Source organism: Bacteroides sp. D2 (assembly GCF_025147085.1).
Classification (GTDB): domain Bacteria; phylum Bacteroidota; class Bacteroidia; order Bacteroidales; family Bacteroidaceae; genus Bacteroides.
The window spans coordinates 6,862,638-6,955,292 of record NZ_CP102261.1; the positions used below are offsets into that span (position 1 = coordinate 6,862,638).

Consider the following 92,655-nt stretch of genomic DNA (forward strand, 5'->3'; position numbering starts at 1 on the left):
CCAGTTTCTTCAGTTCCTCAATAATTTGCGGAACCAATGTTTTATGTCCGGCAGCCAGTGAAGAAACACCTACTACATGAACGTCGTTTTCAACAGCCTCGCGAGCAGCTTCCGCCGGAGTCTGGAACAACGGTCCCATATCCACGTCGAAACCACAGTCAGCATAACCGGTTGCTACGACTTTAGCACCACGGTCGTGACCGTCCTGTCCCATCTTTGCAACCATGATACGAGGTTGACGTCCCTCTTTCTTCGCGAACTTCTCGGCCAGTTCACAAGCACGTTTGAAGTCGCTATCGTTTTTACTTTCTGATGAATACACGCCTGATATCGTTCTAATTATTGCTTTATAACGTCCTACTATCTGTTCGCAAGCATAAGAAATCTCACCCAATGTTGCGCGAACACGAGCTGCTTCAACTGCCAGTTCAAGCAAGTTACCCTTGCCGGTCTTCACACATTCAGTGATAGCTGCCAATGCTTTGTCCACTTCAGCCTGATTACGTCCTTCTTTCAAACGTTTCAGGTTTTCGATCTGTTCAAGACGGACTGCAGTATTATCAATTTCAAGAATATCAATCGGAGCTTCTTTTTCCAAACGATACTTGTTCACACCCACAATTGTTTGCTGACCACTGTCGATACGAGCCTGTGTACGGGCAGCAGCTTCTTCGATACGCATCTTTGGAATACCTGTTTCGATAGCTTTCGCCATACCACCCAGTTTTTCAATTTCCTGAATATGCTCCCAAGCCTTGTGTGCCAGTGCGTTCGTCAGAGATTCTACATAGTAAGAACCACCCCATGGGTCAACGTTCTTGCAGATGTAAGTTTCTTCCTGAATGTAAATCTGTGTATTACGTGCAATACGTGCAGAAAAATCTGTTGGAAGAGCAATAGCCTCATCCAATGCATTGGTATGCAAAGATTGAGTATGCCCCAAAGCTGCAGCCATAGCCTCAATACAGGTACGTCCTACGTTATTGAACGGATCCTGTTCGGTCAGTGACCAGCCGGAAGTCTGCGAGTGAGTACGCAACGCCAGTGATTTCGGGTTCTTCGGATTGAATTGTTTCACAATCTTTGCCCACAACATACGTGCAGCACGCATCTTGGCTATTTCCATAAAGTGATTGGTTCCAATCGCCCAGAAGAAAGACAGACGCGGTGCAAATGCATCAATATCAATGCCTGCTGCCGTTCCTGCACGAAGATATTCCAAACCATCGGCCAATGTATAAGCTAACTCGATATCCGCGGTTGCGCCTGCTTCCTGCATGTGATAACCGGAGATAGAGATAGAGTTGAACTTAGGCATCTTCTGCGAAGTGTATTCGAAAATATCAGAAATAATCTTCATAGAGAATGCAGGCGGATAAATATAAGTATTACGCACCATGAATTCTTTCAGAATATCATTCTGGATAGTACCGGCCATTTCTTCGAGTTTAGCACCTTGCTCTAGACCGGCATTGATATAGAATGCCATAATCGGAAGTACAGCTCCATTCATTGTCATAGACACAGACATCTTGTTCAATGGGATACCATCGAACAGCACTTTCATATTTTCCAATGAACAGATAGATACACCGGCTTTACCTACGTCACCCACTACACGTTCGTGATCGGGGTCATAACCGCGGTGAGTAGCTAAGTCGAATGCCACTGACAAACCTTTCTGACCGGCAGCCAAATTACGGCGATAAAATGCATTTGATTCTTCGGCGGTAGAGAATCCGGCATACTGGCGGATAGTCCAGGGACGAAGAGTGTACATTACTGAATACGGACCGCGCAGATAAGGAGGAAGTCCGGCAGCATAGCCAAGGTGTTCCATTCCTTCGAGGTCTTCTTTTGTATAAACAGGCTTCACTTCAATGTGTTCCGGTGTTTTCCAGTCAGCGGAGATACCGTTAGCCTTTTGCCATTCAGCACCATTAGTCGGCTGAAATGCGGCATATATATCGATGTTTTTAAAATCTTTTCTCATCTTACTTCAATAGTTTAGCGTTAAACTCTTTCAAGGTATCCAATACATTGACACGAACATGGATGAAGTTTTCGATACCTGCAGCTTTCAGGTCGTCCATACAAGCCGGAGCACCGGCAACGATAAACATAGCACGACCATTCAGTGCTTTGAAAGCAGGAATTGCATATTCAGCATATTCATCATCGCTGGAACAGATAACAACAATATCAGCTTTTGCAGCCATAGCTGCCTCTACTCCTGCTTCTACTGTCTCAAATCCCAGATTATCAACGACTTCATAACCAGCACAAGCCAGGAAGTTACAAGAATATTGAGCACGTGCCTGACGCATTGCCAAATTTCCGATGGTTAACATGAACGCTTTCGGACGTTTGCCTGATGCTTCTGTTTCGAGACGCAATGCTTCAAACTGACTGGCAGCACGATCGAACACCAGAGTATCCACCTCTTTTTCGCAAGTATGAGAGTCACCTCCGCAACAACACTTACCTTCAACAGGTTGCTTATTGCCAGCCTTTTCATTGAAGTTCGGGAATTGGTTGGTACCCAACAGCACTTCACGACGCTGTGCAACTGCTTTATGACGAGCTTTGTTGCTCTCATTCACAGCAGCCTGAACAGTTCCTGCTTTCAATGCCGCATAGAAGCCACCTGCTTCTTCTACAGCAAGGAAGAGTTCCCAAGCCTGTTTTGCAATAGCCACAGTCAGATTCTCGATATAATAAGAACCGGCAGCAGGGTCGATCACTTTATCAAAATGAGATTCTTCTTTCAGCAGCAGTTGTTGGTTACGAGCCAGGCGTTCTGAGAACTCGTCCGGAGTCTCATAAGTCTTATCAAACGGAGTTACCGTCATAGAGTCTACGCCTCCTAATGCAGCACTCATAGCTTCAGTCTGTGTACGAAGCAGATTCACATGTGCATCAAACAAAGTAAGATTGAAAGTAGAAGTTTCGGCATGAACCGCCATTTTTGCTGCGCAACGACATTCTCCGTTAGGACCTTTATTCTCGCAATCACGCACACATTCGGGATTGTAAGAAGCTACAATATTTGCCCAAAGCAAACGTGCCGCACGGAATTTCGCTATTTCAAGGAAATAATTGGAACTGATACCAAAATTAAATTTGATTTTCTTAGCTACTATGGCAGCAGGAATACCGGCATCAGTCAATTGACCCATATATTCATTTCCCCAAGCCAGAGCATAACCCAGTTCCTGAGAAATATAAGCGCCTGCATTATTCAATGATAAAGCGTTTACATTCAGCACACGATAGAAAGGAAGCGGCTGAATTGCTTCAATCAAAGATTTGGCTGTTTGTACCATATCACCTTTCTCCTTGCCACGAGTCAGCATCTTGTTGAAGAAATCATAGTTGATAGAACCTTTCAGTTTCTTCACATCATAATCTTTCTTCTGGAAATAAGCTACCAGCAGATTAGCCAACTCAACCACATGCCCCTGACAGGTTGAGAAATTCAGTTCAACACACTCTGCCTGAATATCACTTAACAGCGTTTCAATATATTCCGCATTAAGTTCTTTTGCTTTCACATGGAAAGAAAGTGAGTCAACACCCTTATTTAGGATATCCAGTGCTTTCGCATTGGCTTCTTTCGGACATTCTACTCTAATTTCCTGACGAACCAACCATGCATTGTTGTCTTTTTTAGTTCCTCTTAAATAAGGGAACTCTCCAGGAAGTGCATCAGTAGTTTTTAAATCCTCCAGATCTTCCATCCGGTAAAAAGGTTTCACTTTAAACCCTTCGTTTGTTTTCCAAACGAGCTTCTTCTCAAAATCAGCACCTTTTAAATCGGCTGTAACCTTCTCCATCCATTGTTCGGTGGAGGCAGGAGAAAAGTCTGAGAAGAGTTTTTCTTTTTTGTCTGCCATAGTTTATTTAAAATTAAAACAAGATTAATATTGTCTTTATTTTTATCTATCTCTTTCTAAATGTCAGTCGTTCGACCTGCAAATATAACCAATAAGTTAAAACGAATCTCTTTTTTAGGGAAAATTCGCACAGGACGCCCCGATTCGTCAAGTGCATACAATCTGTATAGAAATTCTTCATTTTTAGTTCTTCTTTTATTTGATTAGCTCCAATGTAATGAGTAATTTTGCACTCGTTTTTAGAAAAACATTATAAAAACTGCTATATTATGGATTGGTTACAAAGTTTATTGTGGGACCCCAGCTCCGTAGCTCACATCGTGCTCCTCTACGCATTTGTAGTGGCTACCGGCGTGTATCTTGGTAAGATAAAGATATTCGGAGTATCTTTGGGCGTCACATTTGTTTTGTTTGCCGGCATCCTAATGGGACATTTCGGCTTCACAGCCGATACACACATCCTACATTTCATCCGTGAATTCGGATTGATCTTGTTCGTATTCTGTATCGGTCTTCAGGTGGGGCCATCTTTCTTCTCCTCTTTCAAAAAAGGAGGAATGACATTAAACCTGTTGGCTGTAGGCATCGTAGTGTTAAATATTGCTGTCGCACTGGGGCTTTATTACCTCTGGAACGGCCGGGTAGAACTGCCGATGATGGTAGGTATCCTTTACGGAGCAGTGACAAACACTCCGGGACTTGGTGCTGCCAATGAGGCTCTGAATCAATTGCATTATACCGGCCCGCAGATTGCGCTTGGTTATGCATGTGCTTATCCCCTCGGTGTGGTAGGTATCATTGGTTCTATCATTGCCATCCGTTACATCTTCCGTGTCAATATGGCGAAAGAAGAAGAAAGCCTGAAAATCCAAAGTGGAGATTCACACCACAAACCTCACATGATGAGCCTGGAAGTTCGCAATGAATCAATTAGTGGAAAAACGCTGATTGAAATCAAGAATTTCCTGGGCCGTAAGTTCGTTTGCTCCCGAATTCGCCATGATGGTCATGTAAGTATTCCCGACCATGAAACAGTGTTTAATATAGGCGACCAGTTATTTATCGTCTGCTCGGAAGAAGACGCTCCTGCAATTGTAGTATTTATCGGAAAAGAAGTGGAGCTCGACTGGGAAAAACAAGACCTCCCAATGGTTTCCCGCCGTATTCTGGTTACCAAACCGGAAATCAATGGTAAAACATTAGGTTCTATGCACTTCCGTAGTATGTATGGGGTCAATGTCACCCGTATCAACCGTTCCGGTATGGACCTGTTTGCCGATCCGAATCTGATACTTCAGGTAGGTGACCGCGTTATGGTGGTAGGACAGCAAGATGCAGTGGAACGTGTTGCCGGTGTACTGGGTAATCAGTTGAAACGCTTGGATACACCGAACATTGTTACGATCTTCGTTGGTATCTTCTTAGGTATCCTTCTGGGTAGTCTTCCGATTGCATTCCCGGGTATGCCGACTCCTTTAAAATTAGGTTTGGCAGGCGGACCGCTGGTAGTGGCAATTCTTATCGGCCGTTTCGGTCATAAGCTGCATTTAGTGACTTATACAACCATGAGTGCCAACCTGATGCTTCGTGAAATCGGTATCGTTCTCTTCCTTGCCAGTGTCGGTATAGATGCCGGTGCCAATTTCGTGCAAACGGTAGTCGAGGGAGACGGATTACTATACGTAGGTTCCGGTTTCCTTATCACCGTTATCCCGCTACTTATCATCGGCACCATCGCAAGATTATATTATAAGGTAAACTACTTCACCCTGATGGGATTGATAGCCGGTAGTAATACCGACCCACCGGCATTGGCTTATGCCAATCAAACAACCTCCGGAGATGCTCCGGCAGTGGGATACTCTACAGTTTATCCGTTATCGATGTTCCTCCGTATTCTGACGGGACAGATGATATTATTAGCAATGATGTAAATCAAGTTTAGCATATAAACAATAAAGCCGGCTATATCCAAATGGAATACGCCGGCTTTATTTATTTTTTCAATCTGCTTTTCTATCCTGTCATACAAGCTGCAGTTTCTTTACTACAAATTCTTCAATGAACCGCACTGTCTCTTCAATTCCCAAAGAAGAAGAATCGATGCACAAATGATAAGTAGCTGCTGCTCCCCACGTTTTATAGCTATAATAATTATAGTATTCCGAACGTCTCTTATCCGCTTTTTCGATCATTTCTTCTGCAGCTTCCGCATCAATATGATGCATGCCACACAACCGCGCTATGCGATCTTCTTTAGAGGCTGAAATAAAAACATTAGCACAACGAGGATGCTCTCGCAGAATATAATCTGCGCAACGTCCTACAAAGACACAAGATCTTTCTGCTGCCAGATGACGGATCACATCACTCTGTACTTTGAACAAAGCATCATTGCTCAAGCAGTTGTTACATGGCATAGCTCCCTCACTGATAAAAGGGAAACGCATACCGAACAGTCCGCCAATAATACCCTGCGAGGCTTTTTCATCAGCCTTTTCAAAAAACTCCTTACACAATCCACTTTCCTCCGAAGCCAGATTAATCAGTTCCTTGTCGTAGAAGTTGATTCCCAAACGGGCTGCCAACTTCTCTCCTATTTCTTTTCCGCCGCTACCTAACTGACGGCCGATATTGATAACATAATTACCGCTCATAGTACATTTTGTTTTATGGTTCTGTAGCAAACATACGACTTTTTTCTAAAAATCACATCATCAAACGAAAGTTATATTTGAAAGTGACTATGAAATATCCTTTTATTTCCTGGTTACGGAACTCATAAAAACCATCAGAAGAAGTCGTACGGCCGAAACTTTTCCTCTTTCCGAGAATATCCGCCCAATAAGCAGACAGTTCCGCTTCTTTCTTTTTCAAGAACCGCCAGCTGGCACTTGCATTCCACAACATCTGGTCATCTTCGCCTTTACGGATATTCGTACCATTACGGAAAGAATAAGCCCCGTCAGTCCGTAATTGCAAACCAAAAGGAAGATCAACGTATCCCTCAAGACGAAAACTATAATTACGGGTATAGGTATCATTATCATTGATAGAATTAAGCGAATACTGATAATTCCAGGAAGTAGAAAAATCAATACCTCCCCAGGTGGGCTGATAAGATACATTCGCGTCACACCCCAATCCGGTATCACGTGTCGTACTTTTCTTCGGTTCAAGGCTCTTGTCTTCATTAATCATACTGACACGATTGCTATGATTACCGTTCATATCCAACCGCAAGGAAAAATGTCCCAGACGCTTCCACCAGTTGGCACTTCCATATACATTCCAGTTTCCGTTAATATTAATAGGAGATGTCTCACGTCCACCGGTTTTTGCATCATATAGCACTACCTGCGTCACACTGTTCTGTTCCATCTGCCCACCGATATTCGCAGATATACCTTTTTTTGAATGTTGAAAGCCCACACGGACACTATGAGAAAACATCTGTTTCAAATCCGGATTTCCCCGGGTGATATACAACGGATTACTGTTATCCGTCAGCGGCATTAAATCTGATAAGGAGGGTTGCCGGGTTCTACCGCTATAATTGAAAGTGATCCGGGCCTCTTTCTTTTTCCAATTCACCCATATCATAGGCTGAAAGTCGATAGTATGCATGGTAGTGTCCGCATAGAGCTTTCCCATTTTCCGTTCAATGGCACGTTTTTGCGGAGTCATCCCCAATGAGGCATTAAACATCCAGGTATCATCAGAGTAATTAAGTCCCACATCCAGGTTATGTCCATTCGTACGACTATGACTCCGATTACTCAAACTATCCACATATCCTGCTTCATAGTCGGGAGGTAGCTCACCAAAGACTTCCGACTTCGTCAGAGAAGATAATTCATACGTATCACGATTATCACGCTCATAGTTAGTATCCCAGTTATATGCTACCCGGAAATGCATCTTCTTGCCAATAGGCTGGGCAAAGGTAATCCCGACTCTCCATGAATTATTTTTTTGAGGCGACTTCAAATACTGGTTACGAAAAAGCACCGAATCATTTCCCAATTTATCTTCAAGACGGAAATAAGTAGTTTTGGAAAGCGAAAAACTTTCATTATCTCCCCACGAATCCGAGTTCTGGATATTCAATGCCAGCGTTGTACCTTTTTCATTCAGACGTCTCATAATACCCATCATCCAGCTATAACGGTTCGACTGATTTTCCGAACGCGACCAGTTCTCACTACGGTTCACTTTTATATCCCGGGGAATAGATTCAAAGTCATCAAACAAGCTCTCATGACTTATGCCGGGAGGAGCATCAAAAGATGCATTCTGGCTACTGTTTTCATTTCTGTTGGGAGAGATTCCTAAATTACCGGTAAAATGTATACGTGTACGTTTATCCACTTCCCAGCTTCCTATGAAGTTAGAACTAATCGACCGCCCCTTAGAGTTACTTTCGTTAGTAGACGCAGAGTATTGATTACCTGCCGGTAAATACTGTTCCTGATAAATGGAAGAAAGATTTCCGTTCCGGTTCAGATTATAGTTCACACTTCCGGTCAGGGAGAATTTCTTACCGAATTTATGAGTCATATTCATTCCTACCGAATTGTTGATATTATCCTTGTAAGTACTATTCTGGTATCTGTTGGTAGACTGTGCGATGAAAGAAAGATTATCTCCGTCTTTACTAAAATAATTCACTTGCCCCTCCAAATCCTTCTTCTGGTTATTCCCGTATCCTACCGTTGCATTTGTCAGCCAGGTTTTATTCAATTCATCCTTAGTCTGCAAGTCGAGTACATATTTCTTTTCTCCTGAACTAATTCCGGTGAACTCCTCTTCTTTCGATTTCTTATCATATACTTTCAACTTACTAATCAGGTCCGCCGGAAGATTTTCGAGCGCTGTCTTTTTATCTCCCGAGAAAAAAGCTTCGCCATTTACATTGATTTCACTGATGGGTTGTCCGTTGTATGTCAACGAATTATCTTTCTTATTATATACCAATCCGGGAACACGCTTCACTAAATCTTCCAGATAAGCTCCTTCACGAGTTTTAAAAGCGGCAGCATTGATAACCGTAGTATCTCCCTCCATCACTACTTCCTGCAATTTTCCCGTTATCGTCACTTCACTAATCTGAATATCATCATCTTTCAATACCACTGTACCGATATTCACCGATACAGAGTCTTCCAGTGCCCGGTATACAGATTGCATTCCCATAAAAGAGACCTTCAACAGGTATTTCTTTTTCTTCTGCGGTTGATAATTAAGAATGAAACGCCCATTCTTATCACTTGTTATTCCCTTGATAAAGGCAGAATCGCTCTTCGCCAAAATAACAATACTGGCAGATGGTAATGCCCGCTTCTCATTACTGCCGGCTTCCACTGTCTGCACTCTTCCTCGCACAGTTCTCACTTGTTGAGCATACAGAGCAGTATGTCCCCAAAGTAGCAGCAAAAGCAATCCCACTAACTTACAAGCGTTCATATCCAAATAGTAGTTAAGTCTGATATTTATGTTGATCTAAAACAAATCGGGACAAAGTTAATAACTTTTACGTAAAACGGTTAATCCCAGAGTTATTTTTTATACCTTTGTCCATCCATTATTCAATCAGCAACTTAATGAAAAGGATTATACTAATCACAGGAGGACAACGATCCGGTAAAAGTTCGTTTGCGGAAAAAAAAGCGCATGAACTTACTACGTCACCGGTTTACTTGGCCACTGCCAGGATATGGGACGAAGAATTCAGAAAAAGGGTGGAACGCCATCAAAAGAACCGCGGTCCTGAATGGACAAATATAGAAGAAGAAAAAGAATTGAGCCGTCACAATGTAACGGGCAGAGTCGTAGTGATAGATTGTGTAACTCTTTGGTGCACTAATTTCTTTATGGAGTTTGATTCTAATGTTGCCTCCTCATTGGAAGCCGTCAAAAAAGAATTCGACAAATTTACCCAGCAGGATGCCACTTTCATATTTGTAACTAATGAGATTGGTTGGGGGGGAGTTTCCGAGAACAAACTGCAACGTAAATTCACAGACTTGCAAGGTTGGACCAATCAATATATCGCATCGCATGCCGACGATGTATATCTCATGGCAAGTGGTATTCCCGTAAAAATAAAATAAACATGAAAACGTTTCATATTCAAAAGCCGGATGAAGCTATCAAAGAAGCTCTGATTGACAAAATCAATAATCTGACCAAACCTAAAGGATCGCTTGGAAGACTGGAAGAAATTGCTTTGCAAATCGGACTGATCCAACAATCCCTTTCTCCACGATTAACTCATCCTCAAAATATAATCTTTGCCGCGGATCATGGCATCGTAGAAGAAAAAGTCAGTCCATCTCCTAAAGAAGTAACCTGGCAACAAATCAGTAACTTTCTTCATGGAGGAGCAGGGATTAACTTCCTGTGCCGACAGCACGGTTTCACTCTTAAAATTGTAGATGCAGGAGTCGATTATGATTTACCTTATGAAAAAGGTATCATTAACATGAAAGTCGGAAGAGGAACACGCAATTTCCTTCATGAAGCAGCCATGACACCTGAAGAGATGGAACTTTGCCTGGAGCATGGTGTCCAATGTGTAGACACTTCTCACCAGGAAGGCTGCAATATCATTAGCTTCGGTGAAATGGGAATCGGAAATACTTCGTCCTCTTCTCTATGGATGACTTGCTTCACCGGAATCCCATTAGATCAATGTGTAGGTGCAGGAAGCGGACTCAATCACCAGGGAATAAATCACAAATACGAAGTTCTGAAAAGATCTCTCGAACAATATCCGGGAGAGCATTCCGCAGAAGAAATCCTCTGCCGTTTCGGAGGTTACGAAATGGTAATGGCCGTAGGAGCAATGCTCAAAGCTGCAGAACTGGGAATGGTTATTTTAATTGATGGATTTATAATGACCAATTGTATTCTTGCCGCTTCACGCCTTTATCCGGAAGTGATGAGCTATGCCATATTCGGTCATCAGGGAGACGAGAGCGGACATAAGCTCTTATTGGATTATCTCGGAGCACGTCCCCTACTCAATCTCGGATTAAGACTTGGAGAAGGAAGCGGTTCCGTTTGTGCCTATCCCATTGTGGATTCCGCTGTGAAAATGCTGAATGAAATGGATTCATTTGCTCATGCTTCCATCACTAAATATTTCTAAAATGAACCAGATACTTGCCGCCCTCATATTCTTTACACGATTGCCTTTCTGGAAAATAAAAGAAGTTCCGCAGGAGTGTTTCAAACACGTTGTCAGTTATTGGAGTTTCAGTGGCTGGCTGACCGGGGGAATGATGGCATTGATTTTCTGGGGAGCCAGTACTATTCTACCTCACGGAGTAGCCGTAATCCTGGCACTGACTTCACGTTTACTTATCACAGGAGCATTGCATGAGGATGGATTGGCCGATTTCTTCGATGGATTCGGAGGTGGAACGAACAGGGAAAGCACGTTACGCATCATGAAAGATTCCCATATCGGAAGCTATGGAGTTTTGGGATTAATCATTTATTATTTATTTGCTTACAATCTACTGGTCGCACTTCCCTTAGCAGTTACTCCTTTCTTATTACTAAGCGGAGATACTTGGAGTAAATTCATTTCTTCCAATATCATCAATTACCTGCCCTATGCACGGAAAGAAGAAGATAGCAAATCCGGAACAGTATATACAAGAATGAGTTTTGGGGAGATCGTAATGTCTGCGATGGGTGGAATACTGCCTCTCCTATTACTTCCTCCAAGCTACTGGCCCGTATGTATATTTCCCATTCTGGTATTCTTCTTTATCTGCCGGATGATGAAACGACGTCTGAACGGATATACCGGAGATTGTTGCGGTGCATTATTTCTCCTAAGCGAAATGAGTTTCTGGCTGGGAGCAGTGATGTCTATCTATATAAAATAAGTAAACCTATGAATATTTATCTAATCAGACATACCTCTGTCGACGTTCCTAAAGGTCTTTGTTACGGTCAGTCAGACGTTCCTTTACGTCCTACTTTTGAGATAGAAGCAGCCGTAACCAAAGCCAAAATCGAATCCATTCACTTTGATATGGCTTACACCAGTCCTCTATCCAGATGCACCCGTCTGGCACAGTATTGCGGATTCGGAGATGCCATCCGTGACCCAAGAATACTGGAACTTGATTTCGGAGATTGGGAAATGCAGTATTTTGAAAAAATCAAAGACCCGAATCTCCAATGCTGGTACGACGATTACCTGAATGTAAAAGCAACCAATGGAGAATCGTTTGCCGATCAGTATAAACGGGTAGCCGCATTTTTAGACGAAGTCAAACAAAAGGAGGCTGAAAATATAGTAGTATTTGCGCATGGCGGCGTATTGATTTGCGCACAAATTTATGCAAAGTTGATTCAACCGGAAGAAGCATTTCAGGCAGTACCTGCCTATGGAGGAGTTTTTCTATATCAAGAGCGCCCGTAAACAAACAGTCAGGACAATCATCATCTCTTCTGCACGACGGTTGACAGCAACTCCCATCCGCATATCGGATGTGTCCAGCAAACGTTCATTCACTCCGATATAAGGCTTTGTAAAGAGTTGACCAAAATAGTGATGAGGACCGCCGAAACGACAATTCAGGATACCTGCAAGAGCGGCTTCCGGATAGCCGGAATTGGGACTTGCATGTTCTCTGCCATATCTCTTCACAAATGACAGAAGTTTCAGCCGACCACTTGCCAATACCATCAGAAAAGCAGTAAGACGGGCAGGAATATAATTAGCGACATCATCAACACGAGCTGCCACACGCCCAAAAAGAAGATAACGATCACTATGATAACCAATCATGGAATCAAGCGTATTCACCATTTTGTAGGCCATCATTCCCGGAACGCCCAACAACAAATACCAGAAAAGAGGAGCAATCACTCCGTCACTCAAATTTTCCGCTAAAGTTTCAAGAGCAGCAGTCCTGACTTCTTGTGCAGAAAGTTCGGAAGTATCACGCCCCACAATACGGGCAACCTGAATACGTCCCTCTTCCAAAGAACGATCAACCGCCTCAAACACCATTCTGACCTCTTTAATCAACGTAGTTCCGGCCAGGCAAAAGAAAATGCAGATTATATCAAAACCGATCACTGCAGGAGTTCCTAAAAAAGAAAGGGCATATTCGATTCCTATAGTGACCGAATAAACGAACAGAATTAACAGAACGGACATGGTTCCTCCTTTCCATAACTTATAGGATCCTTTATTCAGTCTCTTTTCCCCGAAAGCAATCATCTTTCCGAACCAGATGACAGGATGAGACAAAGACACCGGATCACCGAATAGACGATCCAGCAGCCAGGCCGGCAATAAAACACGCAGTACTACTCCTATAGCGATAAAGTAACTCATCATAAACAAAATATCTCTTAACTCATTATCTGCTCCATCCATTCACTGATTGCTTTCACTAGCTTATCATTTTCTTCGGGAGTTTGCGTAGCAATCCGAAAGAAACGCTCGTCCAATCCCTCAAAGTTGGATGCATCACGAATGAGTATTCCATGATTCATGGCCAGAAAATCCTTAAGGGCCGCCGCTTTCCCCATACGTAGTTTTATCAACATATAGTGCGTATCAGTTGGCCATATTTCCAACATACCCGTGGCAAGCAGGAGGTTTGTCAGTCGCTCACGTTCTGCCAGAAGTTGCGGAATATCCGCTGAAATGCCGTCTCCCTCTTCCAGAAGATATTTTGCGGCTTCAATAGCCAAGCTATTCACAGACCAAGGCATCCGGCGGCAACGAACATCATCGGTCAAGCCCTCGGAGGCAGTAAAATAACCCACCCGCAGTCCCGGAATCGCGTATTGCTTGGTCATTGAATGGAGCAGGATCACATTTGGAAAGGAAGCGGCTTCTTTAATCCCAAGAAGTGACTTTAATGTGAAATACTCGTAAGACTGATCGAATATAAACAATTTATCAGGATGAGAATCGACCAATGCTTTCAGGTCTTCCTTATTTCGCACTTCACCTGTCGGATTATTCGGATTGCAGATCCATACCAGTTCCGCATCTTCCGGTAAAGCATCCAACGAATAAAAAGGCTTCACTTTGTGCCGATGTACCCGGCATGCGTCCGCATACTCGCTAAAGGTTGGTCCCAACACGGCTGAAATACGTCCTTGAAAGACTTGTGCTATCAGGTAAATAGCTTCCGTCGCTCCATTAGTCACACAAACCTGGCGGGGAGTGAGCGAATACCTCCGGGCTATTTCACTTTCCAAAGAATAAGGCATCGGCTCGGGATAACTGCAAATGGTAGAGAGCCGCTCATTCAATCGTTGGTAAAGTCCCGAATGATCGATCCGGTTATACACATTCGAACTGAAATTGCTAACTATTTTCTTTCCGTATTTATAAAGATCGTCTCCGTGTCCCTCAATCATTTCTTTCTAATATTTTATAAAGTAACGGCATATTGATGTGTTTTCTCACATGTTCCGCCAACTTATCATATTGTTCTTCCTTGAATGTTGCATAGTCAAAGGTCTGCTGTTCCAGTTTGTCGGCATAAGGCTTGAGCAGGAAATCTATAAATGACTGGTTGTCAAGTATGCCATGAATATATGTTCCCATACATTTCCGGCCATTCCGGTAACCATCCTCTCTTCCATCCTCCAGTTTATTTAAAGGAGAAGGGGAGAATCCTTCAGCAGGTACGCTTCTGCCCATGTGTATCTCATATCCCTTACAAACCGTATCCGACTCATCAAAAGTGAAATTCACCTGCCGGGTCACTTTATCTCCCTGCATGGTAGTGATAACAGGAAGTAACCCCAAGCCGGGGAGTAATTTAAAACTTCCCTCTACTCCGTCAGGATCGCGTACTTCCAGTCCCATCATCTGATAACCGCCACAGATGCCCATGATGGTCGCCCCTTCCCGATGAGCTTTCAGAATAGCTTGTACTACTCCGTTACAGCGCAATTCATAAAGATCATCCAGCGTATTCTTGCTTCCGGGCAACAATACAATATCTGCTTTCGCTATTTCATTCACATTATTGGTATAATATAAATGCACCCGTTCATCCCGTTCCAACACATTAAAATCGGTAAAGTTAGACAGATGACGCAGCAAGATCACAGCTATATTGATTTTTCCGGCCATAGCCTCCCGGTTTTTAGACTCAAGCATCACAGAGTCCTCTTCTTCTATATAAATCCCCTTATAGTAAGGCACTACTCCAAGCACAGGAACCTTGCAGAGGTCTTCGATCATCTTTATTCCGGACTCAAACAGGCGGATATCCCCTCTAAACTTATTGATAATAATACCCTTAATCAATGAACGTTCTTCCGGAGTCTGCAACAGAATAGAACCATACACACTGGCAAATACACCACCACGATCAATGTCCGCCACCAGAAAAACATCTGCCCCAGCGTGTTTTGCCATAGGCATATTGACCAGGTCGACGTCCCGCAGATTAATTTCCGAGATACTGCCGGCCCCCTCCATCACTATCGGATTATATCTGGTAGCGAGGCGATCATACGACTCATTGACTACTTTTCGTAATTCTTCCCTTCCCTCCTTGCGGAAATACTCATACGCATTCCGGTCACCGATTGGTTTCCCCAATAACACAACCTGCGAAGTATGTTCGGAGCTTGGCTTCAACAACAACGGATTCATATCCGTATGACAGGGAACACCGGCAGCTTCCGCCTGAACGGCTTGCGCCCTGCCGATCTCCAATCCCTCGGGAGTGGCATACGAATTCAAAGCCATATTCTGGGCCTTGAACGGTGCAGGATGATATCCGTCCTGCTTCAATATGCGGCAGAATGCCGCAGCCAGAATACTTTTCCCGACATCGCTACCTGTTCCGGCAAGCATAAAGGAATTTAGTTTTTTCTTCTCCATCTTTCTATTTACTTTGGTCAGGGGTTGAAGCTTTACGCTTATAACCGAAAGCCTTCCATTTCTCTTCAGTCCAGTGCTGCCGATACATTTCATAACGTGCCATGACAAAGAACAAGTCAGATAATCGGTTGATGAATTCAAGCAGAGATTGCGGCACCGGGTCCTGCCGATGTAATGTGCAAAGCCTCCGTTCGGCACGCCTTGCTATAACACGCGCATGATGCAATTGTGCAGAAATTTGTGTACCACCCGGTAGTATAAAATAGCCATTATCTTCCATAGCGGCATTCATTGTATCCATTCTTTTTTCCAGAAGACCGGTCAGATCCGTACGCAAGGTATTCGGGTTTTCGCCCCTTTTAACGGATGGAGTAGCCACATGGCTCATACATGACATCAGTTCCATCTGTATTTCATACAGCCATTCGTGCCATTCATCCTGTTCAGGAAGAAGTGAGCGGACTATTCCTATCACCGTATTCAGTTCGTCAATCGTACCATTAGCCTCAATCCTGATATCATCTTTTTCGACACGCTCACCACCAAAGATTCCGGTAGTTCCATTGTCTCCCGTACGGGTATATATTCTTCTCATCATTCCCAAAGTTTCATTAAGTTCATTTCACCCCAATAGAGGTGTGTATAGCCTGCAATCAGATTCTTATATCGATAAAGCGGAGTGGAAACAGGATTTCCTTTTGCATCTGTCACCTCCGCAATGGATGGAAGTTCTTTTTCAATGGAAGAGTAATGAAATTCATGTCCTTTCCATACCTGCTCTCCTATCCGGAGGGTTCGATAACCAAGCCTTAATTTCATATTTTCCATAGTAGCCCTCTGATGCAGTAATCCGACCATGGCATATTGTTTTCCATCCATTCCCCGGATACTGTCACAAAGATACATCATCCCACCACATTCGGCAAGCAAACGGCCTCCGCTTTCCACATACATTTTTAATTGTTGCTTGATGGCTATGTTACTTTCCAGCTCTTTCAGGAAAAATTCAGGGTAACCACCCGGCAAATAAACTAAATCACAATCGGGCAGATGTTCATCGCTCATGGGACTGAAAAAGGTAACTGTCCCTAATTCTTTCAGACGAGCCAAGTTCTCCCGGTACATGAAATTAAATGCAGCATCCTGTGCTACTGCTATCTTCCATTTTTTTTCAGAAAGAATGTCTTTGGAGATTTCTGTCGATGGAATCGAGATATGTGCATTATAATCAACCAATGGTACACTACATACTTCAAGAATCCGGTCAACCGCCACATGCTCTTCAATCGCCTGCGCCACCACAGAAGCGAATTTATCAAACTGATAGGAAGCATCCAACGTCAATCCCAAATGACGGGAGGGTACTTCCAGTTCTTTCAATCGGGGAAGAAAGCCGAAACATTCTACGCCTACATCTTCACAGGCTTTCTGTAAAAAAGAGTAATGGCGTTCGGAAGCTACCTGATTGAATACCACACCGGCAAGTCGCACCGACGGATTGAAATATTTAAAGCCATATAGAATCGGAGCTACTGTATAAGACGTTGATTTGGCATTGATTACAAGAACAACAGGGATATTCAATAAGGCGGCAATAGCCGCACTGCTTCCCTCCATTCCATCGAAACCGTCGAAAAGTCCCATCACTCCCTCGGTCACACATACATCCATTGCAGCCGCATATTTTGCATACGTCTCCTTTACATGTTTTTGAGAAGAGAGCCAGAGATCGAGATTGACGGAAGCATTACCTGCTGCCATCTCATGATACTTCGTATCAATATAATCAGGGCCACATTTATAAGGCTGCACATTCAGTCCTCTATCACGAAACAGTCTTAACAACCCTGTTGTAAAGGTTGTTTTTCCACCTCCCGAAGAAGCGGCTCCAATTAAGAAATGACTGGTCTGTTTCATCGTTTTATAGCTTTCAGTGTATCAATGGGATTATGCTCGTCTACTGTCAGTCGGATCACTTGTTCAAGTTTCAATCCATTATCGTCTATTGCTTTCTCAAATTGATTCCTACTGTCTTCGGATACAGAATTAAACACCAGCGTCCCACCAACAGGCAATAAAGGAGCTATTTTCTTTATCATTTCTCCCAACTTGCCACCATGACCTCCAATAAAGACAGCATCAGGCATGGGAAATTTCTCTAACGGCATATCCAGAAAATCTCCAATCACCGTCGTTATTCCCGGACAACCAAACCGACGACTATTCGTTTCCATCAATTGCCGCCCCGCCTCTCTTTTTTCAAAAGCAACAATATCGAGATGAGGAAATTGCAACTTCGCCTCAATGGAAACAGAACCGGTACAAAAACCCACGTCCCACATCACCGATCTGTTTCTCAAATCGAGCAGACTCAATGACAGCAGACGAACAGGCATCTTGGTTATCATATTCGCCCGCCCGTCCAGCAATTCAAACTGCTCTTCCGGAATTCCGAACGGCCGTTCACGAACAGTTATACGCTTTAAAATCACACAATTCGGCATCCTGAAATGCCTTTCCATCGCTTCCTCCACACTATATTCTGCCACTGTTTCCTCTTCATTCCCCAACTGCTCACCCACAATCATCCGGTAGTTGGCATATCCGTACGCTTGCATCCGGGCAGCTATGGAAGCAGGTGTTTTTTCTCTGTCAGTAAGCGAACCAATCAATGTCTCTCCGGAAATAAGAGCCTCATCCAAGGCTTTCCACGGTCTGCCAGTCAGAGAAATCGTCCGCATATCATGATAAGGCAACAAAGCTTTGTGTGCTAAAAGCTGCAAGGAATTGAAAGACGGATAGACTTTAACAACAGCCTCGGGCAGTTTACGCATCACCGTATTGGCAAAACCAAAAAACAAAGGATCACCGGAAGCAAAAACTACTATTTCCTGATAATCGGCATAACACTCGAACACAGCGTCAAGAGGCACAGTTATATCTATCCAAACCGATGATTCCGGTAACATGGCAGCCATAATTTCATGGTGTCTCTTTCCACCCGAAAAGACATGAGAACGGGCAATCAAAACCTGAACCTCCTTACTGAAAGAGAGTTCGCGACTATCTGTTATTCCTATGATATGAAATTCCTGCATTCTGTCATATAAAATGTCTATACTCTTCTATACATCTCTGCCGGGGCGCAGTGTCCGGGCATCATCAAAACATAAAATCGCATTCACCAATGTAGCGGCAAGATTACTCCCTCCCCGTCTGCCCTGAACAATAATCTTCGGTACTTCCGTGAATGTCTTTATCATGTATTTCGACTCTTTCACATGCACGAATCCTACGGGAGCGGCAATAACCCCGGACGGGTGTGCTTTTCCTTTTCGAATCAGATCGCACAGTTCTATTAATGCCGTAGGTGCATTGCCAAATACAAAAAGAGCATCCGGATGTTCTTCTACAGCCAGGCGAATAGCTTCCTGTGAACGGGTAGTTCCCCGTTTCTTCGACTGTTCCACTGCACGTTCGTCGGAGAGAAAACATTTCACTTCCACCCCTAAACGCTGTAAAGCACCTTTCCGTATGCCGGCAGCCACCATCGTGACATCTGTGATAATCGTCTTAATCCGTCCGGAAGCAATCTGTTCATACAAGTTCTTTACAACCTCCTTATCCGTATATACCAGCTTCTCCATTTCAAAATCCGCTGTGGTATGTATGGCATGAAATAAAGCCCATTTACGGTCAAGGTCAATTTCTTTATTCTGCATCTCTTCCTCTATCTTCCGGAAAGAGTTCATCATAATCTCCTGTCCTTTTCCGACTTCACCCTTTTCCTGTTCGCGATAATATCCGCGAGGAGTTACCATCCGGTTCTGAAATTGATAGGTTTGTGAATTGCCAATCAGTACTACTGTAAACATATCCACTTCTTCCGGATCGAAATCCTGCAAGGTGGTCACTACCACCGTTTCTTCTTCCCGGCCTGCCTGACGGACATAACCTACGGGCGTCTCCGGTGAACGGGATTGCTGAAAAATTTCTTTCAGTCGATGAAGCTGCCAGTAACGTCCCTCACTCTTAGGGTTGTAAATGGCTGTTACAAAGTCGGCAGTAGCAGCGGCAGTGATTCTTTTTTCTATGATTTCCCAGGAAGTCATCAAGTCGGAGAGAGAGATAATGCAAAAATCATGACCGATGGGAGCACCCAGCAATGACGCAGCTTTCTGGAAAGCACTGATACCGGGCAGCACGAGGATCTCGACCTCACTCCCCCGTTCCCGTTTCATTTCATAAATCAACGGAGCCATCCCATAGATTCCCGCATCACCGGAACTGATGACACAAACAGTTTTTCCCTGTTCAGCATATTCAAAAGCCAATTCAGCACGGGCTTTCTCCCGCTTCATTCCGGTATCAACACATTCTGTTCCTTCTGCCAGCCATTGAGTAATAAACTGAAAATAATATTTATAACCAATCACCACATCTGATTCTTTCAGTGCACTAACAACAGCTGGAGTAATATCTTCCGGACTACCGGGACCGATACCTGCTACTATGATCTTATTTTCTTTCATACATCTTCAGGATTATACCTGAAACAAAGGTAAAGATAAAAACTTAAACAAGATAAAATGTAATCAGATAGTTCTGAATAAAAAATCACAGAATATCCTGACTATATAAAAAGCCAACTAAAATGATCCCATTTATTTATAGCAAATACGACCATTTTGGTTGGCTTTATTTTGTTTATTAGCAGTATGATTATTTCACACTCAACTAATCAACCAATTATTCTTCTTCCGCATCCGGATCATACATTGCATCATTATCAGCGATCTTCTTCTCAATATGGCTAACCCATACGCTTACAATCTTGGAATAATCACCTAATCCTTTGATATCACAGTTAGCCAACGGGCAAGTATATCCGGCTTTTGACAATTCATAGCGCCAACTTCCTTCTTCAGCCGTGGCACCAACACCACCCTTCATATCATTATTAGCATGATCGCCTGCAATAGACATCAACGGATGACAGATCACATTACCTGATTTCTTGTTAGCCTCCTGCATACGGGAAATCATATCGTCTATATAATTATCTTCCATATCTACAGTAGCCACAAAATAATTAGAATTAAGTTTCTGCAACTCTGCTTCCATCATCGTGTAGCGAGAGTTACCATTCCCGTAGTTATAATTTTCGGGATTTCCATGTCCCATGAAAGTCACGATATTATTCGACTCCACTTTACTTTTATAAGTTTCATGCAGAATCTTTGCTACATTGGTTACATCTTCCTCTGTTTCCAACAACGGACCACCCAAATATACTTTCACGTTGGCAAATTCCGGGTGCTCACCATCATTATGGAAATCTTTCACGACATTCTGTACCCGAAGGAATTCTTCGCCGGGAATAACATGAAGAGATTGCACACAAACCGTCTTATATCCTGCCAGACCAATAGCTTCCAAATAGAAAGAAGGTGCATAATAATTCCAACCTTTTGCCGCGCAGCGGGTCATACAAATCTCCGAAGTGAAAGAAAAATAAATATCCATGTTAGGGAACTTACTAGCAAACTGCGCTTTCATATTATTGAAAGTCGTTTGAGGTGCATCCCACGTACTACCAAAAGTCACTAGCAGCAAGGCTGTATCATGCTTTTTGTTGGCTTGTACTTCGGCAGTTACTGCTTCCATCTTCTTATCGTGGTTGGATTTTGCCACATCATCATCGTCGTCGGAGCAAGATGCTGCCGAAAGGGACATTACAGCTACTAAAGCCGTCATCATCATAAATCTAAACTGTTTCATGTCTTTAAAATTTTAAAGGGTTAAACATCATGTATTTTTTGTCTTTTTTTGTCCGAATTGTATCATCAACGAACCATAGAAAGTTCGTCCCGCTGTAGTTGTACCATAATTCAGGCTGTGATACGTTGTCTCATAATAATTGAAGATATTGTCGATTCCCGCATTCACCTCTGCATTCCATCGTTTACCCAATTTAAATTGGTGACGGGTATTCAGCCTCCAAAGATTATAAGCCTTGCCATTTCCATCATCCTGATAATAACGTTTACTCTGAATACGTCCATAAACTCCAATGCCAAGACGATAGTTACTCCGTCTCCATGCATGCGTCCAGATGGCACTCACAGTAGCACGATGATGAGCCATACCATCAATAATGACATGTTTCATCACTTGATCTTCTTCATCATATTGATTCGCTTCAGTATCCAGATAGCTATAACCTCCTGTTAGAGTCAGTGATTGGACCGGTGTCCATTGGGCATTCACATCCACCCCATAAGTACGGGCATCATCCATGTTCTGATACTGGCGTACACGGGCAGGATCATAGGTAACAACCAAATCACCCGGAGCCTGCGAAAGAGGAATAGTGACTAGAGTTATCATATTATCTACCCAGTTACAATATCCCGTGACATTGATACTGAAACGAGTTCCATTATATTCCAGTCCACCGGAAACATAACGGCTGGTCTGTGGATCCAACTCCGTATTTCCCAGATTCAATGAGATTATTGACATCTGACGGATATAACGGTAATGCAATTCTTTCAGTGTCGGTGTCTTGAATCCTTCCGAATAGGTAGCACGCAGATTAAAAGCTCCTAACTTATAAAGTGCCGATACTTTCGGAGTGATGCGCACACCAAAGTTCTGATTCACTGTCAATCTCCCTCCCGCTGTGATATTCAACCGTTCAATAGGCGTCCATTCATCCTGCGCATAGAAAGAGGTCGTATAATCGGATACCTGATCTTTTTCATCCAGTCGACGGGGAGCATCCAGCCAATTGATTTCCGTATCAGTACCCACACTCAAACGATTGAAGTATGGCAGATTGAATATACCTTTCAACTGCAATAACAAGCGGCTTTGATCGCTTTGCAATCCTTTATCACCGGGGAAATATGGAAAACTGATCTCCTTGCCACTATCATCATACTCCTTATCCCAAGTCTCGCGAGTATACATATAATAATAAGCATGACTATCATAGTTGACGTCCAGCATAATGCTATTGCTATTTTTCAGCTTCAACTTACCTCCTGTCGCAACAGAAGAGTTACGATAAAGGAAATCATAAGTCTTATAGTCAGGCACTCCGCAAGGACGATATATCCGTTTGCGATAAAAGCTACCGTCAGCATAAAGGCTCAAATCCTTTGTAGCCTGATAATCGAAACGCTGTGCCACTTGCCAGTCCGTGTAGCGATTTACAGTCTTATTGATAGAATTGGTTATAGGATATTCATAACGGTTCGGATCTTCATAAGTTGTATTCTGCCATCCGTCTGAATGCTTCAGTTGGAAATTAGTGGAAGAAGTAAATTTACCAACCTTGAACTGTACGGTATTCGACTGCCGGAATTCTCCATACGATCCGCCGCGACTTGTATTTTCTATCAAAATATTTTCGCGGTGTTTCTTTAATATTATATTCACCACTCCTGCAATAGCATCACTTCCGTAAAGTGCCGAAGCAGCTCCTTTCACGATTTCAATACGTTCAATACGAGCCGGATCGATCAAGCCCAGATTATTCTGTCCGCCTACATCACCATGCATCTTCTTGCCATCAACAAGGATTAATATATAACCATTGCCGAGTCCTCCCAACTGCATATTGGCTCCCATATCACCAGCACTAAAATCAAAAGAAGCACACAGTCCGCTCAAAATATCTTCCAAGGTAGCCCCTGCATAACTATCCAGCATTTTGCGGCTAATCACTTCCGTCTGCACAGGCGCATCTTTCAGATAGTGTTCCGTTCCCGTACCTGTCACCACTATTTCAGGAATCGAATCCTGCATGGCAACATTGCTCTGTGCACTTACCTCTGCGGATAAAGACAACAAAACAAGTCCTGCTAACCACATTTGTCTCATTCGTTTCATCTACCTTTTATTATCATTAAAGAGAAATAAGGAAATTTCCTTGCCAATATATCTTTCTTATCACACGTATAAAATTCCCCGTCCGCTCCGACATTCTCGAAATAATGACAGACAAGTCTTTCCTCCAAACTTATAAAATGCTTCACTTCCTCCTCACACTGCGATAGTTTCATCACTACCGCCACTTCACTACCGGAAGCAATCCGGCTGAACAGTTCTCCGTCCACTTTTCCCGGACACACCGTCAACCGTTCTTCCTGTTCCACAATGGAAAGACCGATGGAAGCCGCCGCTGCAATAAACGCCGGAACACCGGCAATCTGCTTGATAGGTATCCCCACTTTCTTGAGCTTTCCGACCAAATAACTGGTAGAAGAATAAAACCCTGCATCTCCTTCAGCCACTATCGCCACACATAAACCTTCCGAATACAAACTGACTATTTCTTCAAAAACCTTATCGTAAGCCTCATAAGCCATCTCACGCTTCTTACTCATCGGCAACGTATAGTGTCTGATAGATTCTTTCTTTATCTTCAATTCTTTCAGAAGAACAGAAGACCGGGAACGCGCATTTGTTTTCGGGCAAAAAATAGCATTTGCCCGACATAATGCAGCACCTCCTATCAAAGAGATAAGCCCCGCTTCACCCGGACCTAAAGAAACGATATATACCGGTTTCAAATCTTCCATCTTTCTTATCGATTATTTCTTATCCTTATTTTCTAAAACGAATCGTCAGGCTCGCATAGAAAGCTCTTCCCGGTGTAATGGCCGAATAAGGTTTCTTCGTATTCCAGGGACGATCGTCCACCCAGTCGAACAGGTTTTCAACACCCAAGCCGGCATTCAGAATGAAATATTTCAGATTGAATGTATGTCCTGTATTCAAATCCCAAAGCATAAAACCGGATGAATCATAGTCATACGTTTCGGAATACCTCTTTCCCTGTCCGCGACCTATCATATTGATGTTCAGTCCATACAATCCCCAGTTCTTAGACCATTGTGCATTTACGTTTCCTGCATACTTGACACTTTTGTCAATCGGTTTGTCGGTTACCAGATTTCTTGCATCCAACAGCGTATAACCGGCTCCCAGATTGAATCCAAGTCCCAGGTAAGCATTTGCATTTACATTCACCCCTTTGATTCTCACTTTATCGATGTTGTCACGCTGGCGCACTTCATCATAATCACCATATTGTGCAGCTTCTTCATCGCTCAAAGTACGGTAATTAATCATATCCGTCACATTATTGACAAAAGCCGTTGCTGATACGGAAAAACGGGAATGAGTATATTCCAGATTCAATGAGAAATTCTTGCTTTCTTCCGGTTTCAGTTCCAGATTTCCGATAGTATAGCGATTGGTAGTCTTTGCCAGATCCGTAGCATAAATTTCAGAAAGTGTAGGCGTGCGGAAACCTGTTGCAAAAGACAATCGGCCACGGAAACCACCCTCCCTATACATAATAGAAGCTGTCGGAGTGAAGTGATCTTCAAATGTTTCATTATAAATGTAACGCAATCCCACTACTGCTTGCAGAGATTCGGCAATCGTCCACTCATCCTGTGCATATAAAGCCATGGTGTAGAGCGTCTTATTAGAGATATTATCCGATTCACTTTCCAGCTTTTCATCCAGATATTCCAATCCGGCAGACAGTTTGTTCTTGCTGTTCACCTTGATGATACTCTCCACATTTCCCCGGTAAAAATATTGTTTCTTACGTGTTTCCTTATCTCCAATCTTAAAGTCACCGCTTTCCTGAATATAGTCATAAGCCGACTTGTAATTGTCCGAATAAAAATCGGCATCGATATATGCTTTCTTATTCACAATATACTTCATACCGAAACCATACGTATAATTCTCATGATACATATTATATTTATATTCCGTTACCGGACGGTCGTTCAGGAAATTATAGTACGAACCCTGTGCATACAGCGTTGTCTTATGATTCAGAGAATAAGAGAAACTCTGGTTGACCGTATTCGAATGATAACCGGTGAAAGCCTGTTTATCGGTAGGGTCCAGTTTCACTTCCCCTTTTTTATTCACCGTTTCGGTCATCGGATGAAGTTTCCATCCATCCGACTGTTGGCGTTGGTAAGAAGTATACGATGAAAGTTTGCCAACATTCAAATCCAGATTCACAGCTTCCGAAAAACGTCCGTGGTCACTCACCTTGGTAGTGCTCGATGCGTCAATCTTGTTTTTGCTGTCATCCGTGATGATATTAATAACTCCACCAATGGCGTCACTACCATACAGCGCAGATGCCGAACCGTTCAGTATTTCAATTCGTTTCACGTTTGCCATGTTGATGCGCATCAACGCATCATCGCCAATCAGTTTCCGACCGTTCACCAATACAAGGATATAATCGCTATTCAAGCCATTAAGCACCATTTCCGTTCCCATACCGCTGGTAGAGAAAGAAAAGTTAGAAGTGAGTTTGGTAAGAGCCTCCTCAAGATTCGTAACATTGGCCTCCTTGATATCTTTGGCAGTCAATACATTTACCGGGATGGGACTATCCACCATCCGGCGATGTGTTCCGGTTCCGGTCACTACCACCTGGTTTAAATTGTTATGACTTTCCGTCATGCGTATCACGACGTCATTTACACTCTTTGAAGTGGAATACCGTTGCGGTTCATAATTGAGATGTGATACTTGCAGGGTTTGTTTGCCATCAGGCAATCCCTTGATTATAAACTCTCCTTTTGCATTCGTAGTTCCCCCCTGCAGACTATGGTCCACCCGAATATTCGCTCCGACAACAGGCTCTCCGGTTTCAGAATTCAACACACGCCCCTTGATTGTAACCTGAGCGGACACAACACAACATACACCGACCAACATGGTGGTCAAAATAAGTTTTTTCAACATTTTGTGATTATGCTTAAATTTCTATAGTTTATGTTCTTAGCCCCGAGAACAAGTTAACTATTGTTTCTTCCTTAGGCAGGTTTCCTGACTTCATCCTGAAAGTTCGCCTTCCCGTGCATCCGGCACAGTGGCAGTAGTAAAACTTTCAATAGATGGATGTTACAGTAGCGGGCACTGCTCCGGATTCACACCGGATTCCCTTTTATGTTCAATCGGACGATTGAAAACATCACCTAAAGTGCCGCAAAATTACTACATTTAATTTGTATCTCATAACATATCTAAAAATATTTTTAGTAACACGAAATTTACACTACCTCTCAAGGAAAGAAACTGATTATTATTGTATTTTTGCAACATTACCCCAATTAATTATTTTCAGGATGGAAAAGAGCGTTCAGACAGCAATCATTTTAATCTCCGAGTCAAGTCTGCCCATAGCCAGGAATATAAGCAGAGAGTTAGCAGAATCCGCCATATACCTCAAAGGAGAAGCAGAGGGATGCGAAACAATCACCTCGTACAGCGGGTTTATGAAAGAACATTTTTCCGATTTTAAAGCAATCGTTTTTATCGGTGCACTCGGCATCTGTGTGAGAAGTATTGCTTCCTGCATCCGGAACAAATATGCCGATCCGGCAGTGATTAACGTTGACAGTACCGGACGTTTCGTTATCTCCGTACTGTCCGGACACATCGGAGGCGGCAATGAACTGACACGAATCGTTGCGGGAATCACCGGAGGGGAAGCCATCGTCACCACCCAAAGTGATAATCAACAGTTGTGGGCGCTGGATACGTTTACCTCCCGTTACGGATGGAAAACTTCGGCAACACCGGCTTCCATGAATCAGGCTATTTTTCAGTTTGTGAATAAACACAAGACAGCCCTGCTTCTCAGCGTCAAAGATAAAGGAACGGACGAACTTGAACAGAGCTGTCCGGAACATACAGATATCTATTATAGATTGGAAGAAATACCGCTGGCGGAATACCAATTACTTATCACTGTTGGTCCGTGGGAATATGACGCTCCTATCCCGACACTGCAGTTCTATCCGCCCGTGCTTCATATCGGGGTAGGCTGCAAAAAAGAATGTTCTCCACAAGGAGTCTGCATTTATATGAAAGATGAATTATTGCGACACCATCTTTCTCCACTTGCAGTGAAAAGCATTTCAACGATTGAACTGAAAAAAGACGAACCGTTGATTGCAGAATTACATACGCAGTTCTCAAACAGTGAACTACATATTTATAAAGCCGAAGAACTGGCAGATATCAGCGTTCCGAATCCCTCCGAAAAAGTGAAGGAAGTGACAGGCGTTGATGGGGTGGCCGAAAGTTCTGCTATCCGTGCCTCCGATTACGGCAGATTGTTGATGGAAAAGCAAAAAGGAATACTATCCGAAGGGAATAATTTCACCTTTGCCGTAGCACTTTCTGCTGATAGTGACCGCAACAACGGGCATATCGAGATTGTGGGGGCCGGTCCGGGCGACCCGGAATTGATTTCTGTAAGAGGCAAGAGAATGCTGGAAAAGGCAGACCTCATTCTTTATGCCGGCAGTCTGGTGCCACGCGAACTGACGTATTACGCCAAACCGGGCGCTACAGTCAGAAGCTCGGCAGACATGACATTGGAGGAACAATTCACCCTCATGAAGTCTTTCTATGACAAGGGATTGTTTGTGGTACGTCTCCACACAGGTGACCCGTGTATTTACGGAGCTATTGCCGAACAAATGGCATTCTTCGACCAATACGGAATGAGGTATCACATCACTCCCGGCATTTCTTCTTTTCAGGCCGCAGCAGCAGCCCTCAAATCACAGTTCACCATTCCTGAAGAAGTGCAAAGCATTATCCTCACACGTGGAGAGGGTCGGACACCGATGCCCGAGAAAGAAAAACTTCATTTGCTGGCACGCTCGCAAAGCACGATGTGTATCTATCTAAGTGCTGCTATTGTGGAGCAGGTACAGGAAGAACTCTTGCAAGCCTACTCTCCCGAAACGCCCGTAGCTGCCTGCTACAAACTCACTTGGAAAGAAGAAAAGATATATCGCGGCAAGCTGAAAGATCTTGCTCAAATTGTCCGTGACAACCATCTGACTCTTACTACCCTGCTTGTAGTCGGTAATGCCATCGACCACCGGGAGGGATTATCCAGACTATATGCTGACGAATTCAAACATCTTTTCCGCCCATGATACTGATTTTCGGAGGAACGACGGAGGGACGCACTGCCGCTGAAACCCTCGACGAAGCAGGACAACCCTTTTATTATTCCACACGTGGCACCCTTCAGGAAGTCACGTGCAGAAATATGACGCGACTGACCGGCAACATGGATTCAGAAAAAATCATTTCTTTCTGCCGTGAACACGACATCCGATTAATAATAGATGCCGCTCATCCATTTGCGCAACAACTCCACCAGAATATCTTCCTCGCGGCAAAAGAATTAACGATCAAGGTAGTGCGCCTGGAGCGTATCTATCCGGAATTATCGGAGGAAATCATTTGGTGTGATGACTTCGAAGGCGCCGTCGCCCGTATGAAACAGGACGGTATAGAGAAACTACTGGCTCTTACCGGCACTCAAACTATTACCAAGCTACAAGGTTTCTGGAAAGAGCATGACTGTATCTTTCGGGTTCTGGAACGGTCGGAATCCGTAGATATTGCCATAAAGGCAGGATTCCCCAAAGAAAAACTGATTTTCTATCAACCCGAAGAAGATGAATCACTCCTTTTTAAGCAACTTTCCCCGCAAGCGATTATCACAAAAGAAAGCGGCAGTTCGGGAGGCTTCATCGAAAAAATAGAAGCTGCTCTGAAAAACGGAATCAAAATTTATGTGGTCCGCCGTCCTCCCCTGCCCGAGGGCTTTATTACAGTAAATGGGAAATACGGATTGAGACGGGCTGTTGAACTAAATGTACCGGGATTTTATGCCCTAAGAAGTGGATTCACTACCGGAACCTGCGCAACAGCCGCAGCCAAAGCCGCTTTACTTGCATTGACAGAAGAATGTTTTGAAGAAAAAACGGAAGTGACATTACCGGATGGAGAAAGGGTCGTCCTACCTATATATAAGGTAGAAAAAACGGATGAGAATACCGCCACTGCCAGTGTCATCAAAGATGCCGGAGATGACCCGGACGTTACCCACGGACATCAGATTGTAGCCACTGTATCTTTTTCCGATTCTCCCGGCATACATTTCCTGCAAGGAAAAGGGGTGGGAAAAGTCACACTTCCCGGATTGGGATTAGCCGTCGGTGAACCTGCCATTAATTCGACTCCCCGGAAAATGATCGTCAATGAACTATCCTTGCTTTATGGAGGAGGGCTGGACGTAACTATCAGCGTTCCCGAAGGAGAAACACTGGCTCTGAAAACATTCAACCCGAAATTGGGAATTATTGGAGGGATCTCCATTATCGGAACTTCGGGTATTGTGAAACCTTTTTCTTCGGAAGCATTCGTCGATGCCATACGCAAGGAAGTGGAAGTGGCCTATGCAGTTAATGCGGAACGATTGGTTATCAATTCCGGAGCCAAAAGTGAGAAATTTGTCCGGAGCCTCTATCCGAATCTCCCTCCACAGGCTTTTGTGCATTACGGGAACTTTATCGGAGAGACATTAAAAATAGCAGCAGAGACTGGTTTTCAAAAGGTAAGCATGGGGATTATGATAGGAAAAGCGGTAAAACTGGCAGAAGGACACTTGGATACTCACAGCAAGAAAGTGGTAATGAACAAAGACTTTTTAAAAGAAATAGCTATTCAGTGCAGCTGTTCAGATGAGACTTTAGCATTGATCGAACAAATGACGCTTGCCCGCGAACTATGGGGAATACCAAACAAGAAAGATAAAGAAATTTTGTTCAACAAGTTGGTGCAACTATGTCATATACACTGTACACCACTTTTTCCCAAAGGAGAGCTCGCCATTTTATTAATCAATGAGACTGGGGAGATTTCATATCAATTTCACTCTACCCTATTCTAAATCTATTATTGGCAGGTTTATTTCTATGCGGTTTTGAAATAAGTCAAGTCATAAAAAATAAGCTGAAACATAATCCCAGCGAGCATTTACTAGAGAATTAAAAAGTGAAAATCTGCTGTCATCTGTCACATCTTTGTATTTAAACTTCTGACAATGAATGAGTAGTGGTGTGACGGCAGCATGTGACAGCACAGTGACAGTACTTTTGCTGTCACATGTTCTCCCACGATTCTTTCTTCTCTTCCTTTTCTCTTTCCTGAAAATCACAACCTGTATAGCTTCATATTTTTTAGTCATAGGAAAACATTCGTTTCATACCTTCAAACCATTGGTTTCATGGGATGGAACTTTAGTTTCATAAGCTTGAAACTAAAGTTCCAATTGCTTGAAACCATTAGTTTCAAGGCTGGAAACTCTAGTTTCTCTTAGTTGAAACTTTAGTTTCAAACAAAGGAAACTTGCTTGGAACTTGCTTCTAAAAGAAGGAGTGAGAAGAGGTGACAGCAAAAGTACTGTCACTGTGCTGTCACATGCTGCCGTCACACCACTACTCATTCACTGTCAGATGTTTAAATACAAACATGTGACAGGTGACAGCATTTTTTTACTTTTTAATTCTATAGTAGAGTGTTAAGAGATTATATTTCGGCTCATTTCCATACAGTTTTGAGGATTTTTTGAATCAACTATATCTGCTATTCACTAGATAACCGGACACCAACTTGAGCAATACCTCAATGTCTTCCGCTTTTCGAACTTCATTCTCCGGCAAATGCAGCAAAAATCCTTCCGTCTGAAGATTACCTGTTTCTATGTAAACATCAGATTCAATCTCACGCCCTGCCAGAATTCCATTTCGCAAAAGAGCTTTCCTGACCATCGCATACTTTTGGCCATGCCCTTCAAGACGCATCTTTACAGAATATTCATTGTTGATTTTAAATAATCCTGTATTTTGGTCGAACATGATTCCTTTACGGGAAAAGAAGTTACTTAATGTACCATTCAGTGACAAGTCTTCAGGAGTTCCGATAGTCACTCCGTTTTCTTTATCCATCATCCAGACTTTATCGGCAATCTGTAAAGCCAGTTCCAAATCATGGGTACTCATGAAAATAGTTTTCCCCGTATCACGGGATAACCGATGCAACAGTTGCATCATCTCCACTTTACTCGGAAAATCAAGGAAAGCAGTCGGTTCATCCAGAAAAATCACAGGTGTTTCCTGCGCCAACGCTTTGGCAATCATTACCTTTTGTTTTTCTCCGTCACTCAACGTATGCATCATCCGACCGGTTAGCACCTCTATCCCCACACCGGCTATCGCACGGGAAACAATTTCTTTATCTCCTTTCTTCAACACTCCCCAAAAACCGGTATAAGGACTTCTTCCTAACGCTACCATCTCTTCCACCGTCATATTACGCAAGTCGCACTTTTCTGTCAGCACCACACTGATGACTTTCGACATATCCGCATCGGAATATTTCTCAACCTCTTTATTCATAATCCGGATCTCTCCCGACAATTTCGGTAGGAAACCGGACAGTGTATGCAACAAAGTGGACTTTCCCGCTCCATTGGCTCCAAGCAGGCAAGTGAGTTCGCCAGCATAAATACTGGCATTGATATCACGGGCTACGATATGCGTTTTATGCTTTCCTTTATAGCCTGTGGCCAGGTTCCTGATAGTTATGGTTTCTTGCTCTTGCATGTTAAGTTTCTCCCTGTTCTGATTATCATTCATTTACCTCTCCCTTACGCTTACGGAACAACACCGACACTACCACCGGTGCACCGACCAAAGCTGTGACGGAGTTGACCGGCAAAGCACCTTCAAACCCCGGCATACGGGCTATCAGATTACACAATAACGCCATTGCCGCCCCTACCAGTAAAGAAGAAGGCATCAATATCCGATGGTCGGAAGTACGGAACAAAGCACGGCAAAGATGCGGCACAGCCAGTCCCAGAAAAACAATCGGCCCACAATAAGCCGTTACAATCGCCACCAAAGCTCCGGAACAGGAGATTACCAACAAACGGGCACGTTTGATATTCAAGCCCAGATTTCGCGCATAACTGTCTCCAAGCAACAACAGATTCAATGTCTTAATCAACAGAAAAGAGAGTGGAAGAAGTACAGCCATTGTGCAAAGGAATGGGAATAACTGGTCACCGGAAATACGGGAAAAGCTTCCTAATCCCCAAATGACATACGCGCGAATATCTTCTTCGACGCTGAAAAACTTCAAGACTCCAATCACGGCATTGGCTACATAACCAATCATCACACCGATAATCAACAGAGTCACGTTTCCTTTTACTTTCTGTGAGGCGAAAGCAATAAGCGCCATGATAGACAATGCTCCTGCAATAGCGGCAACCGTCAGCGCCAATTCACCAATCAGCCCCAGACTGCTCAACGCCACTCCTCCAAGACTGCCCGACAATAAAACGACAAAAGCCACTCCCATACTCGCTCCGGAACTAATCCCCAACACTGAAGGCCCTGCCAACGGGTTTCTGAAAACTGTCTGCATCTGCAATCCGCTGACGGACAACCCTGCTCCGGCAACCAACGCAGTGACTGCCTGAGGCATTCTTGATTTCCAGATAATATTCGTCCAGATGTGGTTCTCATGATCTCCCCACAGGCAAATATCCCATACAGCACGAAACGGTATAGATACAGAACCCAATACGAGATTCAGGAAGAAAAGAAAAAAAATCAATCCAACCAACAGAAGCATCAACAACCAGACAGGAGTTTTCATACCCTTCTCATTTTAAAAGCTCATAAAAAACGGGAGTATATTCCGGTAGCAGTTCCGGATGAAATACTTTAATCAAATCTTTCAGCAGCACTTCCGGATGAGTGGGAACATTCTCATAATAAGGTTTCTCCTTGAGATTGCAATAAATCACTCCTTTATCTTTGAATGCCCGGAAATCTGCATACCGGGAATCCTGCGCTTTCAAGGCGTCGTAAGTGAACGTGCCGTTATGACTGTTCAATATCCGCCAATAATCAGCACTTTCCGCGCGGCTGTAAACAGTCTCAAAGTCTAAAGTCACTCCACCTGTATTCGGATCATCTTTTAGGAAATAATCGGCACCGGCATCCCGGAAAAGTTGTGCGAGGAAATTACGTCCTCCTACGGCGTACCAATTGCCGCCACGCAATTCACCACTAAAAACAACCGGTTTTTTCTCTATCTTTGCCGTCAGCTGCTTCAATGTATTATATTCAGTCTTAATCGAATCAAAGATTGCATTCGCTTTCTCCTCTTCTCCAATCAGCAGACCGATAAACTTAATCCATTCTGCCTGCCCGAGGGGAGAATTCTCTTTATATCCCAAATGCGGAATCAAAGGAATACCTACCTCTTTCAATGCGTCATATCCTCCCCGTTTAAAAGGAGAAATCAGAATCAGATCGGGATTCATGGAGATAATGACTTCATTATCAAAGTTCCCCTCTATCCCTATCTTACGAATTTTCTTCTCTTTCAACCGGCGTTTTACTTCCTCATTAAACAAATGGCGGGTGCTTGTAATACCTACCACATGATCCAGCTCATCCAGTTTTATAAAATTGGATAGCTGCAACGAAGTCATACAAATGATATTCTTTATCGGAACGGGCTGCACTACATAATCAGCGGATACTTTATTTTTCGCAAAGGCTTCCTTATCCCTGACAAACGCATACTGATAAATTTCCCCTTTACCTTTTTCTTTCTGCGGGTCTTGAATAGTCACCAGACACCCTCCCTCTACATATTGCATTTCAAAACCTTCAGCATATTCCGGAAGAATGATCCGGGAGGAATCAGAGGCGCTAACCGCCACTCCGACTGCCTGCGTATTGTTTTTACTCTTCTGTCCACAAGAAACGAGAAATAACAAAAGGCAAACAACCGGCCAGTATTTTCCTTTCAGCCGCATACTATTATATCTGCTCATATTTTATCTATAAGATTAATCTTCAGATTATTCAAGTATTTTTCGAACCTTACTCCCGGAAAGTATCGAAAACTTCATTCTGGCAGGTCTTCTGACTTGCTCCATTTTCCTGACGCCCTTCCCGCCTCTTCATGATCGAGACAGTGGATTTGAGTATTGCAGGAAAACTTCAGCGGAGCTTACAGCAGCGGGTCTGTTCAGGATTTTCACCTGATTCCCTTTTCACCACTCTTTCCGTAGCATCGGAAAAGTGACACCAAAATTCACCTTGCAAAGATACATAAATAGGAATGATTTCGGAGAAAATGCAATAAAAAAAGAAAGAATATCTCCAAAGATACTTATCTTTGCCCCGCAATGTCAATCTTCAGACACCGAAAATTATTTATTCATTTAAAAGATACACGAATAAAGATGAAATCTCCTATTTCAATCCTCACATGGCTATGTCTTCTCTTCCTGGCTAGTTGTATATCCAACAAGAAGACTTCTCTCGAGGCTTTCAAACAGGATGTCTATACACCTGAATACGCAACCGGATTCAAGATTCTGGGTGCGGACAATACCGCCAGCACACTTATTCAGGTTTCCAACCCATGGCAGGGAGCCAAGGACGTGAAAATGTCTTATTTCATTTCCCGCAACGGTGAACAAGCGCCTGCCGGATTTACCGGTCCTACGATTCCTGCCGGAGCAAAACGTATCGTATGTATGGCTTCTTCCTACATCGCCATGTTCGACGCTCTAGGTCAAGTGGACAAAATTGTCGGAGTATCGGGCATCGACTATGTATCCAATCCATATATTCTTGCACACAAAGATTCTATCAAGGACATGGGTCCCGAAATGAATTATGAGTTATTATTGGGACTGAAACCGGATGTTGTCCTGTTATACGGTATCGGAGATGCGCAAACTGCCGTAACAGACAAACTGAAAGAACTGTATATACCTTATATGTATGTAGGAGAATATTTGGAGGAATCACCGCTTGGTAAAGCCGAATGGCTGGTAGCTCTTGCCGAATTAACAGACAGCAGGGAAAAAGGCATCGAAATATTCCGTGAAATCCCTAAACGTTATCAAGTTTTGAAAGCGCTCACCGAATCGGTAGAGCAACGTCCTACCGTTATGCTCAATACCCCGTGGAACGACAGTTGGGTGATGCCTTCCACACAAAGTTACATGGCACAATTGGTAACTGATGCAGGTGCGGATTACATCTACAAAGAAAACACTTCTAACAGTTCCACTCCCATCGGACTGGAAACAGCTTACAAACTGATACAAAAGGCCGACTACTGGATTAATGTAGGCATGGCTTCTACGTTGGATGAATTAAAGACGGTCAATCCTAAATTTGTAGACGCCAAAGCTGTACGCGAAAAAACTGTTTACAACAACAATTTACGAACAACACCGACAGGAGGTAATGACTACTGGGAATCTGCAGTGGTACGTCCCGACGTCGTATTGCGTGATCTGATTCATATCTTTCACCCCGAACTCGTATCCGATTCACTTTACTATTACAGACACCTGGAATGAAACAGCCTGATAAACGTACTCCCTTTTTATTCATTACACTGGGTATAGTTGCCATACTGTTATTACTGATAGACATGGCAACGGGAGATACATATATTCCTATCACCAAGGTATGGGCTGTACTCACCGGAGGCGAATGTGACGAAATGACACGGAATATTCTCCTTTCTATCCGTTTCATACGGGTAGTGGTAGCGGCTTTGATAGGAATAGCACTCTCCGTTAGCGGTTTACAGATGCAAACAGTATTCCAGAATCCGTTGGCAGATCCTTACCTGCTGGGAGTAAGTTCCGGTGCAGGACTGGGCGTAGCTCTGTTCATACTAGGTGCTCCATTACTTGGATGGGCGGAGTTTCCAATTCTTCAGTCGCTGGGTATCGTAGGTTCGGGCTGGATAGGAACTGCCATAATCTTATTGGGAGTAGCCATTATCAGCCGGAAAGTAAAAAACATTCTCGGTGTGCTGATTATGGGAGTTATGATAGGCTACGTAGCAGGCGCTATCATTCAGATACTCCAATACCTAAGTTCTGCCGAACAACTGAAAATGTTCACACTCTGGTCAATGGGATCTCTTAGCCATATCACAGTCACCCAACTGGGAATTATGATACCGATGCTATGTATCGGCTTACTGATTTCCGTAGCCTGTATCAAATCGCTGAACCTGCTACTGCTCGGTGAAAATTATGCACGAACGATGGGAATGAACATAAAACGTTCACGCACGTTCATCTTCGTTTCTACCGCACTGCTGACAGGAACGGTCACCGCTTTCTGTGGTCCGGTAGGATTTATCGGCCTGGCAGTACCGCATGTCACACGACTGCTATTCAACAATGCCGACCACCGGATACTGGTCCCCGGCACCATGCTGACAGGGCTTATCAGCATGCTTCTCTGCGACATCATCGCCAAGAAGTTCCTACTTCCGGTTAACTGCATCACCGCCTTGCTAGGTGTTCCGGTTATTTTATGGGTAATTGCTAAAAACTTGCGTAGATTCAAATGATAGAACTTAAAGAACTGACATTAGGATATGGACAGCGCACGCTGTTGGAAACGGTAAATGCCCGAATCACAGGCGGACAACTCGTTGCCCTGCTGGGACGAAACGGAACGGGAAAGAGCACCCTGCTCCGTGCTATGATGGGACTGGAAAAGCCTCAATCAGGAGAAATTACTCTGCAAGGAAAAAACATAGCTTCATTGAAACCGGAAAAATTAGCCCGGAATATCAGCTTTGTCACCACCGATAAAGTACGCATCGCCAATCTCTGCTGTAAAGATGTAGTAGCCTTAGGGCGTGCTCCCTATACCAACTGGATCGGCCAACTGCAACCGGAAGACCAAAAGCGGGTGGATGACGCTATGCAGCTAGTCGGTATGTCCGGTTATGCAGAAAAGACAATGGATAAAATGTCCGATGGCGAATGTCAGCGAATCATGATTGCCCGTGCTCTTGCACAGGATACTCCCGTCATCCTGCTTGATGAGCCGACCGCCTTCCTGGACTTACCTAACCGCTACGAGCTCTGTTTGCTTTTAAAGAAACTGGCACAGGAAGAAAAAAAATGTGTCTTATTCTCCACTCATGACCTCGACATCGCTTTATCGCTTTGCGACTCCATCATGCTCATAGATAATCCGCAGATGTACACGCTGCCTACTCCGGAAATGGTGGCCAGCGGACATATAGAAAGACTTTTCCGAAATGAATCCGTCACGTTTGATGTGCAGGAGATGAGAGTACGCATCAAATAAACAAACAGATATCCGACAAGAATCAGACTGTGTATAAAATAAATAGGTAGCATTCATTTGGGTTCCTATATAAATTCGCTATCTTTGCCCCCGAATTGGTTTCAGATAGCCATATCAACTATCTGAATTAAAAGGGAATCGGGTGTAAATCCCGGACAGTCCCGCTGCTGTGAAACTCCATTCAACTTCTTGATATTTACTTTTACCACTGACCAGGTATCGATAGTCAAGGTCGGGAAGGCATCAGGAAGGGAGTCAGTCAGAAGACCTGCCATTCATACCTTTATAGTTGTTTTTACTCGTGGGATAGGAAAACGGCAGACTGTAAAAAAAGAATCGAGTAGTCATGACATCGGAAATGATTGAAGGAGGATAAATTCTCTCTAGCTAAAATATCAAAAGGACGGCATTAGACCGTCATGCTCAATGTGTGCGTATCCCCGCAGAAGTGATTTCTCCGGGGGTACTTTTAGCTAAACTAAATATCATCATATAATAATCACAATGGAAGTTCTAAGAAATTTATTTGAAGGTTACCCCAATCTTTGGGGCGGCGGAGTGGCACACTCCGTACTGATTCTGTCACTAACCATAGCGTTTGGAATCATCCTTGCAAAAATCAAAGTGCGGGGAGTATCTCTGGGAGTTACCTGGATACTCTTTGTCGGAATCGTATTCGGCCATTTCAACATGAATCTGGACGAACACCTGCTCCACTTTCTAAAAGAATTCGGATTGATTCTGTTTGTTTACTCAATTGGTTTGCAAGTGGGGCCCGGCTTTTTTTCGGCATTCAAAAAGGGTGGCTTCACCTTGAATATGCTGGCCATGCTAGTAGTAGTATTAGGAGTAACCATTACTATCATCCTGCACTTCACCACCGGAACTCCGATTACCACAATGGTAGGTATTCTGTCCGGAGCCGTCACCAACACTCCGGGACTGGGAGCCGCACAACAGGCCAACAGTGATTTGAATGGTATAGACGCTCCCGAAATTGCTTTAGGATATGCTGTCAGTTATCCGCTGGGTGTAGTAGGTATCATCCTCTCACTGCTTGCTTTGAAATATCTCCTGCGCATCAATACTGCTCAAGAAGAAAAAGATGCAGAAGTCGGTCTGGGACATCTTCAGGAACTTACTGTACGCCCTATCTCCATCGAGGTGAGAAACGAATCGGTAAACGGTATCAAGATTAAAGAACTCCGCCCGTTACTGAACCGTAAATTTGTCATTTCCCGCATCAAACACCGCGAAGGTGGAGAAACCGAATTGGTTAATTCCGAGACAACCCTACATGTAGGGGATATCATATTAGTGATCTCTACCCCGATTGACGTGGAAGCAATCACTGTATTCTTCGGAAAGGAAATCAAAATGGAATGGGAACAACTGAACAAAGAGCTCATTTCACGCCGTATCCTGATTACTAAACCGGAATTGAACGGGAAAACGCTTTCACAACTCAAAATCAGAAATAACTTCGGAGCAAACATCACCCGCGTCAATCGTTCGGGAGTAGACTTGGTAGCCTCTCCACAATTACAGTTACAAATGGGAGACCGTGTCACCATTGTAGGTTCCGAACTGGCTGTTGCCCATGCAGAGAAAGTACTTGGCAACTCCATGAAACGCTTAAATCATCCGAACCTGATTCCTATCTTTATAGGTATCGCTTTAGGATGTATTCTGGGAAGTCTTCCTTTCGCATTTCCCGGAATTCCACAACCTGTGAAACTAGGATTGGCAGGCGGTCCGCTCATCGTTTCTATCCTGATTAGCCGTTTCGGTCCGAAATACAAGCTGATTACTTATACCACCATGAGTGCCAACCTGATGCTTCGTGAAATCGGTATTTCCATCTTCCTCGCCTGCGTAGGTTTGGGAGCAGGCGAAGGCTTTGTAGACACAGTCATTCATGGCGGAGGATATGTATGGGTAGGCTACGGAGTCATTATAACCATCCTGCCACTTCTGATTACAGGATTGATAGGACGGTATTATTGCAAGCTGAATTATTTCACGCTTATCGGGGTTCTGGCTGGTTCTACTACCAATCCGCCGGCATTGGCTTACTCCAATGACCTGACCTCCTGTGATGCACCTGCCGTTGGTTACGCTACGGTATATCCGCTCACCATGTTTCTGCGAGTATTGACGGCACAAATATTGATTCTGTCGTTGGGATAACATATTAATATATCCTTTTTCCATCCAATTGATTATTAACAAATGGGGAAAACAGAATCAGATGCCGGAATATTTGTTATTGGTCAGTGGGATATTTTTTTAGAATAAAACAAACTAATTAATAAAAACTTTCTAACTTTGTGCCGTTAAGGTTTCCTTGAACAACTTTCACGTTGTTAAGGAATGAAAAGGGAATGCCGTGTAAACCGGCAACAGAACCTGCTGCTGTAAATCTCCGCTCCTTGTAATCAGAGAGCAAAATTGCAACACGAAAGTCACTGGATAGTTTATCTGGGAAGGCGTTGCAAAATGGGATGAGTCAGAAGACCTGCCTTGATGCTCTGATTTACACCTGCGGGATTTCGGGTAGTAGTCAAATAGAAAATAAGCAATTATCTTTTATTTGGTATAATAGCTATATGTCCGTTTGTGTAGATTGAATTCAGATCTGAACAAACGGATTTTTTATACCTATAAAATAAAAGACATGCTTTCTATTCAAGTCCATTCATACCATAAGCATTGTATCCATTTACGGTGGATATTATGTTTGATTCTATCTTTATTTACCACATTACCGGCCATTTCCCAGTCCAGGGTTCGGCATCAGACTTCTCTGTCTGATACACTTCTCAAACTCAAAGAAGTTACTATCTACAGCAACCGGATGCAAAAAAAGATGTCTCCTGTACAGATTCTGTCCGGCAAAGAACTGGAGAAGCTCAATGTTTACTCCGTTGCTGATGCTTTGCGCTACTTTTCCGGAGTACAGATAAAAGATTACGGAGGTATTGGAGGACTAAAAACCGTCAATATACGAAGTATGGGCAGTCATCATGTCGGAGTATTTTATGATGGTATTGAATTAGGAAATGCGCAAAATGGAGTCGTCGATCTAGGCCGGTTTTCATTAGATAATATGGAAGTCATTTCACTGTATAATGGTCAAAAAAGTGCCATCTTCCAACCTGCCAAAGATTATAGTTCCGCAAGTGCCATATATATGCAGACACGAAAGCCCATATTCAAAGGGGAAAAGAAAAACAATCTGAACATCGGGGTGAAAGGCGGTTCATTCTCCACCATCAATCCGTCACTACTTTGGGAACACCGTTTCAACGAACGAATAAGCAGTTCCATCAGTACGGAGTATATGTATACATCAGGACGATATAAATTCACATACGCCAAGAAAGATGGTTACGACACAACAGCTGTTCGTCAAAATGGAGACGTAAGAATGTTACGTTTGGAGAATGCATTCTTCGGAAAAGTCCCCAAAGGAGAATGGAAAGCCAAAGCATACCTATACAATTCGGAACGGGGATACCCCGGAGCTGCGGTAAGAGAAGAACCGGGTAAGTTTCGCCATCAGGACCGGCAATGGGATACCAATCTGTTTGTGCAAGGATCTTTTCAAAACTATTTTAAGCCTTGGTACAGTCTGCTAGCCAACGGAAAATATGCTTATGACTATCTCCACTATTTATCCGATCCCAGACTGGATGTCACCACCATGTATGTAGACAATCACTACCGACAGCAAGAAATCTATGCTTCGGCCGCCCATTTATTCACCATCTATCCCTGGTGGAGTATGTCATTATCCAACGATTTTCAATGGAATACATTACGGGCCGATCTCATAGATTTTGTCTATCCAACCCGTAATACAATCCTGACTTCTGCTGCCACGTCCTTTGACTTCAACCGCCTCATGTTGCAGGCGAGCCTGTTATATACTCATGTCGACGACAATACACGTACCAAAGGAGCCAATGCAGGCACCAAAAACAAATACACTCCGTCTGTCATAGCCACCTGGCAACCATTGACCAAGCTCCCTCTGAATGTACGGGCCTTTTATAAGAAAGTCTTTCGCATGCCAACTCTCAATGATTTGTATTATACTTTTATAGGCAATAAGGACTTAAAACCAGAATATACCACTCAATACGATGTGGGTATCACTTTCTCTCACACTTGGAATAACCATTGGCTGAAAAGCCTGGACTTACAAATAGATGGTTACTATAATGAAGTAGATGATAAAATCATTGCCATGCCTACCTCCAACCAGTTCCGTTGGACTATGATTAATCTCGGACATGTGGAAATTCGGGGATTAGACGCAGCCATACGAGGAGAATGGGGCTTCGGAAAGGTGGAATTTAGCACTCTCTTCAATTACACCTATCAAAAGGCACAGGATTTTACCGATCCTACCAGTGAATGGTATGGAGGCCAGATTCCTTACATACCTTGGCATGGAGGTTCCATCATCCTCAATGGAAGTTACCAAACATGGTCCTGTAACTATAGTTTCATTTATACAGGTGAACGTTATGAAGCAGTCGCCAATATCCCGGAGAACTACGCACAGCCTTGGTATACTCACGATTTTTCCCTATCCAAAACTTTTCAATGGGGGAAAACGGGAATACGTGTAACGGCAGAAATTAATAATATCTTCAATCAGCAATATGAAGTAGTGCAATGCTATCCTATGCCCGGTACAAGTTTTAAAATCAAATTAAACGTCATGTTATGAGAATATCTGTTCTATCCATCATTATCTGTTTTGTTCTTCTGTCGACTTCTTGTCGCGAAGATGAACGCATTATTCCGTCAACTCCCAACCAAGTTACCCCCGGAGTAAGCGGTACCTCTGTCAAAGGTTTCTTTCTACTCAATGAAGGAAATATGGGAAGCAACAAGGCTACCCTTGATTACTTTGATTACGAAACCGGTATCTATCATAAGAATATCTATGCGGAACGGAACCCGGGAGTCGTACAAGAATTGGGGGATGTGGGAAATGATATCCAAATCTATGGAAATAAGTTATATGCCATCATCAACTGTTCTCATTTCGTAGAAGTGATGAATGTAGAAACAGCAAAACACATCACGCAAATTTCCATACCTAATTGCCGTTATATCGTCTTTAAAGATAAATATGCATACGTCAGTTCGTATGCAGGCCCTGTCAAAATAGATCCCAACGCCAGACTGGGGTATGTAGCACGTGTTGACACTACCACACTGACTGTCAAGGATACCTGTGTGGTCGGCTACCAGCCGGAAGAAATGGTGATTGTGGGCAACAAACTCTATGTAGCCAACTCCGGTGGGTATCGCGTACCTAATTATGACCGCACGGTATCCGTCATCGACTTGAACACATTCAAAGTTATCAAAACCATTGATGTGGGAATCAATTTGCATAGAATGGAATTAGACCAATACGGAAATATTTATGTCTCATCCCGGGGAGATTATTATGACACTTACTCCGAAACATTTGTAATAGATTCCAATACCGATAAAGTAATCGAAGAATTACCGCTTCTTCCCAATACAGAAATGGCTATTTGCAGAGATTCACTGTATGTATACAGCACAGAATGGAGTTATTACACCAACAGTTGGACAGTCTCTTACGCTATTTATAATACAAAAACAAAGAAAACTGATACCCGCAATTTTATTACAGATGGTACGGAAAAATCTATCAAGATACCTTATGGAATAGCAATCAATCCGGAAACAGGTGAATTCTTCGTCACCGATGCCAAAGACTATGTGACTCCCGGCACATTATACTGTTTCTCCCGGGATGGAAAAAAGAAATGGTCAGTCATCACGGGGGACATTCCGGCACATATTGCCTTTACAGATAAGAAACTAAAAGAGATTCAATAATTCATATCACTATTACTAATTAAAAACAAAAGCAATGAAGAAAATTCTATTTTTACTGCTCACTGTCGTTACGGTATGCAGTTGCTACAACGACGATGATCTCTGGGATAAAGTCAATGATCTCGACGGACGAGTAGAAACACTAGAAACAACAGTCAAGAAAATGAACTCTGAAATTACAACTTTACAGAGTTTGGTAGACGCATTAAATCAAGGGAAAGTAATCACCAACACGGAACAGACATCTGATGGCTACACATTAACTTTCAGTGATGGAAGCACCGTATCTATAAAAAATGGAAAGAATGGTACAGATGCTCCTGTGATTGGAGTGAAAGCTGACGAAGACGGAATATATTACTGGACCATTACTACCAACGGTACTACAGAATGGCTGCCGGATGCAACTAACAAGTTAAAAGTGACAGGTACAACTCCAGTTATGGGAGTTGACAGTGACGGATACTGGACCGTTGATACAGGTGAAGGAGCCAAACGTATTAACGGAACAGACGGCAAACCTGTGAAAGCGGAAGGACAAGACGGAGACTCTTTCTTCAAATCTGTTACAGTTAATGACAATCATGTACTAGTTACTCTTGCAGATGGAACGTCGTTCACATTGCCCAAAGGGGAAACATATACATTTGACATTGCCAATAGAGATTATACCTTGTTCTCGTCTAATGAAACAAGGACGTATCTTCTTACAACTGCCAATATAGACGACGCAACATTAATTGCTATTCCGCAAGGATGGACAGCGGTTCTTAATGATAAAGACTTAAGAATCACAGCTCCGGCAGTTTCAGGTGATGATGTCAAAGATGGTGAACTTAAAATACTTGTCACTCCGTCCAAAGCTTTCGGTAAAGTAATAAAAATGCAATTAAGAGCAGTGCGTGAAGCCCACTTCTTGACATTCGAGGATGTTGATTATAAAGGTGATGCTAACATGGTAGGAGAAAGAAACTGGTCATCATTAATTGACAGCCAACAATATGGTGGCTCACTACTTTATCCTAAGAATAACCAACTCTATAACTGGAGTGATGCAAACAATACTTTTCTTGCTTCCGAACTTCCTAACGGATGGGGTGATTACCAATACTGGGGTGGCGGACACGCAATTTCCAATTATCTGGATATGGACCTTACTCATGGAGACTTCCAGCACCAACTAGCGGTTTATTATCAGGATGCAAAAACAGGTTTTGGAGGACATAATGGTTCCAAAAACTTCTGTGTACATTACGGCTATGCAGACAATTCCGGATATGCCAACGGTCCATTACCCTATATTTACTTTGGAGACGGGGTTGCTCGTGTAGTTGACCACATGTATGTGACTATGACGACCTACCTAGCCAACTGTGTGGCCAACGGTAACGGTTTGACCGCACCCGCAGGCAAAGATGATTGGGTGAAACTGGTTGCTATCGGTTATGATGAAGATGGAAAAGAAGTAGCTACACGTCCGGAATTTTATTTGGTTGGAGCCGAGGGTAATATACTTGAATGGACAAAATGGGATTTATCCGCATTAGGCAAAGTGGTCAAAATAGACTTTAATGTCACTGGAAGTAATGATAACGGATATGGTTTCAGCCAACCTGCCTATTTTGCTTATGATGATGTAGCAGTGAGATTCTAATGAAACATATTATACTTCTTTTATTTGTTCTGTTAGCATTAGTATCATGCGTGAAAGAAGAGGAGGACTCTCCTCTTCTTTCCGCTCCTGTCATTACCCTGAAAGAAGAATCCCCCATCTATAAAACAAAAATTGGTCGAGAGATAACCATCGCTCCTGTTTATGAAAATACCGATTCGGAAACGACCTTTAACTGGACAATAGATGGAAAGAGTATCTGTACCGCTTCCACCCTGACATTTTCAGCCGATGAAGCAGGCAGGTATTTCATTCTGATTTCTGCCACCAATGCCGGAGGGACAACAGAAAAAGAGATACGTATCGATGTCTTTCAACTTGATGTTCCGACTATCTCTATTGCGGATGCCGACAAAGGTTTCAAAGTGCTTCAAGGCTCTGAACTAACCATTACACCCATAGTAGATTCTTTTCTGGAAACCAGTTACTCCTGGCAAATAAACGGTGAAGATATTTCGAGCGAATTAACCTGTATTCTCCCCACAACCGAACTTGGCGAATATCTGGTTCGTTTTGCTACTCACAATGAAGATGGCGATGACGAAGTAACTTTCAAAGTAGAAGTTTGTTCACCGGATCAAGTAGATTTCAGCTGGACATTCCTGCAAACGGAATATAACATGTCAGTCGGCAGAACTATCCGTATCAGACCGGTTGACGTGAATAATGCACTGGATGCAGTCTATACATGGACTGTGGACAATGAACAAGTGCAATCCGGAGAAAATGATACTTATCTATTTACATCCGAACAGCAGGGAGAACACACGGTAAAGGTAGAAATGAGGAACTCATATATACTCGCTACGCAAACATTAAAAATCAATGTTTGCTCTCCGGCAGGAACATACCAGCGCAAGATTAGCGCCACAAGTTCTGCGTCAATGAACAAAGTATATGAATATTTACCGGCTCCCGGTCAATTCATCAATGAAAACCATACCACAACAACTATGGCAGAAGCCTGCACCTATGCAGAAGACCGAATCAATCAGACAGCTTATGTTTCCCTAGGCGGATTCGGTGGATACATCATCGTTGGATTCGATCATAGCATCGTGAATGATGGAGATTACAACATCGCTATTACAGGAAATGCTTTTGATGGTTCGTCAGAACCGGGAATTGTATGGGTAATGCAGGACGAAAATGGTGATGGGTTACCTAATGACACTTGGTATGAATTGCGCGGATCCGAATATGGGAAAGCCGAAACCTGGCAGGATTATGCCGTCACCTATCATAAACCAACCGGTATTCAGCTTCCCACCCCATGGACAGACAATCATGGTCAAAGTGGTTCTATTGATTATCTGGGCGCTTTTCACCGGCAAGATTATTATTATCCCGCCTGGGTAAAGGAAAAACAATATACTTTGCGAGGTACTCGCCTGAAAGAGCGTAATTACGATCAATCCGGTAATGGTACTTATTGGGTAAATGATAGTTATGAATGGGGATATGCTGATAATTTCAGCGCCATTGATCGTCTGACAGATGATGACAACTATAATGCCGGACCGTCTGACAATCATTTCAAGATATCCCATGCTGTAACTTTCGACGGTAAGGATGCAAACCTGAAGTACGTTGATTTTATCAAAGTACAAGTGGGTGTTAATAGTAAAAGCGGTTGGCTGGGTGAAATATCCACTGAAGTTTTTGGAATAAAGGATTTCAACATGCTCAAATAATTGATAGAATATACATAAGAGATTCTTTTCCCTATTAAATATAGAGATAAAAATTACCAAATGGTAATTTTTATCTCCTCTCATAACCCTACCTTTGTCGCCATTTTCAACAACAAAGGTAGAAAATTATGAAAGATAGTATTGATTTCGGCAGTATGAACATCTCCACGTTGTTCCGTAAGTTACTAATTCCTACGGTACTTGGGATGGTATTCTCGGCTCTGTTCGTTATTACGGACGGTATATTTGTAGGAAAAGGAATTGGCAGTGACGCACTGGCAGCAGTAAATATCACTGCACCGCTTTTTATGATTGCAGCGGGGATTGGACTGATGTTCGGAGTGGGAGCTTCGGTAGTGGCTTCCATTCATTTATCTCAGGGAAAACGCAAAGTGGCAAGTATTAATATCACTCAGGCAATTGCTTTTTCCGCATTGCTCATACTTATCCTGTCTGCTCTGTGTCTTTATTTTATAGAGCCATTAGCCAAATTATTGGGTAGTTCGGACCGATTGTTGCCGTTAGCCGTAGAATATATGGCATGGTACATCCCTTTTCTCGTATTCTACGAAGTATTAAATATAGGAATGTTCTGCATCCGCCTGGATGGTTCGCCCACCTATGCCATGATGTGTAATGCAGTTGCAGCCATACTCAATATCATACTGGATTATATATTCATCTTCGAATTTGGTTGGGGAATGATGGGAGCAGCTTTTGCCACAAGTCTAGGGACTGTTGTGGGAGGGTTGATGACACTGATTTATCTCCTCCGTTTCTCTCGTACCCTCCATCTATGCCGGATAAAGTTAAGTATCAAAAGTCTGTTACTGACTCTTCGCAACATCGGTTATATGATTAAACTGGGAAGTTCTGCTTTTATCAGTGAAGCCTCCATTGCCTGTATGATGTTTCTGGGGAACTACGTTTTCATCCATCATCTCGGTGAAGACGGAGTGGCAGCATTTAGTATTGCCTGTTACTTCTTCCCTATCATCTTCATGGTCTATAATGCCATTGCACAATCCGCACAACCCATTATCAGCTATAACTTCGGAGCCGGACAGCCCGAGCGTGTACGAAAGACACTGCATCTCGCCATTCGGACCGCTTTAATCTGCGGTATCAGCTTTTTCATTCTTACCGTACTATGCTGCCAAGACATTGTTTCGCTATTCATTGACTGCAGCTACGCTGCATTCGATATAGCAGTAAACGGGCTTCCTTATTTCGGAGTAGGATTCATATTCTTTGCCGTCAACATGATTGGCATTGGTTATTATCAAAGCGTTGAAAGAGGTCAGCGGGCAACAATTGTCACCCTTCTCCGGGGAGTAGTGTTTATGTTGATCGGATTCTTTGCGCTCCCTCCGGTATTGGGTACACCGGGTATCTGGCTAGCCGTACCATTGGCAGAGTTATTAACTACTTTCTATATTTTCGGAATTTATTTGAAAGATCGTTTCATTGTCTGCCGACGATAAGTATCTTTGCAATATGAGAACATTCATTGAAAAACTTTGCGATAGATACAAGGTATCAGAAACCGATGTACAGTCTCTACTGAACTGTATGGAAGAGGTACATTTCAAAAAGAGAGATTTAATAGTACGCGAGGGGACAAAGAACTGTAATCTTTATTTTATCAAGACAGGAATATGGCGAGCCTATTATCATAAAGACGGAGTGGACACTACCATCTGGTTTGCTTCAGACGGAGAAGCTGCTTTCTCCGTCTGGGGTTATGTAGATAATGCCTACTCATTAATAAATATTGAGGTCATGTGTGACAGTGTGGCCTATTGTATTTCCCGAACAGCTCTGAATCAGCTATTCGCCTCATCCATCGGACTCGCTAATTTGGGGCTCCGCCTCATGGATCATCAGTTTCTTCAACAGGAAAACTGGCTTATCAGTTCGGGAAGCCCACGGGCTAAAGAACGCTATCTCAACCTTATCAAAGAGACTCCGGAATTATTGCAATATGTGCCTTTAAAACATATTGCGTCTTACTTGTGGATAACTCCGCAGTCGCTAAGTAGGATTCGGGCGAAAATAGCTTCCTCTTCTCTTTAATAGACGCCTCTAAAAGAAGTGGTTCTGTCAACATGATTAGTTATAACAGAACCACTACTCGGCATTTAATGCCATAATCGGCATTATTCCAGTCACTTAATAGAGAAATAACAACTGTTTTATTTCAATTATAAATCTGAGTCCGGAGCCAAATATTTAAGTTTTCCCCACGATTTATTGGGTTCATTACCTAACCATAGCTCAAGCTTTCCTCCTTTCGTAAAGTCTGCATGATTAAATTGTGCATAATTCCATTCCATATCGTTCAATTGCGCACGTTGGATATAACAATTTTCAGCAGAATTATTGTGGGTAGTTATAGTAAATGTACTTCCTTCATAATAATCCCCATTCAGTTTGATTGTGATCTTATCAAAAATAGGTGAAGTAATATCGTAGTATGGAGTATCAGATTCCGTACCTGTTACACTAAATAGTCCAAGTGCCATCAATGCACTGACCCCTCCCATTTGACCTTCATCTTCATCATGACCACCGTACCCTTTATCTGGAGTAATTCCTCCATACGCACGTTCTTTTACCTGACGTACCCAATATTGTGTCAACCAAGGTTTTCCACCATAAGCAAAGATGTGTGCATTAGAACATCCGGGCTGATTAGCATAACTTACGTATCCTCCACTGTAAGCATAAACAAAATCTAAATCTCTTGCCTGCTCAAATGCGAAATTTAATTTCTCGCAAAACTTATCTGCTCCTCCCATCATCTTTACCAGCTTAGGCAGTTCATGAGACAAAGACCAGGTGGCCTGCCAGGAATTCGCTTCCACCCAACCGTTTCCACTCAATGCATCCTGATGTAGCCATTCACCATTTCTCTTTTTCGGAAATACCAAGCCCTGTTCCGCATTGAATAAAGGAGTCCATGCTCGTGAGCGTTTTTCAAACATTCGTGCATCCGAGTGTTTTCCCAACCTTGCAGCCATCCGGCTTGCTCCCCAATCTTGAAACGCCCATTCCAGAGTTTTACTTGCATTGTCCGGACAATAACCATGACTGATATAAAACTTTAAATCATCAGCACTCTCATAGCTCATCATTCCGCCAGGCATATGATTACGTTTTATGACATCAAATGTATGCAAAGGATCGGCTTTTTTCATAATTCCTTTCATATATGTACTTACCAGTAAGCTGGTAGCCGGACAACCGGTCATAATAAATGAATATCCACCCGAACATGCCCCACGAGGCAACAGCTTACCATTATCAGCATACTGAACTAAACAAGCAGATAAATCATCCATGACTTCGGGCCATGCCAGACCCCATAATACGTTCAAATTCCAGTGTGTCAACCAAAGCCCGTCAAAGCCATACATATTAAACTTAGGTTTTCCATCCGCCGTAAGTGGAAGACGACGTACCTTCATAGGTTCAGACGTACGTTTATTGACGTATTTATTTCCGGCATAATCCGGATAATAGCCATTCACATCATTTATTTTATGTCGCCCTAGCAATACATGCCAAAGGTCAGTGTAGAATTTGATGCGTTGAGCATCCGTACCACCTTCAACAGCTATACGTCCTAAAGCCTCATTCCAGACAGAACGGGTTTCTTTACATACCTTGTCAAAATCCCAATGGTTCAGTTCCGCATCCATATTGGCTATTGCATTGTCTACGCTTGTATATGAGAATGCCATTTTAAAAAGCAACTCTTCAGCATTCAATTGTCCAAAGTTCAAAACCATACCGGCAGCATTCCCCGCAATAGCCTCAACATCGGGCAAGACACCTTTCTCATTCCATCCGTCAATGCTTTTTATGGGACGGTTACAATCTAGTACAAAGCTTATTTTTATGCTGTCAGGACCACCCCAAAAGCGTTCTGTCGTGAAAAATTCTCCTACAACACGTGTATTGCTGACACGCAGTAAGGTAGCTTTATCCATAGAGCAATTCCCTAAAACACTACCTACATCCACCAATAATTTGGCATTTACATTTTCGGTATAATTCAAACGGTAGAATGTAGCCCGCTCTGTTGCCGTATACTCCACCCAAGTCTTATACCGGTCCAAATACAGACGATGATAGCCTGGCTGAATTATTTCACTTTCATGTTTAAAAGGTGATTTCCATCCTGCCATACCTTCAGTAGGATTTATTTCCCCTACAACCGGCATAATGTTCGGACCGGAAATCATCCACTCATTTATTTGAGAGAATCCTAAGATATCCGGAAAATTATAATTATATCCGCCACCTCCCTGATTTTTATTGCGGGTGAAAGCATGAGCAGCCACCATACCAAAGGGACGTCCGCCCGGAGTACAGAAGAACCACCGTCCCCGGGTAGTTTCAATATAAGGGTCAACCCACTCTACATAGTCAGTTTGATTACCATGTGCGGCAAAAACTTCGATTTCAGACAACCCCAAATTCTTTCCATTCCCATCTGTTGCCTCAAAACGAATCCATTTCACCTTTTTCTTAGGGAAAGAGATACTTTTCGGGCTTCCATCATTAGGAATAGCTGTTACACTAAGCTGAGATCCATCACTGAAATGAAGAGTTCCACCGGCAAGGTGTTCAGCAAGAGATACCCGGTCATACAGCACCACTCGATCCACACACACTTCTTCATCCCATTCCAACTGTGCCCACGGGGTATACATGACTCCCCACGACGTAACACTTCCCTTGCAAGCCCACTCGCCCTTATCATCATACATTATTTTACCGTCAACCAGGTTGTCGGCAGCATAATTCTCATTCAACACATTAGATACCGTGACATGCGCCCGTGGGGCTATATTATCTTGTGCTGCCTGAAGTACAAGAATATTGCTGCACCATATAGCAGCTACTAGCAATCCTTTTATTATGTTTTGATTCATCATTATATTTTTATTTATTATAAAGTTGTCTGCTCTCCACATTTCCGTTCTCTTACCGCAAAAGCACAATAGGTGAGATACAACACACAAAGTAAAATGACAATAACTCCAGCCGTAATTCCGGCGTTATCTATTGCAAACCCAATAACAGGAGTTACCACTCCCCCTCCGGCTACAGCCGTCAGCATTAACCCGGAAATCTGATTCATTTTTGTGGGACATTCTTGAAATGCCATCGAGTAAATAATAGAAAATACAGACGAAGCAAAAAAGCCAATTCCGCCAATACATAATAGACTAACAGCTGGATTCTGAACACCAATCAATAATACAAGCATCATGATACATGCCAGAATATTGACTTTGAAATAGCGAGCACCTGCAATGCGGGTCAGCAAGAAAGCACCGAGAAGAGCACCAACCGTTCTACTAAAGAAATATACTTGTGGAGCAAACTTCACTTGTTCCGCAGTCCAATCATACCGGATGCTCATTAATTTTGAACTGACATAATTTGTAGCGACATCCACACCTACAATAAAGAATATTCCAAAAAAAAGAATGAGTATGGTTCTATTTTTCAGCAGGTTGAAAGAATCAGAAACAGATACTTTACTCTCTTCCACCTGCTCTCTCCGAATGGGAGTAAACGTCAACCATAAAGCAAAGAATAATGTAATAGCACCTAAAATGGGGAAACAATAATACCATTTATCATCACCAAAATGCAGGGTGGCAAATAATACAATTTCAGGACCTACCAACGAAGAGACAGCCTTGATAACCTGTCCGGCCGTCAGACTGCTAGTCAATAGCCGAGGGCTGGAAATAACATTATTCAATAACGGATTTAAAGAGATCTGTAGTATGGCGTTCCCTATACCTAGCAAAACATACGCAATAATACATGTTACACTACTGTAGACCAACAATGGCAAAAACATCCCAACAACTGTCACCGCCATACTAGCGAGTACTGTATTTTTCCGTCCGTATTTACTCATTCTGTTACCAACAGGAATCCCTAAAAATAGAAACCAGATAAATACCATTGAAGGAACAAAACCTGTCATAGTTGGAGACCAATTAAAGCTCTTCTGCATATAGTCGGATGAAATACCGACTATATCACAGAATCCCATAACAAAAAAAGCGGCAAGCACGGGAATGGCTTTCAAATAAGAGTTATTCTTTACCATAACTATCACTTTAATATATGATCTACGGGTACCCAGAAGAAACGAGGCTGGTACAATGATGCCTTCTCAAATACCTTCTTCAAATCATAGGTATTAACGTTATAACACATCAATATTTTATCATTTTTCATGTATTGAGGATGTACCATTGTATTATAAGTCATCATACTGTCTTGTTCAAAATTAGGTTCATCGACCGTATAGAGCAATTTCTCATGACTAAATGCACCTTCAGGGCTGTCGGCAATATAGGAATAAATTTCTTTGGCATTTCCCGAACGATTTTGGGAAACCAACACAATTTTTTCATTTAGACTAAATACATTGAATTGCTCAGAGATATTTTTCTGAAGTCCTTCAAGTTTCGCTGTTTTAGTAGCATCCGCCTGCCAGCTAGCCCCATCCCAATACACAAAGTTCGCCAGCTTATTATCAACCAATTCAGCCTTCGCCACATGAACAACTGCCTTTGCTCCTGTCGAGTCCGACTTTGTTCCGTAAATGTAGATTGCATTTTGATAAGGCATCACTGCATGTCCATAGTGTACACCATTCTGATTGGCAGCAGGGATATTCATCTCATCAATGATCTTCATGGTTTTCACATCCAGACGAAAATAGTCACAACACATATATTCAAAACCAAAAGATCCCTCACCCACTTTCCTGAACTTGGACATGAACAAATGAAGAATACCATCTTTCACAAATCCATCTCCAGGCCAATACCAACGGGGTGAATCCCCATCCTGCTCTGCCGGTATATATGCAGAAGGATTCTTCAAATCACCACTATACAAGGTCTCCAGTTCTCCTTTCTCATTGATAATCGTAAAAGTGTTACCCATCACAAATTTAGAGTCTTTACTCCTTTTATCATCGACAACATCTCCAAAAAACGAGTCACCCCACATAAAAAGATTCCGTCCATCCTTCAAGTCTATTGATATAGCACCGTCACCTCCTGTCACTCCACCGCCAAGTCCAGGCATCAACCGTGTACACCACATTGAATCCAGTTCGACTTCCATCTGTGTTACAGATGACTTATTGTTGTTTTGGCAAGATACAAATAATGTACAGGCCAACAAATAGATAAACTTATTCATAATTCTATCTTTTTGGTTATTGTCCATAGCCTTCATTCTGCGTAATCATGTTTTGTGACAGGTCTATTTCTCTTTGAGGAATAGGAAATTTCACATGGTATTCTTTAGGAGTAGATTCCGGTTTGGCAGCCTTTATGATAGACACAAATTCTTGCGGTGTACACATCCTGGTCAAATCAAACCAACGATGTCCTTCCATCACAAATTCATGACGATACTCATTCAATACGGCCTTCTTAAATCCCTTATAGTCAGTAGGTACAGCCGTGGTCAGTCCGGCACGGTTCCTTACAGCATTAATTGCGATTACCGCCTCCTCATTAGCTCCTTGATTTATTTCATTCAAAGCTTCGGCTATAATCAAATACATCTCTGCTGTACGAATTGCCGGAAATATAGCCTCTGTATTATTCCCTTTAGGTTCGGCTTGACTATCCCAATACTTAAAAACATAGGGCTTATCGAAATCCTTAATGCTACCATCACTATAAGTAAAACTTCTCTTCAAAGTAACATCCAGGCGCTGGTCATTCTGCTGGTCAAAGCTATTCCATAAATCTTCGGTAGCATTTTCCCATCCTTGGGCATTGCTTACTCCGTCAAGGGCAGGCAATAAACGTACCAAAAACTGTGCACCTTTCCAACCTTCACTCAACGTTGCGCTAAAGTTTACTCCCCAGATTATTTCCGTATTAAAACGATTGGCCACTTTAAATAAATCACCGTAGTTTTCAAGCATAGGGAAATTCGGGATGACAGATTTAGCCTTGTCTACAGCAAGCTGGTAATGCTCCTGACTATGATGTTCTGCTGCATAAGTTAGATAAACCCTGGCTAACAAAGCTGATGCAGATGCAGGATAAGGTCTTCCTCCGCCAAAGCGTTCAGTGTACTTCAAATCGGTTTCAGCAGTCTTAAGATCCGAAAAGATCAATTCATAAATTGTTTCTTTGGAGGTCCGGCTAGTTGCATCTTCCTCTGCACTTTCAACATTATGTTCGCGTAAAGGAACATCACCAAACATCCGGATCAAATCAAAATACATCATTGCTCTAAAGAATTTTGCTTCGGCCACCAACTGATTTCTTAAAGTCACATCCATATCAATAGATGGAACTTTATCAATCACGACATTACAACATTTTATCGTTTGATAAAAATCTCTCCACAGCAATTCTACAGGCTGATTATATTGGTCTATTTGCATATTTTCCACCGATTGGTAGTCAATGCTGGTCTGATTAGTTTCCGAATTATCAGCAAACATATCCTGAAGAACCCAATAATCATTGTAGAAAGTACCACCATAGTTTTTATCCCATAACCCATTCGGAGCATATCCGATAATCAAATAATCATAAATAGCATTGGTGGCGGATATAGCATGCTGAGCTGTTTTATAATATCCTTCACTTGTAATATTCCCTTTAGGCACTTCGTCGAGGAAATCCGAACAAGCAGTGAACATGAATGCTCCACTCAATAAAATGCTTAATATGTATTTTTTCATAATCTATTCTTTTTTAAAAATTCATTCTTAAACCAAACTCATACGATTTAGACATCGGATAAGAACCATAATCAGCTCCCATTGAAAGATTGTCGTTAGAAAAACGACTTACCTCAGGATCATATCCGGAATAATTGGTGAACGTATAAATATTCTTTAATCCGGCAAAGATTGTAAGTCCCTCACAATAAAATTTCTGAAGGATGCTTTTGGGGAAAGTATAACTTAACGTGATATCTTTTATTCTGAGATATGAACCGTCTTCCACATAATGATCGGACAAAATAGTACCAGATGATTTAGTCGTGGCACGAGGATATTTATTAGTAGGATTCTCAGGAGTCCATCTTTCCAATGCTGCCACAGAATTATTTTTATGTCCGTCAAAACTTTCCAATGAAAACTTATTGAAGTTCACAATCTCATTACCTACCGCACCTTGCAAATAGACTGTCAGCCCAATGGATGAATGATCGCGCAGGTTATAAGTAAAGGTATTATTGAATCCGAAAGTAAAATCCGGATTAGCATTTCCCAACTCATATAAATCGTCCTCATTAATCACATTATCACCATTCTTATTGACATATTTACGATCACCATGTTTCAAGGTTTTTCCAGAGAAATATGGAATTTTAGACAAGTCTTCGCTCAATTGTGCTATTCCATCAGTTTTATATCCATAAATTGTACCGATAGGCTTACCCTCATTTATTTTAGTCCAATAGGTTACTCCCAAAATAGATGCCCCCGAAAGATTTTCCTGGCTTCCAGCTAAATCTGTAATTTCATTCTTATTGTAACCGAGAGTAAAATTCATATCCCAGCCGAATTTACCGGCAAAAGGTACTGCACCCAAAGCAAATTCAAAACCCTCATTACGCAGACTGCCAACATTCTTTACGGCTGTATCATAACCGGTATTAAACGACACAGGCATAGCAAGCAGCAAGTCGCGCGTATTTTTTCGGTAATAGTCCGCAGTTAAGGTAAGACGATTATTAAATAAACCCAAGTCAAAACCAAGATTCACCTGCGAAGTTGTTTCCCACTTCAAGTCTTGATTACTCAATGTATAAGGCACCACGCCGGTTGCCACTTCACTATTGCCAAAATACGCTTCTGTGTTATACATCAACCCTTGCGAACTATATGGAGGAATTCCTTCATTGCCCACAATACCATAACTTACTCTCAACTTCATATTTGAAATGGCTTGCGCCCGCTTCATGAAATTCTCTTCTGAAATTCTCCATGCACCCGAGATCGAAGGGAAAAAGCCATATTTATTGCCCTTACCAAATTTTGAAGATCCGTCAATACGACCGGTCAGACTCATTAAATAACGACCACCGTAATTATAATTCACACGAGCCAAATAAGATAACATCTGCCATTCGGAGATACCCGAACTTGCAGCTTGACGCAACGCTCCTGATTGTATTGAGTTGAATCCTAAAAATCCGTCTGTAAAATCAGCTGTTGAAACTGCCGAATTTTCCGAGACAAAAGCTTGCGCTGTCATACCGGCCAAAGCGCTAATCGTATGCTTCTCAAAAGTGTTTGTATAGTTGACGGTATTCTCCCATACCCAGTTGTAACCGTCACGATTTCCTATGCTGGCATAGCCGCCATTCGATTCTGCACGTTTAATCTCCCCGGGAGCAAAAGCCTGATCCTTTATATAGAAATAGTCAACACCGATACTAGTCTTAAAGGTTAGATTTTTAATTGGAACCCATTCTAAATAAGCATTAGCCAATGTCCGGAATGAAGTATTTCTATTTTTCGCTTCATAGGCATCTTGCACAGGATTACCCACATTATTAGTTGTAGTCAAATTGTTTTCATAAATGTAATCTCCGGATTCATTTCTCACGGGAAGAGCCGGATTCATTTCCAACGCCCAAGAAGTGATAGAAGAAGCAAATCCTCCTTCCGAGTTCGTTACTACACCATTTGAACGGCTATAACTCAGATTCACAGAAACGCCAGTCTTCAGCCATTTATTTATTTGCTGCCCCAGGTTAATACGGAAGCTTCCTTTTCCAAAATCTGAACCAATAATTATACCATCTTGCAACAGTAAATTACCGGAAACAAAATAAGTAGTTTTATCATTTCCACCTGATACTGAAATATCATAGTTCTGCATAGGTGCTGTACGGAATATCTCATCTTGCCAGTCCGTATTTAGTTTGGACAGATTATTCAACCCAGCAAAAACGGGATTTCTTTCTTCACCAGCATTGTCCGTTGCCTCATTTCCCAACTCGGCCAATTGGACCGCATTCAGCATATCCATTTTTTTAGTTACCTGCTGCAATGTGTATTTAGCTCCGATAGAGACTTTAGGCTTTCCATTCTTACCTTGTTTGGTAGTGACCAGCACCACACCATTCGCCCCACGGGCACCGTATATGGAAGTTGCAGAAGCATCTTTCAAAATTTCAATAGATTCAATATCATTGGGATTGATATTAGTCAAAGGATTAAGAGCCGGATTCTTTAAAGTCCCGGTGCTGAATGTATTTGCATCACTAATCACAGGAACACCATCAATCACATACAAAGGTTCATTGTTTCCATTAATAGAACTGGTACCTCTGATTCGAATAGAAGTTCCGGCACCTGGCTGACCCGAAGTGTTTAAAACAGCCACACCGGCTGCTCTTCCCTGAATACCCTGATCTAAAGAGGTTATCGAAGTGGAAGATAATTGTTCTGACTTAATAGTAGAAATTGACGAAGTCAGATCACTTTTCTTCTGCACACCATATCCTACCACTACCACATCAGCCAATACTTGCATATCATCTTCCAGCACTATGTGAAATTCTCTCTTTTGTGCGGTAACTTTAACGATCTTTGTTTGGTATCCTACAAAAGAAATCTCAAGTACTGATTTGTCGGGAACAGATAATGAAAATTCTCCATCCTTATTAGAAATGGTTCCATAAGTTGAACCTTGCTGTAAAATAGTAGCTCCGATAATGGGGTCACCCATTGCATCACGAACTGTACCCTTGACGTTCAAACTTTTATTCTGTGCACTAACACTTCCCAGAATAAACATCAACAACAATAAAGTTATGCTCCTAAATAAATTATTCATGTGTTTTTATGATTAGATTGTTTATTAATAAGATCCCGGATTACAAGACGCTACAATATAGTTATCCGGATTTTGTCCCCGATAAGGAGTAAAATCTTCAGTTTTGGATACTGGCGTATAAACTTCCAACACTCTTTCATTTGAAGAATAGCCATCCCCCAGCCCTGAAAGGTCTTGATAACTTTCCAATATCATTTTACGATCCGACAACTGCAATACATTATAATGAGTTATCAAGGCTTCGGCCGGCGAAAACACATTATAGTGAATAGTAGATAAAGTCTTTACAGTAGCTCCGTCCATGGTAACCTGCCATGCACAATAGGAATTTAACGTTTCCAAAGCAGCACTTGAGAATATGTATCCCCAATCGACCTGCCAAGTCAAGTCCGAATTAAACCGATGTATATCATCTTTCAAATCAGGAGTAGCTGTATCTTCCCCTTTAATAGTTTGCGATGCCAATACCCAGTCATATTTTAACAATAATGGAATCTGTGCCAGCTCCACTGTTAAAACCAGATCTCCGGCATCCACCACTTTGTTGTTCTCATCCATTCCATAAAAGGAGTACACTAATATTCCATTTTCATCACCGGCGATAATCTCCTCAGTGAATGTATATGGAAAGTTCAACTCACTCACATTCAGTTCCTTTAAATAAGAACTGACTTCTTTTCCTTCGATACTTTTCTTAACCACAATTTTAGAAATCAAATCAGGATCAGACAGTGACAGTTCTACAGAAACATGATCCCCAATCTTAATTTTCCCCTCCAAAATACTTAAGGTCAGTAACCCTGTCTGTTGCTTATCATCACTCTTACACGAAATAATTAATGATGATATCATTCCTAATACAATAGAAATGAAAATGATTTTTTTTAGTGTTTTCATACGATATTTAGTTTACGAATATTACGTTAAATCTATTTTTTGCAGCGCATAGGCATAAGCACCTCGCATAATAGAGCGGCTAGCACCTTCTCTACTGCACAGCACCAAGGTCTGTTTTAATTGATGGTAGGTAGTAGTCAAATGAGTACCTGGAATGACAACCTGACTATCAGATAAACTCAAGAAACGAGCTCTTTCCGATTCATCTTCTCCATTATATACTTGCATAGAAACGCATGGAAACTTATTTCCCGAAAAAGTAGTCAGTTGTGCCCTAAGTTCTGTTATCAAAGCTGGTAATATATATTTTGAGGCTCCTGCGACTCCTCCACCTATAACCACCAAACCATCCACAACATTCAGTACCGAAGCAATAGCAGCACCTGCCATCATACCAAGTTCATTAAAACTTGCGATTGCTGCATGACGGTTACCTTCCTTTATACCTTCAGCAATGTCATAAATATCTTTTGGACTTAATGAGGCAGAGCTTTGTCCGGACAAGTCGCTGTACACTCTTCTCACAGCACGTATACTAACACTTTCTTCAGCAAGCATATCCGGATATTTCTTATTTCTCATAAGCCAGATGTCCCCTCCACAACCATTATCTCCGGTCAACAAGACTTTATTTATAACAACTCCTGCGCCGAATCCGGTTCCCAATGTTATACCAATCAAATTTTTATATTCCCTGCTGCAACCAGCTAAAGATAATTCCCTGTTTATCATAGGCAATGCGCCCGATAAGGCTTCACCGTAAGCAAACAGATTTCCATCATTTTCTATAAAAACCGGAATTCCGTATTTATGCTTCAAAAAAGGACCTAATGCAACACCTCCTCTGAATGAAGGAAAATTGGGCAAATCTCCTATGATTCCATTCTCATAATCAGCAGGACCCGGAAAAGCAAAACTGATTGCAACTGGGGGAACTGGTATAGCAGCTATTACTCTATCAAATCCCTTCACCAACACTTCCAGGCATTCGTCTAAATTATCAGAAACTGCCGGAAGCCCTATTGGACTTATCATTTCATTATTCCCTTGAATGGCAGAAAATACAAAATTTGTTCCTCCTGCATCCAGAGTCAAAACTACCCGTTTATCATATTCATACATATACTATTTTAGGTTTAAAAGTTCAACTACTAAAATCTGACATATGCCTTGATAGTGACACATTCCTTATCGCGACACTTTCCATAAGGTTTGATTGTATATTCGCCAACAGAAGCAGGAATGATAAATGTTTCCGCATAATGCACCACGAAAGGTTCAAAGGCGTGAGTAGGACTCTCAACGACGGCTTCTTCTCCCTCCAGCAGATTCAGCACATTTACACTGTCGTTTGTGTGATGCAGCACCGGTGACGAGAAACGGTGACGGCGGGTTTCGATAAATTCATTCGGATGCAATCCGGTACGTTCCTCAATCCACCCATCTCCGGAAGCCACTTCTTTAAACTGGTTGCGAAGATGTTCATTTACATATTCCGTATCCCGGTTCCAGTTGATTACGCATTTACCACGTTCCACATTGATTGGACGTGGTTTTCCGTCCAGTCCCAGACGTTGCCAGTCCCATAGTTTGAAAGTAAAGAGGTTCGGAGTCGAACTTATTTCAAGCACCATGCTATTCGCACCGGAACAATGAATCGTTCCTCCCGGAATCAGGAAGTGATCGTGTTTCTTTGTCGGAATCTTGTTGACATACTTTTCTGCGTCGAACACCAATTCACCTTTTTGTGCCTTACGCAAATCGTCGATCATCGCTTCTTTATCAACACCCGTTTTCACTCCCAGATAGACTACGGCATCTTCTTCCGCGTCTACCATGTAGTAGCTTTCATCCTGTGTATAGTACATACCGAAACTATCACGGATAAATTGAGTGGTAGGATGTACCTGCAAACTCAAATTACCTCCACCTATCGTATCCAAAAAATCGAAACGGATGGGGAAGTCTTTTCCAAAGCGTGCTTCCACCGGTTCGCCAAGCAACTCTTTACTTTTCAGCAAAACCAAATCGACCGAAGGAAGTTCGAAGCGCACTCCGTTCACCTCAAAATAGAGGCTGTTTTCTTCGGGCACACAGTCAAAGCACCAACCAAAATTTTCGCGTTCACGATCCAAATCGCAAACTTCTTTCATCCATTGACCACCCCAGGGAGCCGGATCGAAGAAAGGAACTACTCGGAACGGCGTGTTCACCGTTGCCTCTACCCCTTTAAAGAAAGTATCCTTATCAATCATCTTCGGTGTTCCGGCCACATGGGTGTCAATCCAGAATTCTACCCTGTCAAACAATCTTTCCTTATACCTATCACATACTCTCCAATCATTGAAATAGCCTCTCTTGTATTGCAAAGAAACGGCATCTTTCCGATTGTCTATCCCTAAAGCTTTTACCTCATGCCGACGGAAACGTTGTTGAATTTCCCAACGTGCCATATCCGCATATACAATCATCGCATCCTGCGGAGCCACCATGGCAGCTCCCGTACCTATTATTACAATAGTATCCTCCGCTTCACTAATTTGCTTTTGCGCAGCAGCCAATTTACCCGCATCAAAATAATCTTCCAGCTTCAAATTGGTCACATAGCCAAACAACACATCTTCCGTCATGAAGCGTTCCGTCAAAGTTTGGATCTCTTGTTCCGGTTTCATCAAATCACGTACATTCATCACCTTTCCGGAGAATTCTTTTGAAAAAGCATCCAGCACTTCTTCTTCATATACTCCAGTATATAAATCCACTGCCAGCACTTTTCTTGCATCCATTTGCTTTTTTAACACAGAAATGATAGCATCCCAACCCTGAACAAGCATCCCCGTCAACTTCGTAGAAGGAAATTTATCATAATTAGCTTTTCTCATATTATAGTTGTTTTTAATTTTATATGTTCATACATACTTTAGATTGTGCAAATATATAGATTTTATTTTTATTCCAAACAAAACTTGGATTATTTTTTGATAAATCTTATATTTGCTGAAAATAAACCAATCAGGATAGATATGAAAATAGACCATAGCAGTGATAAACCTCTTCATATTCAGGCAGAAGAGATACTTAGAAGACTCATAGAATCTGAAGAGTACAAAAACGGGAAGCTATTTCCCAATGAAGTCGAATTGTCTGAACAATTACACATTTCAAGGAACACATTAAGACAAGCTATCAACAAACTCGTATTTGAGGGACTTCTGGTACGAAAGAAAGGATACGGAACGAAGGTGGTAAAGAAAGGTATCGTAGGCGGAGTAAAGAACTGGCTTAGTTTCTCGCAGGAAATGAAGATGTTAGGTATCGAAATTCGTAATTTCGAACTACATATCAGTTTGAAACGTCCGACTGAAGAAATCGGCACATTCTTTAATTTAGGTTCTAACCCTGATGCCCGCTGCGTAGTAATGGAGCGCGTCAGAGGAAAAAAGGAATACCCGTTTGTCTACTTTATCTCTTATTTCAACCCGAACATTCCATTGACTGGAGAAGAAGACTACACACGCCCATTATATGAAATGCTGGAAACTCAATATAACATAGTGGTAAAAACCAGCAAGGAGGAGATTTCAGCAAGACTTGCAGGGGAATTTATCGCAGAAAAACTGGAAATAAAATCCAGCGATCCTATATTAATAAGGAAAAGATTTGTTTATGATGTGAACGGAGTGCCGATTGAATACAACATCGGATACTACCGGGCAGACAGTTTTACTTATACAATAGAGGCGGAAAGATAAAGAGTATGTTCATACATACACGATATAAAAAGACTATTTTAAAGGCCGAAATTCTTATCTTCCTTTAAAATAGTCTTTTTACATTCCATTTCTTTGCATTATGCTTTATCCATCATTTATCATCTCTTCTCAAACCGACCAACAGAGTGTCCGGCAAGAATCCGGTCCAAACTTTCATCCACAACACCTATCATCTGAAGCTTGGACAATAAATGATAATAGGAGATTTTTCCCACTCCTTCTATTCTCAACATACTTTTCCATCCTCTTCCCGACACTATCTCCAACAAATCTTTCACCGTTCGAACATCTTGATTATACAAGACATTAGCCAACCGAGTATCAGCTACTTTACAAACGGGTAATTGAAGTATCCACTCCTCCTGCTCAATATTTATATTCTTATTATTATCTGCCAAAGATAAAAAACGAGCATTGATAGCACGTTTTCGATAGGTAGCCAATATATCTTTCTTCAGTTTTAATCCTTTAAGTATAGAGTTATAAATTTGCAATGTCTTTTCATAGGTAATTCGATGCCTACCAGCCACTTTCTCTACTGATTCTCCTGTAGAAATAGAATAGAAAACATTGCGGGCAATAGGGTGAAGAATCAATGCTGCCAGTTCACGAATGATTATTTGATATAGAGGTTTACAAGTCTTCTGTGTTCTCAACACATATAGTAGATCATCGTATCTGGAAATGATAAAGTCACGTTCCAATTTCTTTTCTTCTACGATTTTAGAAAGGTAATCTGCTTCTAAACCAAGTCTTTTGTGAGCTTCCAGATAAGCATCCAAACTCTCATCATCCAAAAACAACTGATCGTTGATTCGGGAACTCGTAATGTATCCAAGATTTGCCCAATTCTTTAAAATAGCTTCTTGAATGTCGTGTCTTTCGGACATCTGTTTTGTTGTGAGCCAATTTGCCATAAAAAAACGGAACTAGATTAATAATATTAACTAGTTCCGTACCTTTTATTATAAAAGAGTACGGAGCTGTCACAATCCCGCAAACAGGAGGTAGTAGCGGCTACCTTACTTACACGGGCAGACAGCCCGTACTCTATGAGAAGTCATAGAAGTACAGGCGTCTCCCGGCGTAAGTAAAAAAAATCCGCTACGATTTCCTGTTCACCGAGGAAACGCACAATCGCACACCACAAAGGTATGCTACGTTCCAATGACAAAGGTACAAATACTTTTCGGAAAACAACAAAAGAGAGCCGCAAATGTTTAGTGAAAATCAAAGACAGAATATTGTGTTAAAAAAAGCCGGTTATTGAAACAGTGTCAATAACCGGCTTTCACTATTACCTATTATCCTGTTTTATTTTGTGCTTGCCAGCAACAGAGTTGCATTGTTGTCATTCAGCGCATAAACCGCCTTTTCTACATTACTGTTATACGTCTTACTTCTATCATTCCAACGGGCATAGTCCACAGTCACTTCATTGGCACTGTATTCCACATTCATTTTGAAGTAAGGAGTCCAAACTTCCTTTACACTATCCCACTTGGCGGCTTCTTTGCTTATCACACGATTTTCGTTATCGTAAGTATAAGTATAGCGAAGGTGGCGATACAAGTGACCGTCTTCATTACGATAAATATTCTTAGCGGTTATTACTTCACCAGTCATTTCATTATTGGTTACAAATTCTGTAGGGTTCATTGCACTTGCAGAGAAGTTCATTACACTTGCCATTACTACTGCTACCATCACAACTGCTTTTGAGAATAAATTTGTTTTCATAATCGTTATTTTTTTATTGTTATTATTCTTCTTCGTTTATAGTGGTTGCTGTTTCACAACCGCTTTCGCTTATATATAGTCAATCGGCGTGCCAAAACAATAAATATCTGATAATCAACGGATATTCAAATTTACACGATGTTCATTATCGGACAACTGTCCGCACAGAAACGGACAATAACAGCCCGATTGTTACTTTTTCTATGTATAAATCAGTCCAACGACCATTGATTTGAGTCATTTTAAAGTTTATGCAATCCAGTTTTAATGAGGAAACATATCCGGCATCATTTTTTTCGTGTATTTTTGCAGAAGAATCACTCAAGTAACAAAACAACATGAAGATAATCAAGAATCAATTCACCATCATTCTATTACTCTTTTGCGGGATACTCGTTTCCTGCAAAACGACACAAACGGCATCCAACCGATCTTTGATGCTGGAAGAAAGATGTAAGCAGAAAAACACCTCCAATTCAAACTTTCAATTCCCTCCTTTTCTGCAAGCAGGAGATAAAGTAGCTATCGTATCGCCATCCGGCAAGATAGACACACAGTTTGTAGAAGGTGCAAAGCAACGATTAGAATCATGGGGGCTGAAAGTCATTACCGGAAAACACGTCTGCGATTCGTCCGGACTATATGCAGGAACAATCAAACATCGTTTAAAAGATTTGCAAAGAGCAATGGATCATCTGGAAGTAAAAGCTATCTTTTGCAGCCGAGGAGGATATGGAGCCGTTCACTTGATAGACAAGCTCGATTTTACAGCTTTCCGTAAACATCCGAAATGGCTGATCGGATACAGTGATGTGACGACATTACATAATCTTTTCCAGAAAAATGGATACGCTTCGCTACATTCACCGATGGCATATCATCTTACAATGGAGTCTGAAGACGATCCCTGTATTATGTATTTAAAGGATATTCTATCGGGAAATCCTCCTACTTATACTTGCGAAAAACACGAATTGAACAAACAAGGTCACGCACAAGGCGTTTTGCGGGGCGGAAACATGTCGGTTATCTGCGGTTTACGTGGCACTCCGTATGATATTGCGGCAGAGGGCACAGTATTATTCATCGAAGATGTCAACGAAGAGCCTCAAGCTATCGAACGGATGATGTATAATTTGAAACTGGGTGGAGTGCTGGAAAAATTATCAGGACTAATCATCGGACAATTCACCAAATATGAAGAAGATGGTTCGCTAGGCAAAGATTTATATGCTGCGCTGGCCGATCTGGTGAAAGAGTATAATTATCCGGTCTGTTTCAATTTTCCGGTAGGACACGTGACTCATAACCTGCCGCTCATCAATGGAGCGAGAGTGGAATTTACCGTCGGGGAAAAGGAGGTGGAATTAAAGTTCAATTTGAATAGATGACAAACAGCACCTATCATATATGAAAACAGCAATTATCATTTACTTTATGATAGGTTGATAAAAAAAGACGGTATCATGACGTATGTAGAACAAAACAAGTACCTTTGTATTTCATTCTACAAACAAAAACCATAAACACAATAAAAAACTATGGACGAAAAGATTAATTACGACGATATTCCTAAAGCATTCCTGTATTGTAGCTACAAGCAATGCCCTCGTCACAATAAATGCCTCCGATATCAGGCTATGCTCTGTATTCCAGCCCAAGTGCCCTACTACTCCACCGTCAATCCATGCCATATAGCCGGAAATGAAAAGAATTGCCATTACTTCAAACCATATCAGACCTCACACTTTGCTTCCGGAATAGATCATCTGCTGGACAATATTCCGCATTCTTTAGCCATCACGATACGCAAAGAGCTATATTCTTTAATGGGACGTAACATGTATTACCGCATCCGCAATCAAGAACGGTTGCTACATCCCGACGAACAAGAGCAAATTGCTGCAATCTTCTTGAAGCATGGTATCAAGCCGAAACCTGAATTCGATAAATACATTGATAAATACGATTGGTAAATTGCCTATCGGAGAACCATAAAGCGGCATTCCAGACCATTCAGACAAAGAAGTATTCTCACCGTAGTGAGAAAAAATTCTCATACCTATGAGAAATTATTCTCATGCCTATGAGAATGTTTTCTCATAAGCATGAAAATGTTTGAGAAAAAGCATCAACCAGTTTACTGCTTAGGCAACAGCTTTCTTAAACTGTCGGAACTGCCACCACAACATTCCTCCGGATATAAGACTAGCCGCCAAATCTGCCACAGGCATACTAGCCCAAACGCCCATTTGTCCATAATAGTGAGGTAGAATCAACAGGCAGGGAACCAGAAATAACATCTGCCGCGTCAGCGACAAGAAAATGGCTTTACTTGCCATTCCGATACTCTGGAAGAAGTTGGAAGCTACCATCTGAAACCCAACAATCGGGTAGAAAAATACCACAATACGAAAACCTTTAGAAGCAATGCTGATTAATTCTTCGTCCGAAGTAAAGATGGAAGATACGATTTCCGGAATGAACATACCTATCAGGAAACCAATCGTCGTCACTACAGTAGCACAGCAAATAGTTGCTTTCAGTACTTTCGTCACACGAGGATAGAGCTTCGCACCAAAATTATATCCCGCAATAGGTTGCATTCCCTGGTTCAATCCCAACACAATCATAATAAAGACAAAGACGATGCGATTAACAATACCGAATGCACCGATTGCCAAATCACCTCCATATTCCTTCAATCCCTGATTAATCAGAATCACAATAAAGCAAGAAGCCATATTCATCAGGAAGGGAGACATACCGATAGCCAATGAATCCAGCACGATTTTCCGTTTCAAACGGAAAATACCCTTTTTCAACCGTATCAGTTCATCTTTGCGACAGAACAAATGAAGCTGCCAGACCAATGCGATCAACTGTGCACAAACCGTAGCCGTAGCTGCCCCACGGATTCCCCAGTCGAATACAAAAATAAACAATGGAGCAAGCAATACATTGATTATCACTGTCGTTATTGTTGCCATCATCGCTTTCTGCGGATGGCCCGAAGCACGGAGCACTGCATTCAGCCCCAGATATAAATGGGTAACCACATTTCCGAGCAAGATAACCTGCATAAATTCACGGGCATATTTCACCGTTTCATCGCTTCCCCCGAAAAAGTAAAGTATCGGATCGAGAAAAGGAAGAACGATTACCGTAAAAGAGATACCTATAATAAGATTTAATACAAACACATTTCCCAAAACCCGCTGTGCGGTATCATAATCTTTCTGTCCCAGCTTCACCGAAATCAATGTAGCCGCACCGACACCGACCAGCGAGCCGAAAGCCGCGGCAAGATTCATTAGCGGGAAAGTCAGTGCCAACCCGGAAATAGCCATCGCACCCACCCCGTGACCGATGAAAATACTATCTACCATATTATAAAGAGAAGACGCCGTCATGGCGATAATTGCCGGAATGGCATACTGCATTAAAAGCTTCCCAATCTTTTCCGTACCCAACGCAGTGGGTGTCTTTTGTCCTGTCATACCTATTAGTTTGAGGCGGCAAAGATACAAAAAAGAGGTGGATTACAGGATATATGAGAAAAGTTTCGTATTTTTGCCTCCAAAATTGAGTTAATACGTAACGAAATGAATATATTAGAACTAAGTGAACAGGAAATCATTCGACGCAACAGCCTGAATGAGCTTCGTGCAATGGGTATTGATCCGTACCCTGCAGCAGAGTATGTAACCAATGCTTTCTCTACAGATATTAAAGCTGAATTTAAAGACGACGAGGAGCCACGCCAAGTTTCCGTAGCCGGCCGTATCATGAGCCGCCGCGTGATGGGTAAAGCATCTTTCGTTGAATTGCAAGACTCTAAAGGTCGCATCCAGGTGTACATCACCCGCGATGATATCTGCCCGGGAGAAGACAAGGAACTGTACAACTCTGTATTCAAACGCCTGCTCGACTTAGGTGACTTTATCGGTATCGAAGGTTTCGTGTTCCGCACACAAATGGGTGAAATCAGTATCCATGCTAAGAAACTGACTGTACTTGCAAAGTCTATCAAACCGTTGCCTATCGTTAAATACAAAGACGGGGTAGCTTATGACTCTTTTGAAGATCCCGAACTCCGTTATCGCCAACGCTATGTAGACCTGGTAGTGAACGACGGTATCAAAGAAACATTCCTGAAACGTGCCACTGTTGTGAAAACATTGCGCAATGCTTTGGACGAAGCCGGTTACACGGAAGTGGAAACTCCCATCCTGCAATCTATTGCCGGTGGAGCAAGCGCACGACCGTTCATCACTCACCATAACTCACTGGACATGGATCTTTACCTGCGTATCGCAACAGAACTTTATCTGAAGCGACTGATCGTAGGTGGTTTTGAAGGTGTATATGAAATAGGTAAGAACTTCCGTAACGAGGGTATGGACAAAACCCATAACCCGGAGTTCACTTGTATGGAACTCTACGTACAATATAAGGATTACAACTGGATGATGAATTTCACCGAAAAGTTGTTGGAACGTATTTGTATCGCAGTAAACGGTAGCACAGAAACAGTGGTTGACGGAAAAACCATCAACTTCAAAGCTCCTTACCGCCGTCTGCCTATCCTAGACGCTATCAAAGAAAAGACAGGATATGACCTGAACGGCAAGAACGAAGAGGAAATCCGCCAAGTCTGCAAAGAACTGAAGATGGAAGAAATCGACGAGACGATGGGTAAAGGCAAGCTGATTGATGAAATCTTCGGAGAATTCTGCGAAGGTACATATATCCAGCCGACTTTCATCACCGATTATCCGGTTGAAATGTCTCCGCTGACCAAGATGCACCGCTCTAAACCGGGACTGACCGAACGTTTCGAACTGATGGTGAACGGTAAAGAGCTGGCTAATGCCTACTCGGAATTGAACGACCCACTGGATCAGGAAGAACGTTTCAAAGAGCAGATGCGTTTGGCCGACAAGGGAGACGACGAAGCGATGATTATCGATCAGGACTTCCTGCGCGCTTTACAATACGGTATGCCTCCTACATCGGGTATCGGTATCGGTATCGACCGTCTGGTGATGTTAATGACCGGACAGACTACCATTCAGGAAGTATTGTTCTTCCCGCAAATGCGCCCGGAAAAAGTAGTGAAAAAAGACGCTGCTGCCAAATACATGGAATTGGGAATTGCAGAAGACTGGGTTCCGGTGATTCAAAAAGCCGGTTACAACACAGTTGCCGACATGAAAGATGTCAATCCGCAGAAGCTGCACCAGGACATCTGCGGCATTAACAAGAAATATAAATTAGAACTGACCAATCCGTCGGTAAACGACGTAACTGAGTGGATACAGAAAATTTAATAAGTTCTTCATCCAAATCCATACAAATGAAATTACCCGGCAAGATAGCGATAATGGGCGGAGGAAGTTGGGCTACAGCCATCGCAAAGATGTGTCTGGCCCAAGAGGACTCTATCAATTGGTACATGCGGCGAGACGACCGCATTGCCGATTTTAAACGATTAGGGCACAATCCGGCTTATCTGACAGGAGTGAAATTTGATACGAGACGCATCACTTTCAGTTCCAACATCAACGATGTTGTGAAAGAATCGGATACGCTGATCTTCGTCACTCCCTCTCCTTATCTGAAGGCGCATCTGAAAAAGTTGAAAACCAAGATAAAAGATAAGTTTATCATCACCGCTATCAAAGGAATCGTACCCGATGACAACGTTATTGTATCGGAATACTTCACAAAAGAATATGGTGTGCCACCAGAAAACATAGCAGTCCTTGCAGGTCCCTGCCACGCAGAAGAAGTAGCTTTGGAGCGACTCTCCTACCTGACTATCGCCTGCCCTGATAAAGACAAGGCACGTATCTTCGCACGCCGTCTGGGAAGCAGCTTTATCAAAACATCTGTCAGTGATGACGTGGCGGGTATCGAATACAGTTCGGTACTCAAAAACGTGTATGCCATTGCTGCCGGTATCTGTAGCGGGCTGAAATATGGCGACAACTTCCAGGCTGTATTGATCTCTAACGCCATTCAGGAGATGAATCGTTTCCTGAACACGGTGCATCCGTTGAACAGAAACGTGGATGAATCTGTTTATCTGGGGGATTTATTGGTGACTGGCTACTCCAACTTTAGTCGTAACCGTACTTTCGGAACGATGATAGGTAAAGGGTATTCCGTGAAGAGTGCGCAAATTGAAATGGAAATGATTGCAGAGGGTTACTATGGTACGAAATGTATCAAAGAAATCAATAAACATCATCATGTCAATATGCCGATACTGGACGCTGTGTACAACATCCTGTACGAACGTATCTCACCAATGATCGAGATTAAATTGCTGACTGACTCTTTTAGATAATCTTTAAACAAGAACGATATGATTAGTTTAAACATTGAAAAGACATTTGGATTTATCTCCAAAGAAAAGGTTTTTGCTTACGAAGCTGAAGTAAAAGCCGCACAGGAAATGCTTGAAAAAGGTACAGGCAAAGGTAATGACTTTTTAGGATGGTTGCATTTGCCTTCTTCTATCACTAAAGAACACTTGGCCGACCTGAACGCTACAGCAAAAGTATTAAGAGATAACTGTGAAGTAGTAATCGTTGCCGGTATCGGTGGCAGTTATCTGGGTGCCCGTGCCGTAATCGAAGCTTTGTCTAACAGCTTCACTTGGCTGCAGGAAAAGAAAACGGCTCCTGTCATGATCTATGCAGGACACAATATCAGCGAAGATTATCTGTACGAACTGACTGAATATCTGAAAGATAAGAAATTCGGTGTCATCAATATTTCTAAATCAGGAACTACTACCGAAACTGCTCTTGCTTTCCGTTTGCTGAAAAAGCAATGTGAAGATCAGCGCGGTAAAGAAACTGCAAAGAAAGTAATCGTTGCTGTGACGGACGCTAAAAAAGGTGCTGCCCGTGTTACAGCTGACAAAGAAGGATATAAAACATTTATCATCCCTGACAACGTAGGCGGACGTTTCTCTGTACTGACTCCGGTTGGTTTGCTGCCTATCGCAGTAGCCGGATTTGATATTGACAAACTGGTTGCCGGTGCTGCCGATATGGAAAAAGTATGCGGATCGGACGTTGCATTTGCTGAAAACCCGGCTGCTATTTATGCTGCTACCCGCAATGAGTTGTACAGAAATGGCAAGAAGATCGAAATCCTCGTTAACTTCTGCCCGAAACTGCACTATGTAAGCGAATGGTGGAAACAGCTTTACGGAGAATCGGAAGGAAAAGATAATAAGGGTATCTTCCCCGCATCGGTAGATTTCTCTACAGACCTTCATTCTATGGGTCAATGGATTCAGGAAGGTGAACGTTCTATCTTCGAAACTGTGATTTCAGTAGAGAAAGTGAACCACAAACTGGAAGTTCCTTCTGACGAAGCAAATCTGGACGGCTTGAATTTCTTAGCCGGCAAGCGTGTGGACGAAGTGAACAAGATGGCCGAACTGGGAACACAGCTGGCTCACGTAGACGGTGGCGTACCTAATATGCGCATCGTACTTCCTGAATTGAGCGAATACAACATTGGTGGTCTGCTCTATTTCTTCGAAAAGGCTTGTGGTATCAGCGGTTATTTGCTGGGCGTGAACCCATTCAACCAACCGGGTGTGGAAGCATACAAAAAGAATATGTTTGCCTTGCTGGACAAACCAGGTTATGAAGAGGAATCCAAAGCGATCCGTGCAAAACTATAAATCAAGAACGTTTTATAAACGGTAAACTATAAACAATGAACGGTGAACAACTATGCTATATGCATGGATTTGTTCACCGTTCATTATTCATTATTACTCTTATTTATCATCTTCGGCTTTCGTCTTCAAGCCGATTTCTTCCTGTGCTCCTTCACATTCGGCTTTGGAAGAAAGATAGAACTCTAATTTTACATCACCGTTCTTATCTACTTGTTTAATGGTCGCAATAACCATAATTCTGGCCTTTGACACACCATCCTTAAAACGAAGCTGTCCTTTCTCCACATCTGTCAGATTTCCCTCTGTAGATACTTCTGTTTGCTCATAAAAGAGTTTAGTATCCACTTCATCGTCATTCTGAAGTTTAAAGGTTTTCAGTTCTGCCCCATTTCCATCCAAAAGCAGAAAGGCTTTCACTTCATCTCCCACTTTCAAGGCCGGCAATTCCTCCCTCTGATTCGCATAGTCTTTTTCACCGGAACTGGTATTTTCACCATCCGATTCGATCTTTGCATAAAGCTTTTCTATCTTGATAACAGGACTTTCCCCACTATTAGAGCAGGCGCCTAAAAACAATGGTAGCAACAATAATACTCTCTTTTTCATGCTATCGTCGAGTTTATAACGTTACAAAAATACACATATTCTTCTAAACAGCAAATAATTATGTAGTTAATCGCTTGGGAGCGTCATTTGCAACTATCTTCCCTTTCTAACTTATCTCTCATTTTTTATCGTTATCTTTGCCTCGTATACAGTTGTAGATGAAGCGAATCAAACTTAAAAAACAAATAGAATGGCAGGAAATTTATTAAAGAAGTCCAGTGGACTCATGTTACTGTGTAGCGTATCATTGCTAATGATAGTCATGACCGGTTGTCAGGAAGCCAAACTCAAAACTGTAATCGGGATAGCCAACAAACAGTGTCCGCTGGACATGGGAGAAGTCGGCAAGATTACCAGCATCATCTACGACGGAGATAACGTAGTGTACACTCTCAACATGAACGAGGAAATTACCAATATTAAGATTTTGAAAGATAATCCGGAAAGCATGAAATCATCTATCAAAATGATGTTTCAAAATCCGGCTGCTGATGTAAAGGAAATGTTGAAGCTGATGGCTAAGTGTAATTCCGGATTACACATGATATTTGTAGGGAATAAGTCGGGCGAGCAAGCGGTTTGCGAACTTACTGCCGAAGAATTGAAAGAGGTTATCAATACAAATGCCGACCCGGCACAAAGCGAACAGACAAAGCTTGAAGCGCAACTGAAAATGGCGAATCTGCAATTTCCAATGCAGGCCAGTGAAGAAGTCGTTGTCGAAAAGATCGAAAGCATAGGTGAATCGGTTGTTTATATATGCAGTGTGGACGAGGAGTTGTGTCCTATCAGCCAGATTGAAGAAAACGCAGCCGAAGTGAAAGAGAGTATCGTGTCAACGCTGGCAAGTCAGACCGATCCTGCCACCCAGATATTCATAAAAACCTGCGTGGAGAACAATAAAAATATTACCTACAGATATATCGGCAAGGATTCCGGGAAACAATATGATGTGATTATCCCCCGGTCCGATCTAAAGAAAATGATTATAGAAAAATAAAATAGTATCTTAAAAAGATTCCGCAACGTACAAAGTATGAAAAAGAAACTGAAAGCCGTCCTGTTTGACATGGACGGCGTACTTTTTGACTCTATGCCTTATCATTCGGAAGCCTGGCATAAAGTAATGAAATCTCATGGGCTCACTCTTAGTCGCGAAGAAGCATATATGCATGAAGGACGGACAGGAGCCTCTACAATCAATATTGTTTTTCAACGTGAATTGGGTAGAGAAGCCACACAGGAGGAAATAGAAAGTATCTATCAGGAGAAAAGTGTTTTGTTCAATTCATATCCTGAAGCAAAGCCTATGCCCGGTGCATGGGAGTTGCTGCAAAAAGTGAAGAAGGACGGTCTGATTCCGATGGTGGTCACCGGTTCCGGTCAGTTATCCCTGCTCGAACGGTTGGAACACCACTATCCGGGAATGTTTCATAAAGAACTGATGGTTACAGCGTTCGATGTAAAATATGGCAAACCCAATCCTGAGCCGTATTTGATGGCTTTGAAAAAAGGAGGGATCAAAGCGGATGAAGCGGTTGTAGTAGAAAACGCTCCGTTAGGAGTGGAAGCCGGACACAACGCGGGTATTTTCACCATAGCAGTCAATACGGGTCCTTTGAACGGGCAAGTGTTGCTGGATGCCGGGGCTGATTTATTATTTCCATCCATGCAGGCACTTAATGACACCTGGGACATGATGACTGAAAATGACATCTAAAAGCTGAAAAGAATATTTATTCTTCAAAACAGGAGAAAAATATTGAAAAGCAGGAATATAAATAGTATTTTTACGGGAGTTTAATTCGCTTAGATTCTATCTAAGCCAACGCAGATTCTACTATGCAAAAGTTATTATCTTTACCACCCAATTTGATCCATTGCTTCCACGAACTGGAAGAAGTTAACCATACCGATTGGTTTTGTACATCAGACCCCATAGGAAGCAAACTAGGCTCCGGCGGCGGAACTACATGGTTATTACAAGCTTGCCATCAGGCATTCGCTCCACAAGAGTCTTTCAGCAACTGGATAGGACATGAAAAAAGAATATTGCTCCATGCAGGCGGACAAAGCCGTCGGCTACCCAGCTACGGCCCTTCCGGCAAAATATTAACTCCTATCCCGATCTTTAGTTGGGAAAGAGGACAAAAGCTGGGACAGAATCTGTTATCATTGCAGCTCCCGCTCTATGAAAGGATTATGAATCAAGCTCCGGCCGGTCTGAATACGCTGATTGCTAGCGGAGATGTATATATCCGTTCGGAAAAACCGCTTCAGGATATTCCGAACGCAGATGTAGTATGCTACGGACTGTGGGTGAATCCGTCATTGGCAACTCATCATGGTGTGTTTGTTTCCGACCGGAAAAAACCGGAGGTACTCGACTTCATGTTGCAAAAACCTTCTCTGGAAGAGTTGGAAGGATTGTCGAAAACTCATCTTTTCCTGATGGATATCGGCATCTGGATTTTGAGTGACCGCGCCATAGAAGTATTGATGAAACGGTCATTGAAAGGAGGTACGAAGGATATTACTTATTATGACTTATACTCGGACTATGGTTTGGCTTTGGGAGAGCATCCTAAAACGGAAGATGAAGAGATCAATCAGTTATCCGTAGCTATATTGCCGTTGCCGGGTGGAGAATTCTATCATTACGGCACAAGTCACGAACTGATTTCTTCTACTTTAGCCATACAGGATAAGGTACGGGACCAAAGAAGAATCATGCACCGAAAAGTAAAGCCAAATCCGGCTATCTTTATACAGAATTCCATCACACAAGTGTCTCTTTCTGCCGACAACGCCAATTTATGGATTGAGAATAGTCATGTGGGAAAAGAATGGAAATTAGGTTCCCGCCAGATTATTACAGGAGTTCCTGAAAACCAGTGGAGCATCAATTTGCCGGATGGGGTTTGCATCGACATTATTCCTATTGGTGAGAATGAGTTTGTTGCGCGTCCGTATGGATTGGATGATGTATTCAAAGGAGCGTTGGACAAAATAACGACTACTTATCTCAATGTTCCTTTTACCCGTTGGATGGAAGATAGAGGAATTACCTGGGAGGATATAAAAGGGCGTACAGATGATTTACAATCGGCATCCGTCTTCCCCAAAGTGGATTCTGTGGAAGATTTAGGCATATTAGTACGCTGGATGACCTCGGAACCACAATTGGAAGAAGGGAAAAAAGGTTGGTTGAAAGCAGAGAAAGTTTCTGCAGATGAAATATCCGCAAGCGCCAACCTCAAGCGTCTTTACGAACAGCGCAATGCTTTCCGCAAGGAGAACTGGAAAGGACTGGCAGCCAATTATGAGAAGAGTGTGTTCTATCAACTCGATTTGCTGGATGCCGCAAATGAATTTGTACGTTTCAATCTGGATATGCCTGACATCTTGAAAGAGGATGCCGCCCCCATGTTACGGATACACAACCGGATGCTTCGTGCACGTATCATGAAACTACGTGAAGACAAGGATTGTGCCAAAGAGGAACAGGCAGCCTTTCAACTACTTCGCGACGGTTTATTGGGGGTAATGAGCGAACGAAAGAGCCATCCCGTACTCAATGTTTATTCCGATCAAATCGTATGGGGACGCAGTCCTGTGCGTATTGATGTGGCCGGAGGATGGACGGACACACCTCCCTACTCTCTTTATTCAGGGGGAAGTGTTGTTAATCTTGCTATCGAACTGAACGGGCAACCGCCGCTACAAGTATATGTGAAACCTTGCAAGGAATATCACATCACTCTTCGCTCTATCGACATGGGTGCAATGGAAGTGATAAGGAATTACGAGGAACTGCAAGATTATAAAAAGGTAGGTTCTCCATTCTCTATCCCGAAAGCTGCCCTTACATTGGCGGGTTTTGCACCGGCATTCTCTACGGAATCTTATCCTTCTTTAGCTAAACAGCTGGAAGATTTCGGTTCAGGAATCGAAATTACTCTGCTGGCTGCTATTCCTGCAGGCTCTGGCTTGGGAACTAGTTCCATACTGGCATCTACCGTGCTCGGAGCAATCAATGATTTCTGCGGACTGGCTTGGGATAAAAATGATATATGTAGTTACACACTAGTATTAGAGCAGCTTCTGACCACAGGAGGAGGTTGGCAAGATCAATATGGCGGTGTCTTTTCCGGTATTAAGTTACTTCAATCCGAAGCAGGTTTCGAGCAGAATCCGTTAGTACGCTGGTTACCCGATCAGCTCTTTGTTCATCCTGATTACCGCGACTGTCATCTGTTATATTATACGGGAATTACTCGTACTGCTAAAAGTATTTTGGCAGAGATTGTCAGTTCCATGTTCCTCAATTCCGGTCCGCATCTAAGCTTGCTGGCCGAAATGAAAGCTCATGCAATGGATATGAGTGAAGCTATTTTACGGAGTAATTTCGAAAGTTTCGGTCGTTTGGTCGGCAAAACCTGGATACAGAACCAGGCATTAGACTGCGGAACCAATCCTCCGGCAGTAGCAGCCATTATCGAGAAAATCAAGGATTACACCTTGGGATACAAACTCCCCGGTGCAGGTGGCGGCGGTTATTTATATATGGTAGCCAAAGACCCGCAAGCAGCCGGACAAATCCGACGGATACTGACGGAACAAGCCCCTAATCCTCGTGCTCGTTTTGTAGAAATGACTCTTTCTGATAAGGGACTTCAGGTTTCAAGAAGCTAAAGAGAAAGCGTTACCATAAGGCCGGTCCATCATCCGGAATCATAAAAAACAAGCTTGGACAGATTCAAACGAAATGTCCAAGCTTTAATTTTTCAATGCCATAATGATCTGTTTTACATGTTGAGACTTGAAATAACTGTAAAGTAAATCATAATAATGATAAAACCAATAGCTCCGATAATCAGCGCAACACTACCCCATTTCTTTTTTCTAGCTTCTTCCATTCTTATTTATATTTATTGGGATTAATATAATTTATCGTTAAATGTCTACATCTGGAAAGCTATGAACATACTACTACAGAATATCATTCTTTACTTTTTCATATCTACAAAGTTAGCATTTCTCACGAGAATTCTTTTATTTAAATCAACTTTTTCATTCTATTTAGGCTAAATTATACAACTACATACAATAATTACTAACTGGGTTTGAGAAAATGCAGAGCAAAATACATGACTGACTATCCAAGGATTATTAATCTAAATATCAAGAATATGAAACACATTTATTTTATCCATTACCGCTTTTATATCATACAAAAACTGTACATTTGCACTATAAATAATTTTAATTGAATATACTGGACTAAAAAAAGGATCAAAAACAAATAAAATATAAAGATGAAATTACTTAAACTATTATTCTTATCTGTCATCTTGCTATCCGCATGCAACGATGATTCGACAGACACTCCGGAAACAGGAGAGCCCAAACAGATTATCGTAGAAATGGCCTCCAATGATTTTACAGATGTCTCCGGTACATATACTCTTGAAACCAACAAAGAATACTGTACTCGGGAAGACGGAAAATATAAAATATTATTGGTCAAGAGCATATATATAAATAAGGAGGGAAAGGAAAAGGATATTCTTACCTATGGCATTCTGGATGTAGCAAATGAAAAATACCTCTACTTCACGGAAAAAATAGATGTAGCCCAAAGACTTGAAAGAGACTGGGTATTTTATAATCAAATAACTAATCCAGATTTTCCGGATGACCCAAATAGACGATTAGTTTGTAACTCTTATACAAAGAAAGACTAATAACAGAACCTCTTACGAGATAAAAGTAAGATTTCACTTTGGTAGTCAACATATTACATTGGTTTCTTGGGAACAACAACAGACCAACAAAAATCAATTACAAGGGCTAAATCCTGCATCTAGTTCTAATTATCCAAGATATAAGAAAACAGAAATCCCTCAATAATCAGCTGATTATCAAGGGATTTTTTGTGACCCCGGTGCGATTCAAACGCACGACCTTCAGAACCGGAATCTGACGCTCTATTCACTAAGCTACGGGGCCATTCTTTCTAAATGCGAGGACAAAAGTATAAAAAATCTTCTCATCTTCCTAATGATTCTCCTTTTTTTATAGTTCTTAAGGTACTTCCCTATATTAGGAGACTGTTATTTTGAAATGCTTTAGAGCATTTACTTTATCAAATTGACAATCTTTTAGAGAATATCCATTACATATATCAATTTTATTCCTATCTTTGCCGACAATTAACATTTAACAAACCTATGAGTTACTTGATAAAACCTAAGAACTATAAGCCGCTACTCGACCTCAAACAGACCGAGCTGGGAATCAAGCAAATAAAAGAGTTCTTCCAATTAAACTTGTCATCCGAACTGCGCCTTAGACGTGTGACTGCCCCTCTTTTCGTATTGAAAGGAATGGGTATCAATGATGATTTGAATGGAATAGAACGACCTGTTTCTTTCCCAATCAAAGATCTGGGCGATGCGCAAGCCGAAGTGGTTCATTCATTGGCTAAATGGAAAAGGTTGACCTTAGCTGACTATCACATCGAACCGGGATATGGTATTTATACGGATATGAATGCAATTCGGTCGGACGAAGAACTGGGCAACCTGCATTCTCTCTACGTAGACCAGTGGGACTGGGAACGTGTCATCACCAATGAAGACCGGACTGTGAACTTCCTAAAGGAAATCGTCAACCGTATTTATGCGGCTATGATCCGTACAGAATATATGGTATATGAAATGTATCCGCAAATCAAACCTTGCCTGCCACAAAAGCTACATTTCATCCATTCAGAGGAATTGCGCCAGCTTTATCCGAACCTGGAGCCTAAATGCCGCGAGCACGCCATCTGTCAGAAATACGGAGCTGTGTTTATCATAGGAATAGGCTGTCAACTTGGTGATGGCAAGAAGCACGACGGACGTGCACCGGACTACGATGACTACACTACCAAAGGGCTGAACGACCTGCCCGGACTGAATGGCGACCTTTTGCTATGGGACGATGTACTGCAACGCTCCATCGAATTGTCATCCATGGGAATCCGTGTAGATAAAGAAGCTTTGCAACGTCAGTTGAAAGAAGAAAAAGAAGAAAAAAGACTGGAACTTTATTTCCACAAGCGATTGATGAATGACACCCTTCCCCTGTCTATCGGAGGAGGTATCGGACAATCCCGCTTGTGTATGTTCTACCTTCGCAAAGCTCACATCGGAGAAATACAAGCCAGCATCTGGCCCGAAGATATGCGCAAGGAATGTGAAGAACTTGAAATACACCTTATATAACAAACTATGAATGTACAAATTGAAGAAAGCTGGAAAGCACATTTAGAACCCGAATTCGAAAAAGACTACTTTCGCACACTGACCGATTTCGTCAAAAGCGAATATAGTCAGTATCAGATCTTCCCTCCGGGAAAACTGATCTTCAATGCTTTCAACCTTTGTCCTTTCGACAAAGTGAAAGTTGTAATTATAGGACAAGATCCTTACCATGGACCGGGACAAGCGCATGGTCTCTGTTTCTCTGTAAACGACGGAGTGCCTTTTCCCCCTTCATTAGTGAATATATTCAAAGAAATCAAAGCCGACATCGGCACAGATGCCCCTGCTACGGGAAATCTGACTCGCTGGGCAGAACAGGGAGTATTGTTGCTCAACGCTACGCTGACCGTACGTGCTCACCAAGCTGGTTCACACCAGAACCGTGGCTGGGAAACATTTACTGATGCTGCAATCCGTGCCCTGGCAGAAGAAAAAGAAAACCTGGTATTTATCCTGTGGGGATCATACGCTCAAAAGAAAGGAGCGTTTATCGACCGTAACAAACACCTGGTACTCACTTCCGCCCATCCCTCTCCTCTTTCTGCTTACAACGGCTTCTTCGGAAACAAACATTTCAGCCGTACAAACGATTATCTAAAAGCACATGGAGAAACAGAAATCGCATGGTAGATAGATAACAGTGAAAGAAAAACAATGAGCGGTGAACAACTAATGCAATATAAATGCATATCTTGTTCACCGCTCATTGTTTTTCTTTTATGCTCTATCGCTTACTCTTTACGTTATCGCTAAACATTCATTATCGTTTCCCCTTTAATACCACTGAATGTTACTTTGCGTCTGACTTCTCTGCTCATACTTCAAGTCTTGCAGAATACTTGCATTCGCACGGATTGTAACATTGTAATACTTCCAACGTCCGAAAGGAGAAAGACTGGCGGACAAGTTGAAACAGTGCAAGTCACGGGATATTGTACAAGAAGTCTGGGTAATCTCTTTTGCTTGAAAATCATAACCCGAGTTGAATGAGAGCGACCAGTTATTAGAAATCTTTATATTTCCGTTTGCATTGATATTATGCGTATAAGTATAAGGATATCGCATGGAATAACGGTTGATAGGCTTCGTTCTATCTTCACGGATATTAAACGAATAGCTAAGACTCAATGACCAAGGCATCTTAAATACCTGATAACCATCCGGGTCAGCCTGTGCTTTCTCTACTTTCTTAGGCGTAGTACCGTCTCCTTCCGTTCCATCGGACTCCCCATCGTCGCTATCCTCCGACTTATTCTTATCTTTCCCTTTTTCATCCTCCTCTTTCGGACCGAACCATTTCTTCCATGTGTCATTATTAAAGGTATAGTTGAAAGAAGAACCATATCCCTGGAAACGTCCAAAACGACCATACGACCATTCTGTACGGTTACTAGTTACTACATTACCACTTTTATCGAATGTATAAGCATACGTAGCGAACGATGCATTCATGTTGAACGTATAATTCTTAGTCAGTTTCAAACGTAGGTTCATGCTTAAATCACTCCAAGGCCTCTCTTTAGCAGCCATATTATAAGACATACTTGCTCCCAATTCATCAATCAGACTAACCTTTTTAAGCGTATCCTTCTTGGCATCGTAATACTTCATCTCCAGGTTATTAGAAATAGAGAAGCTGACCGTTCCCGATCCTTCACGTGAAGGTACCCCATAAGGCTGCCCCGTGAAAGGAGAATAATATTGCGTATTGCCATTATAATCTGTATATTCTTCCCAGTACTTGCTGAATCCCGGAGCACCGCTAAGACTTACCTGCGGTGTGAATACGTGACGAATCTGTATCTCTTTCTTTTTAGCGAAAAGAGGTTTGTACATACCATACAGTTTCGTACTCAAGCTCAAACTTGCCGAATAATTGGAAACCCGATAGAAACCATTCAATGTATCACCCGGCAATGCTTCCAATTCATGTTCTGCCTCATTGTAATGCTGGTTAACCTTACGAGTATACCAACGCTCTGTATAATTGACCGAAGGAGAAACCTGCAAATATTTGAACAGTGTAAAAGTAGCACTGATAGGAATATTGTGATTCATTGCATTCTCCCATTCACTTAGTCCGGCTTTAAACAAACGGTCGTCTTTGGTACGAATACTGTTTGTCAAACGTCCCGTATAACTAATGGAAATCTTTTCGTACCAGCGTTCAGCTCCCGCCGCCTTCTTACGTTTGAACGGGAACAGACGGCTTAATGTGATATTCAAGTCAGGCAAAGTGACCGCAATAGAAGAGTCACGCATCGTCTGTGCGATATTGGTAGTTCCAGATAAGGTCAGACCGATATCAGGGAAACTACGAGAATAACTGATACTTGATGTTTTAGTATTTTGAGTCAACAACTGCGAATTATAAAGGTTGTTGATATTGGAACGTTCATAACTACTGGTTGAGAAGTTTACACTAGCGGAGAATGTACTGTTCGGACTGGCTTTAGCATCCTGGCGATGGTTCCATACTACCTTAAAGTCCTTAGCAACTGTATAGTCCGGCATACCTTTATCTCCCGTTTTGGTAACCTGATAGTCCGCTTGCAGCGTACCGGAATATTTATAGCGTTTATTATAGTTTGTCAATCCGGATAATCTCCATGACCCTTTCGTGAAGATATCACCCGTCATCTTCAAGTCCATAATATCACTGATGGCAAAGTAATATCCTCCTTCTGCCAGACCGAAACCACGACTGGAGTCATCCATATAAGTCGGCATAATGAAACCGGAAGAATAACTGCTGGAGAACGGGAAGAAAAAGAACGGTACGGCCAACGGCAAAGGCACATCTTCCACTACCAGATAAGCAGGTCCTGTCACCACATTCTTTTTAGGACGCACTTTAGCTCTCGTCAGCTGCATATAGAAGTGAGGATGGTCATGATGATCGCAGGTTGTATAACGTCCTTGCTCCATGAAAATTTCATCATTAGCTCCTTTCTTCGCCTTGCTTCCGGTCACATATCCTTCTCCCTGCTGGGTGACGATATCGGTAATTCCCGCTTTCTTGGTTTTGAAATTATATCGGATGGTTTCCGTATCATAAGAGGTATCTCCTTCTTTAAATACCGGTTTACCTTTTTCCACTCCGGTAGTATCCTTGATACCGTAAGCATGCACAGTACTACTATCCAGATTCATCGAAATAACTTCCGCAGCGAGTTCGATGTTCTGATAATTAACTTTTCCGCTACCATAAAGTGTAGCAGCTCCTCCCAAAGTAAAGACAGTGGAGTCGTTGGATTCATAAACAACCGGTGCATCGAGTGGTTGCTTCTTCTTTACCGGTGCGATGGAATCAATGCGTACCGTTACCGTATCTGCTTTCAACGAATCATTTCCCTGAAGGGAATCCGTTTGTGCGGTATTGGAGGCAATCATTCCTCTTCTTCGACGCTGAGACGTAGCCTCATCGGGAAGCATCAGTAAGACAATCAGCAGTATGAATGATATAAGTATTTTTGCTTTCAATGGCGCCATTAACTAATAGTTTACGCTTGAAGTGGCAAAAGTACACAAACTTCACCAAATATGAGTTAGAATCTTCGTTATTTAATTATTTTTTAGTGCTATAAAAAGAGAGAACACCATCTATCAAAGCGGCTTAGGCCTTCTTCACCATATTTTGCAATACTTTTCCGTGCTTTCTCCACTGTTTTCTCTTCATCCAGATGGGTTTTAGAAAAGAATTTATCCGCAAAACAAATTAATTGCTCTTCCAAAGTGATGGGTAACATCTCACGATGAGGAACGGGAAGTTGCTGGGCGATGATATCTTCCAACGAGAGTCCGGCTCCGGTATGGCGTTCACACACCAATGCGTGTTGGGGGAAACCTTCCGCCCGCAAGATTTCTGCTCCCAAATATCCGTGAGCGATATAAGGATGGGGACCAAAACACTGAATAGTTGGAGCATCGGTCTGAAAAATACCAATATCATGCAACAGAGCAGCTTCTTTCACAAAGCTCCGGTTTAAACGTAGTTCGGGATGAGCATCCAGCATTTTCATTGCTTTTCCGGACACTGCCAAACTGTGTATTACTAATATTTGTCTCTGCTGCGTATTCTCCGGATAATATTTATCAATGATTTCGTATGGATTCATGTGCTTTATTTTTTGCTCTCTTGACGAGAAATTAATATTTTTGTGCAATATTACAAAAAAAATCACCGATATGCAAACTAGAGTTTTCTTCATTCTTATATTTCTGTTCATTATGCTGTTTCCAATGCGTGTAAACAGTCAAATTGTCACGGGAGCAGAACAGATGGATCAATACCTACCGCTGTTGAAAGGGAAACGCGTTGGAATGGTAGTCAACCATACTTCCGTTGTAGGGGCAAAGCAAACTCATCTTCTCGACACCTTATTAAAAAGAAATGTTCAGGTCGTCAAAGTATTTGCCCCCGAACATGGCTTCCGAGGTAATGCAGATGCGGGTGAAACGGTGAAAAACGGAAAAGATTCCCGTACTGGTACTCCTATCGTTTCGCTTTATGGCGACAACAAAAAACCGTCCGCTGCCCAGCTAAAAGATATTGATGTTATTTTGTTTGATATTCAGGATGTGGGAGCACGCTTTTATACCTATATAAGTACAATGTATTATGTAATGGAAGCTTGCGCAGAAAACAAGAAGGAAATGATTGTGCTGGATCGTCCCAATCCGTGCGATTATGTGGATGGCCCGATACTCAAACCGGGTTACAAGAGTTTTGTCGGCATGCTTCCCATTCCTGTACTTCACGGATGTACCATCGGAGAACTGGCACAGATGATAAACGGAGAAGAATGGATTGCCAACAAGAAAAATCCTTGTTCATTAAAGGTAATTCCAATGGTCGGGTGGAAACATGGAGAACCTTATTCACTTCCCATCAAACCGTCACCCAACCTCCCGAACGACCAGTCTATCCGATTGTACGCCTCACTCTGTCCTTTTGAAGCCACCCGTATCAGCGTGGGACGAGGAACAACTTTTCCTTTCCAGGTATTGGGCGCACCTAATAAGAAATACGGAAGTTTTACTTTTACTCCCCGCTCCTTACCCGGTTTTGACAAAAATCCGATGCACAAAGGTATCACCTGTTATGGGGAAGACCTCCGGAATGTAACCGATGTGAATGGCTTTACGCTTCGCTACTTCTTGGACTTTTATCGCTTATCCGGTGAAAGCGCAGCCTTCTTCTCCCGTGCCCGATGGTTTGATTTGCTGATGGGTACTGACAGCGTACGCAAGGCTATCCTCAAAGGGAAATCGGAAGAGGCTATCCGGAATAGTTGGCAAAAGGAGTTACAGGATTACAAAGAGATTAGAAAAAAACATCTTCTCTATGAGTAAAAAACTAGTATCATACTCTCATTCATTTTTATAAACCACTTATAATTAAAAGAATAAGTATATTAGCAAAAAGAATGAGAGTTATGATAGTTATTTTCTACTCTAAGAACAATCAGTTAATAACACAATAATGAAAGATAAAACACAAAAAAGTTTCAGGGGAATAGTCCGGATATTACTTCTTGTTTTCTGTTATACCTTTGGTAGTCATGCTTTTGCATTGGCTTTAGAGCACGAACAAACAGTAGATATTTATAAAGTAACAGATGTCCCCAATCCGCGTAATGAAAGCTCTTCCAATTGGGTCAGCAATCCGAATCAGATATTGGATGAAAGTTATGTGTGGGAAATAAATAATATGTTGTCACAGTTAGAAGATTCATTGAGTATTGAAGTGACAGTTGTTGCACTCCCTTCTATCGGTGAAGATATTCCGGCAGAGTTTGCCCACAAGCTTTTTGAACACTGGGGCATCGGAAAGAAAGCGGACGACAACGGATTACTGATTCTTTTAGTGCTCGATCAACGTAAAGTCACTTTCGCAACCGGATACGGTTTGGAAGGAGTACTTCCCGACGCTTTATGCTTTCGCATTCAACAGAATGAAATGGTTCCGTGGTTTAGAAAAAACGACTTTGACAGAGGAATGACAGAGGGAGTCCGGACTGTAACATTGGTGCTTTATGGAAGCGACTATGAGCCCGTTTCTCAAGGCACTTCTGATAATTACTGGAAAAGTGCCGGCAATACGTTGTGGAATTTTCTGGCAAATCAGCCGCCTATGCTTTGGGTATTCTTGATACTGGTAAATGTTATCACTTACCTCATGAAGGTAAATAAAGCTCGCCCCAAAGACAGTTCAGCATTAGCAGCAATCAAAGTCCTGACACTTTACAACCCACTTGGATGTCTTGTATTGTTTTTTCCAGTCTGGCCTGCACTTATTGCGGCATCCTTATGGTACAAGTTCTACCAAAAACAACGTGTTATTTTGCAGAGTAAAACCTGCGATTCTTGCAAAGCTGTGGCTTTACAACTTTTACCCAATGAGCTTGCAACCCCTTTATTATCTGCTTCCGAACAAACGGAACACAAACTAGGTTCTGCCATCCACCGTATTTATCAATGTACTTCCTGCGGCTGGCTTTTACGGTATAAATCTATCACCATAAGCGAATATAGGATGTGTAATCAATGCCATACCATTGCTTCCAAGCGTATCAGCCCGTGGAAAACAATTAAAGAGCCCACATATTCCGATGCCGGATTGGAGGTTGCCGACTCTCTTTGCCTGATGTGCGGAGATAAAAAGCAGACAACACAAAAGATTCCCCGCAAGACGCCCCCCAATAGTGACAGTTCTAGTAATAGTCACAGCAGTAGTAGTGGCAGAAGCAGTAGTAGAAGTAGTAGCGGCAGTTTTGGTGGTGGACATAGCGGTGGCGGTGGAGCGTCAAGTAGTTTTTAAGATCAACTATCCATCCGAAGAAGTCGACTAACCAAATAAAGGACATGAAAACACATCTCACCTGAATATTTTCATAGAAAGATGGTTGTCCACTCCCTTATTCTAACTATTTTTACATAGATAACCGAACATAAAAAAGTGAAATGAATATCGAAGAATTTAGAGAATACTGTCTTTCTTTTAAAGGTGTTCACGAGAAGATGCCTTTTCCCAATGTACCCGACCAATATAGCCGTGACGTTCTATGCTTTTATGTTGCGGACAAATGGTTTTGTTTCGTTAACATTGAGATTTTCGATTTTTGTTGCATCAAATGTAACCCTGACGAATCTGGAGAACTGCAAACTGAATATGCCGGTATAAAACCAGGCTGGCACATGAATAAGAAATATTGGATCAGCGTTTATTTCAATCAAGACGTATCTGATGATAAGATCAAAGAACTCGTAAGCAAATCCTATGATATTGTAGTCAAAAGTCTGACAAAGAAAGAACGGGTTTCTGTTTGAGATTGCAAAAAGTCTTCCAGTGCTTTCAGGTCTTTTATTTCAAATATTCTTTCCATCGTTTTCATTTTCAGCTCCGATGTCTTGTGTTGGGGAATGTTTTACATTTTTCACAGCGTGCACTATTCAATTGCGCTCCCAGACAAGGATTTTTTTGCCGTGTATAGGTAGGACACCCACCACAAAACACGCCACATGCCGGGACACGACCATTATAAATTTTCATCATACAAGGCTTTTGGCCATCCAATAGTTAGTAAGAGACAGCTGATTAGCCCTGCGTTTTTGCTCTACTTCTACTATATACCCTCGCTTTTCAAAAAATGGACGGGCTGTTATACTCACTTCAGAGGTAATCCGCGTAATCCCGGCTGCGACGGCATAACGTTCTATCTCATTCAACAATAGTGTAGCAACACCTTTGCCCTGAAAATCCTTATGAATAAACATTGAATGCAAATAGCCCTGAGGTGTAATGGATGAAAAACCGACGATTTCAGATTGCCGATTAACAGCAACAATAAAATAGTGAGTTTTTATCATACCCTCTATTTTAGAAGGATCATCTCCGCACGATGCCCAATCTTCAACCTCGGCCTGTGAATAGTCACGCCTGTTTATCACTAACACTGTGTTTCGATATAGAGACTGAATTTCCTCTATATCCGTATTTAAAGCTATCCTTATAGTAATCATATAATCCCTAATTATTTACTATTTTACCTCTTTTTTTCGCATTTTCCACAACTGCCAGCTATTGATAATATTCTGCCACAACACATACGAACCCGGTGCAACGGAAGACAGCGGATTCAGATAGGTATGCGCCATCCAAATAGCCAGAATTGTATTCTTTTGTCCAAGTGCTTGCCCACCACTGATACGGTCATTATAAATCGAGCCGATTGTCTTCCCCAAAAAGAACTGCAAACAACAGGCAATCAGTGCTCCGACAGCAATCATGATTTCCGTAAAACCATCCGCCGGGTCATTGAGCAAAGAATACAATGTTTGCGCAGTTACGATAGCTAAAGATACAGCCCACAAATAAAAAGCAAGTTCATGATAACCCAATAACTTCTGATGTACTTTCGGCAAACACTTGCTCAACAACCAGGCAACCAAAAAAGGACAAATCAACAACGGAAATACCTTACCCAAAATAACAAGAAAAGCCTCCCAAAAAGTGACATCAGGATGGACTTCCACCAAAGGAAAAAGAATGGGCACAGCAATAGCCGCTCCAATATTTGCTATCAATGTATAAGTAGTCAGACTGGCCGCACTCCCTCCCAACTTGGTAGTAATCACCGCAGCAGCCGTAGCCGTTGGACAAATAATGCAAACCATCACTCCTTCTGCTACAATTTTATCAAAGCGATAAAGCAACAGATAAGCAGCCAACGCTCCACCAATCTGAATCAATAACAACCACATATGAAGAGGTTTTGGCTTCAAATCACGAGGAGATACCTTACAGAAGGTCAATAGCAACATCGTAAAAATAAGATAAGGAGTCAGGAAAGAAAGACTGATAAACAGCGGATAACCTACAGCACCTACCAGCATAGCAATAGGTAACGTCCAATTCTTCAAAAACTTAAGCATCGTCGTACATTTTAACTTCGAAGCACAAAGTAACGGAGATTTAGGGAAAAAAGCTATCATTAAACCGAAAAAAACACAAAACTTAATGGCAAATCATGAGTTTTCTACAAATTTCTACTACATTTGCACCGTATTATAGATATGAAACTGAATAGACCGTACATATTATACATATTTATTTGCCTCTGGCTACTTTTTCTACCCTCATGTACCAACCACTTATGGGGGAAGGATTTCGTAGTAGTTATTGACGCCGGACATGGTGGACATGATCCTGGTGCTATAGGCAAAATCTCGAAAGAGAAAAATATCAATTTGAACGTTGCCTTGAAAGTGGGAAATCTAATCAAGAGAAACTGCGACGACGTCAAAGTGATCTACACCCGTAGCAAAGATGTCTTTATTCCTTTGGACCGACGGGCAGAAATTGCAAACAACGCAAAGGCGGATCTCTTTATTTCCATTCACACCAACGCACTGGCAAACAACCGTACAGCCAAAGGGGCTTCAACCTGGACGCTGGGTTTGGCCAAATCAGACGCTAACCTGGAAGTTGCCAAGCGGGAGAACTCCGTTATCCTCTACGAAAGTGATTATAAAACAAGATATGCCGGTTTCAATCCGAACTCTGCCGAATCATATATTATATTTGAGTTCATGCAGGACAAATATATGGAGCAGAGCGTACACTTGGCCTCGCTGATGCAAAAACAGTTCCGCCAAACCTGTAAACGGGCAGACCGGGGAGTGCATCAAGCAGGATTCCTCGTCTTAAAAGCAAGTGCGATGCCAAGCATTCTAATAGAATTGGGATTTATTTCTACTCCGGAAGAAGAACGCTATCTGAATTCCGAAGAAGGGGCCGGAAGTATGGCCAAAGGTATTTACCGGGCTTTCCTGAATTACAAACGAGAACATGAGTTACGCCTTACGGGAGTCAGCAAAACGATTATCCCAACCGAGCAGGAAGAAGACAACGCCCCGGAAATTGCCCAAAAGGATACTGAAATCATAAACACAGCTCCTCAACAGCAAGAATTACTAGCCGAAGCAAAAACCAAACCAGCTGCAACAGCAAAAACAGCACCGAAGCGCCCAATTGTTGCAGAAAGCGCAACCAATGACAGTGAAATTACGTTTAAGATACAGATACTCACTGCTTCCAAACCTCTCGCCAAAAATGACAAACGGCTGAAAGGACTGAAAGACGTGGATTATTATAAGGAAGGGGGAATATACAAATACACGTATGGAGCCTCCACCGATTACAACAAAGTATTGCGCACGAGGCGCACTATTACGGCTGAATTTAAGGATGCCTTCATCATCGCTTTCCGAAATGGAGAGAAAATGAACATCAATGAAGCGATTGCCGAATTCAAGAAAAGAAAAAATAAATAAAAAGATAAAATGAAGTACATTACAAAAGAAGTCAGAATAGGTATTGCAGGTATCGTTGCACTATGTGTGCTTATATATGGAATCAACTGGCTGAAAGGTATACACATGTTTCAGCCTTCCAGCTATTTCTATGCCAAATTTGAAAACGTAAACGGACTCACTAAATCAAGCCCGGTATTTGCCGACGGTGTCCGTGTAGGTATTGTACGTGACATCTATTATGATTATGTCAAACCCGGAAATGTGATTGTTGAAGTAGAACTGGACACTGAGTTGCGGATTCCTAAAGGAAGTACCGCCGAACTCGTATCCGAACTTATGGGAGGCGTACGTATGAATATTCTCCTGGCAAACAACCCACGTGAAAAATATGCCGTAGGAGATACGATCCCCGGCACACTAAACAACGGAATGATGGAAAGCGCAGCACAACTGATACCGAAAGTGGAAGAGATGCTGCCTAAGCTGGACTCTATCCTCATCTCCCTGAACAATATCTTAGGTGACAAGAGCATTCCTGCCACTCTGCACTCAATAGAAAAAACGACCGCCAACCTGGCAGTAGTCAGTTCACAAGTGAAAGGACTAATGAGTAACGATATTCCTCAACTCACAAGTAAACTGAATACCATCGGAGACAACTTTGTGGTCATCAGCGGAAATTTGAAAGAAATAGATTATGCAGCCACTTTCAAAAAAATAGACGAAACACTGGCTAACGTAAAAATACTTACAGAGAAATTAAACAGCAAAGATAACACGCTCGGTCTGCTCTTCAACGACCCGACTTTATACAATAATCTGAACGCTACAACAGAAAATGCAGCCAGCTTATTAGAGGACCTGAAAGAGCACCCGAAACGATACGTTCACTTCTCATTATTCGGCAAGAAAGATAAGTAGCAAATTCTTGTTATATAGATTTCATCTAAATAACAAGAGGCTTTCAAAAGAAAGTAGATTGCTCTTCAAATGTCTATCTATAAACCGAAATAATATTCCCGTACAAACGTACAAAGATGAGAAAAAACGCTAATTTTAAGTATATAAGACATTAATATACAGATACTTATAAAATCGCAAGAGAGGGAAAGCTGACTGTGTCCAACAACAAATGCATAAGTCATTGAAAGTAAACACATTATTGTTCGCATGAAAAAAACAAGAAAAAACAGATTTGTTTTTTCCGAATAAGATTCCCAATTTTGCAAACGTAGAAGTTTTGCTTAATTAATAAATGTATTAAAAGTTACT

67 protein-coding genes, 1 tRNA gene, 1 pseudogene and 4 riboswitches (1 of these 73 cut by a window edge) are annotated in these 92,655 nt (G+C 42.2%); of the genes and pseudogenes, 34 read left to right on the forward strand and 35 right to left on the reverse strand.

The annotated features are described in order from the left end of the window. Nucleotides 1-1,993, reverse strand: partial view of a methylmalonyl-CoA mutase gene (gene scpA, locus NQ505_RS25880; RefSeq protein WP_008998843.1) — the 5' portion only. Its footprint begins 155 nt before the window's first position; 1,993 of the gene's 2,148 nt are visible here — the first part of the coding sequence; it begins with the start codon at nt 1,991-1,993; its stop codon lies beyond the left edge, outside the window. A 1-nt stretch (nt 1,994) separates the two neighbouring features. Further along, nucleotides 1,995-3,896: a methylmalonyl-CoA mutase small subunit gene (gene mutA / locus NQ505_RS25885; protein ID WP_004326165.1), complete on the reverse strand. Its 1,902-nt coding sequence runs from the start codon at nt 3,894-3,896 to the stop codon at nt 1,995-1,997. A gap of 269 nt (nt 3,897-4,165) precedes the next feature. On the opposite strand from mutA, the gene NQ505_RS25890 reads away from it, so the two are divergent. Further along, the gene (locus NQ505_RS25890) at nt 4,166-5,830 is read left to right on the forward strand and encodes a putative transporter (RefSeq protein ID WP_008998844.1); all 1,665 of its coding nucleotides are present in this window, start codon (nt 4,166-4,168) and stop codon (nt 5,828-5,830) included. Nucleotides 5,831-5,920: 90 nt separating this feature from the next. On the opposite strand, the gene NQ505_RS25895 is transcribed toward NQ505_RS25890, so the two are convergent. Beyond that, complete coding sequence (locus NQ505_RS25895) at nt 5,921-6,553, reverse strand: AAA family ATPase (RefSeq protein ID WP_004299434.1); 633 nt, start codon at nt 6,551-6,553, stop codon at nt 5,921-5,923. A 52-nt stretch (nt 6,554-6,605) separates the two neighbouring features. After that, nucleotides 6,606-9,362, reverse strand: coding sequence for an outer membrane beta-barrel protein (locus tag NQ505_RS25900; RefSeq protein WP_008998845.1), 2,757 nt, complete (start codon nt 9,360-9,362; stop codon nt 6,606-6,608). Nucleotides 9,363-9,499: 137 nt separating this feature from the next. Between NQ505_RS25900 and cobU the strand changes: the two genes are divergently transcribed. From cobU to cobC, 4 genes are read left to right on the forward strand one after another with little or no spacing between them, the layout of a single operon-like run. Then, entirely contained in the window at nt 9,500-10,009 is a 510-nt protein-coding gene (cobU, locus tag NQ505_RS25905; RefSeq protein WP_008998846.1) for a bifunctional adenosylcobinamide kinase/adenosylcobinamide-phosphate guanylyltransferase, read from the forward strand. A gap of 2 nt (nt 10,010-10,011) precedes the next feature. Beyond that, entirely contained in the window at nt 10,012-11,049 is a 1,038-nt protein-coding gene (gene cobT / locus NQ505_RS25910; protein WP_008998847.1) for a nicotinate-nucleotide--dimethylbenzimidazole phosphoribosyltransferase, read from the forward strand. 1 nt (nt 11,050) lies between these two features. Then, nucleotides 11,051-11,797 carry an adenosylcobinamide-GDP ribazoletransferase gene (locus NQ505_RS25915; RefSeq protein ID WP_008998848.1) on the forward strand — a complete coding sequence of 249 codons (747 nt, stop codon included), beginning with the start codon at nt 11,051-11,053 and terminating at the stop codon, nt 11,795-11,797. Between the two features lie 8 nt (nt 11,798-11,805). Next, nucleotides 11,806-12,339: an alpha-ribazole phosphatase gene (cobC, locus tag NQ505_RS25920; RefSeq protein WP_008998849.1), complete on the forward strand. Its 534-nt coding sequence runs from the start codon at nt 11,806-11,808 to the stop codon at nt 12,337-12,339. Here the strand turns inward: cobC and cbiB are convergent. From cbiB to NQ505_RS25975, 11 genes are all read right to left on the reverse strand, one after another. Then, on the reverse strand, nt 12,319-13,305 hold the full coding sequence (gene cbiB, locus NQ505_RS25925) for an adenosylcobinamide-phosphate synthase CbiB (protein WP_008998850.1): 987 nt from the start codon (nt 13,303-13,305) through the stop codon (nt 12,319-12,321). The genes cobC and cbiB overlap by 21 nt on opposite strands. Then, the gene (locus tag NQ505_RS25930; protein ID WP_008998851.1) at nt 13,281-14,303 is read right to left on the reverse strand and encodes a threonine-phosphate decarboxylase; all 1,023 of its coding nucleotides are present in this window, start codon (nt 14,301-14,303) and stop codon (nt 13,281-13,283) included. The genes cbiB and NQ505_RS25930 overlap by 25 nt, the downstream gene beginning before the upstream one ends. Further along, nucleotides 14,296-15,786, reverse strand: coding sequence for a cobyric acid synthase (locus NQ505_RS25935; RefSeq protein WP_032853489.1), 1,491 nt, complete (start codon nt 15,784-15,786; stop codon nt 14,296-14,298). Before NQ505_RS25935 ends, NQ505_RS25930 begins: the two co-directional genes overlap by 8 nt. A gap of 4 nt (nt 15,787-15,790) precedes the next feature. Continuing rightward, entirely contained in the window at nt 15,791-16,381 is a 591-nt protein-coding gene (locus NQ505_RS25940; RefSeq protein ID WP_032853523.1) for a cob(I)yrinic acid a,c-diamide adenosyltransferase, read from the reverse strand. After that, entirely contained in the window at nt 16,381-17,703 is a 1,323-nt protein-coding gene (locus tag NQ505_RS25945) for a cobyrinate a,c-diamide synthase (protein ID WP_008998854.1), read from the reverse strand. The genes NQ505_RS25940 and NQ505_RS25945 overlap by 1 nt, the downstream gene beginning before the upstream one ends. Continuing rightward, nucleotides 17,700-18,884, reverse strand: coding sequence for a bifunctional cobalt-precorrin-7 (C(5))-methyltransferase/cobalt-precorrin-6B (C(15))-methyltransferase (locus NQ505_RS25950; RefSeq protein ID WP_008998855.1), 1,185 nt, complete (start codon nt 18,882-18,884; stop codon nt 17,700-17,702). The genes NQ505_RS25945 and NQ505_RS25950 overlap by 4 nt, the downstream gene beginning before the upstream one ends. Nucleotides 18,885-18,911: 27 nt before the next feature. Then, entirely contained in the window at nt 18,912-20,318 is a 1,407-nt protein-coding gene (cobJ, locus tag NQ505_RS25955; RefSeq protein ID WP_008998856.1) for a precorrin-3B C(17)-methyltransferase, read from the reverse strand. A 217-nt stretch (nt 20,319-20,535) separates the two neighbouring features. After that, complete coding sequence (locus NQ505_RS25960) at nt 20,536-21,567, reverse strand: sirohydrochlorin cobaltochelatase (protein WP_008998857.1); 1,032 nt, start codon at nt 21,565-21,567, stop codon at nt 20,536-20,538. A gap of 27 nt (nt 21,568-21,594) precedes the next feature. Further along, a complete protein-coding gene (locus NQ505_RS25965) occupies nt 21,595-23,685 on the reverse strand; it encodes a TonB-dependent receptor plug domain-containing protein (protein ID WP_232292998.1) in 2,091 nt (696 codons plus the stop codon). Further along, entirely contained in the window at nt 23,682-24,377 is a 696-nt protein-coding gene (locus NQ505_RS25970; protein WP_008998859.1) for a precorrin-2 C(20)-methyltransferase, read from the reverse strand. The genes NQ505_RS25965 and NQ505_RS25970 overlap by 4 nt, the downstream gene beginning before the upstream one ends. A 25-nt stretch (nt 24,378-24,402) precedes the next feature. Then, on the reverse strand, nt 24,403-26,586 hold the full coding sequence (locus NQ505_RS25975) for a TonB-dependent receptor (protein ID WP_008998860.1): 2,184 nt from the start codon (nt 26,584-26,586) through the stop codon (nt 24,403-24,405). 56 nt (nt 26,587-26,642) lie between these two features. Beyond that, a riboswitch (cobalamin riboswitch) is annotated at nt 26,643-26,838 on the reverse strand. 131 nt (nt 26,839-26,969) lie between these two features. Between NQ505_RS25975 and cobM the strand changes: the two genes are divergently transcribed. Then, the gene (gene cobM / locus NQ505_RS25980) at nt 26,970-28,799 is read left to right on the forward strand and encodes a precorrin-4 C(11)-methyltransferase (RefSeq protein ID WP_008998861.1); all 1,830 of its coding nucleotides are present in this window, start codon (nt 26,970-26,972) and stop codon (nt 28,797-28,799) included. Continuing rightward, complete coding sequence (gene cbiD / locus NQ505_RS25985) at nt 28,796-30,607, forward strand: cobalt-precorrin-5B (C(1))-methyltransferase CbiD (RefSeq protein WP_008998862.1); 1,812 nt, start codon at nt 28,796-28,798, stop codon at nt 30,605-30,607. Before cobM ends, cbiD begins: the two co-directional genes overlap by 4 nt. Nucleotides 30,608-31,289: 682 nt before the next feature. On the opposite strand, the gene NQ505_RS25990 is transcribed toward cbiD, so the two are convergent. The 3 genes from NQ505_RS25990 to NQ505_RS26000 are packed head-to-tail and all read right to left on the reverse strand — an operon-like array spanning nt 31,290 to nt 34,576. Beyond that, nucleotides 31,290-32,321: an ABC transporter ATP-binding protein gene (locus tag NQ505_RS25990; RefSeq protein WP_032853524.1), complete on the reverse strand. Its 1,032-nt coding sequence runs from the start codon at nt 32,319-32,321 to the stop codon at nt 31,290-31,292. Between the two features lie 25 nt (nt 32,322-32,346). Further along, nucleotides 32,347-33,384, reverse strand: coding sequence for a FecCD family ABC transporter permease (locus NQ505_RS25995; protein ID WP_008024880.1), 1,038 nt, complete (start codon nt 33,382-33,384; stop codon nt 32,347-32,349). A gap of 7 nt (nt 33,385-33,391) precedes the next feature. After that, on the reverse strand, nt 33,392-34,576 hold the full coding sequence (locus NQ505_RS26000) for an ABC transporter substrate-binding protein (RefSeq protein ID WP_008998865.1): 1,185 nt from the start codon (nt 34,574-34,576) through the stop codon (nt 33,392-33,394). Nucleotides 34,577-34,639: 63 nt separating this feature from the next. Further along, nucleotides 34,640-34,852: riboswitch (cobalamin riboswitch) on the reverse strand. A gap of 138 nt (nt 34,853-34,990) precedes the next feature. Here NQ505_RS26000 and NQ505_RS26005 point away from each other — a divergent pair. The 10 genes from NQ505_RS26005 to NQ505_RS26050 all read left to right on the forward strand — a co-directional run bounded on the left by NQ505_RS26005 (nt 34,991) and on the right by NQ505_RS26050 (nt 49,226). Beyond that, nucleotides 34,991-36,124 carry an ABC transporter substrate-binding protein gene (locus NQ505_RS26005; RefSeq protein ID WP_008998866.1) on the forward strand — a complete coding sequence of 378 codons (1,134 nt, stop codon included), beginning with the start codon at nt 34,991-34,993 and terminating at the stop codon, nt 36,122-36,124. Beyond that, entirely contained in the window at nt 36,121-37,137 is a 1,017-nt protein-coding gene (locus tag NQ505_RS26010; RefSeq protein ID WP_008998867.1) for a FecCD family ABC transporter permease, read from the forward strand. Before NQ505_RS26005 ends, NQ505_RS26010 begins: the two co-directional genes overlap by 4 nt. Further along, nucleotides 37,134-37,889, forward strand: a complete 756-nt coding sequence (locus tag NQ505_RS26015; RefSeq protein ID WP_008998868.1) for an ABC transporter ATP-binding protein — start codon at nt 37,134-37,136, stop codon at nt 37,887-37,889. Before NQ505_RS26010 ends, NQ505_RS26015 begins: the two co-directional genes overlap by 4 nt. A gap of 79 nt (nt 37,890-37,968) precedes the next feature. Continuing rightward, nucleotides 37,969-38,180, forward strand: a riboswitch (cobalamin riboswitch). 213 nt (nt 38,181-38,393) lie between these two features. Beyond that, nucleotides 38,394-40,079 carry a putative transporter gene (locus tag NQ505_RS26020; RefSeq protein WP_008998869.1) on the forward strand — a complete coding sequence of 562 codons (1,686 nt, stop codon included), beginning with the start codon at nt 38,394-38,396 and terminating at the stop codon, nt 40,077-40,079. A 132-nt stretch (nt 40,080-40,211) separates the two neighbouring features. After that, nucleotides 40,212-40,430: riboswitch (cobalamin riboswitch) on the forward strand. 136 nt (nt 40,431-40,566) lie between these two features. Next, nucleotides 40,567-42,630, forward strand: a complete 2,064-nt coding sequence (locus NQ505_RS26025) for a TonB-dependent receptor (RefSeq protein ID WP_032853492.1) — start codon at nt 40,567-40,569, stop codon at nt 42,628-42,630. After that, nucleotides 42,627-43,784, forward strand: coding sequence for a DUF5074 domain-containing protein (locus tag NQ505_RS26030; protein ID WP_004312388.1), 1,158 nt, complete (start codon nt 42,627-42,629; stop codon nt 43,782-43,784). Before NQ505_RS26025 ends, NQ505_RS26030 begins: the two co-directional genes overlap by 4 nt. A 34-nt stretch (nt 43,785-43,818) precedes the next feature. Continuing rightward, nucleotides 43,819-45,438 carry a PL29 family lyase N-terminal domain-containing protein gene (locus NQ505_RS26035; protein ID WP_195399426.1) on the forward strand — a complete coding sequence of 540 codons (1,620 nt, stop codon included), beginning with the start codon at nt 43,819-43,821 and terminating at the stop codon, nt 45,436-45,438. Next, nucleotides 45,438-47,150, forward strand: a complete 1,713-nt coding sequence (locus NQ505_RS26040; RefSeq protein WP_008998871.1) for a PKD-like domain-containing protein — start codon at nt 45,438-45,440, stop codon at nt 47,148-47,150. The genes NQ505_RS26035 and NQ505_RS26040 overlap by 1 nt, the downstream gene beginning before the upstream one ends. Before the next feature lie 128 nt (nt 47,151-47,278). Continuing rightward, nucleotides 47,279-48,634 carry an MATE family efflux transporter gene (locus tag NQ505_RS26045; protein ID WP_008998872.1) on the forward strand — a complete coding sequence of 452 codons (1,356 nt, stop codon included), beginning with the start codon at nt 47,279-47,281 and terminating at the stop codon, nt 48,632-48,634. A 13-nt stretch (nt 48,635-48,647) separates the two neighbouring features. Next, nucleotides 48,648-49,226: a Crp/Fnr family transcriptional regulator gene (locus NQ505_RS26050; protein WP_008998873.1), complete on the forward strand. Its 579-nt coding sequence runs from the start codon at nt 48,648-48,650 to the stop codon at nt 49,224-49,226. A 128-nt stretch (nt 49,227-49,354) separates the two neighbouring features. Here the strand turns inward: NQ505_RS26050 and NQ505_RS26055 are convergent, their stop codons facing one another. From NQ505_RS26055 to NQ505_RS26090, 8 genes are read right to left on the reverse strand one after another with little or no spacing between them, the layout of a single operon-like run. After that, entirely contained in the window at nt 49,355-52,093 is a 2,739-nt protein-coding gene (locus tag NQ505_RS26055; protein WP_008998874.1) for a GH92 family glycosyl hydrolase, read from the reverse strand. A 17-nt stretch (nt 52,094-52,110) separates the two neighbouring features. Further along, nucleotides 52,111-53,292, reverse strand: a complete 1,182-nt coding sequence (locus NQ505_RS26060) for an MFS transporter (protein ID WP_008998875.1) — start codon at nt 53,290-53,292, stop codon at nt 52,111-52,113. Between the two features lie 5 nt (nt 53,293-53,297). Continuing rightward, nucleotides 53,298-54,401 (reverse strand): DUF4185 domain-containing protein, encoded by a 1,104-nt coding sequence (locus NQ505_RS26065; protein ID WP_008998876.1) that lies wholly within the window; start codon nt 54,399-54,401, stop codon nt 53,298-53,300. 16 nt (nt 54,402-54,417) lie between these two features. Next, the gene (locus NQ505_RS26070) at nt 54,418-55,911 is read right to left on the reverse strand and encodes a RagB/SusD family nutrient uptake outer membrane protein (protein ID WP_008998877.1); all 1,494 of its coding nucleotides are present in this window, start codon (nt 55,909-55,911) and stop codon (nt 54,418-54,420) included. A 13-nt stretch (nt 55,912-55,924) separates the two neighbouring features. Beyond that, nucleotides 55,925-59,026 carry a SusC/RagA family TonB-linked outer membrane protein gene (locus NQ505_RS26075; protein ID WP_008998878.1) on the reverse strand — a complete coding sequence of 1,034 codons (3,102 nt, stop codon included), beginning with the start codon at nt 59,024-59,026 and terminating at the stop codon, nt 55,925-55,927. A 24-nt stretch (nt 59,027-59,050) separates the two neighbouring features. Then, on the reverse strand, nt 59,051-59,923 hold the full coding sequence (locus NQ505_RS26080) for a hypothetical protein (RefSeq protein WP_008998879.1): 873 nt from the start codon (nt 59,921-59,923) through the stop codon (nt 59,051-59,053). 21 nt (nt 59,924-59,944) lie between these two features. After that, the gene (locus NQ505_RS26085; RefSeq protein WP_008998880.1) at nt 59,945-61,045 is read right to left on the reverse strand and encodes an ROK family protein; all 1,101 of its coding nucleotides are present in this window, start codon (nt 61,043-61,045) and stop codon (nt 59,945-59,947) included. A gap of 29 nt (nt 61,046-61,074) precedes the next feature. Continuing rightward, nucleotides 61,075-62,805: a class I mannose-6-phosphate isomerase gene (locus NQ505_RS26090; protein ID WP_008998881.1), complete on the reverse strand. Its 1,731-nt coding sequence runs from the start codon at nt 62,803-62,805 to the stop codon at nt 61,075-61,077. Nucleotides 62,806-62,946: 141 nt separating this feature from the next. Here NQ505_RS26090 and NQ505_RS26095 point away from each other — a divergent pair, with 141 nt between their 5' ends. Continuing rightward, on the forward strand, nt 62,947-63,675 hold the full coding sequence (locus NQ505_RS26095) for a GntR family transcriptional regulator (RefSeq protein ID WP_008998882.1): 729 nt from the start codon (nt 62,947-62,949) through the stop codon (nt 63,673-63,675). A 119-nt stretch (nt 63,676-63,794) separates the two neighbouring features. Here NQ505_RS26095 and NQ505_RS26100 read toward each other — a convergent pair whose 3' ends face one another. Both NQ505_RS26100 and NQ505_RS26105 read right to left on the reverse strand, forming a co-directional pair. Then, nucleotides 63,795-64,586 (reverse strand): hypothetical protein, encoded by a 792-nt coding sequence (locus tag NQ505_RS26100; protein ID WP_032853526.1) that lies wholly within the window; start codon nt 64,584-64,586, stop codon nt 63,795-63,797. A 424-nt stretch (nt 64,587-65,010) separates the two neighbouring features. Next, nucleotides 65,011-65,436, reverse strand: coding sequence for a DUF3836 domain-containing protein (locus tag NQ505_RS26105; protein WP_008998884.1), 426 nt, complete (start codon nt 65,434-65,436; stop codon nt 65,011-65,013). 437 nt (nt 65,437-65,873) lie between these two features. On the opposite strand from NQ505_RS26105, the gene NQ505_RS26110 reads away from it, so the two are divergent. Together NQ505_RS26110 and NQ505_RS26115 are read left to right on the forward strand one after the other, a co-directional pair. After that, on the forward strand, nt 65,874-66,827 hold the full coding sequence (locus NQ505_RS26110) for an LD-carboxypeptidase (protein WP_083852304.1): 954 nt from the start codon (nt 65,874-65,876) through the stop codon (nt 66,825-66,827). Nucleotides 66,828-66,977: 150 nt separating this feature from the next. Beyond that, nucleotides 66,978-67,412, forward strand: a complete 435-nt coding sequence (locus NQ505_RS26115) for a DUF6078 family protein (protein WP_008998886.1) — start codon at nt 66,978-66,980, stop codon at nt 67,410-67,412. A gap of 171 nt (nt 67,413-67,583) precedes the next feature. Here NQ505_RS26115 and NQ505_RS26120 read toward each other — a convergent pair whose 3' ends face one another. Further along, nucleotides 67,584-68,936 carry an MATE family efflux transporter gene (locus tag NQ505_RS26120; RefSeq protein ID WP_032853494.1) on the reverse strand — a complete coding sequence of 451 codons (1,353 nt, stop codon included), beginning with the start codon at nt 68,934-68,936 and terminating at the stop codon, nt 67,584-67,586. A 105-nt stretch (nt 68,937-69,041) separates the two neighbouring features. Here NQ505_RS26120 and lysS point away from each other — a divergent pair, with 105 nt between their 5' ends. From lysS to NQ505_RS26135, 3 genes are read left to right on the forward strand one after another with little or no spacing between them, the layout of a single operon-like run. Further along, the gene (gene lysS / locus NQ505_RS26125) at nt 69,042-70,769 is read left to right on the forward strand and encodes a lysine--tRNA ligase (RefSeq protein WP_008998888.1); all 1,728 of its coding nucleotides are present in this window, start codon (nt 69,042-69,044) and stop codon (nt 70,767-70,769) included. Nucleotides 70,770-70,795: 26 nt separating this feature from the next. Further along, on the forward strand, nt 70,796-71,791 hold the full coding sequence (locus tag NQ505_RS26130) for an NAD(P)H-dependent glycerol-3-phosphate dehydrogenase (RefSeq protein ID WP_004299378.1): 996 nt from the start codon (nt 70,796-70,798) through the stop codon (nt 71,789-71,791). A gap of 18 nt (nt 71,792-71,809) precedes the next feature. Then, nucleotides 71,810-73,147 (forward strand): glucose-6-phosphate isomerase, encoded by a 1,338-nt coding sequence (locus NQ505_RS26135; protein WP_004299377.1) that lies wholly within the window; start codon nt 71,810-71,812, stop codon nt 73,145-73,147. Between the two features lie 99 nt (nt 73,148-73,246). Here the strand turns inward: NQ505_RS26135 and NQ505_RS26140 are convergent, their stop codons facing one another. Further along, nucleotides 73,247-73,753: a DUF5035 domain-containing protein gene (locus NQ505_RS26140; protein WP_008998889.1), complete on the reverse strand. Its 507-nt coding sequence runs from the start codon at nt 73,751-73,753 to the stop codon at nt 73,247-73,249. A 190-nt stretch (nt 73,754-73,943) separates the two neighbouring features. On the opposite strand from NQ505_RS26140, the gene NQ505_RS26145 reads away from it, so the two are divergent. The 4 genes and pseudogenes from NQ505_RS26145 (at nt 73,944) to NQ505_RS26160 (ending at nt 79,500) form a co-directional block, all read left to right on the forward strand. Continuing rightward, on the forward strand, nt 73,944-74,753 hold the full coding sequence (locus tag NQ505_RS26145) for a hypothetical protein (RefSeq protein ID WP_008998890.1): 810 nt from the start codon (nt 73,944-73,946) through the stop codon (nt 74,751-74,753). A gap of 36 nt (nt 74,754-74,789) precedes the next feature. Next, on the forward strand, nt 74,790-75,473 hold the full coding sequence (locus NQ505_RS26150; protein ID WP_004312359.1) for an HAD family hydrolase: 684 nt from the start codon (nt 74,790-74,792) through the stop codon (nt 75,471-75,473). A gap of 119 nt (nt 75,474-75,592) precedes the next feature. Then, nucleotides 75,593-78,448: pseudogene (locus NQ505_RS26155) on the forward strand (bifunctional fucokinase/fucose-1-phosphate guanylyltransferase); the annotation flags it as partial. A 623-nt stretch (nt 78,449-79,071) separates the two neighbouring features. Then, nucleotides 79,072-79,500, forward strand: coding sequence for a hypothetical protein (locus NQ505_RS26160; protein ID WP_008998893.1), 429 nt, complete (start codon nt 79,072-79,074; stop codon nt 79,498-79,500). 192 nt (nt 79,501-79,692) lie between these two features. Here NQ505_RS26160 and NQ505_RS26165 read toward each other — a convergent pair. Then, nucleotides 79,693-79,765, reverse strand: a tRNA-Arg gene (locus NQ505_RS26165). Between the two features lie 221 nt (nt 79,766-79,986). Here NQ505_RS26165 and asnA point away from each other — a divergent pair. Together asnA and NQ505_RS26175 are read left to right on the forward strand one after the other, a co-directional pair. Continuing rightward, complete coding sequence (gene asnA / locus NQ505_RS26170; RefSeq protein WP_008998894.1) at nt 79,987-81,024, forward strand: aspartate--ammonia ligase; 1,038 nt, start codon at nt 79,987-79,989, stop codon at nt 81,022-81,024. Between the two features lie 6 nt (nt 81,025-81,030). Then, nucleotides 81,031-81,693: a uracil-DNA glycosylase gene (locus tag NQ505_RS26175; RefSeq protein ID WP_004306646.1), complete on the forward strand. Its 663-nt coding sequence runs from the start codon at nt 81,031-81,033 to the stop codon at nt 81,691-81,693. A gap of 144 nt (nt 81,694-81,837) precedes the next feature. Here NQ505_RS26175 and NQ505_RS26180 read toward each other — a convergent pair whose 3' ends face one another. Together NQ505_RS26180 and NQ505_RS26185 are read right to left on the reverse strand one after the other, a co-directional pair. After that, the gene (locus NQ505_RS26180) at nt 81,838-84,555 is read right to left on the reverse strand and encodes a putative LPS assembly protein LptD (RefSeq protein ID WP_008998895.1); all 2,718 of its coding nucleotides are present in this window, start codon (nt 84,553-84,555) and stop codon (nt 81,838-81,840) included. Between the two features lie 89 nt (nt 84,556-84,644). After that, nucleotides 84,645-85,181: an HDIG domain-containing metalloprotein gene (locus tag NQ505_RS26185; RefSeq protein WP_008998896.1), complete on the reverse strand. Its 537-nt coding sequence runs from the start codon at nt 85,179-85,181 to the stop codon at nt 84,645-84,647. A gap of 70 nt (nt 85,182-85,251) precedes the next feature. On the opposite strand from NQ505_RS26185, the gene NQ505_RS26190 reads away from it, so the two are divergent. The 3 genes from NQ505_RS26190 to NQ505_RS26200 all read left to right on the forward strand — a co-directional run bounded on the left by NQ505_RS26190 (nt 85,252) and on the right by NQ505_RS26200 (nt 88,395). Next, nucleotides 85,252-86,418 (forward strand): exo-beta-N-acetylmuramidase NamZ domain-containing protein, encoded by a 1,167-nt coding sequence (locus NQ505_RS26190; protein WP_008998897.1) that lies wholly within the window; start codon nt 85,252-85,254, stop codon nt 86,416-86,418. Nucleotides 86,419-86,548: 130 nt separating this feature from the next. Next, the gene (locus NQ505_RS26195) at nt 86,549-87,886 is read left to right on the forward strand and encodes a TPM domain-containing protein (protein WP_008998898.1); all 1,338 of its coding nucleotides are present in this window, start codon (nt 86,549-86,551) and stop codon (nt 87,884-87,886) included. Between the two features lie 143 nt (nt 87,887-88,029). After that, entirely contained in the window at nt 88,030-88,395 is a 366-nt protein-coding gene (locus NQ505_RS26200; RefSeq protein WP_008650146.1) for an MmcQ/YjbR family DNA-binding protein, read from the forward strand. A 222-nt stretch (nt 88,396-88,617) separates the two neighbouring features. Here NQ505_RS26200 and NQ505_RS26205 read toward each other — a convergent pair whose 3' ends face one another. Both NQ505_RS26205 and NQ505_RS26210 read right to left on the reverse strand, forming a co-directional pair. Further along, nucleotides 88,618-89,088 (reverse strand): GNAT family N-acetyltransferase, encoded by a 471-nt coding sequence (locus NQ505_RS26205; RefSeq protein ID WP_004312343.1) that lies wholly within the window; start codon nt 89,086-89,088, stop codon nt 88,618-88,620. A gap of 18 nt (nt 89,089-89,106) precedes the next feature. Then, entirely contained in the window at nt 89,107-90,060 is a 954-nt protein-coding gene (locus tag NQ505_RS26210; protein WP_083852305.1) for a transporter, read from the reverse strand. 81 nt (nt 90,061-90,141) lie between these two features. Here NQ505_RS26210 and NQ505_RS26215 point away from each other — a divergent pair, with 81 nt between their 5' ends. Beyond that, nucleotides 90,142-91,401, forward strand: coding sequence for an N-acetylmuramoyl-L-alanine amidase (locus NQ505_RS26215; RefSeq protein WP_032853528.1), 1,260 nt, complete (start codon nt 90,142-90,144; stop codon nt 91,399-91,401). Nucleotides 91,402-91,410: 9 nt separating this feature from the next. Beyond that, nucleotides 91,411-92,304, forward strand: a complete 894-nt coding sequence (locus NQ505_RS26220; protein WP_008998901.1) for an MlaD family protein — start codon at nt 91,411-91,413, stop codon at nt 92,302-92,304. Nucleotides 92,305-92,655: the final 351 nt, after the last annotated feature.

What these genes read in the sequence shown, in the direction of transcription:
- mutA (WP_004326165.1), bottom strand. Translation starts at nt 3,896, where the DNA reads ATGGCAGACAAAAAAGAAAAACTCTTCTCAGACTTTTCTCCTGCCTCC.
- NQ505_RS25890 (WP_008998844.1), top strand. Translation starts at nt 4,166, where the DNA reads ATGGATTGGTTACAAAGTTTATTGTGGGACCCCAGCTCCGTAGCTCAC.
- NQ505_RS25895 (WP_004299434.1), bottom strand. Translation starts at nt 6,553, where the DNA reads ATGAGCGGTAATTATGTTATCAATATCGGCCGTCAGTTAGGTAGCGGC.
- NQ505_RS25900 (WP_008998845.1), bottom strand. Translation starts at nt 9,362, where the DNA reads ATGAACGCTTGTAAGTTAGTGGGATTGCTTTTGCTGCTACTTTGGGGA.
- cobU (WP_008998846.1), top strand. Translation starts at nt 9,500, where the DNA reads ATGAAAAGGATTATACTAATCACAGGAGGACAACGATCCGGTAAAAGT.
- cobT (WP_008998847.1), top strand. Translation starts at nt 10,012, where the DNA reads ATGAAAACGTTTCATATTCAAAAGCCGGATGAAGCTATCAAAGAAGCT.
- NQ505_RS25915 (WP_008998848.1), top strand. Translation starts at nt 11,051, where the DNA reads ATGAACCAGATACTTGCCGCCCTCATATTCTTTACACGATTGCCTTTC.
- cobC (WP_008998849.1), top strand. Translation starts at nt 11,806, where the DNA reads ATGAATATTTATCTAATCAGACATACCTCTGTCGACGTTCCTAAAGGT.
- cbiB (WP_008998850.1), bottom strand. Translation starts at nt 13,305, where the DNA reads ATGGATGGAGCAGATAATGAGTTAAGAGATATTTTGTTTATGATGAGT.
- NQ505_RS25930 (WP_008998851.1), bottom strand. Translation starts at nt 14,303, where the DNA reads ATGATTGAGGGACACGGAGACGATCTTTATAAATACGGAAAGAAAATA.
- NQ505_RS25935 (WP_032853489.1), bottom strand. Translation starts at nt 15,786, where the DNA reads ATGGAGAAGAAAAAACTAAATTCCTTTATGCTTGCCGGAACAGGTAGC.
- NQ505_RS25940 (WP_032853523.1), bottom strand. Translation starts at nt 16,381, where the DNA reads ATGAGAAGAATATATACCCGTACGGGAGACAATGGAACTACCGGAATC.
- NQ505_RS25945 (WP_008998854.1), bottom strand. Translation starts at nt 17,703, where the DNA reads ATGAAACAGACCAGTCATTTCTTAATTGGAGCCGCTTCTTCGGGAGGT.
- NQ505_RS25950 (WP_008998855.1), bottom strand. Translation starts at nt 18,884, where the DNA reads ATGCAGGAATTTCATATCATAGGAATAACAGATAGTCGCGAACTCTCT.
- cobJ (WP_008998856.1), bottom strand. Translation starts at nt 20,318, where the DNA reads ATGAAAGAAAATAAGATCATAGTAGCAGGTATCGGTCCCGGTAGTCCG.
- NQ505_RS25960 (WP_008998857.1), bottom strand. Translation starts at nt 21,567, where the DNA reads ATGAAACAGTTTAGATTTATGATGATGACGGCTTTAGTAGCTGTAATG.
- NQ505_RS25965 (WP_232292998.1), bottom strand. Translation starts at nt 23,685, where the DNA reads ATGAAACGAATGAGACAAATGTGGTTAGCAGGACTTGTTTTGTTGTCT.
- NQ505_RS25970 (WP_008998859.1), bottom strand. Translation starts at nt 24,377, where the DNA reads ATGGAAGATTTGAAACCGGTATATATCGTTTCTTTAGGTCCGGGTGAA.
- NQ505_RS25975 (WP_008998860.1), bottom strand. Translation starts at nt 26,586, where the DNA reads ATGTTGAAAAAACTTATTTTGACCACCATGTTGGTCGGTGTATGTTGT.
- cobM (WP_008998861.1), top strand. Translation starts at nt 26,970, where the DNA reads ATGGAAAAGAGCGTTCAGACAGCAATCATTTTAATCTCCGAGTCAAGT.
- cbiD (WP_008998862.1), top strand. Translation starts at nt 28,796, where the DNA reads ATGATACTGATTTTCGGAGGAACGACGGAGGGACGCACTGCCGCTGAA.
- NQ505_RS25990 (WP_032853524.1), bottom strand. Translation starts at nt 32,321, where the DNA reads ATGCAAGAGCAAGAAACCATAACTATCAGGAACCTGGCCACAGGCTAT.
- NQ505_RS25995 (WP_008024880.1), bottom strand. Translation starts at nt 33,384, where the DNA reads ATGAAAACTCCTGTCTGGTTGTTGATGCTTCTGTTGGTTGGATTGATT.
- NQ505_RS26000 (WP_008998865.1), bottom strand. Translation starts at nt 34,576, where the DNA reads ATGAGCAGATATAATAGTATGCGGCTGAAAGGAAAATACTGGCCGGTT.
- NQ505_RS26005 (WP_008998866.1), top strand. Translation starts at nt 34,991, where the DNA reads ATGAAATCTCCTATTTCAATCCTCACATGGCTATGTCTTCTCTTCCTG.
- NQ505_RS26010 (WP_008998867.1), top strand. Translation starts at nt 36,121, where the DNA reads ATGAAACAGCCTGATAAACGTACTCCCTTTTTATTCATTACACTGGGT.
- NQ505_RS26015 (WP_008998868.1), top strand. Translation starts at nt 37,134, where the DNA reads ATGATAGAACTTAAAGAACTGACATTAGGATATGGACAGCGCACGCTG.
- NQ505_RS26020 (WP_008998869.1), top strand. Translation starts at nt 38,394, where the DNA reads ATGGAAGTTCTAAGAAATTTATTTGAAGGTTACCCCAATCTTTGGGGC.
- NQ505_RS26025 (WP_032853492.1), top strand. Translation starts at nt 40,567, where the DNA reads ATGCTTTCTATTCAAGTCCATTCATACCATAAGCATTGTATCCATTTA.
- NQ505_RS26030 (WP_004312388.1), top strand. Translation starts at nt 42,627, where the DNA reads ATGAGAATATCTGTTCTATCCATCATTATCTGTTTTGTTCTTCTGTCG.
- NQ505_RS26035 (WP_195399426.1), top strand. Translation starts at nt 43,819, where the DNA reads ATGAAGAAAATTCTATTTTTACTGCTCACTGTCGTTACGGTATGCAGT.
- NQ505_RS26040 (WP_008998871.1), top strand. Translation starts at nt 45,438, where the DNA reads ATGAAACATATTATACTTCTTTTATTTGTTCTGTTAGCATTAGTATCA.
- NQ505_RS26045 (WP_008998872.1), top strand. Translation starts at nt 47,279, where the DNA reads ATGAAAGATAGTATTGATTTCGGCAGTATGAACATCTCCACGTTGTTC.
- NQ505_RS26050 (WP_008998873.1), top strand. Translation starts at nt 48,648, where the DNA reads ATGAGAACATTCATTGAAAAACTTTGCGATAGATACAAGGTATCAGAA.
- NQ505_RS26055 (WP_008998874.1), bottom strand. Translation starts at nt 52,093, where the DNA reads ATGAATCAAAACATAATAAAAGGATTGCTAGTAGCTGCTATATGGTGC.
- NQ505_RS26060 (WP_008998875.1), bottom strand. Translation starts at nt 53,292, where the DNA reads ATGGTAAAGAATAACTCTTATTTGAAAGCCATTCCCGTGCTTGCCGCT.
- NQ505_RS26065 (WP_008998876.1), bottom strand. Translation starts at nt 54,401, where the DNA reads ATGAATAAGTTTATCTATTTGTTGGCCTGTACATTATTTGTATCTTGC.
- NQ505_RS26070 (WP_008998877.1), bottom strand. Translation starts at nt 55,911, where the DNA reads ATGAAAAAATACATATTAAGCATTTTATTGAGTGGAGCATTCATGTTC.
- NQ505_RS26075 (WP_008998878.1), bottom strand. Translation starts at nt 59,026, where the DNA reads ATGAATAATTTATTTAGGAGCATAACTTTATTGTTGTTGATGTTTATT.
- NQ505_RS26080 (WP_008998879.1), bottom strand. Translation starts at nt 59,923, where the DNA reads ATGAAAACACTAAAAAAAATCATTTTCATTTCTATTGTATTAGGAATG.
- NQ505_RS26085 (WP_008998880.1), bottom strand. Translation starts at nt 61,045, where the DNA reads ATGTATGAATATGATAAACGGGTAGTTTTGACTCTGGATGCAGGAGGA.
- NQ505_RS26090 (WP_008998881.1), bottom strand. Translation starts at nt 62,805, where the DNA reads ATGAGAAAAGCTAATTATGATAAATTTCCTTCTACGAAGTTGACGGGG.
- NQ505_RS26095 (WP_008998882.1), top strand. Translation starts at nt 62,947, where the DNA reads ATGAAAATAGACCATAGCAGTGATAAACCTCTTCATATTCAGGCAGAA.
- NQ505_RS26100 (WP_032853526.1), bottom strand. Translation starts at nt 64,586, where the DNA reads ATGTCCGAAAGACACGACATTCAAGAAGCTATTTTAAAGAATTGGGCA.
- NQ505_RS26105 (WP_008998884.1), bottom strand. Translation starts at nt 65,436, where the DNA reads ATGAAAACAAATTTATTCTCAAAAGCAGTTGTGATGGTAGCAGTAGTA.
- NQ505_RS26110 (WP_083852304.1), top strand. Translation starts at nt 65,874, where the DNA reads ATGCTGGAAGAAAGATGTAAGCAGAAAAACACCTCCAATTCAAACTTT.
- NQ505_RS26115 (WP_008998886.1), top strand. Translation starts at nt 66,978, where the DNA reads ATGGACGAAAAGATTAATTACGACGATATTCCTAAAGCATTCCTGTAT.
- NQ505_RS26120 (WP_032853494.1), bottom strand. Translation starts at nt 68,936, where the DNA reads ATGACAGGACAAAAGACACCCACTGCGTTGGGTACGGAAAAGATTGGG.
- lysS (WP_008998888.1), top strand. Translation starts at nt 69,042, where the DNA reads ATGAATATATTAGAACTAAGTGAACAGGAAATCATTCGACGCAACAGC.
- NQ505_RS26130 (WP_004299378.1), top strand. Translation starts at nt 70,796, where the DNA reads ATGAAATTACCCGGCAAGATAGCGATAATGGGCGGAGGAAGTTGGGCT.
- NQ505_RS26135 (WP_004299377.1), top strand. Translation starts at nt 71,810, where the DNA reads ATGATTAGTTTAAACATTGAAAAGACATTTGGATTTATCTCCAAAGAA.
- NQ505_RS26140 (WP_008998889.1), bottom strand. Translation starts at nt 73,753, where the DNA reads ATGAAAAAGAGAGTATTATTGTTGCTACCATTGTTTTTAGGCGCCTGC.
- NQ505_RS26145 (WP_008998890.1), top strand. Translation starts at nt 73,944, where the DNA reads ATGGCAGGAAATTTATTAAAGAAGTCCAGTGGACTCATGTTACTGTGT.
- NQ505_RS26150 (WP_004312359.1), top strand. Translation starts at nt 74,790, where the DNA reads ATGAAAAAGAAACTGAAAGCCGTCCTGTTTGACATGGACGGCGTACTT.
- NQ505_RS26160 (WP_008998893.1), top strand. Translation starts at nt 79,072, where the DNA reads ATGAAATTACTTAAACTATTATTCTTATCTGTCATCTTGCTATCCGCA.
- asnA (WP_008998894.1), top strand. Translation starts at nt 79,987, where the DNA reads ATGAGTTACTTGATAAAACCTAAGAACTATAAGCCGCTACTCGACCTC.
- NQ505_RS26175 (WP_004306646.1), top strand. Translation starts at nt 81,031, where the DNA reads ATGAATGTACAAATTGAAGAAAGCTGGAAAGCACATTTAGAACCCGAA.
- NQ505_RS26180 (WP_008998895.1), bottom strand. Translation starts at nt 84,555, where the DNA reads ATGGCGCCATTGAAAGCAAAAATACTTATATCATTCATACTGCTGATT.
- NQ505_RS26185 (WP_008998896.1), bottom strand. Translation starts at nt 85,181, where the DNA reads ATGAATCCATACGAAATCATTGATAAATATTATCCGGAGAATACGCAG.
- NQ505_RS26190 (WP_008998897.1), top strand. Translation starts at nt 85,252, where the DNA reads ATGCAAACTAGAGTTTTCTTCATTCTTATATTTCTGTTCATTATGCTG.
- NQ505_RS26195 (WP_008998898.1), top strand. Translation starts at nt 86,549, where the DNA reads ATGAAAGATAAAACACAAAAAAGTTTCAGGGGAATAGTCCGGATATTA.
- NQ505_RS26200 (WP_008650146.1), top strand. Translation starts at nt 88,030, where the DNA reads ATGAATATCGAAGAATTTAGAGAATACTGTCTTTCTTTTAAAGGTGTT.
- NQ505_RS26205 (WP_004312343.1), bottom strand. Translation starts at nt 89,088, where the DNA reads ATGATTACTATAAGGATAGCTTTAAATACGGATATAGAGGAAATTCAG.
- NQ505_RS26210 (WP_083852305.1), bottom strand. Translation starts at nt 90,060, where the DNA reads ATGATAGCTTTTTTCCCTAAATCTCCGTTACTTTGTGCTTCGAAGTTA.
- NQ505_RS26215 (WP_032853528.1), top strand. Translation starts at nt 90,142, where the DNA reads ATGAAACTGAATAGACCGTACATATTATACATATTTATTTGCCTCTGG.
- NQ505_RS26220 (WP_008998901.1), top strand. Translation starts at nt 91,411, where the DNA reads ATGAAGTACATTACAAAAGAAGTCAGAATAGGTATTGCAGGTATCGTT.